A 104,984-nucleotide genomic window follows, 5' to 3' on the forward strand; every position below is an offset into this window, starting at 1 on the left:
CCATCCACACCGCCCACCAGCTCGCCGAACGCTTCCCGGACGGCCAGTTCTACGTCGACCTGCACGGGGCCACCGCCGGGCTGACGCCCCTCGAGCCCGGTGAGGTGCTCGGCCGGTTCCTCGCGACGCTCGGCGTTCCGGAGGTGGCCATTCCCTCCAACACGGAGGAGGCCGCTGCCACGTTCCGCTCGCTGGTGGCCGACCGGCGGCTGCTGGTGGTGCTCGACAACGCGGCCGGCGTCGAGCAGGTCCGGCCGCTGCTCCCCGCCGGTCGCGGCTGCGCGGTGCTGATCACCAGCCGCGAGATCCTGACCTCCCTGGAAGGCGCCACCCATCTCCATCTCGGCGTCATGTTCCACGACCAGGCGACCGCTCTGCTGGAGCGGCTCGTCGGCAAGGAGCGGGTGGCCGCGGAACCCGAGGCGACCGACGCGATCGTGCAGATGTGCGACCGTCTCCCGCTCGCCCTGCGCATCGTTGGCGCCCGCATGGCAGCCCGCCCCAGCTGGCCCCTGAGCGCCTTCGTCGAACGGCTGACCGACGCTCAGAACCGCCTCGACGAGATCCGGGTGGGCGATCTGTCGGTGCGCGCCAGCTTCCACGCCAGCTACGACGGCATCTGCCACAGCGAGAACCCCACGGACCGGGCCGCCGCACGCGCCTTCCGCTTCTTCGGGGTGCTGCCCGGTTCGAACATGGGCCTGCAGGCTGCGGCCGCGCTGCTCGGCGTCGACAGCTGGGGGGCCGAGGACGCGCTGGAGCGGCTGGTCGACGCGCATCTGCTGCACAGCCTCGCCCCGGGCCGCTACCAGATGCACGACCTGATCCGCCTCTTCGCACGTGAGCAGGTGTACGCGGAGGAGTCGGCCGCCGAGCGCGAACGGGCCCTCGAACGCGTGCTGCGCTTCTACCTCGCCACGGCCGAGCGGGCGGTGGCCTTCCTCAACGTGCCGTCGCGGTCTCCGCACCGCCCCGCCAAGGACCCGTCCGCCCACGGCGCGCTGCCGACGACGCCGATCAGGAACCGCCGTGAGGCCGAGGCGTGGCTGGACGTCGAGCGCGCGAACCTGATGGCCGCCGTCACGCACGCCGCCGGCCAGAGCGACCCCACGGCCCGGCTCGCGATGCGGCTGGCGCGGCCGCTGCACTGGTACCTCTACCCGCACGCCCGGGCCCGGGAGCTGCACACCCTGGCCGAAGTCGTCGTGTCCACCGCCCGCCGCCTCGGCGACCGGGAGAGCGAGGCGTGGGGGCTGGACCACCTGTCCGCGGTGTACTGGCTGCACCGGCGGTACGACGAGATGCGGCAGTGCCTGGAGTCGGCGCTCACGCTCTGGCGCGAGATCGGCGACCGGGACGGCGAGCTGCGGGCCCTGGGCAACCTCGCGGACGCGCTGGCCGAACGCGAGCTCTACGAGGAGGCCGTCACCGTGCAGCACCGGCACCTAGCCCTGGCACGGGAAGCCGGCGACCTCATGGCCCAGATGACCGGCCTGGGCAATCTCGGGCGGGCGTACCTTGGGCTGGGCCGGACCGAGGACGCCCTGTCCTGCCTGCGGGAGAGCCTGCGGCACGCGCGAGAGACCGGCGAGCGGGCCCTGGAGAGCCTCGCCCTCAACGAGATCAGCTTCATCCTCTTCGACGTAGGCAGGATCCAGGAGGCGCAGGAGCACATGAGACGCGCCACCATCCTCGCGGACGGAAACGTCGGCGCGTACGTGCGCTGGCGCGGATACACCTGGAGCGCGTTCTTCCCTGCCTGCCTGACACTGCGGGTCGGGCCACAAGCCGCGGAGGGAAGCACGAGGTGACAGTGCATCAATTGCCTTACAGCTTGGCGAAATACCCCGCCGGGTACTTTGGTCCGGGCCCTTCCGGGAAGCCTCCGCTTCCTCTACGGTCGGGCCCTCGATCCACTCCAAGAGTTCACCCACCCAGAACCTGGTAGGCCTCATGGAAGTCATTGCCCACCCCGACGAGCGAATGCTCCGGATCACGCCGACCGCCGATCCTCCCGGCCTGCGCCTGGAGGGGGAGCTCGACGCGACGCGGCACCGGGAGGTCATCGAGGCGCTGTCCCCGCTGGCGGCCAAAGGTGGCGATGTACGGCTCGACCTCGGCGGGCTGCGCTTCATCGACCTCGGCGCCCTGCGGCTGCTGACGTGCCTGGTGGAGCGCTGCGGCAACGGGGTCCGGCTCGTCCTGGACAACCTGTCGCCACAGATGGAGAACCTGATCCAGACAGTCAGTTGGGAGCGTCTGCCCGGACTCGTCCAGGGTCGGAAGGAGATGTCATGACCGCCGAGGCACCCGCGGATCAGCCTGTGGAGGCCGGTCAGGGAGTCCAGCACTACGCTCTTCTGTACGGCGACGAGGAGGAGTTCCTCGCGGGCGCCATCCCCCACCTGCGCGAGGGCATTGACGCCGGCGACCCGACCTTCGCGGTCACCCCCCGGCAGGAGGCCGAGGTGCTGCGCGACTCGCTCGGCCGGGACGCCGTGGCGGTGCAGTTCATCGATCCGTCGGACTTCTACAGCACTCCCGTGCGGGCCATGGCCGGCATGATGGCCGTCGCCAGGACGCTCGGCTCGCGCCCGGCGTGGGTCGTCGCGTCGGCCGACTGGTCGCAGTACCCGGACGCGATGGAGTGGGTCCGGTACGACTCGATCTTCAACATGGGCTTCGCCGACGCGGATTTCCGGGGCTACTGCTGCTACAACACCTCGGTTCTGGCCCCCGAGGTCATCTCCCTGGTGCGCCAGACCCATCCCCACATCCACGAGGGCGCCCGGCTGCGGCAGAACCCGGACTACCGGGACCCCCGGGACTTCGTCGCCGACGTCGACAACCGGCCGCTGCCGCCCTCCCCGCACTCCGCCGCCTCGATGGAGGTCCGTCCGGACGACCTGCACGCGGTACGGGCCTTCGTCGCCGAACAGGCGAAGAACTGCGGAGTGGCGGGAGACGGGCTGTACAACGTCCTCGTCGCCGTCACCGAGGTGGCGACCAACGCCCTCCGTCACGGCCGGGCGCCGGTGTCCCTGCGCGTATGGCCCGACGACGGCCTCGTATGCGAGATCACCGACTCCGGCCACTGGCAGCCCGAGGAGTTCCTCAGCTGGGTGCCACCGGAGTCCGCCCTGAAGTCGGGGTTCGGCATCTGGGGGGTCGGCATGCTCTGCGACACCGTTCAGGTGCGGACCGGGCCCAAGGGCACCGCCGTACGCCTGCGGATCTGCAGGAAGTAGAGGCACCTCCGGTGGCTGTGTGCGGGCAAAGCGCTCCCACTCATCGACGCCCGATCTGCTCCAGGCGGCGGAATCGGGCGCCGGACCACCGGGCGTCCAGGGACACCAGGGACATGCCGTGCCGGCCCGGGCCGGTGAAGGCCGGCATCAGGGCGTCGCGGGTCGGATCGCTGACACCGCCCTTGCGGTAGGCGATCCAGACCGTGGTGTCCTCCCCCGCCGCATCGAACACCGCCGGAGCGTTCGTCTGAAGAGGGGCGCTGTCGGCGGCGAAGAACACGACGAGTCAGGGGGAGCGTCCCCGCTCAGGGGCTGCACGGTCACACCGTCGGGCAGAGGCCCGACCACGCTCAGGTCTCCGCCGTCAGGTGCTTCGAGCACTGTCAGTGTCGCTCCCGGCGCGATCCCCAGCTTCTGCGCGACGGTCTTCGGCACAGTGCTCCTCGTTTCCCGGCCGTCACCGCACGCGCCCACCGAGAGCCCGCGGGCGCCGCTACCACGCCACCGGCAGCTCCAGGGGGAACCGCATGATCGTCTTCGTGTCCCACCGTACTTCCTCCGGCGGCACGGCGAGCCGCAGCCCGGGGAAGCGCTCCACGAGCCGTCCGATGGCGACTTCGAGTTCCGCCATGCCCAAGGGCATCGCGATGCATCGGTGCCCGCCCCAGCCGAAGGTCATGTGCGGAGCGTTCGGCCGGTCGAGGTCGATGGCATGGGGGTCCGGGTAGCGCACCGGGTCACGGTTGGCGGCCAGGTACGACACATGGACGAAGTCGCCGGCCCGGCTCCGCGCACGGTCCAGTTCCATGTCCTCGAGTGCGACTCGCGGGACCACGACGCCCTTGCGGAACGCCTGAAGTACATCGCCAACGAGACCGCCGCACGCGACCTTGCAGCTGCCCCCGGCTGCCGTGTCAACCGTCACCCTGCTCGATGTCCAGATGGCTGGGACCCCGAAGAACGGGGCTGGGCCGGTACGGCGGCGGGTCGGCGACCAGCCTGGGTCGGTCGAGGCGACGTGCCAGCTCGGTCAACGCGATCTGGGTTTCCCGCCGGGCCAGCGGGCCTCCGAAGCACAGGTGGAGGCCGCTGCCGAACCCCAGGTGCTGGTTGTCACGTCGGTTCGGATCGAAGCGGTCCGGATCGTGGAAGCGCTTCGGATCGCGGCTGCCTGAGGCCAGCATGAGCATGACCTGCGAGCCCTGGGGGATGACGGTGTCGGCGACGGTGATGTCGCTGTACGCCACCCGCCAGGGAATGATGTGCACGGGGGGCTCGTAGCGCAGCAGTTCCTCGACCAGCGGCACGACGAGGTCCGGTTCGTCGCGCAGTTGCTGCAGCACCTGCGGGTGGCGCAGTAGCGTCAGCATGCCGTTGGTGATGAGGTTGACGACGGTCTCGTGGCCGGCAATGAGGAGCAGTCTGGCGGTGGCGACGATCTCGGCGTCGGCCATCCGGCCGTCGGGCCCGACGTCGTTGGCCAGCCGTGACAGCAGGCCGTCTCCCGGCCGGCCGTGGCACTGTTCTACCAGCTCGCCGAGGCACTGGCACAAGTCCTTGCGGGCCTGTAGGCCCTTGTCCCGTTTCTCCTTCGGGTCGGTCTCGGGGTTGTAGTCGATCGAGTTCATGATGTCGTTCACCCAGAGGTGGAACCTCGGCTCGTCCTCGCGTGGCACGCCGAGCAAGTGACAGGTCACGGTTACGGTGAGCGGGCAGGCGAAATCGCCGACGACGTCGATCTGCTCCTTGCCCGCCACATCGTCGATCAGGCTGCCGACGGTGGCGGTCAGGAAGCCTTCAAGTCCGGTCACCAGCCCAGGGGTGTGCGGGGGGCCGAAGTGACGCATCGCCATACGCCGCAGGCGATCGTGCTCGGGCGAGTCCATGTGGATGAACGACGACGTGGCCCCTTCCTCGGCCGGGGGCATCGGACGCGCCAGATTGCGCAGGTCGGAACTCAGATGCGGGTCGTTCAGTACGTTCGTGATCTCGCGATAGGTGCTGATGACGTAGCTGTCGTCCTCCTGCCGGGCCACCGGCGTCCTGCGCAACTCGGCATACAGCGGGTAGGGGTCGGCCCGGGCGGAGTAGTCGAAGATCCGTTGCAGGATGCCAGGCGTCCCGGCCGTGGTCGTCTGGCGCTCCTCCTGCCGATGCTGGTGCACCGCCGTGGCGCGACGCTCACCGGGGTCATAGCCTGTGACGACCACCGTGGCACCCTGCGCGAGCAGGGCGGGGCCGGGGAAGTCGACGGGCACCGGTTTCGTGTCGGCCGGCTGGTCCGGCGTCGGGCAGGGAGGCGGAAAAGGTGCGGCCATCTCGATCAGCCGTAGGTAGTGGTCCAGCCACTTACCGTTGTTGAAGCTCACGGCAGCCGTGACGCGGCCCCGGTAGCCATATGCGGTGACGAAACGGTGGTCGTCCAGCGATCCCTGGGTGACAAGCATCTCGTCGGCGAAGGTCGGCACGCCGACGGACTTGATGTTGGCGCCGAACTGGGTCGACCAGAACCGCGGGATGGACAGGTGGGGCCGACGGTCCGCCTGGGCGCTGACCATGTTGTGTGCCGCGACCTCTGCCTGCTCCACGGCGTTGGTCCAGTGCTCCTGTGCGATGAGCCGGGATTCGTAGATGGGGTTCGGGCAACGTGCCACGTCTCCCGCGGCGAAGACGTCGTCGAGGACGCCGCCATTGATGTCGAGGGCGCGGCAGGCCGTGTCACAGGTGATTCCCCACAAGCCCGCCGCCAGTCCCGAATCCCGCAGCCACTCGGTGTTGCGGATGCTCCCGAGTGCCACCACCGCCACATCGGCGTCAACCGTACTGCCGTCGTCGAAGTGAGCACGGCGGAACCGTCCCTGCGCGTCGCCCTCCAGCCGGGCGACCTTGACACCGCACCGCAGGTCGACACCGTGAGCGCGCTGCATGTCGGCCGCCACCTCACCGATCATGGCGCCGAGCGCCCCGACCAGCGGGGCCGACGCGAGTTCGGCGACGGTCACCGGGATGTGCCGCTCCCGGCAGACGGAGGCGATCTCGGAGCCGGTGAATCCCGCACCGATGACCAGAACGCGGGAAGGCCCGGCGGCGAGGGCTCGCTGCAGGCTCTCGGCATGCTCGCGTGTACGTACGACGAACACTCCGTCCAGGGCCGCCTCGGACTCGACGAACCACGGCCGGGCCCGTACCCCGGTGGAGATCAGCACCCGGTCGAAGGGGACGTCGTGTCCGTCGGCGAGTCGCACGTGGTTCGTCGCGAGGTCCAGCCGGTCGGCGGGCACGCCCAGCAGCCACTGCGCATCGATATCACGACGGCGGGGCAAAGCGGTGCCCCCGGCCGGCACCCACCCGGTCAGTACTTGCTTGGACAGGGGAGGCCGGTCGTAGGGCTCGCTCAACTCGTCGCCGATCATGGTCAGCGATCCGGTGAAGCCCTCGTCTCGCAGAGCCTCCGCGGCCCGCAGTCCCGCCAGCGAAGCTCCGACGACCACGATGCGGCCATCGCGTTTGAACGCAGGCAGGTTGTCGGCACCGGTCATGGCGGCGACGCCTCCGCCGGTGCGTGCGGCGCCTCCAGCTGGTCGACCAGGATTGCCTGGACGGGGCAGGCCGCCGCGGCGCGTAGCACCTGGTCGCGCTGGGCGTCGTCGGGGTTCGGGTCGTACATGAGCGCTTCCTCACCGTGCATCCGGAACGCCTCCGGAGCCAGGAACGCGCACTGCGCGTAGCCCTTGCATCGGGAAAGATCAACGACAACTTTCACCTCGAGCTCCCCAGGGAGTGGGAGCTGCGGACCCTCAAGCCGGCGCCACTCCGGCGCGCAAGGGAGGATCCGGCCGCTGCCCACCCCTGCGAAGTGCGAGGGGGTGCACCACGCTCGTCGGGTCCCCATGGAAAGAATTGATCACCGCGGCTCGGGCGATCGGCGCCTGACTAGGGACCTTAGCCCTGGTGTGGCTGCATTTCGGTTGCGCAAGCGGCGCTCTCTTGGATTTTCGTTTCGACGGAAACCATGTGGCACGGTAGGCCGGAAAACCGTCAGAAAACCAGCGTAACAGTGGCACCGATACCGGCGAGTCCGATGGCCCGGGAGAGGAACGCCTGACATCCAACGTTGACATCAATGACGCTGGACAGCGGCGTACCTTGGTGGAGAACCGGCGTACGCGGCACGGCAGCGAGACGCCGAGTGTGTAGAAGGTCGGATCGAACTACTAGGGCGGTGACCGGCGGCAGCCCATGCCCGTCGCGTGCCCACTCGGCAGGGTTCGGGCAGTGGCGCTTGACCGGGCCATTGGGACTCCGTCGATCGCGTGGGCAGGCTCCAGTGCCTGCCGCGGCGTGCCTGTCGGCCTCGCGCGCACAGCAGCGTGATCAAATAGGGCATGGCATCGTCCTGGACCGGTAATCGGGTACGCCTGCGCGCTGTCGAACCCGACGACTGGACGGCGTTCGCGCGTTTCGCCGACGATCACGGACCGCAGGGGGGCCGGCTGGAGCTGCCGAGGTCTGCCGAGAGCTACCGTGCCTGGGCGAAGGAGCAGGCCATTGCCGAGTGCGATGACGACCGCTTCCGGTTGGCGGTCGAAGCGACGGCCACGGGAGAGCTGGTCGGTACAGTCGGCTCGCATCGCACCGGCCCTCGCTCAGGCTGGTTCGAGTTCGATATCACCATCAGCGCCAGCCACCGGCGCAAGGGCTACGCGACGGAAGCCGTGGTGCTGCTGCTGCGCTTCATGTTCGCCGAGCGGCGCTATCACAAATGCCTGGCGGCGGTTTTGGCCCACAACGAGGCATCGCTGGGACTTTTTCGTGGGCTCGGCTTCACCGAGGAGGGGCGCTTGCGGGAACACGTTTTCTTCGCCGGCGGGCACCACGACCTCGTCATGATGGGCATGCTCGTCGACGAGTTCGACCGGCGACACACGATGAGCGAACCATGAGCCGATGATCCAAGCGCGTGTGGAACGGCACTCGGACTTGATCGACGTTCGTTGTTCGCGGGTGTAGGTGGCCTGCCACCGAAAGTAGGACTGCCCTCAGCCGCGCAAGGTGGCACGCAGGTGCAGGCCGGCGGTTGCGAGGCCTTCGAAGGTGGTGACCCGGTAGCCGGGTTCCGCGTCGGGCGGCTCGCTCAGGTGGTAGCGGCGGACTGTCTGCGCGGTCATGAGCGTGAGCATGGCCATGGCCAGGGCGGCGCCCTCGCAGCCGTGCGGCCCGGTACCGAAGCCGAGGAAGACCCCGGGTTTCGCGGACAAGCCCGAATCGTCGAGCCAGCGTTCGGGCCGGAAGCGGTCCGGTTCGGGGTGTTCCCGTGTGTCGCGGTGGGCGGTGTAGGGGCAGACGAGAACGGTGGATCCGGCGTCGATGGTGTAGTCGGCGAGCTGCGTCTGTCGCGGGGCGCGCCGGGTGAGCAGCCAGCTCGGGGGGTGCAGTCGGAGCACTTCGCGTACCAGCGCCTGGGTGTATCGCAGGTTTTCGAGGTGGGTGCTGGTCGTCGTGGCCGGGTCGGCGGGCAGCAGGGCGGCTTCGGCCGCGACGCGGTCCGCGGCCTGGGCGTATCGGGCCAGGTGGAGCAGGATCCATCCAGCTGCCCGGGAGGGTGTCTCGAAGGTGGCGACGGTGATTCCGGGGAGGGTGTCGAGGATGACTTCTTCCGACAGCGGGCCGTGGCGGGAGGAAGGCCGGAGCATCTGTCCCAGCACGTCGTCACCGAGCCGGCCCGATGAACGGCGCCGGCGGACGATGGGCCGCAAAGCGTTGGTGAAGGCGACTTGTCGCCGTGTGCGGAACCGCCGTGCCGGTGTGGGGACCCAGCGCGGCCACACCCAGTGAGAGGGGCGTACGAGCACCTCCCGGGCCACGAAGAGCTGCCAGGCGAAGGGCAGCAGGGCAGGAGCGTCTTCGGAGAAGAGGTAGCGCACTCCGATCTCTGCCAGGACGGGCCGGACCAGGGGCAGAATCTCGACGTCCTGGCCTGTGGGCCACTGGTCGGCAAATCGAGCGGTCCCGGGCGCGATCTCACCGATCCGGGCCGCAACCGCCTGCGGGCGCAGTCCGCGCATGCGGGCGGCGCGAGCGTGCACGCGTTCCTCGGGCGTCGGCGCTCCGCCGGTCCGCTTCAACGGCGGGAAGAGGGGCGACGACGGCTTGGGGAAGTCCTGCGCGCGGCGCAGGACCGCTTCACACACCCCGGCCGTAGCGGCTACGTAGACACCCGACTCCAGCTGCCATACGTCCCCGCACTCGTCAGCGCCACGGCGCGCGAGTGCCAGCCGGTCGCGGCTCCAGGCCGCGAAGCTGCCTCCGGGCAACCGCGGCGGCTCATTCACTCGGCCCATGGGATCGCCCCTGACTTCTCGTACCAGTCCGGCCGATATCGTCGGCAGCGTGGCCAGGAGCCGGCGGGAGCCCGGGGGCGCCCGCCGAGCGGGAAAGTCACACCCTATCCGGTGTGCGTGCCCCAGTCGTGGGCCCCGTACGCACCGTAGTTGCGGGTGAAGGACAACTTGGCGAGCAGCTTGGTGATCATGAGGCTCTCCTCTCTTTTGCCTTCAGCGCCATGTGCTGAATGTCCCATTTTTTCGCATATGACACATGGATACAAGGCGCGTATCTGCGGGCCGGGCCCGCAGCCGGCCAACGTCGCCCCGGTGTCGGCGGTCAGTGCGGCCCCCGGCCGCGAGGTGTGGCGGCGCCGGGCACCTCAAGACCGGCGGCACCAACGCCCCGAAGGAACGGAACGGCATTCGCGCGAACCGGTCACCTCGCACCTCGGGAGGCGGCGGGTTGGTGACCACTGCCGATAGTGGCCGACGACGGCACCGAACCGGCGCCGTCCGCCTACAGACCGGGCGCCCAGTACCCGTTCAGACACCAGAACGCCGCCGAGTGCCAGGCCGGGGCGATCACCATGACGAGCGCGCCACCGGCGAGCGGCGGTGGCGCACCACGACGACATTGGCGACAAAGGCCCCAGAAACAGCCGGCGAGCGAGTGCAGCGCCTCGCGGGTCCCGGTGAGGCTGACGCCGTAGGCGATGATGCATTCCTGGGCGATCGGGAGGGAGAGCACGAAGGCAGCCAGACCGATCAGGCGGTGCACGATGGGCACCGGGTGCGGCGCAGGCCCGGCAGCTGGCCGTACATCCACAGCGCGAGGAGCAGCTGGACCAGAGTCAGTCCCAGCAGAGCGCTGCCCAGCTGGGCCTTGAGCAGGAAGACGCCGTGGCCCAGCACCCCGAAGCGGCTGCGCCGGTACTCCGGGGTGTGCACTCGCCCGTACCAGATGAGGACGGTCACCGCCAGGGGCAGCAGCAGCCCCAGGAGCTGCCGGGGTTCGGTGCGCGAGGCGAGGCGTGCCATGTGATCAGCCGCCCCCGCCGTCGGCCTTGCCGCCCCGAGGGGCGCCGGCCCGAGTGGACGCAGAGCGCGGCGGGCCGGTGATCAGAAAGCCCACGAGCGAGGTCACAGCGCCGACCGCCTCGGCGATCGCGCTGCCGGTCCTCTTCGTCCCCCAGAACGGCTCGTACATGTTCGGCAGCGGACCGAGAGCGCCCACGTTCACGTACCCATAGAGCAGCACGGCGCCCAGCGCGGAGACGGACACCAGGAAGGCGAACGCCCACACCGGCCGCCGGCGACCGAGGAGCAGGACCAGCAGCGCGGCCAGGGACGCTACGGCGGCTTCGAGGCGGAACAACGTTCCCTGGCTGATCTGCTGCCCGACCCGGTCATACGGAGAGGCGAGGCTGGCGTGCACGTAGGCGTCCACGGCCAGTGCGGCCGCAGTCACCACTTGGAGCAGCACCCGGATGACCGTGTGGTGGCGCGGGCGGACGCCGGGTCCGGGAGCCATCGCTACTGCCTGGTCGCGGTCGCGGCGGCGCTGCCGGGGGCCGGTGACGCCGGGCCGTTCCCGCCGACCTGGAGGTGGGTGTCCATGCTGAGTTCCCGGTGTTTGTGGATGGAGCACCACAGTTCGTAGCTGCTGGCCTGGAGGGTGACGGTGAGCCGCGCCTGGCGAAACTTCACTCCGCCGCGGGCTGGGCGCGGAGATCCGAAGCAGTGCACGGCCATGTTTGGCGGACGTCCCTTCCGCGACAAGACTGGCCCACGTTCCCGGCCGCGCCAACGCCGACACTCTCCGCGGGCGGGCCATCACCCGATCGGGCCGCCGCGGCCACCATCAGCAGTGAAAGGGCCGCAGCCCGAACTGCGGCCAGTGACCGGCTGCCCCGCGCAGGCGCCTTGGGAACGGCCCGCAGAGCCCCGCCGCCCTCACCCCCGCCTGTGTCCGGCGGGGGTTTCGCAACGTCCGTGCGACGGCGGCCCGTTCGGCGGCCGCACCGAAACCGTCCAGGCCGGGCCCGGGACGGCCTCCCGGCTCGAAGAAGCACCGGGCCAGGCCGGCAAGACGGTCAAACGCGCCGAGTCGATCAAGGAACACCAAGCCCGCCGAGGATAAACGCCAAGCTCAGTGCACAGACACGGGCTACCTGGGCTGACCGGCGGCTCGAACGGCCCGCCGGTTCCTTCTCCACGGGGTCAGCTCGCTTGGCTGGCCCGCCACTCCAGGGCCTGAGGCACCTCGGTGAACTCGACGAGGTGCTCCCCGGCATACCGCGCATCACGCACCTGCGCCGGGGTGACGCGGAAGTCAGGTCTCAGAAGTCGCGTTACTGGAAGGCCCTCTCGAACCTCGTGTTCTCTCCACGCTCCTGGAGCCCTGATGTGGGAGCCGTCGATGGCCGCATCGTCCATGCCCAGCAGGCCGGTTGCCCGCAGCTCGGCCAGGAGTGCCTCATGAAGGCGAGGCCAGAGGCAGCCTCGGTCCAGTCTCGCAGCCCACGCCAGGCAGTCACCCCCGAGCAGCCGACGACCTGGGCTGGGACGTCGCACCAGGCCACTCCCTTGCGCAGCACGTACACGATGCCCGCCAGCGCAACCCGGTCCGGCACCGGCAGCCGTCCGGGATGACGGTGACGTCGGGGCGGCCGCTCTGGCAGCAGTGGAGCTATTCGCTTCCACAGGTCGTCGGAGACAAGATCGATAGACACCAGCCGGACCCTGCCCAGGAGGACCTTCAACCACCAGCCGACACGCCGATCTAACCTGAAGTCCTCAGCGGCCCTCTTCCGGCGCTGACCGCCGGTCGGCGAGGCGCTCTTGGTCGGTGGCGTTACCGGCACGCGCCTCGGTGCGGTGACGCCGTGCCAGGTAGTCCCGGACGATCAACTCGACGGCGTCCTGCGGGCTCCTGGTGCCGGCCAGCAGCATGACCTCGATGGCCAAATCGCTGTCCAGGCTGATGGTGACCTTCGCCATGACACCTCCTGAAGGGTTCCCGCGGAGCCCATCCAAGCGGCTAACGGTCGGCGATGGATAGGTTGCCGCACCCGGGAAAGGTCGCCCTGCTCGCCAGGAACCCCGGCACCGCCGTCTCTCGGGAAACGCTGATGGCGCAGGTGTGGGACGAGAACTGGTTCGGCCCCACCAAGACCCTGGACGTCACCATGGCCGGCCTGCGCCGACGCTCACCCAGGCCACCGAGGAGTCCGGCCGCCCTTGCCGGTTGCCTCATATCACCACGCTCCGAGGGCATGGCTACCGCCTCGAGCGCTGCGGCTAGAGCGATGGGGCCGGGACGAGGAGTTGACTGGCCCTCGCCTGTTCGCGCTGGAGGGTCTGCACTCATTCGGCCGACGCCATCCGGTCAGCGACTGCCCTACGAGAGTCTGCGGACATGCCCGGGCTGCCGCAGGCGGCCCTGGCCGAATTGCGGTCCGCAGCTCGTCGGCGTGTGCCGAGGAAGCGCGGTTGTCCGCGCCGCCTCGGCACACCGAGCCCGTCGGCCGGGTGGCCGGCCAGGCGCTGTGCGGTCTGTCAGCCCATGTCCGTCAGGAGGGCGTTGAGTTCCTTCTCCTGCTGCGCAGGCGACATCGGCGGGTTCGAGTGATCGATGCCGAACGTCTTGAGCATCTTGTCCATCTGGGCGTCGATGGACGTCCAGCCGGTCTGGTCCAGCGGCTGCAGCGAGGCCTGGTCGGCATCCCACAGGTCACGCAGTGACTGTGCGGCCGCGTGCGCGCCCGTCGCGTTCCCCGAGCGTGCGTCCTTGAGCGAGGTGGAGGCGAGGGTCTTCAGCGCGGCGACCTTGGCGGGCGGGAACTTCTTCACCGCCTGGCCGGGAGCCATCTGGACGGCGGAGGTGTTGTCTTCCTCTGCTGCCGGGCCGACGTGCGGCTGGCCGTGGGCCCAGACCAGCAGGCCCGCGGTGGCGAGGGCGAGCAGTCCGAAGCCGGCCAGCGCGGTGCGTTCCTTGCGGGGGTTGCTGGTGGCCGGTGCGGCGTGGGTGGCCTCGTGGGTCTCGGTCACGTCCGAGCGCGTCACCGTCAGGTAGACCACCGTCGCCAGGATCAGGCCGAGGAAGATCAGGCTGGTGGTGAACGTGCCCAGCGCGAGACCGGTCGGGTCGCCCGGGTTCTGGGCGACCTTGGGGGAGGCGAGCCAGTCGCCGATGTTCGCGCCCAGCGGGCGGGTCAGGATGTAGGCGAGCCAGAAGGACAGCACCGGGTTCGCGCCGAACTTCCACAACAGCGTGATCGCCGCGATGAGGCCGAGCGGCAGCAACACGGAGACGCCCGGGCTCCAGCCGGTCAGCTCCAGAGTCCAGTCGCCGGTCGCGGTGCCGAGCGCGAAGGTGACGAGAACGGCGAGCCAGTAGAACGACTCCCGCGGCAGCGTCGTGACCGAGTGGATCGACAGCGTGCGCTCACGCAGCCACCACACACCGAAGACCACCGCGAGCAGCACCGAGAAGACCGCGGAACTGATCCACAGCGGCACATTCAGCTGGTCGGTCAGGATGTCGGTGTACAAGGTGCCCGTGACGCTGACAACGACGACGGTCAGCCAGTAGGGGAACGGAACGTACCGCTTCAGTCGCAGCTGGACGGCCAGGACCAGCACGAACACCGCGGTGAAGATCCAGGCCGTGTTCACCAGGCCGACGCCCAGCTTCATGTTGATCCAGTCGGCGAAACTCTCACCGACGGTCGTGCACAGGACCTTGATCACCCAGAACCAGATGGTGACCTCGGGGACCTTGTTGAGCATGAGGCGCCCGCTGCGGGTGCGTGCTTCCGTTGTCGTTGTCATGTGGGGAGGTTTACGCGGGGAATCTGCACGTAACCTGACTACGTGGTTGCACGGGCGGCCGGGAGTGTCACCTCGACGTGACCGCGGCCGTCCGCGACCGCGCGGACCTCCGCACCGGCCGAGGCGGCGATGCGCCGGACCACCGGCAGCCCCAGCCCGTACCCGTCGCCGCCGGTCACACCCGCCTCAAAGACCCGGTCGACGTCCGCGGGATCGAATCCCGGGCCGTCGTCCAGGACATCGACCACGATGGCCTCGTCCTGGTTGCGCGCGGTGATCCACACACGCGACCGCGCATGCCGCAGGCTGTTCTCCAGGAGGGGCGACAGTAGCGACACGGCGACGTCGGCCGCCACGGCGACCTCGACCTTCGAGGGAAAGGCGACCTCGACCGCGCGGCCGGCGATCGCCTGCCGCGCGGCGGAGCGCAGATCGCATCGGGTCCCCTTGTCCGTCCGTGCGCGCGCGGCACGCAGGATCGTCGTGATCGCCGCATCGAGGCGGTCGACCTCGCTCAGCACCGCCTCCGGCGGCACTGGCTCGCCGGACAGCTGTGCCAGCTGCGCCTCGGCCCGCAGGACCGTGAGCGGTGTCCGCAGCTCGTGGGCGATCTCATCGGTGAGCCGGCGCTCGTCCGCCAGCGCGTTGTCGACGCGCTCCAGGAGATGGTCCAGGGTCCGCCCCAGTTCCCCGAACTCGTCGCGGGGGATCCCGAGGTCGAAGCGGCGCCCGGGTTCGTGATGGCCCCATTCGTCGGCCAGGGCGGCCATCTCGTGCACGACCCGCAGCGCGCGGCGCACCACGATGTGTGCGACACCGCCGGCGAGGAGGATCGTGAGGCCGCCCAGTATCAGGGACAGGGTCAGGCTGCGCTGTTCGGATGTCTCGTAGGGCGTGAGATCCACCCGGACGATCACCATGACGTGGTGGCCGTCGATCGGGACCTTCCGCGCATACAGGAGGTAATCGCCGACCGACGCGGTCTGCGATCGCCCCGAGTCTGCCAGCTCCTCGACGCGATCGACCAGGCTCGGCGGCACGTTCCCGTCGAGCAGGCGGCCGTCGGCATACACCCAGGCGACCTCGTCCAGCGCCTCGCTGCTGTTCTCCGTGAGCACGACACGGCCGCCTTTGGCGGTGACGTTCGCCGCGACCGCCTCGGCGCGAGTACGTGCCAGATCGTGCGCGTCGGCGTCCGTCACCCGGCTCAGCAGCACGTGCGAGACCACGACCAGGACCGCGACCACGGCGGTGGCGATCAGCACGGTGAGTGCGACGACCCGTTTACGGAATCCCGTCACTGCCATCGGTAGCCCACGCCGCGGACGGTCGCCAGACGCTCGGCCACACCCAGCGCACTCAGCTTGGCCCGCAGCCGGCGCACATAGGAGTCGAGGGTGTTGTCGCTGACCTGCGCCCCGTGCGGCCAGCCGGCAGCGATGAGGGCGTGGCGGCGCACCGCGTCGCCCTGCGAGGCGATCAGGCGGCCCAGCAGCCGGAACTCGGTCGGGGTCAGGCTCATGCTCACCGAATCGTAGGTCACCGCGTGCTTCGCCGGATCGAGGACGACCTCGCGCGGTGCGGGCGCCACGGTGGCCCGGCGCAGCAGCGCGCGGACGCGGACCAGCAGTTCCGGGATGTCGAAGGGTTTGGTCATGTAGTCGTCGGCGCCGGCCTCGAAGCCGCCCACCTTGTGATGCAGGCCGTCCAAGGCGGTGAGCATCAACACCGGCGCGTCGACGCCGCGAGCCCGCAGGGCCAGGCAGACGTCGCGGCCGTCGGCGTCCGGGAGTCCGAGATCCAGGACGACCAGATGGGGCGCCGGTGCGAGCTGCCGCAGCAGGCTGTCGGCCGTGGCGGCGACGGAGACGGTGTGGCCGTCGTGCTCCAGGGCGCGCTTGAGGACGTCGCGGACCGCCGCGTCGTCTTCGCACACCATGATGAAAGCCACGCGCTGACCCTAGATACTCCCGTCCCAGTTCTCCATCTCCCCTGGTCAGCCGCCTGACGATCGGGAACAGCCCGCTGCTGCCGCACGGCCTGCCCCTGCCGTGATCACTCTTCACCGTTACGGTCGCAGCCATCGACGCCTGTCGCACCCTGGGAACAGGCTGCGACAGCCTGCGCGCACCGGTGTCCTGCGGTTCCCGGCGTCGGGCCGGGGACCGCGATGTTCTAGGCAATGGAACGCAACCCCCTGGAAGGCCCGACCCGTACGACTCGGTTGGCGACTGTCTTCTGGAGCAGGCCGTAGGCGAGGACCGGGAGCAGTAGGTGGGGTTTGTCCGGGAGCACGGCGGTGATCAGTACGGCGCTGGCGCCGCTGTTGTTCATGCCGGAGGCGAGGGTGAGCGAGGAAGCGGCGGGCGGGCCCAGCCGCAGCAGCCGCGCCGCGCAGCGGCCGAGCACGAACGACAGCTGGCAGACCAGTGCCGCCACGACCAGCGCGGCGCCCAGCAGCAAGGGGCGTGGCCGAGCGACGAAGGAGCCGAGGGCGCCGCTGGCGTTGACGTACGTCAGGACGAGCGAGCCGGCCAGGGCCGCAGGCACGACTGCGCCCAGCGCCCGGCCGCGCAACGACGCGGGCAGGGCGAGCTGGACCAGGGTGCCCGCCGCGCAGGGCAGCCCCACACTGACGAAGGCGAAGCCACCGCCCGCAGTGTGGACACTCGCGGCGAGCGAGCCGGCGTAGCCGCCACTGAGCAGCGGAGACAGCAGCTCGATCACCAGCGGTGTGGTGAGTGGGCTGATGAGGGTAGAGGCGAGGACCAGGCCGACCATGGTCGGCCTGGTCGCCGTCCCCCTTGCCGGTCCACACCGTGGCGCCGGCCGCCACGGGCATCGCCACGATCAGGATCATCGCGGTGACCAGGCCGCTGTCGCCGTCGGAGTCGGGCGAGGCGTGCAGCAGGACCGCGACGAGCGGGATGACCAGCAACGGGATCGCCAGGTGCAGCGCAAGCCCGCCGAGCAGTGCACTCGGGCGTCGCAGGACCCCACCAAGCCCAGCGAGGTTAAACGCCAAGCTAAGAGGTCCTAACAAAGCGGTTGGACGTGTCGGTGTGTGATGAGGCAGGTGGCGAGGCCGAGGAAGGCTTCGTGGATGTCGTCGCGTCTCTCCCAGCGGATGCGCAAGGGGCGGAACGCGCACTGTACATACACCTGCCCAAGGACGGCACCGGCCACAACCTGAACGAGATCTTCCCGGAAGGCGGAGGCGTCAACACGCTCACCGGTCCCCAGGGATCAGGCCGAGGCTGCCGAAGGCGTGGAGGAGCGAGCGCTTGGAGGCCGGGCTGGAGGCGTCGGCCAGGCCGTCAGCGCGCCGCTACGTCGCGGCTGCGACCTTCGCCCGGCCTGGGCGGGGATCAGGCCGAGGCTGCCAAATGAGCGTTAGGGGCCTGGCGTGGGGTTACTCAGTGGGTATGGCGAAACTGCATCCAGGAAAAGACGCCGACCGCGATGACGAGGTGCCTGCACCGGAGGAGGCCGGTCCGGCCCCGGAGGTCGAACAGCGGGCACCGGATGCCCCGACCAAGTTGCACAAGAGGTCGTGGAGCAAAGTCCTCAAGGGGACGCTGAAGGAGTTCAAGGACGATGAACTGGCCGACCGCGCCGCGGCCTTGACGTACTACGGGGTGCTGTCGCTGTTCCCGGCGCTGCTGGCGCTGGTCTCCCTGCTCGGCATCGCCGGGAAGTCGGCCACCGACACGGTGCTGAACAACCTCAAACAGTTCGCCCCCGGCTCCGCCCGCACCATCATCACTGGGGCCGTGGAGCAGTTGCAGGGCAATGCCGGTATCGGGTCGGTCATGGCCCTCGTCGGTCTGGCACTGGCGATCTGGTCGGCGTCCGGCTACGTGGCGGCGTTCATCCGCACCTCCAACGCCGTCTACGACATGCCCGAGGGCCGCCCGGTGTGGAAGGTACTGCCGGTGCGGGTCGGGGTCACGGTCGTGCTGATGGTGCTGGCCGTGATCAGCGCGCTGATCGTGGTTTTCACCGGCTCGCTGGCCCACCAGGCCGGGCAGGCGCTGGGGGTCGGGGACACGGCGCTGACGGTGTGGTCGATCGCCAAGTGGCCGGTCCTCGTCGTTCTGGTCACCGTGATGATCGCGATCCTGTGCTGGGCGAGCCCCAACGCGAAGGTGAAGGGGTTCAGGTGGGTCACCCCGGGCAGTTTCCTGGCCCTGGTGATCTGGATGATCGCCTCTGCCGGCTTCGCGTTCTACGTCGCCAACTTCGCCTCGTACAACAAGACCTACGGCACGATGGCCGGGGTGATCGTCTTCCTCATCTGGCTGTGGATCTCCAACCTGGTGATCCTGCTGGGCCTGGAGTTCGACGCGGAGACGGTACGGCAGCGGGCTGTCGCTGGCGGGCATCCGCCCGAGGCTGAGCCGTACACCCAGCCCCGCGACACCCGTAAGTGGGACGAGGAGGACCGGCGTCGCCTGGACGAGACCTGACCGCGCGGCAGCACCGACGCGGGTTCCGCGCCGCATGGCTGATGATCGACGGGATACCCGCAGACTATGGACGTGATGGCAGGGATTCGTGAGACAGACCGGAGCCTGACCAAGCGACTCGCTGCTGTGGTGCGGCGCGGCCGCATGGGTGGCCGGCGCGGTCGCAGGGCCGCCGCCGCGGGCCTGGGTGCTGTGGCCGTGGCGCAGCTGGTGTCCAACGCGGTGTGCAAGCAGTTGGCCGAGCGTCCCCGGCCGCCGAAGGAGTGGTTCCCGCACGATGAGGTCGAGGACCGTCCCGACTCCTCGTCCTTCCCCTCCGGGCACACCGCCGCGGCGGTCGCCTTCACGGCCGCGGTTGCCACGGCGTGGCCGCCGGCCGGAGTGCTGTGCGCGGTGCCGGCCGCCATGGTGGCCGTCGAACGTGTGCAAAGCGGCGCCCACTACCCTAGCGACGTGGCCGTCGGTGCCGCCATCGGCCTGGCCAGCGCCTGGCTCAACGGCCGCGCCCCGCGCCTGGTCTTGCGCTCTTGGCTCTAGCGGCCGTTTCCCGTGACCCTGCGGCCTGACGGTGACGACCGGCCGGCGGCCGGGTCACCAGTACCGCCAACGACACCGCCCGGCCGGGGTCTTCTGCCTGCGCAGGCCCGCTCGGAACTTGCGTGAGCGGGCCTGCTTGTGTGCCCGGCAGCCTCAACTGCCAGGCGCACGCGGACAAGCCGCCAGGCCACCGCCGCGACGCACCCGGGCCGCAGCCATGCGGGTGTCTCGCGACCCACGGCTCAACCCCTTCGCTCGCGTACCGCGCCGAGGCGGTGTCCTGATCCGGCCAGTTCGGGGTACCCGCGTGCTCACGCGACGGGCCCCCTGCACGGCCCCGTCGTTGGTCAGAACAGAGAAGACGGGAGGTGATCGTAGTGTCGACCATCCAGCCACCCTCTGGCGGGCGCAGTGGCACGCACGGCACCGACGAGCCGGTGAGCGAGCTGGTGCAGCGTGCGTCGCAGCAGTTGACGGAGCTGGTGCGCGGCGAGATGAGGCTGGCGCAGGCGGAGATGAAGGAGAAGGGCAAACGCTACGGCAAAGGCGGTGGCCTGTTCGGCGGCGCCGGGGTGGTCGGCTTCCTGATGCTGCAGGCCCTGGTGGTCACCGCGATCGCAGCCCTGGCGGTGCCGCTGCCGGTATGGGCGGCGGCGTTGATCGTCACGGCGGTGCTGGGGGTGATCGCCGCGGTGATGGCCCTGAGCGGCAGGAAGCAGTTCAAGGAAGGCGCGCCGCCGACGCCCGAACGGACGGCCGAGAGTGTGAAGGCCGATGTGGCCGAGATCAAGGAGAGTGCACAGCGATGACCCAGCCGCCCCACGAGCAGATTACCGGCTCCAGCCCTGAGGAGTTGCGCGAGCAGGTCGAGCACACTCGCGAGGAACTCGGGCAGACGGTCGAGGCGCTGGCCGCCAAGGCGGACGTCAGGGCCCGCGCCCAGGAGAAGGCAGCCGAGGTCAAGCAGCAGGCAGCTACCAAGGCCGGAGAGCTGAAGGCCAAGGCCGCCCATACGGCAGCCCAGGTGCAGGAGAAGATCCCCCACCCGGTGAAGGACATGGCCGCATCCGCTGTCGGGCAGGCCCGAGCCAAGGCCGCCCAGGCCACCCGACTGCTGCAGGAGAAGGCACCCGAACCGGTGCGGCAGAAGGCGGCCCAGGGGGCACAGGCGGCGCGGGACAACCGCACCCTGCTGCTGACAGCAGCCGGTGTGGCCGTCCTGATGTGGCTGGCGTGCCGCCGCCGGAGGGGGTGAGTGGATGAAAGCCTCGAAGATCGCCTACAAGCCGGTCGGTCTCGCTCTAGGCGCCGTGAGCGGCATGCTCGCCGGCGCCGTATTCAAGCAGGCGTGGAAGATGCTCGGCCGCGACGAGGACGCCCCCGACGCCACCGACGAAGACCACACCTGGACAGAGGTGCTGCTCGCCGCCACGCTGCAGGGCGCGATCTTCGCTGGGGTCAAGGCCGCCGTCGACCGAGCCGGCGCCGCCACCCCCCGCCGTGTGACCGGCACCTGGTCCGGCTGACGTCAGGTGACCAACCAGGGGTGCCGGTGTGACGTGGATACCGGCACCCCCGTCCAGGTCTTTCCCCGCACGGAAAGGTTCCACCGCCGTGTCCGCTTCCCACGCGATGCCCGTCCTGACCGCCGAAGCCGCCATCGGCCTCCTCTTGGCCGCCCGGTGGGCCGCCACCCACCCGAAACCGACACGAAAGAGCCTTGCCGCCAGCTCCGCCCGCCCCCCCCGTGGCGCAGCACCGCACCCGCACCGGATATGACCCCGCTTTCCGCGTCGGACGAGTCCGCAAGGGCAGCCGTGAAGGACGCCGAAGAACATGTCCAACACTGCTGGCTGCAACTCCAAGCTCACCCCGAACGGCCCGAGTGACCAGATGCGCCGCACCATGAACACCGGCCATCGGCCGGCGATACAGCGCTGGTTCCAAGACGCCCTGTCCGCTGGAGTTCGGACAGTGCCGTGCAGGGCTGTTCAGACGGTCTTCTGAAGGTTGTGTGTCAACGTTGCCGGCCTCTTTTTGCCTGCCAGAGCTCAGGCAGGCTGAGGTCACAGGTATGGGGCACAGCCACGGACGGCAGGCTGATCGACGACGTGGGCGAGGTGGACTTCGCAACGCTGCCCCGGCTCAGGGCAGAGCTGGACACCGCCGTGGCCAGCGGGGCCTAGTTCCAATGCCGGTGACTTTGCCGCCTTCCAGAGCTCGGCCGTGAGGGTACAGCCGCAGGTCAAAGGCTTGCGCGCGCCGTTAAGTCAGTGGCATTGGGCCTAGTTCGACTTCCGCCGGGATCAGTTCTGCGACTGCTCGAGCCTGTCCGCCCTGCTGGATGCCCGTGCTCGCGCACTGCGGGCAGGGTTCTGCTTCTGTGTGCGCGGCCCGGTCGCGCCCGTGGTCTCCCAGTTGTTCCAGCTGACGAAAACAGGACCGTCGCTGCTGAAGCGGGCAGCCTGACGTAGGCCGCCGGCTGCCCCTCTATGCGCTACGGCATTCACCGTGCTAGGTGTTCTGTCCACGGAGGTTGGTGACGCAGGTCTCGGCTGAGAGATCTTGAAATGGGTGAGGGCCCTCTGGCCTGGTGTGGATTGCGACATCTGCACCAGCAACAGAAAGGCCCTCGTGCCCCACCGTAATGCACCCCTGACCGAGACCGGCCGTCTGCGCCTTGCCCGTTGCGTGGTCGAGGCGGGCAGGCCCAGTACAGGGCCGATGCGGGCCGGGCCGAGCTTGCGGGCCTGCCGCAGCCGCCGGCAGACGCGGGCCTCCACTGCTGCCGCAGACGGTGGGGAGTCGTCCGGGGGCGGCTGGGCCGGTCGTGCAGCCCTTGATCGCCTTCTGTCCGCCAGTGGCGGATCCACTTGTGGGCCGTGGCCCGCGAAATACCCATCGCGGCGGCCACATGTGCGACCGGGCGGCCGACGCGGACAACGCTCGTGATCAATACACCTAGGTGGCCGGAGCATCTTCGTCATGCCATCCGGGTCCCGCCGTCGGACGGCCACAGGGGGTGGGCGCAGCACAGCTCTCATCGATCCAGCCCGGCCGCCGCCGTGGCCCCAGCACGCCTGCTCTTGAGGGCGCGTGCTGCGCAGTCACGCGCGGGACGCCCTCCCAGGCTCGATCAGCCTGGCGTTTGGCCCCCGCGGGGCCCGCTGCCTAGGACCGGCGGACCCGGCGTCTGGGAGGGCGCCGACGCGGGGTAAACGGAACGTACGCCTCCGCCTGGACTGATCGGAAGCCTCACTGCTGTGTGTCGTGTCTCACAATCGATACGCCTTCGGTGACCTCCGTGGACGGGCGGGGGCCCCTTTACGGCATACGCCCGAGTTGCTGGTCGAGTTCGGCGGCGCGCTCGGGACGGTACTCGTGCCGGAGCCGGTAGCGCTCGGTGGCATCGCACGGCAGATCAAGGGCGAGGGCTTGGACTCCGTGCGCCAGGCGCTGCGGGCCTGCCTCGCCCGGATGCCTCAGTGGACCGAGCGCAGCCTGCGGACGCTGGCCGAGGTGCGGTACGCCTCGCACGGGACCATGCGGCCAGAGGCCGTCGCTCAGCGTGAAGCGTTCGACCAGGCGGCCACGGGGCGGACCCCGCGGCGGCCGATCGCCTCCAGCGGACCGTGAACGACCTTGAGGGCCAGGCGCTGCGGGGCTGGCTGCGGGAACAGAAGGCCGCCTACCTGTATATGACGGATCGCGTCGCCGCCCAGCAGGTGCTGGCGGGCGCGCTGGACGAGAACCAGTTCGTCCTGAAGCCCGTGGGCGGCGTGGCGCCGGCGCAGATCAAGGCGACCGCCGTTCAAGCTCGCGAGGCCGCGGAGTTCCTGTCCGCTGAGTACGGCGACGGCGTCAACCTGGTCCTCGGGGTGAAGGCGATGCTGGAAGAAGGTGCTGCGGCGCGGTGAGGGTGATTCGACCTGCCAGCGGGAGACGAATGTACGCAAAGGCATAGTAGTCCAGCCATAATGGGACTGTTCTATGCCAACCGGTCACGGCAGTGCCCGGGCGCTCACGGGCGGCCGAGCACCGAAAGGGGTCCCCTCATGGCAGACGTCAAGGTCGGGCTGTACGTATACATCGAGGCCAAGCCCGGCAAGGAGGAAGAGGTCGCCGACTTTCTCCGCAAGGGCCTTGACCTCGCGCAGGAGGAGCCCGACACCGTCGCCTGGTTCGCCGTGCGCCTGAGCGCGACCGCCTTCGCGATCTTCGACGCCTTCCCCACCGACTCCGCACGTCAGACCCACCTCAACGGCCGGCTGGGCAAGGCCCTGATGGAACGAGCCAGCGATCTGTTCTCCCAGCCGCCTTCCATCGAGCGACTCGACGTTCTCGCCCACAAACTTCCCTGAAGACCGGACGCGGCTGGTCGGCCCGGCGTGGCCGCCTCCACCCCCGATGCTCGCACTCTCTGACCACTCTCGGTACCTGCCGCGAGACGTTGACGGGCAGGGTGAATCCGGTGCTTCGCACGGGCGGGTCCTTCACCCACGTCGTGTACGTCCACGAGCGATGCGGTCCCTCCGAAGTCGTGCGTATGGGGCACGACTTCGCCCCGGCCGCGCCCGTCTAGGGCTACGGCACGCTGACGCCCTCAGCAGTAGGGCGCTGGGGGTATCAGCGCGGAACCGTGGCTTCGAGGATCAGTGGGCGTCCGCTGACTCCATGGCCTCGGTGCAGAACCGCACCTGGTCATGGAGCAGTTGCACACCGAGAAATGCGGGTGTCTCCAGCTCGTAGTCGTCGCCGAAGGACTCCTTCTCGCGGAGCGCCATTTCGAGAGCGGGGCGGCGCTTGGGTCTCCGGAAAAGGCGCGCACGCGCTCGATCTTCCATCCGGCGGGGAGTCCTGAGTTCACCGGGACATGGTTTTAGGAGGCCGTCCGTCACAGCCACTCGTTAAGGGCCGCGACCAGCACGGTCGCCTCGTACCGGACGGCGAGCTTGTCATAGCGCGTGGCGACAGCGCGATGTCTCTTGAGGTGGTTGATGCCGCACTCGACCGCGTGGCGCATGGCGGTAGTCGACCGGGTCGAAATGCGACGGCCGGCCACCGCGGGAGCCGAGCTTTCGGCGGTTGCGGGCGTGGTCGGCCTTATCGGGGATGGTGCAGCGGATTCTGCGACGGCGCAGGTAGGCGCGGTTCTTGCGAGAGGCGTACGCCCTTGTCCGCGCGGACCCGGTCGGGGCGGAGGCGTGGCCGGCCCGGCCCGAGGCGAGGCACGCGAACCTTCTCCAGCACAGATTCGAACTGGGGCGAGTGCCCGCGCTGTCCTGCCGTGATTACGATCGCCATGGGCTTCTGGCCCTGTTCGACGGTCGGTGGAGCTTTGGTGGTGAACCCGCCGCGTGAACGTCCCAGCCCGTGATCTCCAGGCTCGGTGAAGACTGCGCTGACGGCCTGCTCGAGGCGTACTGGCGTCGACCCCGGGCGTATCGGGAGGATCACGTGCGCCGTGCTATGTCGGTGTGGGCGAGGGTCGGGCCGGAGGCCGAACAGCGGGCGGTGCGAAGCCTCAGCGACGACCTCGACTCCGGCCGGTGCGCCGAGCGCAACAGCGACCTCGCCGACCTCGACGCGGCAGATCTCGGCCTCCGCCTGCTCATGGCCTGACCCGCCTCGCAGGTTCAGCGAGCAATAGTCGCGACGTGGGGATGAGCTGTGTGGCTCGGATCATTTCCTTGGCTGCGTGATGCTGGAGACGACGTGTCAGGTCATTCGTTGAGTGCTTCGACGCGAATGGGATCAGATCCGCCCAGGTAGAGCATGTACCCCGCGTACTCCAGGTCCACGTCCATCCTGTCCGGTGGTACGACGTAGAGTCCTGCGGTGGGGGCTGGAGACCAGCCGAGGTTGCGTGGAGGGTGGTACTCCTCGTAGTGCCCCACGTAGAGGATGGTCGGCGGGATGAATACGGCGCAATCGTCTCCAACGCGGAGGGTGGAAGGTGCCGGCTTGAGACGAAATGGGCTCCATTCCTCGTGGGGCTCGCCGTGCGGGAGTGCGACCTGCCCGTTCCATCGGAAATTAGAGGAACTGTCGATCGCTCTCCATGGCCATTCCAGCGTAATGTAGCGATTTACCCCAACCACACGAGCGGCTGCTGGCTCACAGGAGACGAGCACGTGGTCGCCGATCCGAGGAACCATGTCTGATCACCTTTGTTCCGAGGGTGGATGTGGGAGGGGTGGTTCATCCTCAGGTTTACGCGGCCTGCTCTTGGCGCTCCACCAGGACGCCGTTCTCGAACCTCGCGCCTGCGCGGACCAGGGGCGCCAGGTGTGCTCCGGTGGTCGTCCGCCAGAGGGCCTGGGCGGACTTCACGAACCGCTTGGGCCGGCTGCTGCAACAGCTGGCCCTCGCCTGTCAGCTGAAGCCCCTCAGCCTGCGGCCGCCCCACCAGCTCGTCGATCAGCTGGTCGTCCACGGACTTCGCCGACTGCAGCACAGCCACCTTGGTGGTCACGGGCTCGGTCACGTTCTCGCTGGTCATCGACGCATCTTCCTTGATCAGGAAGTACACCGAATTTTACAGTCCCCTTGCCACACGGCACTGGCGCGACCGGCCACGCCGTCCGTGCCGGATTGCGTGGCCGGGGTGTGCGGTCAGCAGGTTACAGCTGTGGCTGTGGCATCCGCTGCCAACTGAAGGGGCCGAACGTGGTATCAGTCACGAGGTGGTTGGCGTTGGGGTCAGCGGTCAGTTTGAGCCATTCCAGCGGGGTGGTGCTGCCGTGTACGACGACGCGGTGGAAGTTGGGGACGTTGTAGTACGGGTGCTCGTTCCAGGCGTTGTTGCCGGGATCGTGGGCGCATACGCTGGCGCCGGTGGCCGGGTCCGTCTCGCCGGTGCAAGTCGCTGTGGGCGAGAGCGGGTTATCCGAGCGGTAGAGGTGGGAGTCACCGTTGAGCAGGAGCACCGGCCGGTGGAACTCGGTGGTCTTCGCCGCCATTTCGCTGATGATCGGTTCGTAGTTCGTCAGGTGGTCCTTGGTCTTGCCGTCAAGATCCCACATGTCGGCCTGCACCGAGACAACTACCGCCTTGGCATGGTTGCCTTGGGCGTTGGCGAAGGCTGCATCGAGCCACCGGACGTCTGCCGCCGTCCGGTTGGTCCGTTCGTCGGTCTGTGCCTGAGTGGCGGTCGGCACCTTGTACCAGGGGTCGGTGTCATTGTTTGAGCCGCCGGGCACGTTGATGGTCACGAAGACGATGTCGTTCTGCGCCCACATCACGTTCTCGGCATACTGGGCGTCGGCCGGGTGGCTCGGGTCGTGGGCGGTGGCCTGGGACACCACGTTCCGTGTGCCGCTGCCGAGGGTGTGGCCGGGCTGCGCGAAGAAGTCCTGGCGCACCTTTGCGAGGTTGTCGAGTGGGTTGCCGCAGCGGTAGCTGACGCAGTCCGCGGGGTTGGTGGACACACCATTGGTACCGATGTAGTGGATTGCGTCGGATGTCGGGTCGTAGAAGCCGCCGCCCTGGCCGGGCGAGTTGAGGCTCGACGCCTTGTGGCAGTCGGCCCACTCGTTGTCGCCCGGAGTGTAGACGAGCGGCTTGGTGAAGCTCTGCCACGCTGATGCGATCGAGGCGTCGTAGTCCTCGGTGCAAAACTCCTTGCCCGAGTGGATGTCGCCCACCTGGATGACGTCGCTGACCGTGGGATTGCTGTTGATGGTGCCGATGAACGCAGGGGTCTTCTGGAACTGCAAGGTGTCGGCGGTCTGGCCCGCGGGCGTGTACGCCGACTTGCCGTACGGCGAGTCTCCGAACACGGCGAGCGTCAGTGGGCTGTCGGCTGCCGATGCTGTGGCGGCCGGCAGTACGGAAGAGGCAAGGCCGACGGCGACGAGCATGATGAGCCCGCGTTTGCGTATGCGTCCCAACGTGCGTCCTCTCTCAGGTCCGGTTGGGGGGGCGCTCCAGTGGACTGGATCGCAGCGAGCACGGCATGGCATCAAAAGCAATCTGGAGATGACGGCCCAGTGAAATTCCGACGGTGTCCGCAGACCGGCAACCGCTGAACACACCCCCGCCGTCGCCGCACTTGCCGCTGTGGGTGCTGTACCCGCCAGTGCCGGGACGGTCAATCCGATGGGGTTGCCCGCCCGACCGGGGCTACGACTTCTCGGGCAGCTACACATATTACAGGGACATGGAACCCCGTTCCGGCGCGGCGACAGCGGCACGACGATCAGCATCACCTTCCACAAGGGGAAGGCGACGACGTCGACAGTCGGCGGGGCGGTCTCCGGCGAAGCCAAGGTGGTGTTCGTCAAGGCGTCGGCTGAGTTCGACTACATTTCGCCTGGCAGTGGACGAACAGCTCCACCTACACGTGGTCGTGGACGGTGCCGAAGACGATGAAGCACGGCTACCTGCACGCTGGAGTGAAGGTCAGATACACAAAGTGGAACTAGAACACCACCGAGCCCAACTGCAGCACCAAGGTGCTGCACAACGGAACGGCGCGGCTGGTCTACAACGGCCGCGAGACGTGGCACGGGAAAAGCTGATGCGCAGCGCAGGGATCGTTCTGCTGGTGGTGTCCGCCGCTGTGGTGTCCGGGTGCAGCGGCGGGAAGAGTACGCCGCCTTCGCCGAGTCCCTCGAAGGCGGCGCTGGTGTCCGATCCGGACAATCCTGAGACGGGCGCTAAGAAAGCGGGCCGGCTGGGTCCGGGGACGCTGAAGCTGCCCGTGGCTGCGGACCGGATTGCCGCATTGTCCGTGCGGTATGACTGTCTCGGTCCCTCGGGTGGTCTGAAGGTCGGTAATGGGACAGCGCTGCGCGCCGGGATCGAAGTGTGTGACGACAGCGCCACCTACGGTGCCTCGATGAAGGCGAAAGACCTGGATGGCCGGAAGTTCGGCGGCACGGTCAAGATCGAGGTCGACAAGCGGACGCGGTGGCGCGTTTCCGTCAGCATCACCGACAAGGACGGCGTCAAACAGACAGTCCATAGCTGAGCTTGACTCTCTCGGGGATCTTGGAGTTGCCCGGTGCGTCGGCGTGATTGGTGGGCATGCTCGGGGTGTTCCGAGAGCCTATGCAGTTGTCGAGGCGTGTGTTGTCGCTCCGTCCTCGTTCGGGTGAGCAAGTCCCGCTTCTGACCGCGCAGATCGCGCAGGCGAGGTGGTACGGCGGCGATGTGGGTGAGAGACCGCCTGGACGGGTTGTGGCGTGACGAGGACTTCGCTGACTGGTATCCGCGTGACGGGCGTCCGGGTCTCTCGCCTGCCCAGCTGGCCACTGTCTGTGTGCTGCAGTTCGTGCTCGGTCTGTCGGACCGGCCGGCCGCCGAGGCGGTGCGCTGCCGCATCGACTTCAAGTACGCCATGGCCATGGAGCTGGACGCGGCTCTGCATCTCCCGCTGGCAGGGGGAGGGGGATCACTTCCATCCGGCGTTGAACAGCGCGCATTCGAGCAGGTCGGGGGCAGCACCAGGCGGCCAGGCGCCGGTGGAGGCCAGCTGACGGGCGGCTGCGTGCATGAACGAGAGTAGACCTCGTAGCGGTGGAGCGACCAGTTCCAGTCCGGCCACACCCAGGCAGCGAACAGGCGCTCAACGAGTTCGCGCGCAAGCGGTCTCGGGCCCTGCGGGTACCGCAGTGTCGCGCCTGCGAAGTACAGGAACTTGGTGAAGAAGGACGGCCCGAGCTCGGGAAGCCGCTGTCGGAGTGCCGCGTACGCCTCCCAGGCGGGCCGGCATGCATCGCCATCCAGCGACCGTTCGCGGGGGAGTGTCGCCCCTGAAGGGCTCGAAGGAGTCCGTCTGTCACTCAGAGTGGCCGCATCACAGAAGTTGTGCCAGAACCCGAGACTCGACTGCAGTTGTTCACCACTTCGGGCGGCGCTGAAGTTGTGTCGCTTGTGCCGTGTTCGGTGTTCGTGGGCAGCGGCAGTACCGGCATCGACGAGGCGGGCGGGCGAAGGCCGTTGTCGGCCAGGATCAGCCGGTCAGGTCCCGGGTCTTGAGCGGCGAGCCGGTGCTGATCTGGCACACCCGCCGACGTGCGGCATCCCCACACCGAACTTCCGTCACCCCTACCGGTCTTGTCCTGGCCGCCCGGAGGGGTGGGGAAGTCCTGCCGCAACGCGGCGACGGTGCTCGTCCACGCTCTTCCGGGAGGTGATCAGCAGGGCGTAAGGTCCTTGCCGCGTACAAGATCTTCACGCCGGGGGTCAGGGGGAGATGGCATGCAGCACCGTTCCACACCGCTCGCCAGAACCTTGGGAGCGGCGGCCCTGCTGTCGGCAGCCGGCGCATGGGGCATGGCCTTGATCCGCAACGGCGCCGGCCCGCGCCTGGACATACTCGCGCCGCTGACCCTGGCGGCGCTGTTCGTCCTGGGCTGGCTACTGGTCTCCCGGTCGGCACCCCCGGTGAAACCGCTGCCGGCGACCGCTCCTGCAAATGAGAAGATCCCCGGCAAGCTGGGAGCGTTGCGCCGCGACTGGGGGCTCGTGGCCGCGGCCTACCTCACCGTGTGGGCACCCTGCGTGGCCGCCTGCGCCGCCAACGAGGGCCGTGAGTCGATTGTGGGTGAGCTGTACGTCGTGCTCACCTTCCTCCTCGGCGCCGGGCTTTCCCTGTGCAATCTCTGCCTGTTCCAGAGCTACCTCGATCGCGCGCAGCGCATGCTCAGGCAGGACGCCGCCGCGGGCAGCGTGCTTGCCGTCCGCGTCCGGTTCGGTACCCCGGTGCGGGAGACGTACCGGCACCCGACAGGGAGGGGTGCCGGCCAGACCGGCGTCACATTCCTTCGCTACATCGAGTTGGTGCCCGAGGACGAGACCGGCAGGCAACGGACCGTCCGGCTGCACGCGACGCACGTGGGCCACAGCATCGTCGTCAGCGAGAAGCACCTCACCCATGCCGCTGCCCGGCTCGTGGGTCACGACGGCTGGCTGTGCTGGCCAACTAGGTGGCGGGAGATCGCGGGCACGGACAAGGAGCGGAGGGTATCCGCTGCCTTCGTCTCTGATTCCGGCCATGTGGTCTGGGGCGTGACGCAGGAGGAGGACTACGCGGACTTCCTGCGCAACGGTGCCGCATCGGTGTGCGAGACCGACGCCGCACTCACCGTCACACCGCTTCCCCGGCCGTCCCGGTACTTCCCCCAGGTGCACGCCGTGCACCTGGGCATCGCCGCGGTCGGCGCCCTCCTCGCCCTCCCGTTCCTGCTGGATGTCGTCCCGTACTGGGCCAGGCTGCTGCTGGGCGTGCTCTCGGGGGCCTTGGGGCTCTTCGCAGGGATGACGATGGACGGTGTGGGCGTGGACCAGGAACCGTGGACCGTACGCGAGAGGTCGCATCCGTCGCTGCAACAAGCGCAGCCTGCCGCGGACGAGTAGGCCCCAGATCGCCTCGGGCTCGCGCCACGTCGGGCGTGTTGCGATTCGCCGGCCCGCGCCCACGGCCTCCGCAACCGATGGACCAACGCTGCCCCTTCCGGCGAACGGAGCCTCCCGGGCCTCCAACTCCTCACAGCGAGCCCATCAGCCCCGCCTCCTCCACCGCCACGGTGGAGACAGCAAGACCCGAGTACACCCCGATCGGCCTGGCCGGGCAGCGCGGTCGGTTCCTGTGACGGCTGCCGCTTCGACTTCAGCTTCAGCAGTGTGCGGAGTTGGGAAGGGAACCCGGTCCAGCGCAGACTGTCCGGGAGATGGCTCATGTCGTTGTAGACCAGGACGGCCGCCGGCCGGGCCAGGAGGTAACGGAGGACGGTGAGCGCCGTGTTGCCGTGGTTGAGTTCCATCCAGCGCCAGGCCGGGGCGTCCATCGCGGCGCGCACCAGCCAGGCGATGAGGTACGCGTGGGTGACGACGAGATCGTGACGAGGTGCATTGCCCGTTCGGCTCGGTGAGGTCCGTGACCGCCTGGCGGGCCGGCTCCGCGCCGCGTGCACGCTCCTCAGTCGGCACCGAGGCGAAGCGCGCCAACATGGCGTCGGCGGTCTGCGAGGGAAGCTCGCCGCGCTCCGGGATGTAGGGAACGTAGTCGCCGGCCGCCTCGGACTCGCGCAGCGGCACCTCGCCCAGCTGCTCTGCGACCAGCCGGGCCGTCTGTATTGCGCAGGGGGAGCGGGCCATGGTGGACGGCCGTCAGCGGCACGCCGTGCAGGCGCTTGCCCAGCAGCTTGGCCTGCCGTCGCCCAGCCCTGGTGAGCTCGCCCTCGTCGGGTGTGGCCCCCGGATTGCCGACGAAGCCGGTCTGACACTGATCCAGCTGGCACTGGCGTTCGCCACTACCCACCCCGCAGTCACCGCGGCGGACATCGGCTCCCGCACCGCCGAGCACCTGCACAGCGAGCTGGGCGCGGCGGACATCGTCCTGGAGGGCGCGGTACTGACCGCGTCGACCGCTTCGTGGCGCCCGGAGTTGACCTCAATCCCGACGACACTGGCTACGGTGGGCCGTCCTCGCCGATCCCAAGCGTGGACGCTGCGCAGTCTCCTGGTGAACCGCGGCGGTTCCAGCCGGTCTTCAGGGCGGGGAGGTTACTGAACCCCCACTCGCGGCCGCTTCAACCCCCCGCCGTGGCCATGCGGCTCCCCGCTGGTGGTTACTTCGTGTGTGCAGCGTGAGGTCATCCTCGGCGGTGCTCGCCCCACAAAGGCAGGATCGGAGGCAGGTCGCTGAGCCCGCGAGCTGGCCGCTTGGGCATCGGCGACTCCCCATCGTCCCCGTCCCAGCGGCGCGCGTATTGGTCCGGAAGGCTGCCCCAGCCCCAGTAGGGGACCGGCCGGTCAGGTGCCTCGCCGAGTTCGTCGAGGGGGTCGATGCGCTGTTTCGCCACCGTGCACAGGTGGGCCCAGTCGTCGCCCATGTCGAAGACATAGGCGAACTGCTCGCCGGCCTGCAGCCTGCTCAACTTGGTGGCATGGCCGTCCACGGTGCCGTCCGGAGCCTCGCCGTCCCACCACTCCAGAGGGCTGACCCGGGCGCCGTCGGACAACGTGAACAGGTGCAGATGGGCCAGGTCCCAGCGGGCGAAGGCGAGATCGATGGCCGTGGCGAACTGGGCGAAGGAGTGTGAGCGCGCGGCGGCGAAGACCCGGCCGGGGCGAGGCCACAGGTCCGCACCGTGCCCGGAGACCAACTCCACCCGGATGGAAAGCCAGGTACGTGCCACGATCACAACCCCTTCATGCGCCAGGTCCCCGAGCCGACACCGAGGCTACTGAGTGCGACTGCCAGGCGGGGAATCGAGCATTCCCGCCGACGGCGGCAGGTTGGAGACCCAGAGCACCGTCGCCTCAGCTACGGCGGACGCCAGCGTTCAACTCCGCGAGCAGGCGCTGTACCAACTACACGTCTTGGCAGATGCGGATCTATGATTAATTTGGCACGGACCGTCCGCAAGTCCCACACCACCAGCCCCGCCGCCTTCACCTCACCAGCAAACGGCCCGATCGCGGAGAACCGGGGCGGATGGCGGGCGGCCTGCCATCCCGCGGACCGCTGGTCGGCACCCCCGACCGTGAGGCGCGCGTCGGGCTCTACACCGTCACCCTCGGCGACAACGGCACCCTGCTCGACCTGTGGGACGGCAACTGCGACGGGCTCGTAGTCGCGGCCTTCGGCGTCGGCCACGTCCCGGAGCGCCTCGTCGAAGGGCTCACCAAGCTCGCGCCCCGCGTCCCCGTGGTCCTCGCCTCCCGCATCGGCAATGGACCCGTCCTGTCCGACACGTACGGCTTCCCCGGCTCCGAGAAGGACCTCCTCGGGCGAGGGCTCACCGGCGCCGGAGACCTCGGCCCGTACCAGGCGCGGCTCCTCCTGCACGCTCTGCTCGCCCAGGGCGCCGACGGGGCGACGGTCCGCAAGACCTTCACCACCGCCTCCGCCCGCTGATCCCACCCCGCAGGAGACACCCGCACATGCGTGCTCACGAGCTGACCGTCGGCCGTACCTTCGGCGTCACCTTCGACCACGGGGAGGACTTCTTCGAGGCGCTGTCCACCTTCTGCCGGGACAACGGCGTACGGCAGGGCTACATCCCGTCGTTCAATCGGGGCCCTCGCGGAGGCCGAGATCGTGGGCTCCTGCGAGAAGCTCGCGGACCCGGACGCACCGGTCTGGGCGAAGACGTACGCCACCAACGTCGAGGCGTTCGGCGCCGGCACCCTCGTCATGCCCCGGCCACCGGCGAGATACTCCCGCACATCCATGTCTCCGCCGGCCTGAAGGCCCAGTCGGCCGATGGCAGGACGAGCCACCTCCTCAGCGCCGAGGTCCAGTTCCTCAGCGAGCTGCTGATCGTGGAGGTCACGTCGCCCACGATGACCCGGCCCCGGAACCCCGACCTCTACGACGTCCCGCTGCTCACGTTCGGCTGACCGGAAGAAGCCGGCGGAGCCAGGGGTGGTTGGGCGCGATCACCTCGATCGCGTCTGCCAGCCATGCGCGTGTCGGAGCGTCGAGCAGCGGCAGTACCGCTTCGAAGTCGATTTCGTCCTTCTCCCGGGTCGCCTTCGCCTTGTAGAAGAGCTGCACCTCGGGCGCGAGATACGGGATACCCGCCTTGCTCGTCCGCCCGAGCCGGTCGATCGCGAGGCGGATCGCGGGGTGGCGCCGCGAGACCCATTGAGTGCCCTCGGCCTCGTCCAGCATCAACTGCACGGACCAGGGCGCATCCGGCTTGCTCCGGCACCAGATGTCGTGGAGCGGAGGCCGAAGGACCTCTCCAGGACGCCACGGTCGCAACTCCCCTTGGCCGGGCGGGTCCGCCACGTACAGGTCCCATCCGGCGAGGAGATCCCGTACGCGGTTTTGGTCATGCCGAAGGAAGAGGACGTCGAGATCGCCATGTGCGCGCAGCTCGCGGCCGACGGCGAGTTCGATCGCGTAGCCACCGGCGATCCACCACGGGAAGTCCGCCTTGGCGAAGACCGCGGCCACATCCTCGGGACGATCCGGTACCCAGCGTCCCAACACGTCAGCACTCACCCGCCCATACTCCCAGTGACCAGACGGGCGAAAACGAAGTCCGGCGGCGGGTCGCTGGTCTCTCTGGAGCGCCCTGTCGCTCGCCCCTCTGCGCTCCTAAACGCCCATGAGCATCACGGGCAATGGCGGCCATCGTCGAGTGCGTGACTCGCGACCGGCCTCGTGGCTGGTGTTTGAGCCACGATCCTCCCGGGGCCGCGCGCCCGAAGGGTGCTTCCTGCGGCTGTACGCCTCTCACCGGCGTGCCTGGCGCACTTCCGCGACCACGTCGCGGCCCCGGGAGGCGGCTTTCGACGTCACCCACAGGAGGTCCGCCGCCCGATGATCAGTGCGCCGTCCGCCGCCCTCGGCCTCGTGCACCGCTGGACCGACCACACCATCAACCCGACCGGCGAAGCCCGCGCGGGCCGGCGACAAGGGCGCCGACGTCATCGCCCAACACCGGCGCCTGGGCCGCATGGTGATCCAGGCAAAACACACCACGGTCGCAGCCCGCGTCGGCTCCCCTGTGATGTACCAGGTGAGAGGCACCGCCGGTCCCGTGTGCCGCGCCGACATCGCCGTCGTTGTCACCAACGGCCGCATCACGCGCGATGCCAGAACCTGGGGTGAGCGTCACCATGTCCACTGGGTCGACCGGGACCGACTCGGTCAGTGGGCCCAAGACGGTATCCCGCTGACCCAACTGCTGCGGCTGCCTGCCAGGCGGGGGTGCAGGGGGGTGCCCGCCTGGCTCGAGGCACTGCGACTTCCACATCCGCAGCGGGCTGAGCGCGCAAAGGGCGGCCTCCGATGCCTTCGGCGCCCGGCGCGCTGGCCGACCCCCGGTGTGGGTGAAGACATGCAGGCCTCACGGCATCCCGCTCACGCTGTGCCCGCGTGCTTGAACACCTGATCGTGATGCCAGCGGATGTACTCCCGGCCGGGGGCGGAGTGGCCGGGGCGAGGCGCAGTGAGGGGTTGCTGGTGCAGAGCGTCAACGGTGCCTCCAGCGTGACTGCGGGCGACGTACAGCCGGGAGACGCTGATGCGCAGGTCGTCTGTCAGGCCCAGGACGCCGAGGTCGAAAAGGGTATGGTGCAGGGCGCACAGAGCGAGCGCGTTGGTGAGGGCGTCGGGGCCGTCTTGGCTGTGCCAGCGGATGTGCGCGGCTTCCAGGCCGACTGGGTTGCGGCCGAGCATGCCGTCGTACCCGCAGAATGCGCACGCGTAGGCATAGGCGCGCAAGACCTCCTCGGCGAAACCCGCTCGCCGGGCACGGCGCGTCGGGGTGACCGGTTCGCTTGCCGCGCTGTCGAGCAGGGTCGGCTCCAAGCCGAGGGCAGCACACAAAGACGGCTGCAGATTGGGCGTGAAGTGCTGATCCAGCAGCAGCCGCACGGCTGCGGCCAGCGTGACGGGATCCGTCAGCAGCCTCTCGATGTCGGGCTGCAACCTGCCGTGGGCGCCTGCCGCGCGGAGCCGGGCACCACGCTCGGGCACATCCGGGCCCAGCTTGTTGCCGGCGTTGTCGTGCAGTTCCCACAGGGCGCGCTCGAGATGCACGAAGGGCATCGCAGCACGTTCTCGGGCCCGGGATGGGCTGGCGAGGGTGGGCCCGAAGTCATTGATGAGCCGGCTGACCGGCTCTTCGGCCTCTTCGTACGACACCGCGCTCGTGCCGCAGATGTGGAAGCGGGCGAACAGCCACAGCAGCAGCAAGGGCTTGTGCGGGGCCCTGCGCAGGCCTATCTGCGCGCGCCGAAGCCGCGTCAGATGCGACATGAGATCTTCCGGACTCACGCCCCACACCCTGTCACAGCTCCCAGAATGCCAGGCTGCCTGGCCGGCATTGCTGTGGGGGAGTGGGCACGGAAGGTTTCTTTGCCTTCGGCCACCCCAGCGCCAACCCCAACCCCGGGCGCTCTAGCGGCCATCGAAGTAAATCGCCACGGCAACCCACAGAGGGAAGCCGATGGAGCAGATCAGCGCGAGCACCAGCCCCGCCAAGCAACCCCACTCGGTCAGACGGGCGCTGGTCCTCGCGTAGTCCTCGCTCTTCTGCATGACCTCATTCAACCGACACCCTCGCTCCACCCGCTCCCTGCCCCGAGACAAGCACACCTGCCCGGGGCGGTAGCGGCCCCAGGGCGGGGCCCTGTCCACTGGAGCGCGGTCCGCCGTCGTTGATGAGCATCGGCACCTGTCGCGGCAGATTTGCAGCGGGCTCCACCCCCTCACTGTGATCTGCACCTTTCCCTCAAGCTCTCGCTCTCGGGGGACGCCTGGCGGAGCCAGAGCCAACTGACCGGAGTCGTCGTTAGAACGCGTCCTGCCTGTTGTGCCCGGGTTTCTGGATTCAGGCTCTGGGCCCACCGCATAGGCAGGAACATGGGTGGGGGTCGGGGGCGGCCGTCGGGACAAACGCACAGGGAGGGACAGGCGATGCCGGGGGCAGAGGAGTCGGTGTTCGTCAGCTACGCCGGAGTGGACCGGGCCTGGGCTGAGTGGGTGGCGTGGCAGCTGCGGGAGGCCGGTCACCGCGTGGAGCTGGACGTGTGGGACTGGCGCACCGGCGACAACTTCGTCGAACGCATGGACCAGGCACTGCGGCGTGCCACCGCGGTGGTGGCACTGTTCTCCAACAGCTATTTCGATCCTGCGCGCTGGACTCGTGAGGAGTGGACCTCCATCGTCGCGGGCCGACGTCGGCTCATCCCGTTGACGATCGAACCCCTCAGCGGCAGCGACATCCCCGACATCCTGACCGCGGCGATCCGCAGGGACCTGCACGGTCTGGACGAGCAGGCCGCGATCAGCGCACTGCGGGACGCCCTCGACGGCCCCACCGGCCCGCTCGCGTCCCCGCCGTTCCCCGGAGCTGCAGCGGTGGCGCCTGCCTCCGGCGAGGAGGCTCCCGGCACGCGTCCGCGGCTGCCCAGCGGCACGGGCGTCCCGGGGGTGTGGAACGTGCCGGCCCGCAATCCGCATTTCACCGGCCGCGAGGCGATGATGACGCGGGTACGGGAGGGGCTGCTGGGCGGCCGGCAGGCGGTGGTGCAGGCCCTGCACGGCCTGGGCGGGATCGGCAAGACCCAGCTCGCCCTGGAGTACGCCCACCGTTTCGCCAGCCAGTACGACATCGTGTGGTGGATCGACGCCGAACAGGCCGACCAGATCCCCATCCACTACACCGAACTGGCCACCCGGCTGGGCATCGCCAGACCCGAGGCCGGAGCCGACCACACCGCCCGCTCCCTGCTGGAGCATCTGCGGACCCGGGATCGCTGGCTGATCGTCCTGGACAACGCCGACGACCCCAGCGCCTTCGAGTCCGTGCTGCCGACCGGCCCCGGCCACGTTCTGATCACCTCCCGCAACCCCGGCTGGAAGGACATGGTCCCCAGCCACGGACTGAACGTGTTCACCCGCAGCGACTCTGTGGCCTACCTGGCCACCCGCATCCCCGCCATCGCCGCGCAGCAGGCCGACGTACTCGCAGACGACCTCGGCGACCTGCCCCTGGCCCTCGCTCAGGCCGCCGGCGTCATCACCACTGGCATGACCCCGGACCGCTACCGCCACCTGCTCACCGGCAAGACCGCCGCCCTGATGGCCAGTGGCGGCCCGCCCGGCTACCCCGCCTCCCTGGTGGCTACGGTGGACATCGCCACCGTCCGCCTGGTCGCCGACCACCCCCAGGCCGCCGAACTGCTCCGCCTCGCCGCGTTCCTGGGCCCCGACCCCGTCCCCACCGCCTGGTTGGAGACCAGCCGTGACCGGCTGGCCACGCTTACTATCGATCCCGACGACTTTATGTGGCCCCAGACCGCGCTCCAGCCGCTGGCCCGCTCCGGCCTGGCCGGTGTCGACCACGAAACCTTCCAGATCCACCGGCTCACCCAGGCCATCGTCCGCGACCACACCAGCGAGGCCGACGCCACCGCGGCAGAAGACGACGTCACCACCCTCCTGACCGCCGTCACCCCCAACGACACAAACGCCCCAGCGGCCTGGCCGACCTGGGCCGCCCTGACCTCCCACCTCACCGCCCGCCTGGACGCCGCCGCTCAACACCCCCCACTGCACCAGACACTCATCCGCGCCGCGCGCTACCTCTGTGTGAGCGGGCAGGCGCGCGCCGGCCGCGACCTGGCCAGCACCCTCCACCCCACCTGGGTCACCACCCTGGGCGAGGACCACCCCGACACCCTCGGCATCGCGCAATACCTCGGCCATGCCACCGCCGATCTCGGGGAGTACGCCGAGGCGTGCCGCATCATCGAGGACACTCTCGAACGCCGTCGCCGCGTCCTGGGCGAAAACCACGCCGACACCCTGCAATCCGCCAGCGACCTCGCCGCCACCCTGGGCCGTCTCGGGGAGTACGCCGAGGCGCGCCGCATGGGCGAGGACACTCTCGAACGCCGTCGCCGCGTCCTGGGCGAAAACCACGCCGACACCCTGCAATCCGCCACCAACCTCGCCACCACCCTGGGCCATCTCGGGGAGGAGGAGGAAGCGCGCCGCATGGGCGAGGACACTCTCGAACGTCGTTGCCGCGTCCTGGGCGAAAACCACCCCGAAACCCTCCAATCAGCCAGCAATCTCTCCGCCACCCTGGATCGTCTCGGGGAGTACGCCGAGGCGCGCCGCATGGGCGAAGGCACTCTCGAACGCCGTCGCCGCGTCCTGGGCGAAAACCACCCCAACACCCTCCAAACCGCCATTAGCCTCTCCGCCACCCTGGGCCATCTCGGGGAGTACGCCGAGGCGCGCCGCATGGGCGAGGACACTCTCGAACGCTGCCGCCGCGTCCTGGGCGAAAACCACCCCGACACCCTCCAATCCGCCAACAACCTCGCCACCGCCCTGGCTAATCTCAGACAACTCGCAGCGGCAGAGCGACTCCTCAAGGACGTTCGTACCCGAAGCCGCCGCGCCCTGGGCGAAAACCACCCCGCCACGCAAAACTGCACGGAGAACCTCGCCTGGGTACTTACCGCCCTGGGTAGACCATTTGAAGCCCAGAAAATGCGCGCATCTGGTGGTAAAGCAGGCCAGCGCCGAGCGCGGCGGAAGCGCCGCTAGAGGACCCCGCCCCACCGCCGATGCCGCGCCCCGGGCCGCGCGACCTGACCCCGCTCCCCTTTTCCAATCCATCGACCGTAATAGCGTAGTTGCGGGGATCACGCTCATAGCGGGGGCTGAGTCGGCGGTAGCCGGACAGCCACGACATGGTGCGCTCGATGACCCAGCGGCGGCGCCCTAATCGTTCGCTGGACTCGATGCCTTTGCGGGCGATGCGGACACCGATGCGCTTGCCTCGGAGCCACCTACGCAGGTCAGCACGGTCGTAGGCCTTGTCTGCATGCAGGCGCTGGGGTTTGAAGTGGCGGCCGCGGTAGGGGTCGTCTCTCGTTTGGTGACTCTCCACCATGGGCTTCAGCCCTTCGCTGTCGTGAGTGTTGGCGGCCGAGACACCGACGAGGAGGGGCAGTCCGTTCGCGTCCGACAGGACGTGCATCTTGGAACCTGGCTTGCTCTGGTCCACGGGGCTCGGACCTGTGTGTTCGCCCCCTTTTTGGCCCTGACATGGGCGGTGTCGAGCACGACGCGGGTGACGTCAATGAGGCCGGCATCGTCGAGCTGGTGCAGCACGGCCTCGTGCAGCAGGCCCCAGAAACCGGCTCTGGACCAGATGAGGAACCGGCGGTGGGCAGTGGATTTCGATATGCCGAAGCAGGGCGGCAGGGCCCGCCAGGCGCAGCCGCTGACTAGCACATAGATGATGGCCGCGAACAGCGTCTCGTCCGGTGATTCCGAAGAACGCGCCCAGCTGTTGTCGTAGTTCCTCGTCGGATGGGCCCGCTGCGGATCCGAGTTCAGCGCGGACGGGCTGCTTCGGTGGACCGGGCGGAGATCTCCGCGGGCTCGGTGAGAAGCTCCATGTGGCCCTCCGACCGTGTGGAGCTCGGCCGTACGAAGCCGGGCCGTGCGGCCAGCAGGCCGCATACGAGTTCCAGTACCAGTACCAGCACCAGCAGCAGCCAGATCGACACCCCCCAGCCGCCGGTGACGCTGTGCAGCACGCCGAAGGTTAGCGGGCCGGAAGCGGCGAGGAGATACCCGCCGGACTGGGCCATGCCCGAGAGCCGCGCCGTGATCGCGGCATTGGGTGAGCGCAGGTTGAGGAGCGTAAGGGCGATCGGGAACGCGCTGCCCGTGGCGACCCCAAAGATCGCGATCCAGACCCATCCGGCCTGCGGGGCCAGGAGCAGGCCGCCGAGTCCGATCACCATCAGGGCAACGACCCCGAGGACGAGCGGCTGCTGGTCGCGCAGGCGGGCGGCGACCACTGGTACGACGAAACCCAGGGGGATGCCGATGATGATGACGACCGAGTTCATCATCCCGGCGGTGGCGGGCGCGAACCCGTGATCGCGCATCATCTCGGGAAGCCACGCCGTCAGCGTGTAGAACATCATCGACGTCATGCCCATGAAGACCGTTATGGACCACGCCAGCGGCGAGCGCAGCAGCGACCCCTTCTCTACATGAGCCTCCGTCCGAGTCTCCGCGTGAGTGTCTGTCTGGGGTTGCGCCCGAGCGGTGGACGTGGATATGGAGGCGTGGGCGGCCGGTTGTTCCGGCGGCCGCTTCCGCCCGCAGAGTGCGAGCGGGGACCACGCCAGGGCCGCGATCAGAGACGGGACCGCCCACACGACCAGAGCCAGCCGCCAGCCGCCCACGTCGTCCAGCGGGACGGCCAGGCCCGCCGCGGCGGCGCCGCTGACTGACATCAGCATCATCGCCAGGCCGGTGAGCGATCCCACGCGGCGGGGGAACACGCGCTTGATGACCGCCGGCACCAGCACGTTACCCGTGGCCATCCCGGCTCCGGCCAGCACAGTGCCGGTGAACAGCGCCGCCTGGGCGGGGACCACACGCAGCAGGAGCCCGATTGTGATCACCAGGAGCGCTCCGGTGATCGCCGCCTCGGTGCCGATCCGGCGGGCGAGCACGGGGGCGAGCGCGGAGAAGATGCCCAGGCACAGCTCCGGCAGGGCGGCGAGCACGCTGACCTCAACGCCGGTGAGCCCGAACTTGTCCTGGAGCTCGCCCAGGACCGGGGGGATACCGGTGATGGCCGCCCGCAGGTTGAGGGTCAGCAGCACCAGGCCGATGAGGGTCCAGATTGCTGTGAAACGAGTGATACGGGGAGTGGTCATTTCGCCTTCGTCCTGCGCAGCAGCGCGTCGAACGTCGGGTGCGGGCAGTAAGAGGAGCGCTCCGGTCTCGGCACACCGATGGATCGTTCCCAGAACGTCCGGGTGATCCGTGAATCAGAGCGCCGGGCGCGCCCGGCCTCGATGCGAAGGTGCGTAGCGGCGAGGGGCATGACGGAGACCGCGCGTCACGAGCAGCACTAACGGCCGCAGTGGGGGCACTGGATGTCGTGTCCGCCCGCGGCGAGTCCCTTGCCGTCGGTGCCGTAGGGAACCAGGACCATCTGAAACCGTCCGCAGGCGCAGCAGCTCCAGTCCACGGCGCTCTCGCTGGTGGTGTGCCGGGAAACGATGGTGTTCGTGTTGGTGTCCATGGCAGCAGGATGACTCCGCACGACCGTTGCGGTCTATTGCACGTTTTGCGGGTGATGTGTGCAAAATGTTTTCATGATTGACCTGCGCCGACTTCACATGCTCCGCGTGGTGCACCAGCAGGGCACAGTCACCGCGGCCGCCGAGGCCCTGCACCTTACCCCGTCGGCGGTCTCCCACCACATGCGCGAGCTCGCGCGCGAGCTCAAGGTCCCGCTCCTGGAGCCGCAGGGCCGCGGCATCCGGCTGACCCCGGCCGGGCGCCTGCTCATCGACCACGCCGACGCGCTGCTGGCCCGGTGGGAGGAGGCGCAGGCGGAGCTGGAGTCCTACCGGGCGGGCATGACCGGACCGCTGCGCATCGCGGGCTTCACCACCGCGATCAGCGGCCTGATCGCCCCCGCGGCCGGGCGGCTGCGACACAGCCATCCCGACCTCCTGGTGCAGGTGCGCGAGTGCGACACTGTGGAGAGCATGGACCTGCTGGTGGCGGGCGAGGTAGATCTCGCGGTCGTGGAGCCCATCGAGGGCGGGCCGCCGCCGGATGACGCGCGGTTCGAACAGAGCCCCCTGCTGGAGGAGCCGCACATCATGCTGGTGCCCGCCGACCACGCGCTGGCGCGGGCGGTGTCGGTGCGGCTGGAGGACGCGGCGGCCGAGGACTGGATCGTCGCCGACCCGGGCACCTGCGATCACGCCCAGCGGGTGCGGGTGCTGTGCGCGGCGTCCGGGTTCTCGCCGCGGATCGTGCACGCCGCCACCCACTGGCCGGCGGTCTGGTCGCTGGTCGGGAACGGGCTGGGCGTCACGCTGGTCCCACGGCTGGCCGAGGGCCCGGCGGGTCAGGCGGTGGTGCGGGTGCCGGTGTCGAGCGAGAACATGCCGACGCGGCGGATCCTCACCTGCGTGCGCCGGGGCAGCCAGCGGAACCCGCTTATCGCCCTCGGGATACGGGCGCTGGAAGAGGCGGTGCGCGACCACCAGACCAAGGACGACTGGCCTCAATCCGCCTGACGGCTCACCCGCTGGGTTAGCCTGGCCCCGGACGCCCTCGAACTAGTGTGATGCGCCGGAAATCGTGGTCTTAAGTCTCTGGCTGGTTCTCGGTGGCTGGCGGAGTGACCTTGGTGAGGTAGTCGGCGAGGGAGTTGAGGATCTCGTCGGCGGTTTTGGTCCAGGTGAAGGGCCTGGGGTTCTCGTTCCATCCCTCGATCCAGGCCTTGATGTCTTGCTCCAGTGCCTTCACGGAGGTGTGGACGCCGCGGCGGATGAGCTTGTCCGTCAGCAGGCCGAACCACCGCTCGACCTGGTTCATCCACGAGGAGCCGGTGGGGGTGAAGTGGACGTGGAAGCGGGGGTGCTTTCCGAGCCACGTCTTGATCTCGGCGGTGTTGTGGGTGGCGTAATTGTCACAGACCAGGTGGACGTCGAGGCCGGCGGGCACGGCCTTGTCGATCGTGACAAGGAACTTCTTGAACTCGATGGCCCGGTGGCGGCGGTGCAGTTCCGATATGACGCTGCCGTCGGCGATGTTGAAGGCGGCGAACAGGCTGGTGATGCCGTGCCGGTAGTAATCGTGGGTGCGCCGCTCGGGCATGCCCGGCATCATCGGCAGCACCGGCTGGGACCGGTCCAGCGCCTGGATCTGGCTCTTTTCGTCCACGCACAGCACCACCGCTTTCTCGGGCGGATGGTGGTACAGGCCGACGACGTCGACGACCTTCGAGATGAACTGCGGGTCGGTGGAGAGCTTGAACGCGTCCTGGAGATGAGGCTTGAGGTCGAACCTCTTCCAGATCCGCCCGATGGTGGACTTCGACAGCCCGGAGTGCTTCGCCATCGAGGCCCGCGACCAGTGCGTGTCCTGGCCCGGGGTGGACTCCAACGTCGCAGTGAGCACATCCTCGACCTGGTCCAGCAGGATCGAGGGCGGCCTGCCCGGACGCGGCTCATCGCTCAGCCCGTCCAGCCGCAAGCGGATGAACCTCGACCGCCAGCGGTTCACCGTTCCCTGCGACACACCGAGTTCGGCGGCGACGTCCTTGTTCGACCCGCCCTCCGCGCACCGCAGCACGATCCTCGCCCGCAGCGCCAGGAACTGCGCGGTCTTGGCCCGCCGCGCCCAGCGCGTCAGCTCCGCCCGCTCGGCCTCGGTGAGCATCAGCTCCGACTTGCGCCGACCCGGCCGCGGCTCGTCCACCAGGCCCGCCATCCGCCGGGCCACGAACCGCGAGCGTCACTTGCGCACGGTCTCCGTGGACACCTCGAAGTCCGCCGCTACAGCGGTATTTGAGGCACCCTCCGCACAGGCCAGAACGATCCGGGCCCGCTCCGCCACACGGGCCGACACCACGCCACCCGCCCAACGTGCCAACTCCACACGCTCCTCGGCAGACAGCACGACTTCGACAGCGCGAGGACTCCGAGACACCATGAAAACAGCCTACAGACTTAGAGCCGCTATTTCCGGCGCATCACACTAGTACTCCAGCAGCGTTTCGCTATCTGGCCTGGTCAGAGGGCATCGTCCGGAGTGTAGTTGGCTGGTGGTGTGTCGGGGGCGGTCTTGCCGGACCGCCCCTCCAACGAGTGGCACCGAGCACTGTCCGAGTTGCGATGAGGGCAGCCTCCCCGCGTGATCGACGACCTTGCCGACGCGACCTGGGACCGTGAACTCAACGACCTCTTCCTGCGCATCGGCCACCGTTTCGGCCGCGCCGACCTGCGACACCGCATGCGCGACTACGTCCGCGCCTTGCTCGGCCCGGTCGGCCGCAAAAACGGCTGGCAACTGGCCGAACACGCCGGCCACCGCACCCCCGATGGTCTGCAGCGGCTACTGAACAGGGCTACCTGGGATGCCGACGACGTCCGCGATGACCTGCAGGCATACGTCCCGACACGCTCGGCGAGGCCGATCGGATCCTCATCCTCGACGACACCGGCTTCGTCAAGAAGGGCACCACCTCCGCGGGGGTGCAGCGCCAGTACTCCGGCACCGCCGGGGCTTGAATTTCAATTAGTGCCTGTTCAGGCGAAGTTGGTGGGACGGTGGACCATGACCGTGCGTCCACCCGTCTCCGCCTTACGGGCCAAGTTCGATCGGATCCTGCCGCATCTCGACGAGCGCCTCCGTCGGCTCTACCTGGCTAGCGAGGCCGCGGCCATCAGCCACGGCGGGATCACTCTGGTTGCTGCCGCCTCCGGGACCAGTTCCGCCACGATCGCGCGTGGCGTCACCGAGTTGGCCGGGGACCCGGTGCCGACGCGAAGGGTGAGGGCTGCGGGAGCTGGCCGCAAGCCGTTGACCGTCACCGACCCCGGCCTGCTGGCGGCTCTGGAGGCGCTGATCGAGCCGCACACCCGGGGTGATCCCGTCTCCCCGTTGCGATGGACCACCTTGTCGCTGCGGGCCCTGGCCTCGACTCTGACGTCGCAGGGCCATCCGGTCAGTGCCGCAACCGTCGGGCGCCTGCTGCACGGCCTGGGCTATAGCCTGCAGGGCACCGTCAAGACCACCGAGGGCGCCGGCCATCCGGACCGCGACGCCCAGTTCGCCCACCTGAACGCCACGGCCACCGCCTTCCTCGACGACGGACAGCCGGTGATCAGCGTCGACACCAAGGCCAAGGAGTGGCTCGGCAACCGAGACCGACCCGGTCGCACCTGGCGGCCGGGTAAGGACCCGATCAAAGTCGACTGCCACACCTTTACCACCAGCGACCAGCCCGTCGCCATCCCGTATGGGATCTATGACGTCGCCACCAACACCGGCTGGGTCAACGTCGGGACCGACCACGACACCGCCGAGTTCGCGGTGGAGTCCATACGCCGCTGGTGGCAGCGCCGCGGACAAGTGCACCACCCGGACGCAACCCGGCTGCTGATCAACGCCGACGCCGGCGGCTCGAACGATCCCCGCCGCTGGACCTGGAAGAAACACCTGGCCGCCTTCGCCCTGGAGAGCGGCTTGGAGATCGCGGTCTGCCACTTTCCGCCGGGCACGTCGAAATGGAACAAAATCGAACACCGAATGTTCTGCCACATCACCGCGAACTGGCGCGGCCGACCACTGACCAGCTACCAGGTCGTCATCGAAACCATCGCCGCGACGACCACACGCACCGGGCTGACCATCGACGCCGAGCTGGACACCGGCAGCTACCGCCTGGGCACTACGGTGACCGCCGCCGAGTTCCAGGCCCTGCCGATCACGCCCGACGCGTTCCACGGCGACTGGAACTACACCCTGGCGCCGGTCCCGCCCCGAACGCCACAGACGCCGGCGACCGCCCGGCGGATCGACCCCGACCTGACCACGATGCTCAGCAATCCGGCCCTGACCGGCATGCCACGGTCCGACTTCGAACGCCTGGTGGCAGTCTCCGAGCCGTACTGGGACGCCCTGGCCGAAGCGGCCTTCCAGCGACGCTTCCACCGTCCGCGCAGTTACCTCCACCCGCAGACCAGCAGCCTGGACCACTACCACCGCCTCCTGGCAGCGCTCTTACGCCGACGCAGGGCGGTCACCAGCACTCTCCTGGCCCAGCTGCTGGGCGTTACCCGCACCAACCTCTCCAACCAGTTCCAAGACGGGCACCGGCTCCTGGACCTGCATCGCATCGCCGTTACACCGCTGCCTGGGTCGCCCGCCCGGACCCTCGAACAGCTTCGAGTTCGCTTGCCTGACGAGGACCATCCGGAAGATCAACCCTGACAGTTATTCAGAAACAAGCCCCCGGGCGGACGGAGAACTGCCAGGTCGGTGTCTGATCGCCGGCGGCCTCTGTCATCCACAGTGATGCGGACAACCTGGGCTGCACGGCACCTGCCCCGTACGTCTCAGGGCATCCCGCCTGTGGCGCCGAGACCGCCGGTGGAGTGACCTACCGTTAGGGCTTGATTTGCCGCCGCCATGGGCACAGGGCTATGTCGGTGGCCTTCTGCAATGACTCGCGGATCGCGGCTGGGTTGGCTCGGTGCTCCGGGTCCTCCATCAGCGTGCTCAGGGCGCCGGTAGCCGCGCCGACGAAGGCGCCGACCAGGGCGGCGGCGCTCACCGCGTCGAGCCGGTCGGGGTAGGCCGCAGTCAGGTGTCGGGCGATCTCGCGCTGGCTCTCCCACTGCAGTTGTAGGGCACGGCCCCGGACCGCGGCCACCTCCATGGTCAGCCGGATTCTCAGGGCGGCGAGCGGGCCGGTCATGTCCTCGCTCTCGTCGTTGGCCTCACGGAGCGCGCGCAGCAGGACATCGGCGGGCTCCTCATCCGGCGAACGGTTGGCGATCGCGTCGACCGCGACGCGCACCCTGCGGTCGGTCTCCGGGAACAGCACATCCTCTTTGCTTGGGAAGTAGCTGAAGAAGGTGCGGGTGCCGATCTCAGCGGCGGCCGCAATGTCGGCGATTGTGGTCGCCTCATAGCCCTTCCGCTCGATCAAATCGACAGCGGCGTCGACCAGCGCCTGCCGGGTGCGGGCCCGCTTGCGGTCGCGAAGTGACATGGAGACAGTTTACCGCATGAAATGCTAGATGGCGTCCATTGCAATTATGCATTCAGTGCATTTACGCTCAGTGTCATGCGGACGGTACTCATCTCCGGAGCCGGCGTTGCGGGCTCGACCCTCGCCTACTGGCTGGCCCGCGCGGGGTCCCGGCCGACCGTCGTCGAGCGGGCGAACGGGCAGCGTTCGAGCGGCAACCCGGTCGACGTGCGCGGCCCGGCTCTTCCGGTGGTCGAGCAGATGGGGGTGGTCGACGCCCTGCGCGCGGTGGCCACACAGGCGACCGGCATGCGGTTCGTCCACCCATCTGGTCGACTGAGCCGCCGGATGTCGATGCCCGCCAAGCGCAGCGCGGCCGGCACCCCGGAGGTCGAGGTGCCGCGCGCGGATCTCGCCCGGATTCTGTACGCGGCGGCCTGCGACGACGCCGAGTTCGTTTATGGCGACACCATTACCCGGCTCGACCAGGACGCAGGCGGGGTCGACGTCACCTTTGAGTGTGGCCCGGCCCGTCGGTTCGATCTGGTCGTCGGGGCGGACGGGCTGCACTCTGCGGTGCGCCGACTCGCCTTCGGCCCGGAGGGCGACTTCGTGCGTCATTTCGGCGTCTACGTGGCCACCACACCGCTCGGTGAGCCGCCCGAGGAGTCGCACGACGTGCTGCTCTATAACACGCCGGGCCGGCTCGTGGCGGTGCATCCGGCCCGCGGCAAAGCGGGGGTCGCGTTCATCTTCCGGCATCCCGCTGTCCCGGGCTTCGACCACCGCGACTCTGCCCAGCACCGGCGAATCCTTGCCCAGGCGTATGCAGGGGAGCGTGGCTGGCGGGTGCCCGAGTTGCTGGCCCGGGCCCAGCGGGCGGACGACCTCTACTTCGACGCGGTCAGCAGAGTGGTGCTGCCGTCTTGGTCGGCCGGGCGGGTGGTGTTGCTGGGCGACGCGGCGGCCTTGGTCTCGCTGTTCGGCGACGGTTCGAGCATGGCCATCGCCGGCGCCCGTACGCTGGCCGCCGCCCTCACCGAGGGCGACCATGTCGCCGCATTCCGGCGCTACGAGGCCGAGCACCGGCGCCACACCGATCCCCGAGGGCGTGGCGCCGGTCTAGCGGCGGCCATGCTGATCCCAAAGAGCCGGGCGGGCGTCGTTACCCGCAACGCGCTGGCCAAGCTGCTGCCGCCCGGACGGTGATCGCTTCTGCCGCCTCCGCGCGCATGTGGCAGATCAGTTGGCGGACGCGTGTTGCAAATGAGTCGACGGAGGACAACCGCGCGGGGCCCTGCTGAGCTGGGTGGCTTCTGCGATCGATCCCCTAATGCATCTTCGGGCTAGGACACCGCGCAACGCTCGGCGAGTTCGGCGAGCTGGTCTGTCAACGGCGGGGTGGTGATCACCTTGTCCGGCCGCGCTGAACGCAGCCGCCATCGTCTGTCGTTTCGCCGGGACAGCAGTACAAGGTCTGAGACTTCGTCCTGACCGGCGCTCTCTTGATAGGTCCAACGAGTGTGCGGCGGTGGTTGGTTCCGGATAGGGATGTGATGTTTCGCCGAGCCCGTCGACCTGTCGCAGACACCGTGACGGCTCCATACTCCAGGACCTGACGCACCGACGGGCGAAAAAAGGAGCACGGTGAGCGCAGCGGCGACAGCAGGGACCTGGAAGCTCGGGGACCTGGAGGTGAATCGCATCGGCTACGGCGCGATGCGGCTGACGGGTAACGGCATGATGGGGAACTCCGACGGCACGCCAATCGACCGCGATGCCGCCGTCGGCCTGCTGCACAGTGCGTTCGAGCAGGGCGTCAACCACATCGACACGGCCGCCTTCTACTTCTCACCAATGCGGTCCGCGAACGAGCTCATCAACCGCGCCCTGTCGTCCTGGCACGGCGACGTGGTCGTGGTGACCAAGGTGGGCCCGGGACGCGATCCCTCCGGCGAGTGGATCACCAGGGCCCGCCCCGACCAATTGCGTGGCCAGGTCGAGGAGAACTTGCGACAGCTTGGCCGGGACTACCTCGACGTGGTGAACCTGCGCGTCAACGGCCCCCTCACGGCCTCGGTCGCCGAGCACTTCGGCGCCCTCGCCGAACTGTGCGAGGCCGGCCTGATCCGGCACCTCGGTCTCTCGGGTGTCCTGCCCGAGCACGTGACCGAGGCCCAGACGATCGCGCCCGTGGTCTGCGTGCAGAACTCCTACGGCCTGGACTGGCGCCGCGCCGACGATAGTGGGCTGGTGGACCTGTGCGGGGAGCAGGGCATCGCCTTCGTCCCATTCTTCGCGGTCTCCGGCCTGCGGCGCGAGGCAGCCGCAGGCCAGGAGCAGGACGCCCGCGTCCAGTCCGTCGCCCGCGCCCACAATGCGACGCCGGCCCAGGTGCGGCTCGCCTGGACCCTCCACCGCGGTCCGCACGTACTGGCCATTCCCGGCACCACTAACCCGGTACACCTGGCAGAGAACATCGCCGCCGGAGGCCTGCGCCTTACCGAGGAGGAGTTGGCCGTCCTCGACAAGCCGATCAGCCCCGCGACTTCACCGCGAACGCACGGGTGAAACCACTGATATCGGGACAGCAGACCCGTGGGTTTCCTCTGATACCCCTTCAGCGTGTGCATCACATCGTCGGCTCTGTACCGGGCGGTATCGGACCACGGTCATGTGCGGGGGGAGGGGTGGAGTGGCCGAGGCGCCGCGACCGCTGTTGCTGTGAGTGTGTCCACGGCCGTTGCGACCGCTTCGGGGTTGGAGATCATTGTCAGGTGTCGGGCGCCGGGTATGAGTGTCGGGGGTGGTGCGCCGATGCGACGGGCGGTTTCCTGCGGTGTCTGCCGGGAGAGCACGGTGTCCTGGGCGCCGAATACCACCGACTTGGGCAGGCGCACCCCGGCGAGCCGGGCCACCCGGTTGGCGGGCAGACCCGGCACACCTGCGGCCAGCATGTCCCACAGGGCTCTCTTCGCGCCGGGCACCCGCAGCGGGCGTCGCCACTGATCCAGGCCGGCGGCGTCCCGGCGCGGGCCGGCGGGGCCGCACTGTGTGTCGTACACCTTGCGGATTACCGCGTCGGTGCCGAGCCCGAGTCGTAGCAGGCTGGTGCGGTACGGCTCGATCAGCATGTATGTGAAGGCCGGCGGCGGCCCGGCGCCTGTGTCGAGGGCGTCGCCGTCCACGTGCGGGTCGCCTGTCGTCACACCATTCGTTCGACGACAGTTCGGTGTGATGGGCGCGGGCGCGGTCGGTGGGGGATTGTCAGTCGCTGGAGTGCGGTGCGCGCGTGGGTGTGGGGGTGGATGGGGGTGCTGGTGCGGGTGCGGGGGTGTGGCTGCCCAGGAGGCGAGCAGGCGTAGGTTTTCTTCGGATGGCGTGCGGGTTGGGCGGTGCAGATGGTGAGGGTGAAACCGGGTTCGGCGGCCGTGTCCAGGCCTTCGTAGGCGGGGGTGAGGTCGCCGACGGCGTGGTGGTGGAAGCGTTTGGTGCCGGTGCCGGTGCCGGTGCCGGTGCCGGTGCCGCGGTGGCGGACGTCGTGGCGCCCCAGCGGGTGCGGAAGTCGTCGCTGCGGGTGGAGAGTTCGCCGACGAGGTCGTGGAGGTCTTTGTCGTGGGGGGTGCGGCCGGCTTCGGTGCGCAGGATGGCGACGGCGACGTCCGCGGCTTGCTCCCAGGCGGGGTAGAAGCGGCGGGAGGTGCATTCGCGTTGGCGGGAGGGGTACGCCGTCCGCCAGCGCGGCCGTCCGGTGGGCATCCCGTCGAGGCCGATCCCCGCGGCCCGAGTTCGGGCCCTGTCGCCCCACGATCAGCCGGCCTCCGCACGGGCCCGGGATGTCAGCCGGTGTTTATGGGCGTTGTGATGGGAGGGGTGCGAGTGTGGGCCAGCGAGCGAGCATTCGTTGACGCAGGTGCGTGCTGAGCCGGCTCAGGCCGCTCAGGTCGGCGTGGCCGGCAGTCATCTGGCCGACGACACCCAGCCGGTGGACAAGGCGTTGCCGGGCGGTCGCGGTGCCCCACTTCCAGTCCCGGACCGGGATCCGGGCCAGGTGGTCAGTGGTTCCGCGGTGGGCCCTCTCGACCAGGGCGTCGCCTCGCAGCAGCCAGGCGGCGCACGCGTCGGCGAGATCGTCGTGGAGTTCCGTGCCGGTCGCGGTGCGCCAGGCCGTGCGGTAGGCGGTCTCTGCCCGGTCCAGCAGCGGGGCGGGCGCCGCAGTGACACACCAGCACGTTGGGAAGCCGATGCGCAGGTAGGCGAGCTCCACCAGTCCGCTGCCCAACGATGCCTGTTCGAAGTCGATGAACCTGATCCCGCTGATGGTGTGCAGGTCATTGCCGGGACACGGGTCCCCGTGGAGAAGGGCATGCCCCGACGCCTGGCCAAGCCGTTGCACGAGGTCGTGAAGCTCGTCGGACACGCGAGGCGCGACGGGGACCTCAAGAGCCCTGGCCAGCCTGAGGAAGGATGCGACGTCGGCCTCGTCGGGGCCCAGCCAGCGGGGGAGTACTCCGCCGTCCTCCGGCCCGGCAGTGGCATGCAGCCGGGCCAGGGCCGCCGCGTAGTCGACGATCCAGTCGCTGGATGGGCGCTGGTGGTCCAGATGCTCCAGGACCAGCACCCGCTCGCTGGGATCGGTGCCCAGCAGTGCGGGCACCACAGGCGCCTCAGCCCGGGCGGCGAGCTGCAGCGCGGCCACCTCGCGGGCGTACCGCTCGTGGGCGTCAGGACCTTCGATGATCTGCTTCACCACCGCCAGTGTCCCGGCCAGCTCCACGCGCCACACACGTGAGCGCGGACTGCTGCCCAGACGCCGAGAGCGCCTGGGTGAGCCCAGCTCGGCTCGTAACTCATCCCCGAACGGCAGTCGCGACCACATGGCCTCATCGTTCCACGAGGGGCGAACAACTCTGCAGCTGCCACGGGTAACTGGCGGCCGTCCACGCTGCAGTTGCTTGCGAGCGTTCGGCCAGTACGCCGCGTGCGAAGCGGGCCCCCGCACCTGCCCACCCCGCGTGATCGGTTTCGACACCCACCTGTCCACCGTCTTGCGCGCCCTCAGCCAGCTCTACAGTGCCCCCGAAGCCCGTCCAAGGCGCCGTCGCATCGACGCCTATGACCTACTACGTCGCTGATACCGTCACCCGCCGCTACAGCGCCATCCTGGCATCGAACTCCCGATCCCCGAGCCCCTCTTCGCTGAGTGAGTCGCGTGGCTCCTTACCGCGACGCCGCCTCGGACAAGGCGTCCGGGGCCCTCCCGTCCCTCTGAGCCGGTGCTCCCTGCCCGCCGTTCGGCGCGTTCTGCCGGTGGCGAGGCGTGTGAGCAGGCGGTGGTGGCCGGCAGGGGCCGCACAACTGCGGCAGGCGGGCAGCCAGCAGGGGGGATGGCTTTCGAGGAGGCGGAGTTCGTCGACGTATACGTGGTCCTGTACCGGGGACCGCCCGAAGGGGGAAGGACTCCTGACACTGAGGCCGTTCGTGTATTGCCTGGCGGTGAGGCCTACGACGCCACTGGCCGGTCTTCGTGAGGGGGTGTCGAGTCGCTTCTTCTCCATCGTCGTACAGGGGTTGGTCAGGCACTGGTGGCCCAGTTCAGTGTGCGGCTTTCTTCACTGTCAGTGGCCGGTTTGATTTCTTCGCTGGCGGCCACTTCAGCTCCCCGCCGTGGCCGTTCGATGCCCCGCTGGTGGTTACTTCGTGTGTGCAGCGTGAGGTCATCCTCGGCGGTGCTCGCCCCACAAGGGCAGGATCGGAGGCAGGTCGCTGAGCCCGCGAGCTGGCCGCTTGGGCATCGGCGACTCCCCGTCGTCCCCGTCCCAGCGGCGCGCGTATTGGTCCGGAAGGCTGCCCCAGCCCCAGTAGGGGACCGGCCGGTCAGGTGCCTCGCCGAGTTCGTCGAGGGGGTCGATGCGCTGTTTCGCCACCGTGCACAGGTGGGCCCAGTCGTCGCCCATGTCGAAGACATAGGCGAACTGCTCGCCGGCCTGCAGCCTACTCAGCTTGGTGGCATGGCCGTCCACGGTGCCGTCCGGGGCCTCGTCGTCCCACCACTCCAGAGGGCTGACCCGGGCGCCGTCGGACAACGTGAACAGGTGCAGATGGGCCGGGTCCCAGCGGCCGAAGGCGAGATCGATGGCCGTGGCGAACTGGGCGAAGGAGTGTGAGCGCGCGGCGGCGAAGACCCGGCCGGGGCGAGGCCACAGGTCCGCACCGTGCCCGGAGACCAACTCCACCCGGATGGAAAGCCAGGTACGTGCCACGATCACAACCCCTTCATGCGCCAGGTCCCCGAGCCGGCACCAAGGCTACTGAGTGCGACTGCCAGGTGGGCAATCGAGCCGGCCGTACGTCGGGGCGTGCCAGGTGCCGGCCCGACGCGCCATGGAGCGCGATGACGACGCGGTGGCCCAGTGGGCAAGGAGGTGTGGCCCTGCGCGGAAGGCCCGCGGTGGCGCGGAGCCCGGCTCATCTTCGAGGACGAAGCCGGATTCTCCATGACGCCGCCGCAGGCGAAGACCTGGTCGCAGCGCGGCCGGAGCCCTGTGGTTCGGGTTCGTGGCCGGGCCCGCAGACGCGTCTCGATCGCGGCGCTGACCTGGAACCGGCCAGACGCCGGTCTTGGGCCCCTCTCGCAGCTGGCGCCAGGCCTTCGTCCCGCGGGTGTCCACGGTCTGAGCGGCGATCTCGCGCCGGGCGAGACCGGCTCGCAGCACGTACGTGGCGCCCGGCGCCCCGGTCCACCAACCGCCATTCCCTATCGGTGAACGAATCACCGCTGCGGACACGACGGTCGATGCCTCCGGGCCCGGTGACACCACCCCATTTTGTGGTCGTAGGCGGTCGGCGCGCATGACTGGCTGGCCGCGCATGCACCTGGCTCCCCTCACAGGCCCCCTTGGAATCCATCATCTAGGCTGGCGCGGTGACTGATGGGCAGGAGCGGTTGCAGCCGTCGGGAGTGTGGGCCACGGCGGTGGGGGTGGCCAGGGTGCGGGCGCTGGAGACCGAGCGGGAGAACGCGCTGTTCCGTGATCCTCTGGCACAGGCCTTCGCTACCGCCGGCGGCCTGTGGCCCTCCTCGCCGCTGCCCGATGACGAAGCCGCGCAACGCCGCCGGCGGGCCGTGTCGTTCTCCATCGTCATCAGGACGAAGTTCCTTGACGACCTTTTGCAGCAGGCCTCTTCGTCCGGGGTCCGGCAGGTCGTGCTGCTCGGCGCCGGCATGGACAGCCGGGCCTTCCGGATAGACTGGCCTGAGGGCACTCGGCTGTTCGAGGTCGACACCGCTGCGCCACTGGACTTCAAGGCTTCGGTGCTGCGCCAGGAGCGGGCCATCGCACGCTGCGAGCGGATGACAGTCGCGGTGGACTTGCGTGAGGACTGGCCAGGCGTGCTGGCCGCCGCAGGGCACGACCCGGCCGTGCCGACCGCGTGGATCGCCGAAGGACTACTGATCTATCTGCCCGAGGACGCGGTGGAGCTACTGCTGGCCCGGATCAGCGCGCAGTCGGCGGCAGGCAGTCGGATGGGGCTGACTTTGGGCTCGCGCGGCGTGATCGAGCGCTTCGGCGGGGACGCCGCGCCGGGATCGGCGGCGTCCATGTGGGTCTCGGAGATGCCCGACGACCCGGTGGGCTGGCTGGCCGGGCACGGCTGGGAGGCCGACAGCCATACCCTGCGCGAGCGCGCTGCCGCCTACGGCCGCCCGATCAGCAGCCTGCCGCAGCGCGGGGAGCGGCCCGGCGGACTGATCTCGGCGCTCCGCCGGTAGGGCGCCTGACCTGTGGGCCGCCTCCGGCGGCCGCACGCCTCGCTCGAACGTCTTCGTCCTCAAGAGCCCTACGTGTAGCGGATTTGGGCCACCGGACCCTGACCGCTTTCCAGTCTCGGACCGACGAGCCGTCCAGCCCGCCAGGCCGTCCGGTGAGTCGCTCGAGGGCCCTGTTCACCGCCTCAGCCAGGTGGTTGGAGCTGTAACCGTGCTCCTCCATCTGAGCGTGTGCTTCGAGGTCCGCCCGCACCGGGCCGGAGACGGCATCCCCGAACGCGACGCGAGCCACGTGGGGATGGTCCGGCGGGGGACGGCCCGGCTGCGGTACTGCGGTCTGGAGAGACTGGTCCACGACACCACGCTCATCGTCTCGGAGCTGGTCACCAACGCCGTCCAGCACGGCAGCGGCACACGGGTCACCTTCACCATGACGGTCCAGGACGGCTTCTTGAACCTGGCCGTGCACGACGAGACGCCGTCGGCGATCCCGAAACCGGAGCGCCCGGGCGCCGATGCGGAGAGCGGACGCGGCCTGTTCCTGGTGGACCTCCTCGTGAGGGAGCTGGGCGGGGGTTCACGGACGACGGCACCTGCGCCTGGTGCACTCTCGCCCTGGCCAAGGAGGTTCGGTGACCGCCACCGTGCAGCTCTGGAGCCGCCCCGTACCGGCGTGGACGCCGCCGCTGCAGCGTGACGCTCTACAGGCGGTGCTCACGAGTATCCGCCGGTGGCAGCCGTTCGACGGCGGCGCGCTACTGGACGACACCGGAGATGTCCTGCACGACTCCGCGCCGGCCGAGGAACAGGTGGACGAGCTCGCACAGCGCCTCCGCGGCCACCTGATGCGCCTGGTGGACATGGCCGTCGCTACCCAGGCCGGAGCGCGAGACAGCGAGGCTGCCCGGCTCGTCGGGCACGCACCCGGCGCTGCGAGGACTTGCCCGGCGACCACTGGAAGGCCGTCGGGCACCTGCGCCGGATGGGCTGGGCCGTCAACGAGCTCCACGAGCAGCTGGTGGCCACGAAGCGCTTGAAGGAGACGGCATGACCACCGCGGCCGCGACGCCGGTACGCCCCACCACACCTCCGAGGAAGAACAGCGTGCACACCCCCGCCGACCCGGCCGTCATCCCCTACGTCGTACAGCGAGAAGGGGAGGAAGCCGCCCCCGACAACCTGCTGCTGGCCAGCGTGGGCGCCGACCGGTACCGGCTCTACTACGCGGACGAGGACCCCCGGGACAGGACCTGCGCGGAGTGCTGTGGGCGCGCTGCTCGTTCAACCCGGTGGACGCCGACCGGGTGCCGACGGGTAAGCCGCAGTGGCGCATGATGCACCCCCAGCGGCAGATGTCGACGATGCAGGCCCTGCACTGCCAGATCTGCGCCCGGCGTGCGCGCACGCCCCTCGGGTGGATCTTCCTCGCCGAGCCGGAAGCCATCACCCCCGAGCAGGCCCCCGTCCTGACGAACCAGCCGCCGGTGTGCGCCCGGCACGTGCGCGCCGCCGCACGACTGTGCCCACACCTCGACGGCCGGCCCACCGTCTTCCTCGCACAGAGCGCGCCCCTGTACGGGGTGCACGGCGTGGTGTACGGCATCGGCGACCAGGGCGTCAGGTCATCGCCCGTCCCGACGAGCCCCTGCCGTACGGGCACCCAACCTCCCGACGTTCCTTGCCTCGCAGCTCGTACGCTGGCTCAGCAGCTTCCGCACCGTCGACATGGACGAACTGATGGAGGAGCTGGACGGCAGAGCCGCGTAGCTCCTGCCCGGCGGCCCGGCTGGTCCCGTGGCCGTGGCCGTCGGGCAGCGCAAGCACCCGGCGCCGCCCCTGTCTCCGTGTCCTCCGTATCCCTACGGCAGCACACCCAGCGCCGGGCCCAGCCCCCCTCGCCGCCCGGTGATCCCTGCAAGCGGCGAAGGACAGCGCGGGGACGAGCACATGCCCGCCTCCCCGCAGGCCCCTCCCCCTTCCCGCTGCAGGGTCAAGACGAAGAATTGGAGAGGCATCGTGCACGACCTGATCGCAAGCCCGTTCCTGGAACAGCACTTGCTGCTTCGGCCCGGCCACAGAGATGGCTTTCTCCTGCCCGAAGCGCACTACGAGGAGCTGCGCACCCGCGATCCCGCGCAGCCCGCGCCCACGTGGCTGGCCGACGCCGTCCGTGGCCGGTGGGGCATGGACGTGGCCGGGCGGCCGGCGGGTGACTTCCTGCTCGTCCGGCAACCGTCCCGCTGGGGCTACTTGAAGGCGAGCTGGGAGGTCAACCTTGGATGCAACTACGCCTGTAAGCACTGCTACCTCGGCCTGAAGGTGAACAGCGGCATGCCGCGGGCGGACAAGCTGCGCTGCCTGGAGACCATGGCAGGCGCCGCGGTGCTGTGGCTCCAGATCACCGGTGGCGAGCCGACCATCGACAAGGACTTCATGCGCTCGTACCGCCACGCGTTCGAGCTCGGCATGATGCTCACGATCTCCACCAACGGCTCACTGCTGTGGCGCGAGAACCTGCTCCGCCTCTTCGAGGAGTGTCACATTCAGCAGCGTCGTCCGGCTGACGACGATGTGCAGTATGGCGGCGAGCCGCGCACCGGCACGGCCGGCCAGCGCCAGGGCAATGGCCTGGATCAGGGTAGCCAGCACGACAGTGCGGCGTCCGTACCGGATGGTGAGTCCCTCGACCTGCTCAACGAAGGTTGCGACGCGCACAACTGGCGACATCGCAGAACAACCGCCGCACCGACAGGTCGATGGCCACTGGACGCCCGCCCACGGCGGCATCCGCCAGACACCGTCGATACCAACTGTGGACCCGGACCGAGGAAACACCGCAGTCGGGGAGAACCGCCGCGGGTGCGGGCTTGGACCCGCACCACGCCGTCTTCCACGCGCACTTGCTCCACCAGCACCTTCTCCAGGTGCGGAAACACGATGTCCAGCAAGTCGTCACACACTGCGGACCATGCTACCGAAGTGAGGGTCAGTCACCCCGTCACGGAAATCTTGACTGAGTCTCTCGATGACGCCGCCCGCCGCACGGACCTGGGCCAAGCGCGGACACACACCCGTCATCCGGGTACGGGGACGCTCTCAGCGCCGCTTCTCCGTTGCCGCTCTGGCCTGCTACAAGCAGGGTGAACGCTTACGGCTGATCTACCGGCCCAAGCGGCACGTCGATCACAAACGCGGCGGCAGAAGCAGTTTCACCTGGACCGATTACCGCGACCTGCTCATCGCCGCGCACCAGCAGCTCGGCGCACCCATCGTGCTCGTGTGGGACAACTGTGAGACTCATGGGGCGCCGTCCGGGGCCAGGGGTCTGACCCGTGGGACAACTGGCCAGGCTGCCTTGTTGAGGATCTGTCGGCCTGTGGCCCGGGTGGTGCTTGCTGCCGCCGGACCGGCGAGCGTGTCTCGATAGGGGCCTTGCCGCACAAGGCACCGTCACAGTTCCCTGACCGCCCACCGGCCCGACGTCGGCCACAGCCCCGTGCCGATTGAGGAGCCGCGTGACCATCACCAGCATGCTCCAGTCGACTCTGCCTGCACAGCCGGAAGAACCGCCGGCCGAAGACGTGATCCTGGGGGTGGACACCCACAAGGACGTGCATGTCGCTGCCGTGATTACCGTGCTCGGGGCGCTCCTGGCCCACCAAGAGTTCCTGGCCACGGCCGTCGGATACCGGCAACTCCTGGCCTGGGCATGCTCTTTCGGCGCCCTGCACCGAGCGGGCGTGGAATGCACCGGATCCTACGGAGCGGCTCTGGCACGCTTCCTCAGCCGGGAGAACGTGCAGGTCGTCGAGGGCAATCAGCCGGACCGCGCCATCCGCCGCAAGCGCGGCAAGACCGACGCCGTGGATGCGGAGGCCGCCGCCCGCGCAGTGCTGTCCGGACGCGCTGACGTCACACCCAAGACCGGTGAGGGCCCAGCGGCCGACATGCGCGTGCTGTGGCTGGCGAAGGAGTCGTTCGAGACCGGGCGGGTGTTCACACCGCGGGTCGACCGCTACAGCCAGGTCGCAGTCCGCACCAACCGCTACTCGGTGCCCGTCCGGCTGATCGGCAGGCGGGTCAGGGTGATCCTGCATGCCTCTCACCTGGTGGTTTACGACAGGAACGTGGAAGTGGCCCGCCATGAGCGGCTGATCGCCAAGGGCAGCTGCCGCCTGGAACTGGACCACTACCTCGAAGCCCTGATCCGCAAGCCAGGCGCTTTCCCCGGCGCGACCGCGCTCGAGCAGGCCCGGTCCGCCGGCAAGTTCACCCCGGTCCACGACGCCTGGTGGGCCGCAGCGGTCAAGGCACACGGCGACACCGAGGGCACCCGGGCCTTGATCGAGGTGCTCCTGATGGCTCGGCACATCCCGCACGAGCACCTGGTCGCCGCTCTGGCGCCCGCGCTGCGGGCCGGGGCACTGATCGCGGATGCGGTCGCCCTGGAGGCCCGCAAGGCCGCCCAGACCGAGGACGAACCCGTTCCAGCCGCCTCGTCTGCACAGTCACCGGAGAGCCGTCGGCGACCGTGACGTTCCTGCACGAGTGGAAGCTGAACCACCTGCCGCCGGAGACCAGACCGCTGCCCTCGGGGACGCCGTACGAGCAGTTGCTCCGACGTCGTCGCGCCAGCGGCGGTGACCACCGAGAGGGGGAAGCACAGTGACCCTGCCCCGCCAGCGAGGATTGACCGAGCAGGCCGCCACCACCGCCATCGACACCGCCTGCCGTCTGCTGCGGCTGCCGTCGATCCGCAACGAGTTCGCCGACATCGCCGACCGGGCCGCCAAGGACCAGATGACCTACCGCGGCTTCCTCGCCGAGCTGCTGATGGCGGAGTGCGACGACCGGGCCCGCCGGCGCTCGGAACGGCGGATCAAGGCAGCCGGGTTCCCGAGGGAGAAGTCGCTGCGGACCTTCGACTTCGACGCCAACCCCAACATCGACGCGGCCACGATCAACACCCTCGCCAGCTGCGAATGGATCAAGAAGGGGCAGCCCCTCGGCCTGATCGGCGACTCCGGCACCGGCAAGTCCCACATGCTCATTGCCCTGGGCACCGAGGCCGCCATGAAGGGCTACCGCGTCCGCTACACACTCGCCACGAAGCTGGTGAACGAACTGGTTGAGGCCGCCGACGAAAAGCAGCTGAACAAGACCATCGCCCGCTACGGCCGCGTCGACCTCTTGTGCATCGACGAGCTCGGCTACATGGAACTGGACCGGCACGGCACCGAACTCCTGTTCCAGGTCCTGACCGAGCGCGAGGAGAAGAACAGCGTCGCCATTGCCTCCAACGAGTCGTTCGGCGGCTGGACGACGACGTTCACCGATCCCCGACTCTGCGCGGCCATCGTCGACCGCCTCGCCTTCAACGGCACCATCATCGAGACCGGCACCGACTCCTACCGGCTGGCCAGCACACGAGCCCGCGCCGAGCAGGTCGAAGCCGGCTGACTGACGTCTTCATGCTGGTCCGCTGCCCGTTGCGGCGGGTCAGCCAAGCTCACAGCCCGCAAGGAGCGCGAACGAAGCCCGCTCTTGCCACTTCGCACCGTCATGCACCATGAGGTCAACTGACGAGACTCGGGACGTGAAGGGGAGTTTGCTGAGCAGTTCGGCCTCAATCTCATCCAGAACTGCATCGTCCTGACCGTCAGCGACGGTCAGGTGGGGCACGATCTCGGTGAACTGGCCCCCATAGGGAGGGGCTTCGGGCCACCGGTCAGCGATCACCTCGGTGAGCCGCCGCAACTGCGAGTCTGGCTCGGGAGCGAGATACAGCACTCCCGGAAACCGTCCACAGCTCTCAAACCGCAGGTCAAAGGCATGATGACTGCCGAGCACATCAGTGAGAGCCGAGTAGACATGCGCATCTATTCGGTTCTCGTCGAGGAACGGGAACAGCACCGTGACATGTGCTGGTACTCCTGCTTGGGCTGATGGATCGAACCGTTCCCGCCATGCGCGGACGGCCGGCTCAGCGTCCGGGATCCTGACGATGAGTCCTGTCCGGCCTACCTCAAACCTACTGGTGCTGTCATCTGCCATGACACCGCATGCTGCCACCTCGGAAGCCGACGACCGCACTCATTATGCGCCCGTGATCACGAGCGATCCGAGGCACGAAACAAGCCGGGAGTCGACGCCGCCGGAACACGACTGCCGTCATTTCCCGTGAACATCCAGACAGCCAACGATCACCAAGCGCCGCCGGAACCGATGAACAAACGCTGTCGATTGCAGTGAACGAAGCCAGACCGTCGACTACGGGAGTTCATCGACACCCACGACTGGATCACCTGCTACTTCCTGCCGGCCTACGCACCCGACCTGTCGAGGGCATCTGGTCCCTGCTGCGACGCAGCAGCCAGGTCAACACCGCCTTCACCGACCCAGACCACCTCATCAGCACACTCCGACACGGTCTCCGCCAGATCCAGTACCGCAGCAACCTCATCAACGGATGCCTCGCCGAAACCGGCCTCACCATGACGACACCACGTCAACAAAGTCAGTAACCAGCCGTATCCGGTGGAAGCCGCTCGGGGCCCTGGCGTGTTTCGCGCCGGGGTCCGAGCCGTACGTGGAAGACGAGTAGCGTCAGCCCCATGCGCTTGCTGTGGGACTGGTTGCGCCCCGTGATCCAGGTGCCGTACGTGCCGACGATCGGCCCCGTCCACCCCGATGCCCTGGCCCCGGGCCTGTTCGATGACGTGCTGCGCGTCGCCAGCACCGGCGCGTTCCTGCCCTACGACAAGGACCAACGCTGGGCCGACACGAAGGACGAGACGGTGCTGCCCGATCACATCGAGCACACCAGCGCCCAGGGTGACGCGGTGGCAGGGCGGGCGGCCTTCCGAGCCGTCCTTGTACTGGATCGTCCCGTAGGGCGTGACGTTGCTGTTGGTGTACTCCACCACCCCGTAGTCGGACTGGTTCGTGTCGTTCCCGTAGACCCAGTCGGTGACCCTTCCGAGGGGTATGTCCCCGCTTCTGCGGTGCCAGGTGACAGCGCCGCCGTTCATACAGTGGCCGGCGGTGAGCATGTACTTCTTGCCGCTGGCGTTCTGCACGTTGAACCCGGCGGTACAGGTGGCGACCCAGTTCGTCCCGCCCGAGGTGTATTCCGATGTGATGCCCACGCCGCCGCGCATGGTGTAGGCGGTCGATTCGATCTTGCCAGATTGTTCGGTTATGCCGACTGCGTCACCGTATCCGGAGACGGCCTTCTTAGAGGTTACGCGGATAGGTGCAGTTGGGGACCCCGGCAGCAGAACGGGCACAGGTCCCGGTGATCATGGAGTTGCGAAGCTCTGTGATCACTGAGGAGGCCTGTGCCCGCGCTTCCACCATGGCTCACCGAACCGCTCTGGGACCAATTCGTGGGCCTGCTGCCCGAGCGGCCGGAGTTCCACCCGGACCATCCGCTCGGCTGTCACCGTCGGCGGATCAGTGACCGGATCGTCTTCGACAAGATGCTGCAACTGCTGCGCTTCGGCTGTTCTTACGAGGCGATCGCCGACACGAACTGCTCGGCCACCACGATCCGCTGCCGCCGCGACGAGTGGATCCGACTCGGCGTGTTCGCCCGGCTCAAGCAGATCGCGCTGGACTCCTACGACCGGATCGTCGGCCTCGTCCTCGATCAGATCGCCGTGGACGGCTCCATCACCAAGGCGCCCGGAGGCGGTGAGGTCGCCGGCCGCTCACCGGTCGACCGCGGCAAACAGGGCCTCAAACGTTCGGGCATGACGGACGGGTACGGCATTCCGCTGGGTCGTGTCCTGGCCGGTGCCAACCGCCACGACTCCCCATTGCTCGCCCCTACCCTGGACCGTCTGGACGACCTGGGGCCGTTGCCCGACGACATCACCGTGCACCTGGACGCCGGCTACGACTCGGACAAGACCCGCGCGCAGCTCAGCGAACGCTGCCTGCGCGGGCGCATCGCGCACAAGGGGGAGAAGGCACCCATCCAGGCCAGTCAGCGTTGGCATGTCGAACGCACCCACGCCTGGCAGAACGCCTTCTACCGGCTCGCCCGCTGCTACGAGCGGCGCACCGCCGTCATCGACGCCTTCTTCGACCTCGCCGACACGGTCATCACCGTACGTAGCCTGATCCGGCAGGCATGGACCACTCACCGCTGGGACGAACGCCCAAACCGCCGGCCATCACCGCACCCGTATCCGTGCCACCTCTAAGCCCCGGACGACTCCAGCAGTGGTGCAGCGGCACAACGCCGGGGATCCGCCCGGTAGGCAGCGAGATCCTCGCTGGTGGCAAAGGTTATGAGGTGGGCCTCGACCTGATCGTCCAGAGTGCGCAGTCGGCGCTCAAGAATCCCTCCATACTCGGCGAGGAGAGGCAGGACAGCGCCTTCATAGGCGTCGAAGGCGTCCAAGCCCCCTTCAGGTAGCCGCGCGAGCATCAAGTAGGTGACGGCCATGGCTCCCTCATAACGGTCTGTAACCGGTGATCTTCTGGGCCTATCTGGAGCACACGCCCTCAACGCCGCCCCAACGGCCGCCTATCCGTGCGGCCTCTTAATTCGAGACCGGTCGGCGTCGGAAACCCCGTCGTAGAGCTTCACTTCCACCCGGTTGCTGCGCTGGTCGATACTCCAGGCAGTGTTGGGTATTGCTGTCAGTTGATCCAGTTTCGCCTTGGCGGAGCTGAGCTCGGCCGTGCTGTGCGGGACGACCTCCGCTACCGCCCCAGCACTTCGCACGGATTCTGCCGCTGCCTGATCGGTAACGGCCACAACGAGTCGTTCGTTCCGGTAGTAGACGCCGGCTGTGCGCTGGTTGCCCAGTTGATCGGCGGTCGCCACTGCCTTGGCAGGATCGGTGAGTGGTTCCGGGGCTGCTTGGGCGGCGGTCAGGGCGGTCAGCGTGAGAACCCCGCCGAGCGCCGCCGCGACTATCCCCCGAGATGCGTAATGACGTCTTCGCACGTGTACTCCTCAGTTTTCGGAGTTGGACTGCATTTCCGTTGATCGACGCGCTTGGGCGAGACCCGCGACGGCAGGCAGCCGTCGAATGAATTGGACATGATAATTCTGTTTTGGTGGCATGTTGGCCTGAATCCACGAGCTGTGGCCGGAAAAACCCCGCGGCAGAACGTATTGGCCCCGCCATCCGGATGGCAGGGCCAATACGTTCTGCGGACGCTACAGCTCGATCTCGATCTGCTCGGTGTCGGTGAACTTTCCGAGCAGGCCGTACGCGCGGGTGTTATTGGCGCGGAAGTGCATCTGAGCGAGGGCCTCGGCCGCGATCTGCTGGAGCTGCTGCTCGGTAGCGCCCTGCTCCCGGGCAGTGATCATGCGGTCAGCGAACCCGTCTTGCGCCCAGGGCCGGCCACGGCTCGTAGTACGGCACCCGGCCCCGGTTGCGCTGCCTCGGCTTGCCGGTCCCGCCCTTCGCAGTGGCCTTGATCGCCTTCAGCGCCAGGGCCGGGCCGACCTCCTTGGAGTGGGCCATCGCGTCCAGGAACTCCTGGCCGCCCATTTCGTGGTGACGCCAAGATCGGCCCTCGTCGCCGCGTAGGCGTCGCACAGCCGCTTGGCCGACGGACATCCGCGGCGCGATCATGCGGGAGACGATCAGCTCGAGCACGGTCCCCTCGCTCGTGCTGCGCATGCACGGTGCCCGCGGCCTGGCCCAAGCAGAACCGCCCTAGCGGGCAGGTCCTGACCACCATCGGCGGCTGGCTCAACGCATCGGAGCTGGTCCGCCTGACGGACCACAAGGACGGCACGGCGTCCGGGCCGGTGCTGGGCGGGTACGTCAGTTTCATGCTCGCCCGCCCTCACGCCCCCGCTCGGCCTGCTTCCCGACTTCAGCGCGGGCAAGGAGCGCGAGACCATCATCGGTGCCCGACGTCCTGGACGACTGGATGACCCGGTACGTGCGTGGAGCAGCGTTCCGCTGATCGCTGGAGGAAGGTGTGGCTACCCGATTCTACCGGCGGTAGAATCGACGGCATGAGCAAGCCGACGAGCATCAAGACCACCGAGGCGGTGCGTGACCGGCTACGGACCCTCGCAGCCGAGCGCGGCATGACCATCACTGAACTCGTGGAGGACCTGGCCGCCCGGGAGCTTACGGACGCTGAGCGTGAACAGCGTGCCATCGAGGCTGCCCGTGAGCTCGGCGTCGAATACACCGCGCACGTCCAGCAGGCGGGGAAGGACGCCTGGGAGAAGATCCGCGCCCATCAGGGCGGCGCGGCTGCATGAACCTGACTGCCATCCTGGACCACACAGCTCTGTCCGCCCTCTATGAGGCGGATGCCTTCTTCACCGGCTTGTACATCGAGGCCTCACGTGGCACCGGGCGGCTCCTGATCCCCTCCCTGTCCGTCCTGGCCGCCGAGCGCCGGACTCCAGGAGCCGGCATGCACGCCGCGGCACTCCGCTTCGCGGAGAGCATCCCCTTCACCACCGATCACGCGCGCGATGCCATGGCCTGGCCCAGTGCCCAGTGGCCCGCAGTGCATCCGGCCGCCATCGCGTGGCAGGCCGCCAAATCCGGTGAGCCGCTCACCGTCCTCTCCACTGAACCGGAGCTTTACACCGGCACGGGTATTACTCCGCTCAACCCCACCTGAGCGGCACTGATATCCATCGGCCCTCGGACCCTCCACGCCCCGAAGAACAGCGGGCCCCCTCGGCCCGGGTCGAACAGGCACCGGGGCCAGGTGCGCTGACCGTGACGTCGTAGTCGGCCCTCCGGGGACGCCTACGCGGAGTGGCGGGGGTGTCCCAGGCCCGCATCCCGTGCGAGAGCCGCTGCTTCCGTGCGGGACCGGGCGTGCAGTTTCGCGAGCACGTCGCTGACCCGATTGCGGATGGTCTTCTCGGACAGGGAGAGGCGACGGGCGATGGACGCGTTGTCGAGGCCGCGGGAGATCAGGTCGAGGGTCTCGCGTTCCCGGTCGGTGAGGTGAGGAAAGGGGAGGGGGGATCGGGCGGCGGGTGGAGTGGCGAAATGGGCCAGGACGCGCTCGGCGATCCGGGGGCCGAAGACCGCTTCGCCACGGGCGACCCCGAGCAGGGCGCGGTGGACGTCGGCGCCGTCCGACTCCTTGAGCAGGTAGCCACGCGCGCCGACGCGCAGGGCGGCGAAGACCGAGGCCTCGTCCTCGTCCATGGTCAGGATGAGCACGGCGATCTCCGGATGGGCCGTGGTGATCCGGGCCGTGGCCTCCAGGCCGTTGAGGTTCGGCATGCGCAGGTCCATGAGCACGATTGTCGGCCGCAGCCGGTCGGCGGCCATGATGGCTTCGGCACCGTCGGACGCCTCTCCGAGGACCGTCACATCCGGGAGATCGGCGAGGACGGTGGCCATTCCGGCCCGGAAGACGGGATGGTCGTCGACGACGAGGACGGTGACCGGGGAGGGGACGGGGACGCTCACCGCTGGTCCCCCACCGGGAGGCCCGCTCGTACGACGGTGCCTCCGCCGGGCGCGGTCGTCACCTCAAGCCGGCCTCCGACCTCGGCCGCGCGCTCCCTCATGCTGCGGAGTCCCACACCGGCCCTGTGCTTGGGCGGAATACCGCGCCCGTTGTCGCGGATCGACAGGATCAAGACGGTGTCCTCCAAAAGGGCGGTCAGTTCGAGGCGGCCGGCGGCGCTGTGCCTCACGGCATTGGCGACCGCCTCGGCGGCGATGGCGTAGGCGGCGACCTCGACAGCGGCCGGCAGGCTGTGGCAGGCGCCGTCGATACTGCTGTGGCAGGCCGGTGTGTCGTATCCGGCCAGCAGTTCCCGCAGGGCGCCGGGCAACCCGAGCTGGTCGAGGACCGCAGGCCGGAGCCCCTGGACCACGGTGCGCAGATCGGTGACGGTGGAGCGGAGCCTGTCCCGGAGTGTCCTGAGGCATCCCGCGAGGTGGGGGTCGTCGATGCGCCGGGCGAGGGCGTCGAGTTGGTGGGCGGTGCCGGCCAGGGAGGGGCCGATGCCGTCGTGGAGGTCCGCGCGCAGCCGCCGTCGCTCCTCCTCGCGCACGGACAGGATGCGTGACCGGCTGCGGGCGATGTCCTCGACGAGACTGGCGGCGTAGGCGAGTGTTCCGGCGCGGTCCGCGACCTCTTCGACCGCGGCCTGCTCCTTGGCCGTCCAGGGATCGTTGACGCTTCGCCGCCCTACGCGCAGTACACCGAGTTCGCGGCCCAGGGCCCGGCAGGGAAAGGACCGCCAGCCCGCGCCGGCCGCCGGTCTGCCGGAGGCCGCCGCCACGGCGGGGCTCTCGAAGGCCGCGTAGGGCAGACGCAGCGCGGACCGCAGGGCGTCGACGAGGTGCTGCATGGCTTCCGCTGGCTCACCGGCCGGAGCGACACGGCGACCGACGTGCGCGACGACGGCGTACGGATCGTGACGGTGCCCGAACAGCGTCCGGTCGACGGCCGCCTGGACGGCGCCGCGACCGTTGGCCGCGATCAGTGCGGTGAAAGCGAGCAGACAGGTCCCCGTCAGGGACCCGGGCGCGACCAGCCGCGCGCCGGCGACGACCCCGGCGTACACCCCGAGGACGAGCGCGCTGAGGACTGTGAAGACGATGGCGCGGCCGAGGACGAGCTCCACATCGAACAGTCCGTGCCGAAGCATCGCGACAGCGACACTCGCGGGCGGGCCGAGCAGCCCGATCAGCATGAGGAGATCGCCGACCAGAGCCGGCTGCTGGAGGTCGTCCAGGAGGAGGGAGAGGAAAGAGAACGCCATCAGCAGCCCGCCCAGCATCAGCCACTGCAGCTGGGCCCGCTCGACGCCGGTCGCCGCTCGGGTACGCAGGACGAGGAGGACGGCGGCCACGAGGGTACCGCCGAGCATGGTGGTCGCGGCACAGGTGAACATCACGATGTGCAGCCACTCCCAGCCCGCGATCGCGAGCGGATTCGGGACACCGGGGACGGGGTCGGTGCCGCTGGGCCGCAGCATCGTCGCCAGCGTTCCGATCCCGGCGACCGTGACGACGGCCCAGGCGCACGCCCGGCGCGGCGCCGTTTCCAGGCGGCCGTACGGGAAGAGCAAGGGCACCAGAGGCGTGGCGAACCAGTAGCCGACGAAGCCCCAGCAGCCGACCCAGGCCCCCACCTCCCAGCCGGGAAGGGGTTCCTCGGCGACGAGGCGGCTGTAACCGGTGTAGTAGGCCAGCAGGTGGTACGGCCCGATCATTGCGGGTAGCAGCATCAGCCAGCAGACGGGATTGCGCGGCTGGCCCCTGGCGACGACGGCGCCCACCAGCGGCCAGACCGTGCCGAGCACGAGGTCGGACCAGAACAGGGGCGTGACGGCAATGCGTTCAGCCAGCCAGTCGTGCACGGGCACCGTTGCCACGCAGCTCGCCGTGCCCAGCCCCGCGATGCCGTACGCGGTGTGACGCAGTATCCGATCCCCCCGACTCACACCCACATGTTCCCGTAATGCGGGCCCTTACCGGGCGTGATCCGGCGAAACCGTCCCGATCGTACGGGACCGGCGTCCCTGGGCTGCGGGACTCGTCCTCCGCGACAGTCGGATCGGTAATGGACCGTTCCACAGGGAGTTGAGGCGTATGACCACCATCGATCCGGATGCCCGCCCGGGGCGCGTGACGCTACAGGACGACGACCGGAGGGCCAAGTGGCCTCTGTACGGGGTCGGAGCGGGCGCGCTCGGAGTAGTCGCCACGCTCCTGGCGGACGTCCGGGCCGGCACGGTCGAGCGGACCCCCGTGGAGGCCTCGGTCCTCGACGACGTGAGCCGTTCCGTGGCGCATCTCGGTCTCGTCGCCGGCTTCCTGACGGTCTCCCTGCTCCTCGCTCTGGCTGCGGCATGGCGGCGTCAGGTCGAGCCGCGGGTGCCCTCCAGCACCGCCGCCTACGTGGTCAGCGGCGCCCTGACGGCCTCGGCCGCGGGACTGACCTACGGCTACGGATGGAAGGGCGCCCTGGCCATCTACCTGCCGGACGGCTTGAACGAGCGGTCCTTCGGCCAGGACGGGATGTTCGTCTACTTCATGCTCAACGACTTTGGCGGGTACATCGGCTGGCTCGGCGTCGTGGTCGCGGCCGGTGCGGTGGCCTGGATGGCGTTGCGTGAGCGCACGATCTCACGGTGGATCGGCTGGTTCAGCGTCGTGCCCGTACTGGCGGTCGTCCTCTTCGCGGGCATCACCGGCCTTCCCGGCTTCCAGGGCGTCGTCGGCCCCGTATGGATGCTGGTCACCTTTCTCGGACTGGCATGGGGGCGCAGCGCGATCGTCCGCTGACACGACCCTGTCTCACTCGTACATCAGGAGGCCCCCATGCTGTCCCTCTCCCATGCCGCCCGCCGCGGCGCCGCGTGCGCGGCGATTCTCATAGCCGCGCTGCTGACCACGAGCGCCTGCGGGCTGGACTCCCCGCCGCACGACTCCGGAGACCATTCGTCTTACGACTACACGGAGGAACCGACGGACGAGCCCACGGAGGAACCGACGGAGGAACCGACCGAAGAGCCCACGGAGGAACCGACCGAAGAGCCCACCGAGCTCATCGAGCCGGTCGAGGCGTCGGTGCCCGACAGCGTCGTCGGTGTCTGGTGCGGCGGCAGCAACGCCGAGGGGCACTGGACGTATGAGTTCTCCAGTACCGGTGAGTTCATGGCGAGCAGGGGCGGCGCGGGTTTCTCGGGTGTCGTCGTCAGCGACTCCCAGTCCATGACCTTCCACGTGCCGGGGGAGTCACCTTTCGTATCGTCCTGGCAAGTGGTCCAGGACCCCGTCCTGGGACCTCTCCTCTTCCTCGACGGCTACAGCTACCTGCCCGGGAGCTGTAGCTCCTAGGCGCCTGACCAGGGACAGCCAGCGCGGCAGGTCGATCTCGGCCAGGATCGTCTTGCCGGGCGGGACGCAGTCCTGGACCTCCCAACGGTCGGCGAGGGCGTCGACGAGGGTCCGGCTGCGGCCGTCCTCCGCGAGGGGGTGGACCGGGTGTACGGCGCCGGGGCCGGGCGGGTTGCGTTCGGCGCGGGTGTCGGTGACCTCTCAGCCGTCCGTGGCGGGGGCAGGGAGAGAGGCCAGACATCGGCTAGTGCGGAGCTTCCGCTTAAGCACGGGACTGTCAAACGAGTGGTGTAACTGCGGTAGTTGAGGTTGCTGACGGGCCGCCGACAGGCGGCCGTCGAAGGTGATGTCGAAAGCGTTCAGGGCGGTCTTCCAGCGCATGGTCCAGCGGGCCTGCCCCTTGCCGGTGGGATCGAGGGACGTGATCGCCATGTAGACGCATTTCAGGGCGGCCTGCTCGTTGGGGAAGTGTCCGCGGGCCTTGACCGCCCGGCGGATGCGGGCGTTGACGGACTCGATCGCGTTCGTCGTGCAGACGATGCGGCGGATCTCGGTGTCGAACCGCAGGAACGGGGTGAACTCCTCCCAGGCGTTCTCCCACAGTTTCACGATCGCCGGATACTTCCGGCCCCAGGCGTCGGCGAACTCGGCGAACCGCTCCAGGGCGGCCTCTTCGGTCGGCGCGGTGTAGACGGGCTTGAGAAGCTTGGCGATCTTGTCCCAGTCCTGGCGGGCGGCGTAGCGGAAGGAGTTCCGCAGCAGATGCACGACACAGGTCTGCACGATCGTCCGGGGCCAGACGGTCTCCACCGCTTCGGGCAGGCCCTTGAGCCCGTCGCAGACCAGCATGAGCACGTCGCTGACGCCGCGGTTCTTGATCTCCGTGAGGATGTGCAGCCAGTGCTTGGCGCCCTCGCCGGCCCACAACCCCAGGATCTCCCGCCGGCCCTCGGCGGTGACGGCCAGGGCGACATAGACGGGCCGGTTGGCGACCGCGCCGTCGCGGATCTTCACGTGGACGGCGTCGATGAAGAGGACCGGATAGACGGCGTCGAGCGGGCGCCCCTGCCATTCGGCCATGCCCTCGAGCACCTTGTCGGTGATGGTGGAGACGGTCTGGCGGGAGACCTCGGCTCCATAGACCTCGGACAGGTGCGCCTGAACCTCGCCGGTCGTCAGGCCCTTCGCGGCCAGTGAGATGACCATCTCGTCGACGCCGGTCAGGCGCTTCTGCCGCTTCTTGACGATCTTCGGTTCGAAGGAGCCGTCACGGTCGCGGGGCACGGTTATCTCCACCGGCCCCACGTCGGTCAGCACGGTCTTGGAGCGTTTGCCGTTGCGGGAGTTGCCGCCGTTCTTGCCGGCCGCATCGTGCTTGTCATAGCCGAGGTGGTCGGTGATCTCGCCCTCCAGGGCGGACTCCAGCAGCCGCTTGGTCAGTTGCTGCAGCAGCCCGCCCTCGCCGGTCAGCTGCAGACCCTCGGCCTGGGCCCGGTGCACCAGCTCGTCGATCAACTGGTCGTCCACGGCCTTCGCCGACTCGACAGACTTCGGCTCGGTCACGTTCTCACTGGTCATCGATGCACCTTCCATGATCGGGAGTTACACCGAACGTCTTACAGTCCCGCTCCAGGCGCTGCACAAGGGAACGGCGCGGCTGGTCTACAACGGCCGCGAGACGTGGCACGGGAAAAGCTGATGCGCAGCGCAGGGATCGTTCTGCTGGTGGTGTCCGCCGCTGTGGCGTCAGGCGTAGCCCTTGCGCTGTACGGCGCGCAAGGCCAGGGCGCCCAGTGGGACGTTCAGCCAGAAGGTGAGCAGCCGGTAGACGAGCACGGCCGAGGTGGCTGCGCCGGCCGTGACGCCTAGCGCGGTGAGACCGGCGATGAGGCCGGCTTCGAGGGCACCCAGTCCGCCGGGGACAGGAGCCGCGTTGGCGACGAGGCGTGCCGCCATGTAGACGGCGCCGGCCTGGACGAAGGGAAGATCACCGCCGAACGCGCGCACGCTCAACGCGAGTCCCACGACCTGGATGAGGGGCAGGCCCAGCGCGCCGGTGACGAGGAGAGCCAGCTTGGCGGGATCGGAGGCGACCCCCGTCACAGTCGACACCGCCGCCCGCAGGAACGGCCACACCTTCTCGCGGAGGAAGCGCCGTCCGGCCGGGGTGACACCGAGCAGACCCCCTGCCGCGAGGGCCAGGGCGAAGGCCGGCAGCACATACCGGCCTGCGGGCACGTGCAGGCGCACTTCGGTGTGGTGGCGTCCGACCCAGGCGAAAAACCAGGCGGCGAGCACGGCGTTGGAGACGGCGCTGACGAGACTCTGCAGGCCGACAGAGGCCGTGGCGGCCCCGGTCTCGATCCCCGTCTTCTGCAGGTAGCGCAGATTGAGCGCCATGCCGCCGACATTGTTCGGAGTGATCCGGTTCAGGAACGAACTGGCGAACTGCACCTCGTACGTGGGGCCGAACGGCAACCTGGCCGGAATGGTGCCCATTTGAAGGCAGGTGGAGAACACCTGGGAGATGAAGGTGACAGGCAGCGCCGCGAGCACCCACCACCAGTCGGCCTTTCGCAACGCGGCCACCACCGCTGGGGCACTGGCGAACTGCGGCAGCACCAAGTGCAGGACAAGGAATGCACCGACCAGGCCGAAGATGGTCTTCCAGGTGAAACGCGCGAGGGGCGCGAGGGACGCGGGCTCGGCACCGGTCGCCTCCACGACCGCGGCAGAGAGGTCACGCAGCAGGCTCGGGCGGCCGCCGGGGCGCACCGCGCGCCGCTTGGTGCCCGCTCCCGCCGCACGAGCGCGGGCCTGGTCGTGCCGGGCGACCTCGCGCCGTGCGGGGCCGAGCAGCGCGAGCGGCTGCAGGTAGGGCAGGACTGTCGCCAGCAGCGGCGGGCCGAGGCCGGCCAACGCACACTGGGTGGCGCGCGGCACCCCTATGCGTGTCGCGGTAGTGGCCAGCAGTTCGGCAATGTCGCTGCCGAGCGCGTCGGGTGTGGCGCCCAGCCGGGCGCGTGCGAACGCGATGAGCCGGGACGCACCGTCCGGTTCGACGAGGATGTGTTCCGGGCGGAGCGCCCGGTGCGCCAGTCGGTGCTTTTGGAGGCGGGCCACGGACGTCCATACGCCGGTGAGTATCTGGTCGGTGATCTCCTCGCCCGGGAACGCGGACAGCGGACGGGCGGCGTGCTCGATCGTCACCAGGAGTGCGCCGCCCTTGGCCACCGGGTACGCGATCACCGGCTCGGCCGCCCGGGCGCCGGTACGGCCTGCGAACACGAGCATGAGGAGTTCGTGCTCGACCGCGGCGAGTGGGGTATGCGCGTCCGTGTCGGTGGGGTGGCGCAGCAGCGCGAGCCGGGCCAGCCGGTGGAAGAGGTCGCGGGTGCGGTCCTCGGGGCCGAGCACCTGTACCGTGAGTCGCGCACCGGTGGTGGTCTCGGCGCCGTAGCCGACCCCTTCCCCGGAGCGCTGATCCGGTGGCGGCGTCTCCCGCAGCGCGGCGAGCGGGATCCCGCACGCAACGAGTGCGTCGGCGACCGCCTGCGGGGCCGGCCGGTCCGCCGGGGCTCCGGCCAGCAGCAGCACGGCAGATCCGGCCATACCTCCTACGGCCAGCGCGGCGACTGCCTCGAGTGGCATGAGGGCGGCGGCTGTGATGCTCAGCCCGGCGCACCCGACGGTCAGCGTCCACCATGTCCGTCGCAGACGCGTGTCCAGCCACGGACCTGCCGCAACGACCGCCGCAGCACACGCGGCCAGATACGCTGCCGGCGGCCAGTCGGCATCCACCAGCGCGCCCCGTCCCGCCAGCACCTGCGGCCATACGCCTGGTCTGCTACGCGTCATGGCCAGGTGGGTGACGAGCCACGAAAGCAGCGCGCCCAGCGCCGCCGCGGGCACGATCCGGAGAATCGCGTCGCCGCGCCGCCGGGCGACCAGTACGCCGACGGCCACCAGCGGCGCGACGACAGCGACCACCTGCACCGCCCCGACGACACCATCGCGCAATCCCGTCGGTAGCGCGGTCGCCGCGTCGAGCAGCGCCTGCTGCATCCTGCGGGTGGGTGCGAGCGCCGCGACGGCCGGCAGCACCGCCACCACCAGCACGGCGCCGGAGACGAGCAGCCGCGACAGATCGGCCGCCCGGCGCACCTGGCGCGGCGGCGGAGCGTCCATCAGCGGCGTCGCCGCGGCCTGAGCACCTCCGGCAGCAACGGAGAGTGGGAGGATGCCAGGGCGTTCACTCACAGCCGGCCGCCCAGGCGGATCCGGCCTTGGTCATGTCGGCTCCTCGTCGGCGGGCCGAGGCCCGAGGCGGGCTCTGGCGGGCACCGCCGCTTCGTCCGGCCAACTGATGCGGGCAGACGGGTCCGCTCTTCCGTCATTCGAGCGCGTCTTAGAGCGGTCCGCAAACCCACGCCATCCAGAGCACGTGCTGGGGTGCTGATCGGCCTTTGTCGCGCCTCCTCTGCATCGTGCTCGCCATGTGTCCCGCCCTCGGAAGACAGCGGCCTCGAAGTCCTGGCCGGGCAGTCAGGGTGTAGGGCAGGTGCGTCACCCCTCGCTCTGCCAGAGGCTGTCTTGCGGGGAAGTGGATGTCGCGGCGGTTCAAGGGCAGTACGTGACCGTCCGACGGCCCTGGATCGGATTGGCAGCGCATCCTCGAGGCCCTCGCGGACCGGCACGGGCTCCTCAACGGGTTCGAGTCGTCGGTGCAGTTCTGGCACACCCGCTCCGCCCTGGAAGACATCGACATCGCCGGCACCACCATCCCCAAGTGGGCGCCGATCTTCCTGGCGTACGGCTCGCGCGCCGTCATCACCCCCGACGCATGAGTCCGACGTGTCAACCCGAACGGGACAGCAGGACATGTGCTGTGGGCGCTGGCGCGGGGCGGCCCCGGGAACTCCCATCCTGAGCTCCCGCCGAGGGGCTGTCCCCATGAGTAGCCGGAGGAGCTTGTGCCTGGAATACCTCGTGCGTCACACCCCCGCCCTCTCCAGCGAGCAACATGAGGCTGATCGGGTGACGATGGAAATAGACGGATGTGACGACGCTGCTCGCGAAGGAGGCAGGTGCCATGACAGCTCCTTCACATTCCTCCGGCCCCGTTTCCCCACACGGCACCGAGCCGCAAGAGGGCCCCCCGACCGAAGGTATGGCAGCACTGGCGAACCTGGGCTGGCAGTTCCTGCTCACCATGGGCCTCGCCACCATCGCCCTGGGCGTCGTGGCGCTGGTCTGGCCCGGTGCGACGCTTCGCGTCGTCGGCGTGCTCTTCGGCGTCTACCTGGTTGCCACTGGTGTCTTCCAACTCGCCGCCGCCTTCGGCACCCACGTCCCCCGGCATCTTCGCGTACTGCACTTCATCACCGGCGCGGCCGCCATCCTGCTGGGACTGATCTGCTTCAAGGGCACCCTCGAGTCGATCTTTCTGCTCGCCCTGTGGATCGGCTTCAGCTGGCTCATGCGGGGCACCCTGGAGACGGTTGCCGCAGCCTCCGACCAGACCATGCCGGGGCGCGGCTGGCACGTGGCCTTCGGCATCATCGGCACTATGGCCGGCATCGTGATGATCATCATGCCCTTCGCATCTATCGCGGCACTCACACTGGTGGTGGGCGTCATGGCCATAGTTCTGGGCCTGACCGAGGTGGTCCGCGCCATCAGGACACGCGTCGAGATCGGCCATCTCGCTCCCGGCACGGCCACCCAGCGGCGCTCTCGGTTCCACGCACGTGCGCACCCCCAGCACTGATCGGCCGGCGGGGGCGTTCTCGGGTATCGGCTCATCAGGGCCGTACTCACGTACCGCCCGAGTCAGAGGAGTGGAGAAGTCGTCCACGATGTGACCACCACGGCGGCGGCATCGGAGCTGCGCGGATCAGGGACCGAGCGCGCTGGACATTCGTGCTCGGGCTGCTGGCTCAAGGAGCCACTCAAAGACTGCTGAGGCCTTGGGGTACGAGTACTGGGTCGATCTCCTCCCCGTCCCGGCCACAAAAAGCACGAATAGCGTATGAGCGGCTCGAGTGACACGGGCAGGCTCGGCGAGCATGCGTCTGTTGGGTCTGCCTTGCGAGGGCGGATCACCGACTGCGTCGGCCGAAGAAGCCCGACCGCCGAAATGTGCCGAGTCGCACGGCGGACGGATGCGGGGTTCCGGCGGATCAGGCAGATGGGGTCCGAGGAACGGGGGAGTGGGGAGACCCGGTCGTGGCCGTCGGGTGCGGCCCCTTCACCGGCGGACGGCGGAGGGCTTGCGGGTGCGGCAGGCGGGTGACGGTGCTGAACCGTGCTGCGCGACGGCGCAAATGCCGGTGGCCGGGAGCGGGTTCGGGGGGACCGGGTGGCCGCGTGGTCCGGTAGAAGATCCGTTTGCCGAGCTCGACGAGGAGCAGGTAGACGACGACCATGGCGGCTACCGCGGCGAAGAAGGCTGTCGGTAGGGGCTGGAAGCCGAGGACATTCGCCAGCGGGGTGGCCGGCAGGCCGGCGCCGAGGGCGACGACTCCCAGCGCGGTCAGTGTCAGAGGCAGGCTGGGGCGGCTGCGCCAGAACGGTATGCGGCGGGTGCGGATGGCGAAGATCACCAGGGTCTGGGTGGCGAGGGACTCCACGAACCAGCCGGTGTGGAACTGGGCGGCGTCGGCGTGGAAGACGCCCAGCATCACGGCGAAGGTGACGAAGTCGAACAGGGAGCTGATCGGCCCGAAGCAGATCATGAAGCGCCGGATGAAGGCGATGTCCCAGTGCGCGGGGCGGCGTACCTGCTCCTCGTCGACCTCGTCGGTGGGGATGGCGAGCTGGCTGGTGTCGTAGAGAAGGTTGTTGAGCAGGATCTGGGAGGGCAGCATCGGCAGGAAGGGCAGGAACAGTGAGGCTCCGGCCGCACTGAACATGTTGCCGAAATTGCTGGATGTGCCCATCAGGACGTATTTGATGGTGTTGGCGAAGATTCGCCGTCCCTCGGCGACCCCGTCCGCCAAAACCCCGAGGTCCTTCTCCAGCAGGATCACGTCGGCGGCGTCCTTGGCCACGTCGGTGGCCGAATCCACCGAGATGCCCACATCGGCGGCGTGCAGTGCGAGGGCGTCGTTGACGCCGTCGCCGAGGAAGGCGACGTCGCGGCCGGTTCGCCGCTGGATCCGCACGATGCGGGCCTTGTGCTCGGGGCTGACCCGGGCGAAGACGGTGGTGTCGCGGATGGCGGTGGTGAGCCGCTCGTCGTCCATGGCGTCGAGGTCGGTCCCGGTCAGCACGGCGGCGTCGGTCAGCCCCAGGTCGTGGCAGACCTTGGCGGCGACCGCGGGGTTGTCCCCGGTGACGATCTTCACCGTGACACCGAGCGCGTCCAGCTGCCCCAGTGCATCGGCCGCGTCGGGTTTGGGCGGGTCGAGGAAGACCAGCAGGCCGGCCAGACGGAGGTCCCGCTCGTCGGCGGCGCTGAGTGCGGTGGCCCGGTGGGCGGGCCGGGTCGCCACCGCGACCACGCGGTTGCCTGCGGCGAACTCCGCGGCCAGCGCCTCACGGACTGGCCCGGGCACCTCCACGCAACGTTCCAGCACCGTCTCCGGGGCTCCCTTGGTGATGAGCACGGTGTCACCGGCGCGATCGGTGACGGTGACGGACACCATCCGCCGCTCATGGTCGAAGGGCAGGACGCCGGTCCGCGTCCAGCCGCTCAGCCACGAGCGCTGAGCGGCGGCGGCCGGTGAGTCCCACAGGGCGTCGTCGAGCGGGTTTCCGCCGACGGGTCGGCCCTGGCCGTCCACGTCCGATTCGGTGCACAGCAGCCCCCGGCACAGCACTTCCTCCGCTGGGGTACCGGCGACGGGTACGGCCCGCATGAAGTCGATGCGGCCCTGGGTGAGGGTTCCGGTCTTGTCGGTGAACAGCACATCGACGTCGCCGAGGTCCTCGATACACACCAGCCGTTTGACCAGCACCTTGCGCCGGCTCATCCGCCGTGAGCCCGCGGCCAGGCTGGTGGAGACGACCGCGGGCAGCAGTTGCGGCGTGATGCCGACCGCGATGGCAAGGGAGAACAGCAGGGCGTCGATCAGCGGCTTGTGCAGTGCGACGTTGATGATGAAGATCGACGTGGTCAGTGCCCCGGCGACGTAGACCAGGAGCATGGAGAAGCGGCGCAGGCCCACCTGGAACTCGGTCTCCAACTGGTGTCCGCTCAGCCCGGCGGCGATCTTCCCGAACTCGGCTTCGGCACCGGTGGCGACCACGACACCGCGGCCGCTTCCAGCGTGCACCACCGTGCCCATCAGGGCGCAGCCGGACAGGTCCGCCAGCGCCGTGCCGGCCGGCACGGCAGCGGTGTCCTTCGCGACCGGCAGCGACTCACCAGTCAGCACCGACTCGCTGCACTCCAGTCCCGCGGTCGCGAGCAGCCGCAGATCCGCGGGCACGATGTCGCCCAGCCGCAGCTCGACCACATCACCCGGGACCAGGGCGGTGACCTCCACCTCCTGTGGTCGCCCGTCGCGCAGCACGACCGCGCGGTGCCGGATCTTCGCGTGCAGCGACTGGGCGGTCTTCTCCGCCCGGTATTCGTTGACGAAACCCAGGCCGACGGAGAGCGCGACGATCACCGCGATGATCGTGGCGTCGCCGCGCTCTCCGACGAAGTACGACACGACCGCCGCGGCGAGCAGCAGGCCGAGCAGCGGCGACCGCACCTGATGCCACAGCACCAGCCACGCCCGGGCCCGGTGGGAGTGGACGGCGTTGGGGCCCCAGCGCTTCAGCCGTCTTGCCGCCTCCTCCGACGACAGGCCGCCTTCCGGCACCTGGAGATCACGGAGCACCTGCGCGGTGGGCAGGGCGGCCGCCGAGACGGCACGCCCCGCGGCCACCGGCCGCGCCCCGACAGTGGTCACCATCAGCGCCCACCACCCGGGCGTGTGCCCTCCCGCACAGGGAAACACACATGGCTGAATGACGGTCTGACAGTGCTGAAACGTCTGACAGTGCTGAGCGGACGGGAGAACGGGCCCGCGCCCGGATCATCTGGCAGTAGCCTCACCATCCCACCCTCCACCCTTCACCGGTCACGCCCCCATGGACCGTCGGGCCCTGTCTCCGGGACCTGCTGCCCACCATGCAGCGTGCTCCGGTCAGTCGGTGTGACGGCCATGAGACCGCCCGACGAGTGAGGCCGCCCGCTGGACGACGGCCCATCCCGGCGGCCGCCATCCGGTGGGCGAGACGCCCGGCCGATGGCGGGGAACCCATATCCGAAGCGTCCGGGGACTGATCCGGCACCGTACGGGAGTGCGCAGGGTGACGGCTTCGCCGTCCAGCCCGACGGGGACGACCGGGGGGTCGGCGTGGATGACGACGTCGTCGGGTGTCGCCAGACGGGTCAGTCCGTGCATCTGCCCGCTTCGCAGCCTGGCGGCTGTTTCGGCGGGCGTCTCCGCCCTGGCCGCCAGTACTCCCAGGAGTCCGGAGTCGAGCTGCGCACGCCTGTCGAGCCCGGCCGGGTCGTCGATCTGGTAGGGGTTGTTGCTCACCAGTACGGCGTCCGGCCGGTCCACGGTGAGCAGCCCTGTGCGTACCACCAGCTCCGGACCCTGGTGGCGGGCCAGGAATTCCGGGAGGATCCGTACCATCGTGCCGATCTTGTCCTCCCGGTAGGCGGGGTCCTGCACCAGGGCGGCGTACGCTCCGAACGACACGTTGTTGACGAATGCCCGCTCGCCTGCGTACCCGAGATCCACGCGCAGCTCGACGCCGTCCCTGAGGGCGTCCAGCGCGGCTGAAGGGTCCTCACGGTTCAGGCCGAGATCCATCGCGAAGTGGTTGCGGGTGCCCGCCGGAATGACCATGAACGGCAGGCCGCTTTCCGCGGCCACCTCGGCGACGAGTGCCTGCGTGCCGTCTCCACCGGCCACCCCGAGCAGATCCGCACCGTCGTCCACGGCGCGTCGTGCGACAGTCGCCAGGTCCTGGGGCAGGGAATGATCGATCAGGAAAACCTGAGCTCCGAACGCACGGGCGCGTTCCGCGATCCGGAACCGGCTCGCCTTCCCTCCCCCTGAATGCGGGTTCACGATCAGATAGGGCCGTCGCGCGCCGGTCGCCGGTCGCGACGCGTTCTCAGTCACGGCATGTACCGGCAAGCCGCATACATCAGCCCGGCGCACATCCCAGGCGACAGCAGGGCTGCCGCGAACACACCCGCAGCCGGGGGCGCCTTCCCCCACCGGGCCGACGCTCCGGCGATCCCCCGTGTGGCCACCGTTACCATGACACTTCCTTCGACAGTTGCGGCCTACGGCACCAGCTTGCAGCGGGGCCTGAGCATCCGCACCTGGGACGTAGGTGGTCGACCCGCCACCGTCGTTGATCCACCGTGCCATGGACGGGTCCCCGCAACGCGTTCACCGCCGCCGCCGGATCCCCGCCTCTCCCATCCTGCCGTGCCCCGGGGTCGGACGGCCCACGGATCAGGATGCGGATGAGCCATGGAAGCACGCTCACACAGGGGGTTCGCTACCGCTCCCACTGCACGGCATCAGCCACCAGGCCAGCGCCTGGGGTGATGGGCGGCAAGCCCTAGAAGTGCTCCGCGGACTGCTCGGTCGAGACGTTCAGGTGCCGACCAACATGGGGACGATCTCCTACCGTGGTGCCCACTTCAGCCGGGTTGCGTACAGATGAGAGCTCGGGGCCTTCTCCAGCGCCAACCGATCGAGGCGGCCAATGCGCAGGGCGTGACCGGCCTTCCAGCGATTGGTGTCAGCCGCCGTAGCCGGACACGGCCGCCTCGGTGGCGCTCCATGGGGATGGGCGAGGCATCCGCTGGTTGTGTCCACCTACTCCCATGTCGGCTGGCGGCGACCTGGCGCAGCCCGTGTCAGAGGCCGGCACGTGTGACAACGCAGGGAGATCACGTTCCTCCGAGCGATGAGGGCTCCTCGTTTCCCGAGACTGCGGCTGGGCACCCAGTGCCCATGGCGACGCGTCCGGTTCCGGTGCGAACCATCCTCGCCACCATCGGTCTGGTACTCGCCACCTACGTCGTACTCGAGTTGGTGGTGCAGGCTCGCCGGGTCTTGATCTGGGCGGTCATCGCGTTGTTCTTGGCCGTCTCCCTTCATCCCGCGGTCGAGGCGCTGCAGCGACGGGTGCCGCGGTGTCGACGGTCGGTTGCCACCTTGCTGGTCTTTCTGGCAGCGGCCGCGGCCGTTGGCGCGGTGGTCGCCCTGTTCGTCATCCCCCTGGCTCAGGAGGGAAGCCGGTTCGCCGGTCGTCTGCCCGTGATGATCAGGGACGCCCGGGGCGGCCGCGGGCCCGTCGGTAACCTGCTGGAGCGGACCCATGCTCTGCGGTATGTCCAGCTGCATCAGGCACAGATTCACGCGTTCGCCACCGGGCTGAGCAGGCCTGCCTTGAGGTTCATCCGCAGTGCTACGACCGCCGTGACAGGCGCTCTCACCATTTTTGTCCTGGCCTATCTGATGGTGTTGGAGGGCCCCAAGGCCATAGATCGGTCCCTGGCGCTCCTGGACGAGGCGCCCGCGGCCCGCATACGCCGCGTCGGGGCCGCATGCGCCCGTACTGTCAACGGCTACCTGACCGGAAACTTGCTGATCAGCGTCATCTGCGGGCTCCTGACCTACGTGGTGCTGCTGGTTTCCGGAGTGCCGTTCGCCGGCCTGTTGGCCCTCTTCGTTGCCGTGACCGACCTCATTCCCTTGGTGGGGGCCACCATAGGGGCTGTCGTCGCCTCCTCAGTAGCGTTCGTTCATTCCTTGCCGGCCGGCATCGGAGCCATCGTCTTCTTCATCGTCTATCAGCAGGCCGAAAATCACCTCTTGCAACCGGTCATCCTGTCTCGCACGGTCAAACTCAACCCCCTCACCGTGCTGCTAGCCATCCTAATCGCCGCCGAAGTCGCCGGGATACTCGGTGCCCTGCTGGCGATTCCCGTCACCGGCATCATCCAAGTCGTCCTCGGTGACATTTGGGCCCACCGCGGCGGTCGGCGGTTGGGACTGCCGATGCGGCCAGACAACAGCCCCGCGAACGCCGACCGGTCCGACGCTGCCGAATGACCGCAGTACGGAATCCGGCCGCCATAGGGCAGCGCTTGGTTGTCCCAGGTCAGGTCAGGCCGAGCGCTGCTACGTGACCTCCAACCAGGTACCGGAGCAACGTGAGTGGATGTTCCAGCACAACTCACCGATGACGGGAGCGCGTTCCATCAGCTCCAGATGAGCAGCCCGTCGTCCGATTTCGAGCAATGCTCAAGACCTGTGGATCAGCCCCGGGAGGAGGGCACGTGGAGGGCGTACCTTCCCGAATGATCCTGTGATGGTCACCGAGTAGGCCCGCGTTCGCAGCGCGGGTCGGGAAGGCACGCCCGTGCTCCGTAGTCACTGCCGACGGTTCCACCGAGTCCGGCTCCCTGATCGACGAGATCGTGCGCGAGGGCGCCCGGCGGATGCTCGCTGCCGCGCTGGAGGCGGAAGTCAACCAGCACATAGCTGAGTTGGCCGCTGAGCGGGACGAGCGCGGGCGCCGCCTGGTGGTCCGCAACGGCCACCACCAGCCCCGCACCGTGGTCACCGCCGCAGGGCCCGTCGAGGTCACCGCGCCCCGGGTGAACGACCGCCGCGTCGACGAGACCACCGGCGAGCGCAAGCGGTTCTCCTCCAGGATCCTGGCCCCGTGGTGCCGCAAGTCCCCGAAGATCTCCGAGGTCCTGCCGCTGCTCCTGCACGGACTGTCCTCGGGCGACTTCGTGCCGGGGCTGGAGCAGTTCCGCGGCGGCGCGGCCGGACTGTCGCCGGCGACGGTGACCCGGCTGACCAGACAGTGGCAGGAGGACCACTCCGCCTTCCAGCAGCGCGACCTGTCGAACCGCGACTTCGTCTACGTGTGGGCGGACGGCGTGCACCCGAAGGTCCGGCTCGGCCAGGCCCACTCCTGCGTGCTGGTGCTGCTCGGGGTGCGGCTGGACGGCACCAAGGAGCTGATCGCGCTCGCGGAGGGGCTGCGGGAGTCCACCGAGTCATGGGCCGACCTGCTGCGCGACTGCCGCCGCGGCATGCGCGACCCCGAACTCGTCGTCGGCGACGGTGCGATGGGCCTGTGGAAGGCACTGCGGGAGGTGTTCCCCGTAGCCCGTCACCAGCGGTGCTGGGTGCACAAGGCCCGAAATGTCATTTTAAACGCCTTGCCGAAGTCCGCACAGCCGGGCGCGACAAAGGGATGCAGGAGATCTACAACGCCGAGGACCGCGCGCACGCCGAGAAGGCGATCGAGGCGTTCGCGAAGACCTACGGCGCGAAGTGGCCCAAGGCCGTCACGAAGATCACCGACGACCGGGAGGAACTGCTGGCGTTCTACGACTTCCCGGCCGAGCACTGGATCCACCTGCGAACCACGAACCCGATCGAGTCGACGTTCTCCACGGTCAAACTGCGGACCAAGGTCACCCGCGGAGCCGGCAGCCCAGCCGCAGCCCTGGCGGTGGTGTTCAGGCTGGTCGGGTCAGCACAGGCCCGCTGGCGCGCAATCACCGGTGCCCACCTCGTCGCCCTGGTCCGCTCGGGCGCCAGGTTCGAGAACGGCATCCTGGTCGAGCGCGAGGAGGCCGCCGCAGCCTGACCGAGCTCAACTGATTCGCAGTTATCGACAATTACGCGTTGTGTCCGTGGTCTCCTTCAGTAGCAGGTCCGTCCGGCGCCGACCGCTGAAGTCGGTGGAGGAAACCCGGTTGAGCGAAAGGACGCGAAGACGTGGATGTGTATGAGGCTGTCGACAGTCGCCGGGCTGTGCGGGCGTTCAGCGATCAGCCGGTATCCACGGAGACACTCGAACGAGTGCTGACTGCGGCGACGCGGGCTCCGTCCAGTGGGAACCTCCAGCCGTGGCACGTATACCTTGTAACCGGCGAGCCCTTAGCCGAACTGAAGCGGCGCGCGACGGCCAGGGCGCTGGCAGGAGACGACCCCGGCGACGAGCGGGAGTACCCCATGTACCCGGCCGAACTGACATCGCCGTACCTGGACCGCTTCTCGGCCGCGGCCGCCCAGCGGTACCAAGCCCTGGGGATCGAGCGCGACGACCCCGACAGGCCCAAGAAGATCGCCACCTTGAACTCGGAGGCGTTCGGGGCGCCGGTCGTCCTGTTCTGCTACCTCGACCGGACGATGGGGCCCGGACAGTGGGCTGACGCGGGGATGTACCTGCAGACGGTCATGCTGCTGCTGAGGGCGGAAGGGCTGCACAGCTGCCCCCAGGTGATGTGGACCATGTACCGCAAGACCGTCAGCCAGGCGGTCGGAGCCGATGACAGGCTCGTGTTGTTCTGCGGGCTCTCGGTGGGGTTCGAGAAGGACGGCGTGCCACGCCTGCGTACCGGGCGGGCAGACCTGACCGAGATGGTCACCTTCATCGGAGTGTGACCGCCGGGCGGTCGAGGTCCAAGGACTCCACCAGCAGGTCATCACGAGGGGAACTTGGCCGGAGAGCGCCGGCCTGACCATGAGAAGGCCGATGCCGAGCTGTACAACGAAGCTCTCCGCGTTCTGCGCCACGCCCGCAACCAGATCGAACGCCTCCCCTCCACCACCCGAGGAAAGGGCGAGGAAGACATCCGAGACGTCCTCCTGGTCGCGCTGGGCGCAGCGTTCGCCGGCCGCTGCACTGCGGAAAGCCTGAACGGCGCAGGGAAAACCGCTCTTCTGCTGCGGATCGATGACCGTAACGTCCTCGTCGGCGAGTGCAAAATCTGGAAGGGTGCCTCGAAGTTTCACGAGGCCATTGACCAGCTGTTCGGCTACCTGACCCGCTACGACCGCTTCGCGGTGCTTCCGCTGTTTATCCACGCGGCTCAGCCGAAGCCGATCGTGGAGAAGGCCGTTCAGTTGCTGGCCAAGCACCCGCGCTGCGTCTCCGCAGCTGTTCCCGATACCGACGGCCGCCAGTACAGCTTCGTGCTGAGGTCCCCCTCGTCGACGCCGTGGGATGTGGAGGTGGCCCTGATTCCCTTCGTGATCAGCTGGGCGGTGCCACTGGGGAACCGAGTAGTGGCACGTCCCACGCGGAGCGAACAACGAGCCGCCAGCCGGCGAGTCGGGTGGACCGCGCCGCGGCCGAACCGGGCCGACGAACCAGCCTGAGCAGCCCGACCAGCTCCACCTCTTCGGCCTGACGTGGGCCTTCGAGACCTGGTTGTGGTCTTGAAGGCCGACCTCGTCGTGTGGGGTGCGAGTGGATGTCGTTGCGGCCCACGGGTCTGGGGAGGTCCCGGCGGAGACGGTGCCGGTGGCGCGGCAGCGCTCCCGAGGGGAAGCCTGGCACTCCGGCTGCTGGGCGAGTTGGGCCGCTGTTCCGCGACGCGGAGTTCACCCGTCCCTTCCCCGCGCGCGGTCGGCCTGCCTGGTCGCCTGCCGGGCCGGCGGTGGTGCCGGTGCCGCAGTTCGTGGAGGGGCTGACCGATTCGGTGACCGGCGCGGCGCCGCGGTGAACTGCTGAGATCCCCGGCCGTGGTCCGGTCCACCCCCGTCCGGCAGACCCGGCCCGATCTCTTGCACCATTTCCCGATGTTCGATGGGTGTTCGATGGGCATGTGTTCTAACCTCCTGACGATCCGTAATGGGGCGATGACCGCGTTGGCGAGGCGGTCGGCTGTGGCGTGCGCGAAGCCCGGCCGACTGGTCTTTGCCCGCGTTGCAGAGGTGCTGCGCGTCATCCGAGCAGTCAGCGCGCCATGAGAACGGCCCTGATGTGAAGGCGACACCTGCCCATGACCGAGCACGGAAACAACCCCAGCGGAGCGATGAGGCGAAGAACCGTGCTGCGTGGTGGTGGCGGCCTGCTCGCCACGGCCGCGGCGGGCCTGCTCCCGGGGTGCTCCGGGTCCGGCGGCGACGACTCGGGAGCCAGGACCCCGAAGAAGGGCGGCGTCCTGCGCGTCGGCTGCACCGGCGGCAGCGCAAAGGACACCCTCGACCCTCACAATCCCGTCATCTGGCCCGACCACGCACGGGCGGTGAACCTGTTCGAGCGGCTGTTCGTCCATGACGAGAGATACCGCGTCAAGCCCCTGCTCGCGGACTCGATGGAGCCGTCCAAGGACGGCAGGGCCTGGACGCTGAGGCTCCGTTCCGGGGTGGAGTTCCACAACGGCAAGACCCTGGACGCCGACGACGTCATCGCCTCCCTGCGCAGGATCGCGAACCCCAAGGCGCCCGCCGCCGGGGCCAGCAGCCTCGCCGTGGTCGACGTCGCGGACCTCAAGCGGATCGACTCCCTGACCGTGCGGATCCCGCTGAAGACTCCGTACGCCCTGCTGGAGGACCTGCTCGCGCAGACCGTCATGGCTGTCGTCCCGGCGGACTTCGACCTCAGGAAACCCATCGGCACCGGCCCGTTCGTCTACAAGTCCTTCACCCCCGGGGACGAGAGCGTCTTCACCAGGTTCGACAACTACTGGCGTCGCCCGGCCCATGTCGACCAACTGCACATCATCGACTTCCCCGACGACACGGCCAGGGTCAACGCGCTGCTCAGCCGAGAGATCGACGCCATGGACAACCTGCCGCTCGAGCAGATGGAGCTGGTCGAGGCCCAGGGCTGCAAGGTCCTGATCTCGGAGCCCGGGGCCTGGACCCCGCTGACCATGCGCCTGGATACCGGCCCCTTCGACGACGAGCGGGTCCGCCAGGCGATGCGGCTGATCGTCGACCGGCCGCAGATGGTCCGCCAGGTGCTCAGAGGACAGGGACGCATCGGCAACGACCTCTACGCACCCTTCGATCCGGCGTACAACCACGATCTGCCGCAGCGCGTCCAGGACCTCGACAAGGCCAGATTCCTGTTGAAAGCCGCCGGGCACGAGGGGCTCAACGTGGAGCTGGTCACCTCCAACGGCATCGGCATCGGCGCGGTCGAGACCGCGCAGCTCTTCGCCCAGCAGGCCAGGGGCGCCGGGGTGACGGTGCGGGTCCGCAAGACCGACTCCGCGACCTTCTACGGCGACAAGTACCTGAACTGGCCGTTCGCCATGGACTACTGGTTCACGCGGAACTACCTGGCGCAGGTGGAACAGGGATCGATCAAGGGCGCCCCTTACAACGAAACGCACTGGAGGGACCCGGAGTTCGTCTCCCTCGTCAACCAGGCCCGCGGCCAGTTCGACGAGGGCAAGCGCAACGAACTGCTCAAGGCGGCCCAGAAGATCGAGTACGAGCGCGGCGGCTACATCGTCTGGGGCTTCAAGAACCAGGTCGACGCGTACGCGGCCGGGGTCGGCGGACTGGTCCCGACCCGCAGCCACCCCTTGTCCGACTACCGGTTCCGCGACGTCTCCGTCGACGGCTGAGGGCCGAAGCCGTGCACGGGCGCCGCCCGGCAGGGCAAAGACCGCCGCCCGAGCGCCGGGCTCCTCGAAGGCCCGGCCCCGGACCGGCCGGCACGCCCATCGTCACCGTTCTCTCTGCACGACGCTTGAACCCCACGGGCAAAAAGGCTGTAGTCTCCGCCCGTTCGGACAAGCGATACAGATCAGCACGGCAACTCACCCAGGCAACAGAGCAGCTTGCCCGTACGACATCGTTCCGGAGGCTTGGTGTCCCCGCACAAGGTGGAAGCAGCGGAACAGGCACGTCGGGGAGCGCGGGTTCGGCGAAGGGCCGACGTGTTCCTCGACCGCTGGCCGTTCCAGCGCAAGCTCAATGTGCTGGTGATCCTCCCCGCCGCGGTGGTCGCCGCCATCCTCGCCTACGTCATCGCGGGCCAGGTCGCACAGGCGCAGTCTGCGGCGCGCACCGCGGCCCTCGTCCGCAGCAGCGAGCAGGTCGCCTCCCTCGTCGACGACCTGCAGAGGGAGCATCAGCAGGCGATTCTGCTCTCGGTGCGCTACCAGGCCGCGGAGCCCGGTGGGCCCGCGCCGTCGCCGCGGGACTACCGCCGGGCCCAGTGGGCAGTCGACCGCCAGGTCGCCGAGGTCCGCTCCGCGTTCGGATCCCGCCTTCCCGCGGCGGAGACCAGGGCGTTGCGGGGCGTCGCCGGGCTGACCGGGCTGCGCAAGACGGTCGAAGGCGCCTACCTCCCGGCCGACAGCATCGACCCGGCCTATGACTCCATGGTGTCCAACCTCATCGACGGGCTCGGCCTCGGCGGATCCGCGGGCGGTGCGGTGTCGTCGCCCGAGAACGTCCTGGACACCCTGCTGCGCGCGGACGCCGCGCATGCCGCGTTCGAGACCGGTGTCTTCTCCGCCCAGACCGGCGACTCCAGCGCGCTCACGGAATTCACCGGCGCGGTGGGCAGCCTCCAGCTCTACAACCACCACGCCCAGCGCTTCAGCCAGATCGCCTCGGTGGCCCAGAGCGGCCGACTGGCCCGGATCGAGCGCAACGCGCACCAGAACGCCATCCGGTCCGAGTTCGCGTCCCTCCAGTTCGATCCCTCCTCCCTGGAGGCCAGGGACCTCGAGGAGGTGCGGGCGGCCGTCGACAAGGCCATCGCGGCGTATCCGACGTACGAGAAGCAGGCGTCCACCCGGCTGGAGATCACCCGGTCACTGATCCACCAGATCGCGGACGACGGCGACCAGGCCTCTTCCGAGGCCTGGTGGCGAGTGGGGTGGCTGCTGACCGCGGTGCTGCTGATCTTCGCCTTCTGGCTGCTGCTCTCCCTCCTGGTCCGGCGCTCCGTCGTGCGGCCCGTGCGGATGCTGACCGCCGCGGCCCAGCAGGTGGCCAAGGCGACCGGGCAGGAGCTCGCGCGGGTGGCGGACGACGAGGCCGAGGACGACGGCCGGCTCAGGCTGAACGCAGTCCCGGTGCGGGCACGCGACGAGATCGGCACGCTGGCGGAGGCGTTCAACGAGGTACAGGAGGCGGCCGCCGCCCTGCTGCAGCGCCAGGTGCTCAGCCGGCGCAATGTGGCGGAGATGTTCGGCAACGTCGGGCGGCGCGTCGGCAACCTGACCGCGCGCCAGCTGGCGCTGATCGATGCGGTCGAGCGTGAGGAGACCGACCCCGCGCTGCTCGACCAGCTCTACCACATCGACCACCTGGCGGTGCGCCTGCAGCGCAATGCCGACAGTCTGATGCTGCTCGCCGGGCTGGCGGAGACCGCTCTCGAGGCCCGGCCGACGGCGCTGACCAACGTCGTACGGGGCGCGCTCGCCCAGATCGAGGAGTACCAGCGGATCCACCTGCGTGTGCTGGACGAGGTCACCGTCGCGCCCGACATCGTCGGCGATCTGACCCTGATGCTCGCCGAGCTGATGGAGAATGCGGTGGCGTTCTCCCCTGCCGAGAGCCCCGTCGAGGTGCGGGTGCGCTCCCAGGGCGAGGCGGCGGTGGTCGAGGTCGTCGACCACGGGCTCGGCATGAGCGCCGAGCGTCTGAAAGAGGAGAACGAGCGGCTGGTGCGCCGCGAGCGGCTCGACCTTGTCCCCACCAAGGTCCTCGGGCTCTTCGTGGTCGGCCGGATCGCCCGGCGCTGGGGCATCAGGGTCACGTTGACCGCGACGATGGGCGGTGGGGTCACCGGCAGGGTCTTCATCCCCTCGACGCTGCTCATGCCGTTGAGCCACGTGCCCACGGTGTTCGCGGGCGAGGACTTTTCCTCGTCGGTCCTCCCCACCCGGAGTCGGCCCGTGGGGCCCGCCAAGCCCCCAGCGCTCACCGGGCCTGCCGTCACGTCCGCCGTTCCCCAGCAGCATCCCCAGCCCTCGCGGCGAACCCGCGCGGATGGCGCACCGCGGGACAGCACCGGGAAGGAGCCCGCACCGTTGCCGCGACGCGTCCCGCGGACCGCGCACACGGTCGGTCCGCCCCCCGAAACCCGGTCCGCGAACACCGCCGAAAGGGCCGCAGCGCAGGCGCAGGAACACCCGGATGGCGAGGCACTCACCCCGGCACCGGCCGCGCCGCCGCTACGGCGCCGCGTGCGCGGCGCCACGCTCGAGAACGCCGCGGCGGCACGCCGGCCGACGCCGACGTCGCGCCGGCCGCTCGACGCGGAGGCGGTCCGCTCCTCGATCGAAGAGTTCGAGGAGGCGGTGGCCCGGGCCGAGCGCGAGAGCGCGCAGCCGGGACAACAGCCGTCTCGGATGCCGGCATCACCAGAATCCCCGCAGGGACCGGAAGGAGTGGGGCAGTGACCACGTCGACAGGTGGAACTCAATTCAACCCAGTGGAGCCCGTTGACCTGCGTGCCGCCGCAGAGGACTTCACCTGGTTGCTCAACCGATTCGCGACGGAGACCGCGGGCGTGGTGGATGCCATCGCCGTCTCCTCCGACGGTCTGCTGATAGCGGTCTCGCGGCTGTGCGACCACGCGGACTCCGAGCGTCTCGCGGCGATCGTCTCGGGAATCACCAGCCTGGCCGCCGGCGCTTCGGGCAACTACGGCCTCGGCGCCCTCAACAAGGTGATCATTGACCTGGAAGGAGGCCATCTCCTCGTCTCCGCGATCGGCAGCGGATCCGTGCTCGGCGTCGTCACCTCGAACGAGGCGAAGCTGGGAAACGTCGCCTACGAGATGACCCTGTTCGCCAACCGCGTGGGCGCGGCCCTCAGCCCCGAGCTGGTCCTCGAGCTCAAGAACAGCGTCGGTTCCCCGGCCACCGGGTGAACCGTCCGCCACCACATGCAGCAGGAAGGAAAGACCCAGAATGGCGTCCGAGGGTGGTCAGCACCACCCGGGCTCCGGCGGTTCGGGATCCGCCGGCCGCCCTTCGGCGATCCGGCCGTTCCTGCTGACCGCGGGAAGGGTTGCGGGCAGCGACGCGGTAGCGCCGCTCCCCATCGAGACCCAGGTCGTGACCACCTCGTTGGGCTTGGCCACCCTCGAAACCCTGGCCTTCGAACACCGCGACATCGTCGCCGTGTGCCGGCGGCCGCAGTCGCTGGCCGAGGTCGCTGCGAAGCTGCACCTGCATCTGAACGTCGTCCGTGTGCTCGCGGCCGACCTGCGCGCCCATGCGCTCCTCGCCGTATACGTGCCCAGTGCCGATGCCTCCCGCGACGTCTCCGTTCTGCGAAGGGTGATCGATGGTCTCCGTGGCGTCGCCGAATCCGAAGGGATACACCGTGACAGCCAACGGGATTGACGCACCGTGCGTCCCACACGAGACCGAACGGCCGCCCCTTCCCGTGAAGATGGTGATCGCGGGCGGGTTCGGCGTCGGCAAGACCACGACGGTGGCGTCAGTCTCGGAGATCGAACCGCTCACCACCGAGGCGTCGATCACCGAGGTCGCGGCGGGCGTGGACGATCTCAGCCACACCCCTCACAAGACCACCACCACGGTCGCCATGGACTTCGGCTGCATCACCCTCGATCCGACCCTGAAGCTGTACCTGTTCGGGACGCCCGGCCAGGAGCGTTTCGGCTTCATGTGGGACTACCTGGTGGAGGGCGCCCTGGGCGGATTGGTGATCGTCGACACCCGCCGCCTCGACGACTGCTTCGCCGCGGTCGACTACTTCGAGCACCGGGACATCCCGTTCGCGGTGGCCGTCAACGCCTTTGACGGCGAGGTCGCGCACGAGCTTGACGAGGTGCGCTGGGCGCTGGACGTCAGCGACCACGTCCCGCTGTTCGTCTTCGACGCCCGAGAACGGGGCTCGGTGCTCGACGCACTGCTGGTGGTACTCGACCATGCGCTGAAGCGGGCGGAGGCGTAGGCGGTACACGCCCGTCCGCAGGTGGTCGGCGACGGTGACGGCCGTCTCCACCGCGGCACGTGCTGGCCTGCCCGCTGCGCCCGCCGCACCCAGCGGCGACCGCGTCGTACGGCGCCGTAGCCGCCGTACGGAGACCACCACGACCACCATCAGCAGCAGGGCGGGCGCCGCTTCGGTGCGGGCGCGCTCGTCGGCGCCCGTGCGGCGGGCCTGGTCGGCGGCGCGCTGCTGAACGAGGTGTTCGATGACGACGAGCCGGAAGTGGTCGTCAACAAGTGCCACGATTCCTAATGTCCAGTCCAAGAACGCTGACCAGCTGCCGCTCTTCTGGATCGCTTACTCCGTCATCGTGATCGTTGGGACGTGGCTATTCATGTACGTCCTCGGCTGACGAAAGCGGTCCCTGTTGCCCCGCCACGTTGAGAAAGCCTTCACGTTGCCCGGGGAGGAGAGTCCAATTCGCCCTTTCCGTAGGGCGATCCAGGGACGAAGGAATATCTAGTCCCGTAAGATCCACCACATGTCCTTCACACCTCCTCCCATACCTTCGGGCCACCCTCCCATGCCTCCGGAACCTCCCGGGCCTTCTAGCGAAGGGTCAGCTCCAGAACATCCAGGAGGACCTCAGGGCCTCTGGAACAGGCTGCCGAGACAGGCCCGAGTCATCATCGGATCTGTGGCCCTCGTCCTCGCTGTGGCAGGCGTGGCCGCCGCTGTACGCGCCGCGACCACAGAAACGGATGGCACCGACACCTCCGGCACTACCGCGACAGACTCGGCGGATAGCACTGACGACTACGCTCAGGCGCTGCAGGCTTGTGCAGTCAGCTGGAACCTCCACAGCCCCATTAAAGAGTCGGCAGGCGAGGTCGCAACTACGTTGCAGAAGCCAGACGCAACCGGGTACGCCACGGTGGGCTTCAACGCGAGCTTTCCTGATCGCTGCATGGTCACCGTTGCCAACCCGCAGATCATGTCCGCAGAGCAGTACATACAGGACGGGCGCGATAGCTGGCCCTACGCCGTTTCCTGGTATGGGTCGGTCGACCAGGTCGACCCCTCCCTCCTGCCGTGGAACGCGACAATCAACCACGAGGGCATCGTCACGCTGAACGCCAGGTAGTAGCTCGGGTCTGATGCAGGTTTGGGTGACAGGTTCGGTCACGCGGCCTAAAGGGCCGGTGTGGTCATGACGGCCTCGAATTCGACGGGTGTCATCCGGCCGAGTGCGGCTTGTCTGGGGCGCCGGTGGTAGGTCCTCTCGATCCAGGACACGATCGCGGTCCGCAGTTCTTCACGGGTGGCCCAGGTCCGGCGGTGGAGGACGTTCTTCTGCAGCAGGCTGAAGAAGGATTCCATGGCCGCGTTGTCGCCGGCTGCCCCGACTCTCCCTATCGATCCGACCATCCGGTGGTGGTCGAGGGCCCGGACGAACTGCCGGGAGCGGAACTGCGAGCCGCGGTCGCTGTGCAGGATGCACCCGTCGACGTGTTCACGCCGGGCCACGGCGTTGTCCAGCGCGGCTACGGCGAGGCGGGACTTCATCCGCGCGTCGATGGAGTAGCCCCAAGATCCTGTTGCTGAAGACATCCTTCGTCGCGCAGAGGTGCAGCTTGCCTTGGCCGGTGGCGTGTTCGGTGATGTCGGCGAGCCACAGCCGGTTCGGGCCGGTCGCAGTGAAGTTGCGGCTCACGCTGGCGAGACACGGCGCGCCAGGAAGATCAGTCAGAACGCGCTGAAGTCCGCGCAGACGGTCACGCTCGACGCGGGCCGTAGCCGCCTGGACGACCAGGCTCCGCAGGTTGCAGCAAAGTACGCGGGACTGACCGGACGCCGGATCACCGGCCACTCCGGCCGACGTGGCCTGGTCAGCACCGGCCGCAAGAACGGTAAACGCGCGGAGAAGCTGCGCAAGCAGGGCGGCTGGTCCACCAACTCGCCCGTGTTCTGGGAGTACATCGACGAGGGCGAGATGTTCGAGGACGCCGCCCCTGACTGAATCGGGCTGTGACCACCCGCGACGGACGGCTGGCGGAATTGGCCATCGGCTGTGCCGCGATGTGGGAGTGGCCCCTCTTCCGCCGTGCGGAGTACGGCCTCGGGACTGGTGGGCTCGCATGTTGAGGTGTCGCGTATTCGTAGCTGAGGTCGGCAGCCCCATGGCGCTGAGTGAGCCGGCAGGGGCGGTCGATCGCAGTGGGATGATCGCGCGGTGAGTGATGCGAGGGTGTTGGCCGCGGAGGCCGTTGAGTCACATGTCCGGGCGTTCTTCGAAGGGCACTCCGTGGAGGTCGTCGACTACGACCTCGGGCCGGAACGGCGAGAGGTAGCGCCCGACCTGCGAGTTCTCGTTGTGGGTCCCGGTCCCCGCAGCGACGGCTGGGCCTATGTGACCGTCGGGTGCTGGGCCGCGATGGAGAAGGACGGTCACGGCCTTGAGTTCGTCATGACCGCCCACGTCCGCGACCAGCGGTTCATCGAGCTTATGGCGATGATCGCCTACTACCACTGCGGAGGACATCAGCTCGACCTGGAGCACAGCATGCCGATCGGGGAACCGTGGGTGCCCGGGTCAACCTGCGATCACCTTCTGATCAGCCTGCCCTATCTCCACGGACCAGACCTTGAACACTGTCTCGTTCCCGGGGGCCACGCCCGCATCCTGTGGACCCTGCCCGTAACGACAGCCGAGATCGAGTTCCGCAGGCGTCACGGGCACGAGGCGTTGGAGCAGCTCTTCGACGAGGCAGAGATCATCCCAACCGATCCTTTTAGGGCGTCGGTTGCCTGAGTTCCGGCCTCCGGCGGTCACCGATTGTGGTCGCCAGGGGCGTATCGGCTCCAGGTTCCTCCGGATTCGGTGACCAGCCGGGTGGCGGTCTTGTCGTGATAGCCGAGTGCCTTCGCGATGACTGGGGCCGGGGCCTGCAGGACGAGCTGGCGGATCGCGGAGGCTCTGCCGCGCTGTGGCGGGACGCCGATCTCACGCAGATGGGCTTGGAGGCTGACCGGGTTCATCGGCTGTCCGGGTTGGCGGCCGGGGAAGAGCCAGCGGGAGTTTCTGCTGCTGGCGTAGGGCAGATGCTGGCGGGACAGGATGTATGCCCGCATCAGGTCCGCAACGGGCTCGGGGAGCGGGGAGGGCGGATCGCCCAGCCGGACAGTGACAGTGATTCCGTCGTCGGTGATGTCGTCGACGGTGAGGCGAACGATGCGGCTGACGGGCTGGGCATAGGCAAGAACGAGTGCGGCAACGATGCGGCTCCGCAGAGGTAAGGAGTCGTCGTTGAGGACCCGTCGGAGCATGGCGAGTCGGCGGTGCTGGTGCAATGGCGCCTGGTCCTGGGTGATGACCTGGGGCGGGAGGGTGAGGCGGGGCATGCGGTCCGTCTTCATGCACCAGCGGAGGAACGTCTGGGCTGGGCGCCGGGTGGCGAGGTTCTCGGTGTGCCAGGCGTCGAGGTCGGCCTGCCGACAGTGCTCGATGGTGCGGCCTCGGCCGGCGAGCCAAGCAAGGAAGGCGCCGGCCTGGGTGGTCTCCTGCTTGGTCTGGTGCGTCTGAGAGCGTCCCAGCGGCCCCTTCTCCGCTGTGGCCCGTAGTCGGCGCATCTGGTGCCAGGAAACGAGGTGCCGGACAAGTCGGTGGTGTTCGGGGTCCTCGATGGTGGCGAGCCGTTCGGCCAGCCAGCGCTGGTAGAGCAGGAGCTGACGGTCGACGCGTGGGAGGACACTGCTGTCCATCAGCAGGTCGCGCAGGTGGGTAACGGTACATTGCCCAGGCAGAACACCACGGTTCCCAGGACCGAGAGGACTACGCCCCGGCCTGTTCCGGAAGCGAGGTCGAGGCCGGTGAGGTCGGGCCAGAACACGATGCCGATGCCCAGCAGGCCCACCGCACCGCCGGCCGGGACTCGTCCAGCGACGGTGCGGCGGAAGAACAGGCGCGCGAATACGGTGTTCACCGGGAGCGACATGGCGAAAATGAGAGAGACGAGTCCTGTGGCGAGGTCCTGCTCGGCGAAGTAGAAGCACACGAAGTTGGTGGAGAACGTCAGCGCGCCCGTGAGGGCGAACTGTGCATGGACGCGCGGCGGGTAGCGCAGGGGCAGACCGCCTAACTGATTGCTTCAGAATGAAGTCCGCAGGCGGTGGAGGCAGCTGAGGCTGTCGGCCGGTTCGAGTAGGACCGTGGACGCCCGGGTCCTAACGCAGCGCGGCGGCGACCAGGCCGTCGAGAGCCTCGCGCGGTACTTCGCCGCCGTTCACCAGTCGGTCGAAGACCAGTCCGTCGATGCAGGTCAGCAGAGTGTGAGTGCGGTTCTCGACGTCCGTGATGCCGTGCGTGGTGAGGAACAGCCGGACGGCCTCGCGGCCGGCGTTCTCGCGGGGCACGAGGATCTCCCGCAGCTCAGGGTCGCGCACGCTCTCGACGGCGCAGGCATGGCGGGCGAGCGAGCGGCGGCGGCCCTCGCCGGTGAGTCGTTGTCGGGTGAGCAGCACCATGCCGTCCACCAGTTCCTCGACGGTGCGCAGGGGTGGAAGCTCTTCGGCCATCGTTTGAAGTTCCGCCTGGTCGAGGTGGACCAGGCGGGTTACGAGTCCGGTCAGCAGCGCGGCACGGGTGCGGAAGTAGGCCGAGGTGGTGCCGGGCGGCATGGCGGATTTCCGATCGACCGCGCGGTGGGTCAGGCCGCGTATCCCTTCGTCGACGAGCACGTCGAGAGCCGCGTCTGCCAGAAGAGTGCGCCGATCCGAAGCCATGGCCCCTTTCTACACCCGTAGAGAATGGCGATAAGGTGCGCTTCTACAGATGTAGAAGAAGGGGGCTCCGGCATGGGGAACACGGCAGTGGTGGTCGGAGGGGGCATCGGCGGGCTGGCCGCCGCGATCGGCCTGGACCGCATCGGATGGGACGTGACGGTCCTCGAGCGCGCGTCCATGCTTGAGGACGCGGGGGCAGGCATCTCACTGGCTGCCAACGGCCTGCGGGCCCTGGACGAACTCGGGGTCGGCGACGCGGTTCGGGAAGCATCGCGAGGCCAGTACAACGGCGGCACCCGGACGCCCCGGGGCGGCTGGCTGGCCCGGATGGACGGCTCGACGCTGGAGAAGACGGTGGGCACACCGATCATGGGCATCCCCCGCTCCGCCCTGCACCGACTGCTCCGCGACGCCCTGCCCGCCGAATCACTGGTGACCGGCTCGGAGGCGGCCGGGGTCGAGCAGACCGGCCCTGGGACGGTTCAAGTCGACTGCGCCACCACCGTCCTGAACGCCGATCTGGTGGTCGCGGCCGACGGCATCGGCAGCAAGATTCGCAGCCGTCTTTTCCCAGACCATCCCGGCCCGGTCTACAGCGGCTCGACGGTACTGCGTGCCATCACCGAGCGCGCGGTCGATCTGCGGACCGACTTCGAGCTGACCTGGGGCCGCGGCGCGGGATTCGGGCACATCGCCTTCCGGGACAGGCGGGCCGAGTGGCACGCCGTCCTCAGCCACCCCGCTGGCACGCGGTTCGCCGACCCATTGGCCGAACTGCGCCGACGGTTCCACACCTGGCACGACCCGATCCCCGCCCTGCTCGACGCGACCCGGCCCGAGGCCGTGTTGCATCACGACGTGAACGAACTGCGCACGCCACTCCCCTCATACGCTGTCGGTCGGATCACGCTGCTCGGCGACGCGGCCCATGCGATGACCCCCAACCTCGGACAGGGTGCCTGCCAGGCACTGGAGGACGCGGTCACCCTCGCCGCCGCCCTCGCCACCGAATCCACCGTCGAGGCCGCGCTCGCCCGCTACGACGCCGAGCGCCGGCCCCGCAGCCAGGCCGTCGCACGGGCTGCCCGGCAGGCCGGCAGAATGGGCCAACAGCTTTCTCACCCACTGGCCGTCCCCCTGCGGAATACGGCGATGCGACTGACTCCATCCCGGGTCGCCACACGTATGATCCTGCGTCATCACACCTGGGTTCCGCCGTCGCTGAACTGATCTGGTTCGTGCCCGCCACCTCACGACCAGACACTTTCTGGGCCAAGTAGAGCTGCAGGTCTTGCCGTTGACGGTCCCGGTGGGCGGGCTGTCCGGGTGCGTGCTGATCTTGTTCCGGACGATCTGGGGGATCGCGTGGTCCCGCTGCTGCCACCCACTCCCGAACGGCGCCGTTGCCACCCCGGGCGCCTGCGCGTTCCCGATCGAGTGGCACTCGCTGGCGTGATGTACGTGCTGCGAACCGGTGTCGCCTGGCGCGATGTTCCGACGGAGTCCGTGGGTTGCTCCGGTGTGACGGCCTGGCGCCGACTGCGGGACTGGACCGAGGCCGGCGTCTGGCCGCGCCTGCACGCCGCGTTGCTGACCGAGCTTCGCCGCGGGGGCCTGGTGGAACTGGACGACTGCTCCGTGGACGGATCGCACGTCCGGGCCCTAAAAGGGGGGACCTTGTCGGCCCCTCACCCGTTGACCGCGCCCGTCCCGGCTCTAAGCACCACCTGATCGTCGACCGCCACGGAACCCCGCTCGCCGTTACGCTCACGGGCGGCAACCGTCACGACGTCACCCAGCTCCTGCCGCTGATGGATGCCATCCCATCGATTCGGGGACTCCGGGGACGCCCCCGCCGCAAACCCCGGCGTCTGTACGCCGACCGGGGCTACGACTTCGACAAGTACCGCCGCCTGCTGGGGAAGCGCGGCATCAAACCAATGATCGCCCGACGCGGCGTAGCCTACGGTTCCGGCCTGGGCAAAGTGCGCTGGGTTGTCGAACGCGCCTTCGCCTGGCTGCACCAGTTCAAACGACTACGCATCCGCTACGAACGACGCGCCGACCTCCACCAGGGCCTGCTCGAACTGGCCCGCAGCCTCATATGCCTCCGCCGCCTGCGGACCTCATTCTGAAACGATCAGTAAGGCGGCCCATGCCAGCATCACCGCGGCGGCCAGCGCGAACCGGTAGGCGATCGAAGCCGTCGGGTGGACTTCTCCGAGCTGTCCCTTGATCGCCAGCCAGGTGGAACCCCAAACCACCGTCAGTACGTACAGGCCGCCGTTCACATGCATCCTCCGTTCCGGCAGGGCCGCCGACCGCCGGGGACGACGGCGACGGGATCGGGTACTGGTCGGTGTTGCCGCGGAAGGCTGGGCAAAGGCCGGCGCGCAGGGTCCGCCTGCCGGGTTCAGTCGTCGGCGACCACGGCGGCCTCGCCGCCGGTCAGCTTCACCAGCTCCGTGAACGTGGTACGGAAGACGGTGTGCGGCATGCCGGCGCCCGCCCAGAGGTGCGGATACTCCTCCAGCGCGGCATCGACCAGCGTGCGCACCGGCCGGGGATGGCCCACGGGCGCCACGCCCCCGACCTCCTGGCCGGTCACCGCCAGGACGAACGCGGGATCGGCGCGGCGGATCCTGCCGCGGCCCACCCCCAGGAGACGGGCCACCAGGCGGGTGTCCACCCGGTGGGCTCCGCTGGTCAGGACCAGCAGGGGCTCCTCGTCGACGGAGAAGACCAGGCTGTTGGCGATCGCTCCCACCGCGCAGCCGAGCTGGACGGCTGTTGCCGCGGCAGTGGGTGCCGCAGCCGGGAGCTCGACCACGTCGCCGGTCATGCCGTGCTCCCGCAGGACAGCACGCACTCGTCGTACCCTCTCGTGCACAATGACTCCCGTTTCGCAAGGTTGTTGAAGCGACGGCGTGCCTGCCGGGCGAGGCCGTCGCCGGTCACCGGTCCAGGGCTCGCCATTCGGGGGCAAGGACCGCCCAGAGCTGCTTGTCGTAGCGCACGCCCTGGTACGGCCATGCCTCGCGGCGCACCCCCTCCAGCGTCATGCCGAGCCGCTTGGCCACCGCCGAGCTGCGGTCGTTGTCGGCCCGGCAGTGCCATTCGGCCCGGTGCAGCCCCCGAGACGTGAACGCCCAGTCCAGCAACGCGCCGCACGCCTGCGTGACCAGACCGTGGCCCTCGGCGGACGGCTCAAGCCAGCAGCCGATCTCACACGCGCCGGCAGTGGCATCGAACGCGGTGAACATCACGCCGCCGACCAGCAGTTGGTCCCGCCAGATGCCGTACAGGCGGGCACCGTCGCCGGCCTGGCGTTCGGCATACCGCGTCAGTGTGGCCCGCGCCCCGCTCACGTCGTCGGTGACGAACGCGGAGCCGACCCAGGGCCGAATGTGCTCGCGGGCCCGGTCCAGATGATCGGCGAATTCCTCGGCATGCCAGACCTCCAGCGGACCGAGGTGAGCACCGTCGCTCAGCGACAGCGAGAACATGCAACCCTCCCCATTCACATAACAAGCGTTACGACAATGTACCGTGGCAGCATGCCACGCACCAAGGGGGATCACGAGGCCCGCCGACGCGACGTCTCCGCAGCGGTCTGGCAGGTCATGGCCAACCGCGGCTTCGCCGGCCTGACCCTGCGCGCCGTCGCCGCCGAACTCGGCGCGACCACCGGCCTGCTCACGCACTACTTCCCGACCAAACACGCGCTGGTGGAGTACGCCCTCGGCCTGCTCGAACAGCGCACCGTCTCCCGCCCCCGCCGCCACACGGGCGAAGGTCTGGCCGCCCTCAGGGACGCGCTGCTGGACATCCTGCCGCTGACCCCCGAGGCCACCGACAGCAACCGCATCTGGGTCTCCTCCTGGGACACCGCACTCTCCGACCCCACCCTGAGCACCGACTACGCCCGCAAGTACGCGCAAAGCCGGGACCGGCTGAGCGAGCGGGTGGCCGCGGCCCAGGAGCTCGGCGAACTGCCCCCCGGCGACCCCGCCCAGATCGCGGCCGGGGCCCAGGCCTTCATCCTCGGCCTGGTGGTCCAGGCGTTGTTCGACCCGGGAGCGTTCCCGCCCCAGCGGCAGGTCGAGCTCCTGGACGGCTACCTGGCCGCCCTGACCGCCTCGCGCTGATCAACGACGATCACTCGGCGCGGGCCGGCGGTCTCCTCGACGCCCACTGATCACCGGCGCCGTCACCGTGTCCTAGCCCGGCGCGACCAACGGCACGTCGTCGGCACAGTTCCGGCGAGATTCCGTCCCAACGGGATCGGTGGAGGCGCCCATCACAGGGGGCGTCCATACCGTGTGCGTAATCGTCCTCGTGGCAGCCTTGGTCAGCCTCGTACTGGCCGCCTTTCCGCCACGCAACGGCACACGCCACGCTTCGGCAGGGGCAGGGCGCACGGAGTGGCCGGGACGTGTGAGGCGTCGCAGCCTGGATACGCGGTGTGCACGGACACCACGACCCGTCCGGAAGACCCCCTGCCATGACCAGCGAAAAACCGCTCGACCCGCACTCGGAGATCACCCTCCGGGTCAACGGCAAACCCCATACCCTGCTCGTCGACCACCGGCGGGTCCTGCTGGACCTGCTCCGCGAGGACCTGGGCCTCACCGGGTCCAAGAAGGGCTGCGACCACGGCCAGTGCGGCGCCTGCACCGTCCTGGTGGACGGGCGCCGCGTCAACGGCTGTCTGCTGCTCGCCGTCACCCTCGACGGCAGCGAGGTCACCACCATCGAGGGCCTCGGCGGCGACGGCGAGGAACCGCACCCCCTCCAGCGGGCCTTCCTGGAACGCGACGCCTTCCAGTGCGGCTACTGCACACCCGGGCAGATCTGCTCCGCCGTGGGCATGATCGCCGAGGCCGCTGCCGGTCACCCGTCCCACGTCACCGACCCGGCGGAGCCCTCCGGCCGGCCCGTGCCGCTGGACGGGACCGAGATCCGCGAGCGGCTCAGCGGCAACCTGTGCCGGTGCGGCGCCTATCCGCGCATCGTCGAGGCGGTGGAGGACGTGATCGGGTGAAAGGCTTCGGATACCTCAGGCCCACCGGCGTCGAGGAGGCCGTCGAGGCCTACGCGGCCCACCCTGGCGCCCACTACCTCGCCGGCGGCACCAACCTCGTCGACCTCATGAAACTCGGCGTGGAGACCCCTGGCGTCCTCATCGACGTCGGCCGGCTGCCGCTGGACTCGGTCGAGGAACTGCCGGACGGCGCGCTGCGCGTAGGCGCCACCGTCCGCAACAGCGATCTCGCCGCCCACCCGCTGGTCCGCGACCGCTACCCGGTGCTGTCCCAGGCGCTCCTCGCGGGCGCCTCCGGACAGCTCCGCAACGCCGCCACGACCGGCGGCAACCTGCTCCAGCGCACCCGCTGCCCCTACTTCCAGGACCTCGACAAACCCTGCAACAAGCGGCAGCCGGGCAGCGGCTGTGGTGCCCGCGACGGCGTGCACCGCGACCACGCCGTGCTGGGCCACTCCCCGCACTGCATCGCCACCCACCCCTCCGACATGGCCGTCGCCCTGGCGGCCCTCGACGCCCGGGTCGAGCTGTACGGCGCCGAGGGCGGGCGCAGCATCCCGGTGGCCGACTTCCACCGGCTGCCCGGGGTCCGTCCGGAGCGGGACACCGAGATCCGCCCCGGTGAGCTGATCACCGGCGTCCTGCTGCCGGCCGCCCGGGCCGGTGTGCCCTCCGCCTACCGCAAGGCCCGCGACCGTGCCTCGTACGCCTTCGCCCTGGCCTCCGTGGCCGTCGTCCTGCGGGTCGCGGACGGCGTCGTGGACCAGGTGGGGCTCGCCTTCGGCGGCCTCGCCCACCGGCCCTGGCGAGCCCACCACGCGGAGACGGCGCTGCTGGGCGCGGCGGCGGCCCCCGAGGCCTTCGAGGGCGCCGTGGCCCTGGAACTGGACCGCGCCGAGCCGTTGCGCGACAACGCCTACAAGGTGCCCCTCGCCCGCAACCTCGCCCTGGACGTCCTGAACCGCCTCGCCCCCGCACCCGCGACGGCCTGACCTCTTCCGGACCCGGCCGACCCCAGGAGAACCGATGGCGAACGACCCCCCGGAGCACGGCGGCCCGCTGCCCGGGACCGATCTGCCGCACGACGATCCGATGGCCGCCACCGGACCGGCCCGGGACGATCCGCGGGCCGGCGCCGCTCTGCCGCACGACGACCTCGTCACCCGCGCCGCCTCCGCCGCCTCGGGTGAGTCCGGCGAGGGCCGGCAGCCCCGTACCGGCGCCCTGGAGCAGGACCCCCACCCCACCCCGCGCACCGGCACCGCCCTCGGGGCGCCCGCCGGGCGGCGGGAAGGGCGGGAGAAGGTCACCGGTAACGCCCGTTACGCCGCCGAGTACCCGGTGCCCGGCCGCGTCCACGCCTGGCCCGTGCCGGCGGCCGTGGCCCGGGGCCGGGTCACCGGCGTGGACACCTCGGCCGCGCTCGCGCTGCCCGGCGTCCTCGCCGTGCTGACCCCCGGCGACGCCCCGCGCCTCGGCGAGACGGACGACGCCACCCTCGCCGTCCTGCAGAACCGCCACGTGCCGCACCGGGGCTGGTGCGTCGCCCTGGCTGTCGCCGAGACCCTGGAGGCGGCCCGCGCCGCCGCCCGGGCCGTCCGCGTCGGCTACGTCACCGAGCACCACGACGTCGTACTCCGCCCCGACCACCCGGACGCCTACGAGCCCGAAGGGGGCGCTCAGCCGGGCCGCCTCGAACACGGCGACCCATACGGCGCCTTCGCCGCCGCCGACGTCCGCCTGGACACCGAGTACCGGGTGCCGCCCCTGCACAACCACCCCATGGAACCGCACGCGAGCACCGCGCACTGGGACGGCGACCGGCTGACCGTGTACACCTCCAGCCAGGGCAGCACGACCGTCCAGTCCGTGCTCGCCGGTCTCTTCGACCTGCCCGAGGAGCACGTCACCGTGGTGGCCGAGCACGTCGGCGGCGGCTTCGGCTCCAAGGGCACCCCGCGCCCCGACGTCGTCCTCGCCGCCATGGCCGCACGGCACACCGGCCGGCCGGTCACGGTGGCCTACCCCCGCCGGTACATGCCCACCGTCGTCGGCCACCGGGCCCCCACCCTGCACCGGCTGCGCCTCGGCGCCACCGCCGACGGACACCTCACCGCGGTGCTGCACGAGGTCACCACGCACACCTCGCACGTCAGGGAGTACGTGGAGCAGGCCGCGGTGCCGTCCCGCGTCATGTACACCGCCCAGCACCTGCTCAGCTCCCACCGGGTGGTGCCGCTGGACGTTCCCGGCCCGTCCTGGATGCGCGCCCCCGGCGAGGCCCCCGGCATGTACGCCCTGGAGTCGGCGGTCGACGAACTCGCCGGGGCCCTCGGCGTGGACCCCGTCGAGCTGCGGATCCGCAACGAGCCGGAGAGGGAACCCGGCAGCGGCAAGCCGTTCAGCAGCCGGCACCTCGCCGAGTGCCTGCGCGAGGGCGCCCGCCGCTTCGGCTGGGACCGGCGCGACCCGCGCCCGCGCTCCCGGACCGAGGGCCCACTGCTCATCGGCACCGGAGTGGCCGCGGCGACCTACCCGGTCCTGATCCGGCCGTCGACCGCCACCGCCCAGGCCCTGCCCGACGGCACCTTCCTCATCAGGGTGAACGCGGCCGACATCGGCACCGGCGCGCGCACCGTCCTCGCCCAGGTCGCCGCCGACGCCCTCGGCGCGCCCCTGGACCGGGTGCGCACCGAGGTGGGCCGCAGCGACCTGCCCCCGGCGTCGCTGGCCGGCGACTCCTCCGGCACCGCCTCATGGGGCTGGGCCGTGCACGAGGCGTGCGCCGCCCTGGCGGCCCGGCTCGCCGAGCACCCGGGTCCGCCGCCCGCCGAGGGTCTCCTGGTCCGTTCCGACACCGCCGGCCGGGCGGACGCCGACTCCCCGTACGCCCGGCACGCCTTCGGCGCCCACTTCGCCGAGGTCGCCGTCGACACCGTCACCGGCGAGGTACGGGCCCGCAGGATGCTCGGCGTCTTCGCCGCCGGGCGGATCCTCAACGCCCGCACCGCGCGCTCCCAGTTCGTCGGCGGCATGATCATGGGCCTGGGCATGGCCCTGACCGAAGGCAGCACCATGGACGCCCCGTTCGGCGACTTCACCGAGGCCGACCTCGCCTCCTACCACGTGCCCGCCCACGCCGACGTCCCCGGCATCGAGGCCGACTGGATCGAGGAGGACGACCCGCACCTCAACCCCATGGGCAGCAAGGGCATCGGCGAGATCGGCATCGTCGGGACCGCCGCCGCCCTCGGCAACGCCGTCCACCACGCCACCGGCATCCGGTTCCGCGAACTCCCCCTCACCCCGGACCGCGTCCTCACCGGCCTGCTGGCCGAACGGTGACGACCGCGACGAGGGACACAACAGCGGCTGTTGGTGATTATTGGTTCATGCGAGCGGCGGACCTGTCGCGCTTACTGAGCGTGGTGAGAGCGGTGCGTGCCGGGTCTCTTGCGC

The 104,984-nt window shown here is 69.2% G+C and carries 94 protein-coding genes and 25 pseudogenes (1 of these 119 cut by a window edge); 62 read left to right on the forward strand and 57 right to left on the reverse strand.

The genetic code is table 11. The annotated features are described in order from the left end of the window. The 3 genes from ACF1A5_RS27450 to ACF1A5_RS27460 all read left to right on the forward strand — a co-directional run. Positions 1–1,811, forward strand: partial view of a BTAD domain-containing putative transcriptional regulator gene (locus ACF1A5_RS27450; RefSeq protein WP_392195562.1) — the 3' portion only. Its footprint begins 970 nt before the window's first position; 1,811 of the gene's 2,781 nt are visible here — the last part of the coding sequence; its start codon lies off the left edge, out of view; it ends in the stop codon at positions 1,809–1,811. Positions 1,812–1,953: 142 nt separating this feature from the next. Further along, positions 1,954–2,298, forward strand: a complete 345-nt coding sequence (locus tag ACF1A5_RS27455) for an STAS domain-containing protein (protein ID WP_392195563.1) — start codon at positions 1,954–1,956, stop codon at positions 2,296–2,298. Further along, positions 2,295–3,248 carry an anti-sigma factor RsbA family regulatory protein gene (locus ACF1A5_RS27460; RefSeq protein ID WP_392195564.1) on the forward strand — a complete coding sequence of 318 codons (954 nt, stop codon included), beginning with the start codon at positions 2,295–2,297 and terminating at the stop codon, positions 3,246–3,248. The genes ACF1A5_RS27455 and ACF1A5_RS27460 overlap by 4 nt, the downstream gene beginning before the upstream one ends. A gap of 40 nt (positions 3,249–3,288) precedes the next feature. Here ACF1A5_RS27460 and ACF1A5_RS27465 read toward each other — a convergent pair whose 3' ends face one another. From ACF1A5_RS27465 to ACF1A5_RS27485, 5 genes and pseudogenes are all read right to left on the reverse strand, one after another. Further along, positions 3,289–3,480, reverse strand: coding sequence for a hypothetical protein (locus ACF1A5_RS27465; RefSeq protein WP_392195565.1), 192 nt, complete (start codon positions 3,478–3,480; stop codon positions 3,289–3,291). A 261-nt stretch (positions 3,481–3,741) separates the two neighbouring features. Continuing rightward, positions 3,742–4,173, reverse strand: a complete 432-nt coding sequence (locus ACF1A5_RS27470; RefSeq protein ID WP_392195566.1) for a cytochrome P450 — start codon at positions 4,171–4,173, stop codon at positions 3,742–3,744. After that, positions 4,163–5,176, reverse strand: a complete 1,014-nt coding sequence (locus ACF1A5_RS27475) for a cytochrome P450 (RefSeq protein WP_392195648.1) — start codon at positions 5,174–5,176, stop codon at positions 4,163–4,165. The genes ACF1A5_RS27470 and ACF1A5_RS27475 overlap by 11 nt, the downstream gene beginning before the upstream one ends. 234 nt (positions 5,177–5,410) lie before the next feature. Further along, positions 5,411–6,787: pseudogene (locus ACF1A5_RS27480) on the reverse strand (NAD(P)/FAD-dependent oxidoreductase); the annotation flags it as partial. Continuing rightward, positions 6,784–7,011: a ferredoxin gene (locus ACF1A5_RS27485; protein WP_392195567.1), complete on the reverse strand. Its 228-nt coding sequence runs from the start codon at positions 7,009–7,011 to the stop codon at positions 6,784–6,786. The gene ACF1A5_RS27485 and the pseudogene ACF1A5_RS27480, both read right to left, overlap by 4 nt. A gap of 622 nt (positions 7,012–7,633) precedes the next feature. Between ACF1A5_RS27485 and ACF1A5_RS27490 the strand changes: the two genes are divergently transcribed. Continuing rightward, a complete protein-coding gene (locus tag ACF1A5_RS27490; protein WP_392195568.1) occupies positions 7,634–8,191 on the forward strand; it encodes a GNAT family N-acetyltransferase in 558 nt (185 codons plus the stop codon). Positions 8,192–8,287: 96 nt separating this feature from the next. On the opposite strand, the gene ACF1A5_RS27495 is transcribed toward ACF1A5_RS27490, so the two are convergent. The 4 genes and pseudogenes from ACF1A5_RS27495 to ACF1A5_RS27510 form a co-directional block, all read right to left on the reverse strand. Continuing rightward, the gene (locus ACF1A5_RS27495) at positions 8,288–9,562 is read right to left on the reverse strand and encodes a cytochrome P450 (RefSeq protein ID WP_392195569.1); all 1,275 of its coding nucleotides are present in this window, start codon (positions 9,560–9,562) and stop codon (positions 8,288–8,290) included. 529 nt (positions 9,563–10,091) lie between these two features. After that, positions 10,092–10,612: pseudogene (locus tag ACF1A5_RS27500) on the reverse strand (DUF6529 family protein). 4 nt (positions 10,613–10,616) lie between these two features. After that, on the reverse strand, positions 10,617–11,105 hold the full coding sequence (locus ACF1A5_RS27505; protein WP_392195570.1) for a hypothetical protein: 489 nt from the start codon (positions 11,103–11,105) through the stop codon (positions 10,617–10,619). Positions 11,106–11,107: 2 nt separating this feature from the next. After that, positions 11,108–11,281: a hypothetical protein gene (locus ACF1A5_RS27510; protein ID WP_392195571.1), complete on the reverse strand. Its 174-nt coding sequence runs from the start codon at positions 11,279–11,281 to the stop codon at positions 11,108–11,110. A 214-nt stretch (positions 11,282–11,495) separates the two neighbouring features. Here ACF1A5_RS27510 and ACF1A5_RS27515 point away from each other — a divergent pair. Then, a pseudogene (locus ACF1A5_RS27515) lies at positions 11,496–11,714 on the forward strand (transposase); the annotation flags it as partial. Between the two features lie 257 nt (positions 11,715–11,971). Here ACF1A5_RS27515 and ACF1A5_RS27520 read toward each other — a convergent pair. Beyond that, positions 11,972–12,306 (reverse strand): annotated as a pseudogene (locus ACF1A5_RS27520) (transposase); the annotation flags it as partial. 64 nt (positions 12,307–12,370) lie between these two features. Further along, complete coding sequence (locus tag ACF1A5_RS27525) at positions 12,371–12,574, reverse strand: hypothetical protein (protein WP_392195572.1); 204 nt, start codon at positions 12,572–12,574, stop codon at positions 12,371–12,373. A gap of 131 nt (positions 12,575–12,705) precedes the next feature. On the opposite strand from ACF1A5_RS27525, the gene ACF1A5_RS27530 reads away from it, so the two are divergent. Next, on the forward strand, positions 12,706–13,161 hold the full coding sequence (locus tag ACF1A5_RS27530) for a hypothetical protein (RefSeq protein WP_392195573.1): 456 nt from the start codon (positions 12,706–12,708) through the stop codon (positions 13,159–13,161). Here the strand turns inward: ACF1A5_RS27530 and ACF1A5_RS27535 are convergent. The 6 genes and pseudogenes from ACF1A5_RS27535 to ACF1A5_RS27560 all read right to left on the reverse strand — a co-directional run. Next, positions 13,133–14,407: a hypothetical protein gene (locus tag ACF1A5_RS27535; RefSeq protein WP_392195574.1), complete on the reverse strand. Its 1,275-nt coding sequence runs from the start codon at positions 14,405–14,407 to the stop codon at positions 13,133–13,135. The genes ACF1A5_RS27530 and ACF1A5_RS27535 overlap by 29 nt on opposite strands. Positions 14,408–14,445: 38 nt before the next feature. Next, a complete protein-coding gene (locus tag ACF1A5_RS27540; protein WP_392195575.1) occupies positions 14,446–15,714 on the reverse strand; it encodes a sensor histidine kinase in 1,269 nt (422 codons plus the stop codon). Then, positions 15,705–16,358 (reverse strand): response regulator transcription factor, encoded by a 654-nt coding sequence (locus ACF1A5_RS27545; protein WP_392195576.1) that lies wholly within the window; start codon positions 16,356–16,358, stop codon positions 15,705–15,707. Before ACF1A5_RS27545 ends, ACF1A5_RS27540 begins: the two co-directional genes overlap by 10 nt. 224 nt (positions 16,359–16,582) lie before the next feature. Next, positions 16,583–17,188, reverse strand: a complete 606-nt coding sequence (locus ACF1A5_RS27550) for a hypothetical protein (RefSeq protein WP_392195577.1) — start codon at positions 17,186–17,188, stop codon at positions 16,583–16,585. A gap of 67 nt (positions 17,189–17,255) precedes the next feature. Beyond that, positions 17,256–17,450 (reverse strand): annotated as a pseudogene (locus ACF1A5_RS27555) (hypothetical protein); the annotation flags it as partial. After that, positions 17,444–17,551, reverse strand: a pseudogene (locus ACF1A5_RS27560) (IS5/IS1182 family transposase); the annotation flags it as partial. The pseudogenes ACF1A5_RS27560 and ACF1A5_RS27555, both read right to left, overlap by 7 nt. Before the next feature lie 281 nt (positions 17,552–17,832). On the opposite strand from ACF1A5_RS27560, the gene ACF1A5_RS27565 reads away from it, so the two are divergent. The 5 genes from ACF1A5_RS27565 (at position 17,833) to ACF1A5_RS27585 (ending at position 20,939) form a co-directional block, all read left to right on the forward strand. Beyond that, positions 17,833–18,876, forward strand: coding sequence for a YihY/virulence factor BrkB family protein (locus ACF1A5_RS27565; RefSeq protein WP_392195578.1), 1,044 nt, complete (start codon positions 17,833–17,835; stop codon positions 18,874–18,876). Between the two features lie 75 nt (positions 18,877–18,951). Continuing rightward, positions 18,952–19,413, forward strand: coding sequence for a phosphatase PAP2 family protein (locus ACF1A5_RS27570; protein WP_392195579.1), 462 nt, complete (start codon positions 18,952–18,954; stop codon positions 19,411–19,413). 377 nt (positions 19,414–19,790) lie between these two features. After that, complete coding sequence (locus ACF1A5_RS27575) at positions 19,791–20,222, forward strand: phage holin family protein (protein WP_392195580.1); 432 nt, start codon at positions 19,791–19,793, stop codon at positions 20,220–20,222. After that, positions 20,219–20,668: a DUF3618 domain-containing protein gene (locus ACF1A5_RS27580; protein WP_392195581.1), complete on the forward strand. Its 450-nt coding sequence runs from the start codon at positions 20,219–20,221 to the stop codon at positions 20,666–20,668. Before ACF1A5_RS27575 ends, ACF1A5_RS27580 begins: the two co-directional genes overlap by 4 nt. 4 nt (positions 20,669–20,672) lie before the next feature. Then, a complete protein-coding gene (locus ACF1A5_RS27585) occupies positions 20,673–20,939 on the forward strand; it encodes a DUF4235 domain-containing protein (RefSeq protein WP_392195582.1) in 267 nt (88 codons plus the stop codon). A 1,158-nt stretch (positions 20,940–22,097) separates the two neighbouring features. Here ACF1A5_RS27585 and ACF1A5_RS27590 read toward each other — a convergent pair. Next, positions 22,098–22,369, reverse strand: a pseudogene (locus ACF1A5_RS27590) (helix-turn-helix domain-containing protein); the annotation flags it as partial. A gap of 386 nt (positions 22,370–22,755) precedes the next feature. Between ACF1A5_RS27590 and ACF1A5_RS27595 the strand changes: the two are divergent. From ACF1A5_RS27595 to ACF1A5_RS27605, 3 genes are all read left to right on the forward strand, one after another. After that, positions 22,756–23,049 carry a hypothetical protein gene (locus ACF1A5_RS27595; protein ID WP_392195583.1) on the forward strand — a complete coding sequence of 98 codons (294 nt, stop codon included), beginning with the start codon at positions 22,756–22,758 and terminating at the stop codon, positions 23,047–23,049. After that, on the forward strand, positions 23,046–23,330 hold the full coding sequence (locus ACF1A5_RS27600) for a hypothetical protein (RefSeq protein ID WP_392195584.1): 285 nt from the start codon (positions 23,046–23,048) through the stop codon (positions 23,328–23,330). Before ACF1A5_RS27595 ends, ACF1A5_RS27600 begins: the two co-directional genes overlap by 4 nt. Before the next feature lie 138 nt (positions 23,331–23,468). Then, entirely contained in the window at positions 23,469–23,774 is a 306-nt protein-coding gene (locus ACF1A5_RS27605) for a putative quinol monooxygenase (protein ID WP_392195585.1), read from the forward strand. Positions 23,775–24,065: 291 nt separating this feature from the next. Here the strand turns inward: ACF1A5_RS27605 and ACF1A5_RS27610 are convergent, their stop codons facing one another. Then, complete coding sequence (locus ACF1A5_RS27610) at positions 24,066–24,197, reverse strand: hypothetical protein (protein ID WP_392195586.1); 132 nt, start codon at positions 24,195–24,197, stop codon at positions 24,066–24,068. A gap of 110 nt (positions 24,198–24,307) precedes the next feature. Further along, positions 24,308–24,436, reverse strand: coding sequence for a hypothetical protein (locus ACF1A5_RS27615; protein WP_392195587.1), 129 nt, complete (start codon positions 24,434–24,436; stop codon positions 24,308–24,310). 371 nt (positions 24,437–24,807) lie between these two features. On the opposite strand from ACF1A5_RS27615, the pseudogene ACF1A5_RS27620 reads away from it, so the two are divergent. Beyond that, positions 24,808–25,035, forward strand: a pseudogene (locus ACF1A5_RS27620) (MerR family transcriptional regulator); the annotation flags it as partial. Between the two features lie 1,001 nt (positions 25,036–26,036). On the opposite strand, the gene ACF1A5_RS27625 reads toward ACF1A5_RS27620, so the two are convergent. Further along, positions 26,037–27,305, reverse strand: a complete 1,269-nt coding sequence (locus ACF1A5_RS27625; RefSeq protein ID WP_392195588.1) for a hypothetical protein — start codon at positions 27,303–27,305, stop codon at positions 26,037–26,039. A gap of 428 nt (positions 27,306–27,733) precedes the next feature. On the opposite strand from ACF1A5_RS27625, the gene ACF1A5_RS27630 reads away from it, so the two are divergent. Both ACF1A5_RS27630 and ACF1A5_RS27635 read left to right on the forward strand, forming a co-directional pair. Further along, entirely contained in the window at positions 27,734–28,387 is a 654-nt protein-coding gene (locus ACF1A5_RS27630; RefSeq protein ID WP_392195589.1) for a hypothetical protein, read from the forward strand. Between the two features lie 180 nt (positions 28,388–28,567). Further along, a pseudogene (locus ACF1A5_RS27635) lies at positions 28,568–28,714 on the forward strand (hypothetical protein); the annotation flags it as partial. Between the two features lie 251 nt (positions 28,715–28,965). Here ACF1A5_RS27635 and ACF1A5_RS27640 read toward each other — a convergent pair. Next, positions 28,966–29,253, reverse strand: a pseudogene (locus ACF1A5_RS27640) (hypothetical protein); the annotation flags it as partial. A 366-nt stretch (positions 29,254–29,619) separates the two neighbouring features. Between ACF1A5_RS27640 and ACF1A5_RS27645 the strand changes: the two are divergent. Further along, positions 29,620–30,777, forward strand: coding sequence for a hypothetical protein (locus ACF1A5_RS27645; protein WP_392195652.1), 1,158 nt, complete (start codon positions 29,620–29,622; stop codon positions 30,775–30,777). Between the two features lie 269 nt (positions 30,778–31,046). Here the strand turns inward: ACF1A5_RS27645 and ACF1A5_RS27650 are convergent. Both ACF1A5_RS27650 and ACF1A5_RS27655 read right to left on the reverse strand, forming a co-directional pair. Beyond that, positions 31,047–31,654, reverse strand: a pseudogene (locus ACF1A5_RS27650) (histidine phosphatase family protein); the annotation flags it as partial. A 361-nt stretch (positions 31,655–32,015) separates the two neighbouring features. After that, entirely contained in the window at positions 32,016–32,561 is a 546-nt protein-coding gene (locus tag ACF1A5_RS27655; protein WP_392195590.1) for a hypothetical protein, read from the reverse strand. A 299-nt stretch (positions 32,562–32,860) separates the two neighbouring features. On the opposite strand from ACF1A5_RS27655, the gene ACF1A5_RS27660 reads away from it, so the two are divergent. Beyond that, positions 32,861–33,283, forward strand: coding sequence for a hypothetical protein (locus tag ACF1A5_RS27660; protein ID WP_392195591.1), 423 nt, complete (start codon positions 32,861–32,863; stop codon positions 33,281–33,283). A gap of 26 nt (positions 33,284–33,309) precedes the next feature. Further along, the gene (locus ACF1A5_RS27665) at positions 33,310–33,768 is read left to right on the forward strand and encodes a DUF296 domain-containing protein (protein WP_392195592.1); all 459 of its coding nucleotides are present in this window, start codon (positions 33,310–33,312) and stop codon (positions 33,766–33,768) included. Here the strand turns inward: ACF1A5_RS27665 and ACF1A5_RS27670 are convergent. After that, complete coding sequence (locus ACF1A5_RS27670; RefSeq protein ID WP_392195593.1) at positions 33,755–34,378, reverse strand: nucleotidyltransferase domain-containing protein; 624 nt, start codon at positions 34,376–34,378, stop codon at positions 33,755–33,757. The genes ACF1A5_RS27665 and ACF1A5_RS27670 overlap by 14 nt on opposite strands. 385 nt (positions 34,379–34,763) lie before the next feature. Between ACF1A5_RS27670 and ACF1A5_RS27675 the strand changes: the two are divergent. After that, a pseudogene (locus tag ACF1A5_RS27675) lies at positions 34,764–35,084 on the forward strand (restriction endonuclease); the annotation flags it as partial. Between the two features lie 158 nt (positions 35,085–35,242). Here ACF1A5_RS27675 and ACF1A5_RS27680 read toward each other — a convergent pair. Both ACF1A5_RS27680 and ACF1A5_RS27685 read right to left on the reverse strand, forming a co-directional pair. Beyond that, positions 35,243–36,160 (reverse strand): phosphorothioated DNA-binding restriction endonuclease, encoded by a 918-nt coding sequence (locus ACF1A5_RS27680; protein ID WP_392195594.1) that lies wholly within the window; start codon positions 36,158–36,160, stop codon positions 35,243–35,245. 123 nt (positions 36,161–36,283) lie between these two features. Next, positions 36,284–36,424, reverse strand: a complete 141-nt coding sequence (locus tag ACF1A5_RS27685; RefSeq protein WP_392195595.1) for a hypothetical protein — start codon at positions 36,422–36,424, stop codon at positions 36,284–36,286. 378 nt (positions 36,425–36,802) lie between these two features. Here ACF1A5_RS27685 and fxsT point away from each other — a divergent pair, with 378 nt between their 5' ends. Beyond that, the gene (fxsT, locus tag ACF1A5_RS27690) at positions 36,803–39,448 is read left to right on the forward strand and encodes an FxSxx-COOH system tetratricopeptide repeat protein (protein ID WP_392195596.1); all 2,646 of its coding nucleotides are present in this window, start codon (positions 36,803–36,805) and stop codon (positions 39,446–39,448) included. Between the two features lie 85 nt (positions 39,449–39,533). Here fxsT and ACF1A5_RS27695 read toward each other — a convergent pair. The 3 genes and pseudogenes from ACF1A5_RS27695 to ACF1A5_RS27705 all read right to left on the reverse strand — a co-directional run. After that, a pseudogene (locus ACF1A5_RS27695) lies at positions 39,534–40,186 on the reverse strand (IS5 family transposase); the annotation flags it as partial. Positions 40,187–40,242: 56 nt separating this feature from the next. Beyond that, positions 40,243–41,589 carry a CynX/NimT family MFS transporter gene (locus tag ACF1A5_RS27700; protein WP_392195597.1) on the reverse strand — a complete coding sequence of 449 codons (1,347 nt, stop codon included), beginning with the start codon at positions 41,587–41,589 and terminating at the stop codon, positions 40,243–40,245. 197 nt (positions 41,590–41,786) lie between these two features. After that, positions 41,787–41,960, reverse strand: a complete 174-nt coding sequence (locus ACF1A5_RS27705) for a hypothetical protein (RefSeq protein WP_392195598.1) — start codon at positions 41,958–41,960, stop codon at positions 41,787–41,789. 73 nt (positions 41,961–42,033) lie between these two features. Here ACF1A5_RS27705 and ACF1A5_RS27710 point away from each other — a divergent pair, with 73 nt between their 5' ends. Further along, positions 42,034–42,972 (forward strand): LysR family transcriptional regulator, encoded by a 939-nt coding sequence (locus ACF1A5_RS27710; protein WP_392195599.1) that lies wholly within the window; start codon positions 42,034–42,036, stop codon positions 42,970–42,972. 70 nt (positions 42,973–43,042) lie between these two features. Here the strand turns inward: ACF1A5_RS27710 and ACF1A5_RS27715 are convergent, their stop codons facing one another. Together ACF1A5_RS27715 and ACF1A5_RS27720 are read right to left on the reverse strand one after the other, a co-directional pair. Continuing rightward, positions 43,043–44,170: an IS630 family transposase gene (locus ACF1A5_RS27715; protein WP_392195649.1), complete on the reverse strand. Its 1,128-nt coding sequence runs from the start codon at positions 44,168–44,170 to the stop codon at positions 43,043–43,045. Between the two features lie 24 nt (positions 44,171–44,194). Next, a complete protein-coding gene (locus tag ACF1A5_RS27720; RefSeq protein WP_392195600.1) occupies positions 44,195–44,338 on the reverse strand; it encodes a helix-turn-helix domain-containing protein in 144 nt (47 codons plus the stop codon). 309 nt (positions 44,339–44,647) lie between these two features. On the opposite strand from ACF1A5_RS27720, the pseudogene ACF1A5_RS27725 reads away from it, so the two are divergent. Together ACF1A5_RS27725 and ACF1A5_RS27730 are read left to right on the forward strand one after the other, a co-directional pair. Then, positions 44,648–44,964 (forward strand): annotated as a pseudogene (locus tag ACF1A5_RS27725) (transposase); the annotation flags it as partial. A gap of 52 nt (positions 44,965–45,016) precedes the next feature. Then, positions 45,017–46,647 (forward strand): annotated as a pseudogene (locus ACF1A5_RS27730) (ISAzo13 family transposase). Positions 46,648–46,850: 203 nt separating this feature from the next. Here ACF1A5_RS27730 and ACF1A5_RS27735 read toward each other — a convergent pair. Beyond that, a complete protein-coding gene (locus tag ACF1A5_RS27735) occupies positions 46,851–47,459 on the reverse strand; it encodes a TetR family transcriptional regulator (RefSeq protein WP_392195601.1) in 609 nt (202 codons plus the stop codon). Positions 47,460–47,534: 75 nt separating this feature from the next. Between ACF1A5_RS27735 and ACF1A5_RS27740 the strand changes: the two genes are divergently transcribed. Together ACF1A5_RS27740 and ACF1A5_RS27745 are read left to right on the forward strand one after the other, a co-directional pair. Further along, the gene (locus tag ACF1A5_RS27740; protein ID WP_392195602.1) at positions 47,535–48,647 is read left to right on the forward strand and encodes an FAD-dependent monooxygenase; all 1,113 of its coding nucleotides are present in this window, start codon (positions 47,535–47,537) and stop codon (positions 48,645–48,647) included. A 438-nt stretch (positions 48,648–49,085) separates the two neighbouring features. After that, a complete protein-coding gene (locus ACF1A5_RS27745) occupies positions 49,086–50,009 on the forward strand; it encodes an oxidoreductase (RefSeq protein WP_392195603.1) in 924 nt (307 codons plus the stop codon). A 101-nt stretch (positions 50,010–50,110) separates the two neighbouring features. Here the strand turns inward: ACF1A5_RS27745 and ACF1A5_RS27750 are convergent, their stop codons facing one another. From ACF1A5_RS27750 to ACF1A5_RS27765, 4 genes and pseudogenes are all read right to left on the reverse strand, one after another. Beyond that, positions 50,111–50,647, reverse strand: a complete 537-nt coding sequence (locus ACF1A5_RS27750) for an alpha/beta fold hydrolase (protein ID WP_392195604.1) — start codon at positions 50,645–50,647, stop codon at positions 50,111–50,113. Beyond that, positions 50,644–51,197 (reverse strand): annotated as a pseudogene (locus ACF1A5_RS27755) (hypothetical protein). The gene ACF1A5_RS27750 and the pseudogene ACF1A5_RS27755 overlap by 4 nt, the downstream one beginning before the upstream one ends. Positions 51,198–51,288: 91 nt before the next feature. Further along, positions 51,289–52,317: a phosphotransferase family protein gene (locus ACF1A5_RS27760; protein WP_392195605.1), complete on the reverse strand. Its 1,029-nt coding sequence runs from the start codon at positions 52,315–52,317 to the stop codon at positions 51,289–51,291. Between the two features lie 838 nt (positions 52,318–53,155). Then, entirely contained in the window at positions 53,156–53,701 is a 546-nt protein-coding gene (locus tag ACF1A5_RS27765) for a hypothetical protein (RefSeq protein ID WP_392195606.1), read from the reverse strand. A gap of 662 nt (positions 53,702–54,363) precedes the next feature. Between ACF1A5_RS27765 and ACF1A5_RS27770 the strand changes: the two genes are divergently transcribed. From ACF1A5_RS27770 to ACF1A5_RS27790, 5 genes and pseudogenes are all read left to right on the forward strand, one after another. After that, entirely contained in the window at positions 54,364–55,212 is an 849-nt protein-coding gene (locus tag ACF1A5_RS27770; protein ID WP_392195607.1) for a class I SAM-dependent methyltransferase, read from the forward strand. A 208-nt stretch (positions 55,213–55,420) separates the two neighbouring features. Continuing rightward, complete coding sequence (locus tag ACF1A5_RS27775; protein ID WP_392195608.1) at positions 55,421–55,906, forward strand: ATP-binding protein; 486 nt, start codon at positions 55,421–55,423, stop codon at positions 55,904–55,906. 112 nt (positions 55,907–56,018) lie between these two features. Then, a pseudogene (locus ACF1A5_RS27780) lies at positions 56,019–56,096 on the forward strand (hypothetical protein); the annotation flags it as partial. 160 nt (positions 56,097–56,256) lie between these two features. Further along, positions 56,257–56,544 (forward strand): hypothetical protein, encoded by a 288-nt coding sequence (locus ACF1A5_RS27785; RefSeq protein ID WP_392195609.1) that lies wholly within the window; start codon positions 56,257–56,259, stop codon positions 56,542–56,544. 849 nt (positions 56,545–57,393) lie between these two features. Beyond that, positions 57,394–57,729, forward strand: a pseudogene (locus ACF1A5_RS27790) (radical SAM protein); the annotation flags it as partial. A gap of 172 nt (positions 57,730–57,901) precedes the next feature. Here ACF1A5_RS27790 and ACF1A5_RS27795 read toward each other — a convergent pair. Continuing rightward, entirely contained in the window at positions 57,902–58,165 is a 264-nt protein-coding gene (locus ACF1A5_RS27795) for a transposase family protein (RefSeq protein WP_392195650.1), read from the reverse strand. Between the two features lie 69 nt (positions 58,166–58,234). On the opposite strand from ACF1A5_RS27795, the pseudogene ACF1A5_RS27800 reads away from it, so the two are divergent. From ACF1A5_RS27800 to istB, 3 genes and pseudogenes are all read left to right on the forward strand, one after another. After that, positions 58,235–58,516 (forward strand): annotated as a pseudogene (locus ACF1A5_RS27800) (IS630 family transposase); the annotation flags it as partial. 208 nt (positions 58,517–58,724) lie between these two features. Then, a complete protein-coding gene (locus ACF1A5_RS27805) occupies positions 58,725–59,744 on the forward strand; it encodes a transposase (RefSeq protein ID WP_392195610.1) in 1,020 nt (339 codons plus the stop codon). Positions 59,745–59,874: 130 nt separating this feature from the next. Beyond that, positions 59,875–60,669 carry an IS21-like element helper ATPase IstB gene (istB, locus tag ACF1A5_RS27810; protein WP_392195611.1) on the forward strand — a complete coding sequence of 265 codons (795 nt, stop codon included), beginning with the start codon at positions 59,875–59,877 and terminating at the stop codon, positions 60,667–60,669. A 39-nt stretch (positions 60,670–60,708) separates the two neighbouring features. Here the strand turns inward: istB and ACF1A5_RS27815 are convergent, their stop codons facing one another. After that, positions 60,709–61,263, reverse strand: coding sequence for a 2'-5' RNA ligase family protein (locus ACF1A5_RS27815; RefSeq protein WP_392195612.1), 555 nt, complete (start codon positions 61,261–61,263; stop codon positions 60,709–60,711). A gap of 216 nt (positions 61,264–61,479) precedes the next feature. On the opposite strand from ACF1A5_RS27815, the pseudogene ACF1A5_RS27820 reads away from it, so the two are divergent. Together ACF1A5_RS27820 and ACF1A5_RS27825 are read left to right on the forward strand one after the other, a co-directional pair. Then, positions 61,480–61,733: pseudogene (locus tag ACF1A5_RS27820) on the forward strand (IS630 family transposase); the annotation flags it as partial. Positions 61,734–62,549: 816 nt separating this feature from the next. Further along, positions 62,550–63,419 carry an IS5 family transposase gene (locus ACF1A5_RS27825; RefSeq protein WP_392195613.1) on the forward strand — a complete coding sequence of 290 codons (870 nt, stop codon included), beginning with the start codon at positions 62,550–62,552 and terminating at the stop codon, positions 63,417–63,419. Here ACF1A5_RS27825 and ACF1A5_RS27830 read toward each other — a convergent pair. The 4 genes from ACF1A5_RS27830 to ACF1A5_RS27845 form a co-directional block, all read right to left on the reverse strand. Next, positions 63,416–63,664, reverse strand: a complete 249-nt coding sequence (locus tag ACF1A5_RS27830) for a hypothetical protein (RefSeq protein ID WP_392195614.1) — start codon at positions 63,662–63,664, stop codon at positions 63,416–63,418. The genes ACF1A5_RS27825 and ACF1A5_RS27830 overlap by 4 nt on opposite strands. 81 nt (positions 63,665–63,745) lie before the next feature. After that, positions 63,746–64,171, reverse strand: coding sequence for an alpha-lytic protease prodomain-containing protein (locus ACF1A5_RS27835; protein ID WP_392195615.1), 426 nt, complete (start codon positions 64,169–64,171; stop codon positions 63,746–63,748). Positions 64,172–64,387: 216 nt separating this feature from the next. Next, positions 64,388–64,543: a hypothetical protein gene (locus ACF1A5_RS27840; RefSeq protein ID WP_392195616.1), complete on the reverse strand. Its 156-nt coding sequence runs from the start codon at positions 64,541–64,543 to the stop codon at positions 64,388–64,390. A 4-nt stretch (positions 64,544–64,547) separates the two neighbouring features. Next, positions 64,548–64,859 carry a hypothetical protein gene (locus tag ACF1A5_RS27845; RefSeq protein ID WP_392195617.1) on the reverse strand — a complete coding sequence of 104 codons (312 nt, stop codon included), beginning with the start codon at positions 64,857–64,859 and terminating at the stop codon, positions 64,548–64,550. Between the two features lie 344 nt (positions 64,860–65,203). Between ACF1A5_RS27845 and ACF1A5_RS27850 the strand changes: the two genes are divergently transcribed. Then, positions 65,204–65,458 carry a hypothetical protein gene (locus tag ACF1A5_RS27850; protein ID WP_392195618.1) on the forward strand — a complete coding sequence of 85 codons (255 nt, stop codon included), beginning with the start codon at positions 65,204–65,206 and terminating at the stop codon, positions 65,456–65,458. Continuing rightward, positions 65,455–65,829 carry a PIN domain-containing protein gene (locus ACF1A5_RS27855; protein WP_392195619.1) on the forward strand — a complete coding sequence of 125 codons (375 nt, stop codon included), beginning with the start codon at positions 65,455–65,457 and terminating at the stop codon, positions 65,827–65,829. The genes ACF1A5_RS27850 and ACF1A5_RS27855 overlap by 4 nt, the downstream gene beginning before the upstream one ends. A 131-nt stretch (positions 65,830–65,960) precedes the next feature. On the opposite strand, the gene ACF1A5_RS27860 is transcribed toward ACF1A5_RS27855, so the two are convergent. Both ACF1A5_RS27860 and ACF1A5_RS27865 read right to left on the reverse strand, forming a co-directional pair. After that, on the reverse strand, positions 65,961–66,638 hold the full coding sequence (locus ACF1A5_RS27860; protein ID WP_392195620.1) for a response regulator: 678 nt from the start codon (positions 66,636–66,638) through the stop codon (positions 65,961–65,963). Further along, positions 66,635–68,629 carry a sensor histidine kinase gene (locus ACF1A5_RS27865; protein ID WP_392195621.1) on the reverse strand — a complete coding sequence of 665 codons (1,995 nt, stop codon included), beginning with the start codon at positions 68,627–68,629 and terminating at the stop codon, positions 66,635–66,637. Before ACF1A5_RS27865 ends, ACF1A5_RS27860 begins: the two co-directional genes overlap by 4 nt. A 148-nt stretch (positions 68,630–68,777) precedes the next feature. On the opposite strand from ACF1A5_RS27865, the gene ACF1A5_RS27870 reads away from it, so the two are divergent. Both ACF1A5_RS27870 and ACF1A5_RS27875 read left to right on the forward strand, forming a co-directional pair. After that, complete coding sequence (locus ACF1A5_RS27870; RefSeq protein WP_392195622.1) at positions 68,778–69,473, forward strand: hypothetical protein; 696 nt, start codon at positions 68,778–68,780, stop codon at positions 69,471–69,473. A gap of 36 nt (positions 69,474–69,509) precedes the next feature. Further along, complete coding sequence (locus ACF1A5_RS27875; protein WP_392195623.1) at positions 69,510–70,028, forward strand: PT domain-containing protein; 519 nt, start codon at positions 69,510–69,512, stop codon at positions 70,026–70,028. Here the strand turns inward: ACF1A5_RS27875 and ACF1A5_RS27880 are convergent. From ACF1A5_RS27880 to ACF1A5_RS27890, 3 genes and pseudogenes are all read right to left on the reverse strand, one after another. Next, a pseudogene (locus ACF1A5_RS27880) lies at positions 70,020–70,229 on the reverse strand (ATP-binding protein); the annotation flags it as partial. The gene ACF1A5_RS27875 and the pseudogene ACF1A5_RS27880 sit on opposite strands and share 9 nt — an antisense overlap. 117 nt (positions 70,230–70,346) lie before the next feature. After that, positions 70,347–71,621, reverse strand: a pseudogene (locus ACF1A5_RS27885) (IS256 family transposase); the annotation flags it as partial. A 153-nt stretch (positions 71,622–71,774) separates the two neighbouring features. Next, positions 71,775–74,216, reverse strand: a complete 2,442-nt coding sequence (locus tag ACF1A5_RS27890) for a flippase-like domain-containing protein (protein ID WP_392195624.1) — start codon at positions 74,214–74,216, stop codon at positions 71,775–71,777. Between the two features lie 536 nt (positions 74,217–74,752). Between ACF1A5_RS27890 and ACF1A5_RS27895 the strand changes: the two genes are divergently transcribed. Continuing rightward, the gene (locus tag ACF1A5_RS27895) at positions 74,753–74,875 is read left to right on the forward strand and encodes a hypothetical protein (RefSeq protein WP_392195625.1); all 123 of its coding nucleotides are present in this window, start codon (positions 74,753–74,755) and stop codon (positions 74,873–74,875) included. A gap of 245 nt (positions 74,876–75,120) precedes the next feature. Next, complete coding sequence (locus ACF1A5_RS27900; RefSeq protein WP_392195626.1) at positions 75,121–75,798, forward strand: HdeD family acid-resistance protein; 678 nt, start codon at positions 75,121–75,123, stop codon at positions 75,796–75,798. Between the two features lie 412 nt (positions 75,799–76,210). Here the strand turns inward: ACF1A5_RS27900 and mgtA are convergent, their stop codons facing one another. Further along, positions 76,211–78,937 carry a magnesium-translocating P-type ATPase gene (gene mgtA / locus ACF1A5_RS27905; protein WP_392195627.1) on the reverse strand — a complete coding sequence of 909 codons (2,727 nt, stop codon included), beginning with the start codon at positions 78,935–78,937 and terminating at the stop codon, positions 76,211–76,213. 234 nt (positions 78,938–79,171) lie between these two features. Further along, complete coding sequence (locus ACF1A5_RS27910) at positions 79,172–80,419, reverse strand: diacylglycerol/lipid kinase family protein (protein WP_392195628.1); 1,248 nt, start codon at positions 80,417–80,419, stop codon at positions 79,172–79,174. A 594-nt stretch (positions 80,420–81,013) separates the two neighbouring features. On the opposite strand from ACF1A5_RS27910, the gene ACF1A5_RS27915 reads away from it, so the two are divergent. From ACF1A5_RS27915 to ACF1A5_RS27965, 11 genes and pseudogenes are all read left to right on the forward strand, one after another. Beyond that, positions 81,014–82,117, forward strand: a complete 1,104-nt coding sequence (locus ACF1A5_RS27915) for an AI-2E family transporter (RefSeq protein ID WP_392195629.1) — start codon at positions 81,014–81,016, stop codon at positions 82,115–82,117. Between the two features lie 353 nt (positions 82,118–82,470). Next, positions 82,471–83,675: pseudogene (locus tag ACF1A5_RS27920) on the forward strand (IS256 family transposase). 131 nt (positions 83,676–83,806) lie between these two features. Further along, on the forward strand, positions 83,807–84,475 hold the full coding sequence (locus ACF1A5_RS27925) for a nitroreductase (RefSeq protein WP_392195630.1): 669 nt from the start codon (positions 83,807–83,809) through the stop codon (positions 84,473–84,475). Positions 84,476–84,529: 54 nt separating this feature from the next. After that, positions 84,530–85,192, forward strand: a complete 663-nt coding sequence (locus tag ACF1A5_RS27930) for a hypothetical protein (protein ID WP_392195631.1) — start codon at positions 84,530–84,532, stop codon at positions 85,190–85,192. 95 nt (positions 85,193–85,287) lie between these two features. After that, positions 85,288–85,536: pseudogene (locus ACF1A5_RS27935) on the forward strand (IS5/IS1182 family transposase); the annotation flags it as partial. A gap of 282 nt (positions 85,537–85,818) precedes the next feature. After that, complete coding sequence (locus tag ACF1A5_RS27940; RefSeq protein ID WP_392195632.1) at positions 85,819–87,396, forward strand: ABC transporter substrate-binding protein; 1,578 nt, start codon at positions 85,819–85,821, stop codon at positions 87,394–87,396. Positions 87,397–87,711: 315 nt separating this feature from the next. Beyond that, positions 87,712–90,192 carry an ATP-binding protein gene (locus ACF1A5_RS27945; RefSeq protein ID WP_392195633.1) on the forward strand — a complete coding sequence of 827 codons (2,481 nt, stop codon included), beginning with the start codon at positions 87,712–87,714 and terminating at the stop codon, positions 90,190–90,192. Further along, positions 90,189–90,665 (forward strand): roadblock/LC7 domain-containing protein, encoded by a 477-nt coding sequence (locus tag ACF1A5_RS27950; RefSeq protein ID WP_055495024.1) that lies wholly within the window; start codon positions 90,189–90,191, stop codon positions 90,663–90,665. The genes ACF1A5_RS27945 and ACF1A5_RS27950 overlap by 4 nt, the downstream gene beginning before the upstream one ends. A gap of 40 nt (positions 90,666–90,705) precedes the next feature. Next, positions 90,706–91,143, forward strand: coding sequence for a DUF742 domain-containing protein (locus ACF1A5_RS27955; RefSeq protein ID WP_055495025.1), 438 nt, complete (start codon positions 90,706–90,708; stop codon positions 91,141–91,143). A gap of 49 nt (positions 91,144–91,192) precedes the next feature. Beyond that, positions 91,193–91,720: an ATP/GTP-binding protein gene (locus ACF1A5_RS27960; RefSeq protein ID WP_055495080.1), complete on the forward strand. Its 528-nt coding sequence runs from the start codon at positions 91,193–91,195 to the stop codon at positions 91,718–91,720. Positions 91,721–92,396: 676 nt separating this feature from the next. Next, positions 92,397–92,843 carry a hypothetical protein gene (locus ACF1A5_RS27965; RefSeq protein WP_392195634.1) on the forward strand — a complete coding sequence of 149 codons (447 nt, stop codon included), beginning with the start codon at positions 92,397–92,399 and terminating at the stop codon, positions 92,841–92,843. 47 nt (positions 92,844–92,890) lie between these two features. On the opposite strand, the pseudogene ACF1A5_RS27970 reads toward ACF1A5_RS27965, so the two are convergent. Then, a pseudogene (locus ACF1A5_RS27970) lies at positions 92,891–93,386 on the reverse strand (IS3 family transposase); the annotation flags it as partial. Between ACF1A5_RS27970 and ACF1A5_RS27975 the strand changes: the two are divergent. Both ACF1A5_RS27975 and ACF1A5_RS27980 read left to right on the forward strand, forming a co-directional pair. Then, positions 93,327–93,719: a hypothetical protein gene (locus ACF1A5_RS27975; protein WP_392195653.1), complete on the forward strand. Its 393-nt coding sequence runs from the start codon at positions 93,327–93,329 to the stop codon at positions 93,717–93,719. The pseudogene ACF1A5_RS27970 and the gene ACF1A5_RS27975 overlap by 60 nt on opposite strands. 213 nt (positions 93,720–93,932) lie before the next feature. Further along, positions 93,933–94,511: a suppressor of fused domain protein gene (locus ACF1A5_RS27980; RefSeq protein ID WP_392195635.1), complete on the forward strand. Its 579-nt coding sequence runs from the start codon at positions 93,933–93,935 to the stop codon at positions 94,509–94,511. 17 nt (positions 94,512–94,528) lie between these two features. Here ACF1A5_RS27980 and ACF1A5_RS27985 read toward each other — a convergent pair whose 3' ends face one another. The 3 genes from ACF1A5_RS27985 to ACF1A5_RS27995 form a co-directional block, all read right to left on the reverse strand. Continuing rightward, on the reverse strand, positions 94,529–95,461 hold the full coding sequence (locus ACF1A5_RS27985; protein WP_392195636.1) for a hypothetical protein: 933 nt from the start codon (positions 95,459–95,461) through the stop codon (positions 94,529–94,531). Then, complete coding sequence (locus ACF1A5_RS27990; protein WP_392195637.1) at positions 95,461–95,754, reverse strand: hypothetical protein; 294 nt, start codon at positions 95,752–95,754, stop codon at positions 95,461–95,463. The genes ACF1A5_RS27985 and ACF1A5_RS27990 overlap by 1 nt, the downstream gene beginning before the upstream one ends. 169 nt (positions 95,755–95,923) lie before the next feature. Next, a complete protein-coding gene (locus tag ACF1A5_RS27995; protein WP_392195638.1) occupies positions 95,924–96,481 on the reverse strand; it encodes a TetR/AcrR family transcriptional regulator in 558 nt (185 codons plus the stop codon). Positions 96,482–96,553: 72 nt separating this feature from the next. On the opposite strand from ACF1A5_RS27995, the gene ACF1A5_RS28000 reads away from it, so the two are divergent. Beyond that, the gene (locus ACF1A5_RS28000; protein WP_392195639.1) at positions 96,554–97,711 is read left to right on the forward strand and encodes an FAD-dependent monooxygenase; all 1,158 of its coding nucleotides are present in this window, start codon (positions 96,554–96,556) and stop codon (positions 97,709–97,711) included. Between the two features lie 96 nt (positions 97,712–97,807). Then, positions 97,808–98,616, forward strand: a protein-coding gene (locus tag ACF1A5_RS28005) for an IS5 family transposase (protein WP_392195640.1) whose coding sequence is annotated in 2 segments (ribosomal slippage) — positions 97,808–98,147 and positions 98,147–98,616 — 810 coding nt in all. Because the reading frame shifts where the segments join, the coding sequence is not laid out codon by codon here. Here the strand turns inward: ACF1A5_RS28005 and ACF1A5_RS28010 are convergent. The 3 genes from ACF1A5_RS28010 to ACF1A5_RS28020 all read right to left on the reverse strand — a co-directional run bounded on the left by ACF1A5_RS28010 (position 98,608) and on the right by ACF1A5_RS28020 (position 99,987). Then, positions 98,608–98,772 (reverse strand): hypothetical protein, encoded by a 165-nt coding sequence (locus ACF1A5_RS28010; protein ID WP_392195641.1) that lies wholly within the window; start codon positions 98,770–98,772, stop codon positions 98,608–98,610. The two genes, ACF1A5_RS28005 and ACF1A5_RS28010, sit on opposite strands and share 9 nt — an antisense overlap. Before the next feature lie 122 nt (positions 98,773–98,894). Beyond that, positions 98,895–99,323, reverse strand: coding sequence for a YbaK/EbsC family protein (locus ACF1A5_RS28015; RefSeq protein WP_392195651.1), 429 nt, complete (start codon positions 99,321–99,323; stop codon positions 98,895–98,897). 112 nt (positions 99,324–99,435) lie between these two features. Then, the gene (locus ACF1A5_RS28020) at positions 99,436–99,987 is read right to left on the reverse strand and encodes a GNAT family N-acetyltransferase (protein ID WP_392195642.1); all 552 of its coding nucleotides are present in this window, start codon (positions 99,985–99,987) and stop codon (positions 99,436–99,438) included. Between the two features lie 51 nt (positions 99,988–100,038). On the opposite strand from ACF1A5_RS28020, the gene ACF1A5_RS28025 reads away from it, so the two are divergent. The 4 genes from ACF1A5_RS28025 to ACF1A5_RS28040 all read left to right on the forward strand — a co-directional run bounded on the left by ACF1A5_RS28025 (position 100,039) and on the right by ACF1A5_RS28040 (position 104,870). Then, entirely contained in the window at positions 100,039–100,629 is a 591-nt protein-coding gene (locus ACF1A5_RS28025) for a TetR/AcrR family transcriptional regulator (RefSeq protein WP_392195643.1), read from the forward strand. A 356-nt stretch (positions 100,630–100,985) separates the two neighbouring features. Then, complete coding sequence (locus ACF1A5_RS28030; RefSeq protein ID WP_359553583.1) at positions 100,986–101,525, forward strand: 2Fe-2S iron-sulfur cluster-binding protein; 540 nt, start codon at positions 100,986–100,988, stop codon at positions 101,523–101,525. Continuing rightward, on the forward strand, positions 101,522–102,517 hold the full coding sequence (locus ACF1A5_RS28035; protein ID WP_392195644.1) for an FAD binding domain-containing protein: 996 nt from the start codon (positions 101,522–101,524) through the stop codon (positions 102,515–102,517). The genes ACF1A5_RS28030 and ACF1A5_RS28035 overlap by 4 nt, the downstream gene beginning before the upstream one ends. A 34-nt stretch (positions 102,518–102,551) precedes the next feature. Beyond that, positions 102,552–104,870 (forward strand): xanthine dehydrogenase family protein molybdopterin-binding subunit, encoded by a 2,319-nt coding sequence (locus ACF1A5_RS28040; protein WP_392195645.1) that lies wholly within the window; start codon positions 102,552–102,554, stop codon positions 104,868–104,870. Positions 104,871–104,984: the final 114 nt, after the last annotated feature.

The sequence above is a fragment of the Streptomyces sp. NPDC014864 genome (assembly GCF_043081525.1).
Lineage (GTDB): Bacteria > Actinomycetota > Actinomycetes > Streptomycetales > Streptomycetaceae > Streptomyces.

Excerpts from the sequence above, each read along its gene's own strand:
- ACF1A5_RS27845 (WP_392195617.1), bottom strand. The coding sequence starts at position 64,859 with ATGCGCAGCACGAGCGAGGGGACCGTGCTCGAGCTGATCGTCTCCCGC.
- ACF1A5_RS27840 (WP_392195616.1), bottom strand. The coding sequence starts at position 64,543 with ATGATCACTGCCCGGGAGCAGGGCGCTACCGAGCAGCAGCTCCAGCAG.
- ACF1A5_RS27610 (WP_392195586.1), bottom strand. The coding sequence starts at position 24,197 with ATGGCGCTCCGCGAGAAGGAGTCCTTCGGCGACGACTACGAGCTGGAG.
- ACF1A5_RS27605 (WP_392195585.1), top strand. The coding sequence starts at position 23,469 with ATGGCAGACGTCAAGGTCGGGCTGTACGTATACATCGAGGCCAAGCCC.
- ACF1A5_RS27525 (WP_392195572.1), bottom strand. The coding sequence starts at position 12,574 with ATGGCGAAGGTCACCATCAGCCTGGACAGCGATTTGGCCATCGAGGTC.
- ACF1A5_RS27955 (WP_055495025.1), top strand. The coding sequence starts at position 90,706 with ATGGCGTCCGAGGGTGGTCAGCACCACCCGGGCTCCGGCGGTTCGGGA.
- ACF1A5_RS27685 (WP_392195595.1), bottom strand. The coding sequence starts at position 36,424 with ATGCAGAAGAGCGAGGACTACGCGAGGACCAGCGCCCGTCTGACCGAG.
- ACF1A5_RS27875 (WP_392195623.1), top strand. The coding sequence starts at position 69,510 with ATGCTGTCCCTCTCCCATGCCGCCCGCCGCGGCGCCGCGTGCGCGGCG.
- ACF1A5_RS27760 (WP_392195605.1), bottom strand. The coding sequence starts at position 52,317 with ATGTGGTCGCGACTGCCGTTCGGGGATGAGTTACGAGCCGAGCTGGGC.
- ACF1A5_RS27715 (WP_392195649.1), bottom strand. The coding sequence starts at position 44,170 with ATGGCGGGCCTGGTGGACGAGCCGCGGCCGGGTCGGCGCAAGTCGGAG.
- ACF1A5_RS27530 (WP_392195573.1), top strand. The coding sequence starts at position 12,706 with ATGGCGCAGGTGTGGGACGAGAACTGGTTCGGCCCCACCAAGACCCTG.
- ACF1A5_RS28000 (WP_392195639.1), top strand. The coding sequence starts at position 96,554 with ATGGGGAACACGGCAGTGGTGGTCGGAGGGGGCATCGGCGGGCTGGCC.
- ACF1A5_RS27570 (WP_392195579.1), top strand. The coding sequence starts at position 18,952 with ATGGCAGGGATTCGTGAGACAGACCGGAGCCTGACCAAGCGACTCGCT.
- ACF1A5_RS28025 (WP_392195643.1), top strand. The coding sequence starts at position 100,039 with ATGCCACGCACCAAGGGGGATCACGAGGCCCGCCGACGCGACGTCTCC.
- ACF1A5_RS27580 (WP_392195581.1), top strand. The coding sequence starts at position 20,219 with ATGACCCAGCCGCCCCACGAGCAGATTACCGGCTCCAGCCCTGAGGAG.
- ACF1A5_RS27900 (WP_392195626.1), top strand. The coding sequence starts at position 75,121 with ATGACAGCTCCTTCACATTCCTCCGGCCCCGTTTCCCCACACGGCACC.
- ACF1A5_RS27615 (WP_392195587.1), bottom strand. The coding sequence starts at position 24,436 with ATGCGCCACGCGGTCGAGTGCGGCATCAACCACCTCAAGAGACATCGC.
- ACF1A5_RS27940 (WP_392195632.1), top strand. The coding sequence starts at position 85,819 with ATGACCGAGCACGGAAACAACCCCAGCGGAGCGATGAGGCGAAGAACC.
- ACF1A5_RS27740 (WP_392195602.1), top strand. The coding sequence starts at position 47,535 with ATGCGGACGGTACTCATCTCCGGAGCCGGCGTTGCGGGCTCGACCCTC.
- ACF1A5_RS28040 (WP_392195645.1), top strand. The coding sequence starts at position 102,552 with ATGGCGAACGACCCCCCGGAGCACGGCGGCCCGCTGCCCGGGACCGAT.
- ACF1A5_RS27645 (WP_392195652.1), top strand. The coding sequence starts at position 29,620 with ATGCAGCACCGTTCCACACCGCTCGCCAGAACCTTGGGAGCGGCGGCC.
- ACF1A5_RS27870 (WP_392195622.1), top strand. The coding sequence starts at position 68,778 with ATGACCACCATCGATCCGGATGCCCGCCCGGGGCGCGTGACGCTACAG.
- ACF1A5_RS27985 (WP_392195636.1), bottom strand. The coding sequence starts at position 95,461 with ATGGACAGCAGTGTCCTCCCACGCGTCGACCGTCAGCTCCTGCTCTAC.
- ACF1A5_RS27705 (WP_392195598.1), bottom strand. The coding sequence starts at position 41,960 with ATGGACACCAACACGAACACCATCGTTTCCCGGCACACCACCAGCGAG.
- ACF1A5_RS27735 (WP_392195601.1), bottom strand. The coding sequence starts at position 47,459 with ATGTCACTTCGCGACCGCAAGCGGGCCCGCACCCGGCAGGCGCTGGTC.
- fxsT (WP_392195596.1), top strand. The coding sequence starts at position 36,803 with ATGCCGGGGGCAGAGGAGTCGGTGTTCGTCAGCTACGCCGGAGTGGAC.
- ACF1A5_RS27710 (WP_392195599.1), top strand. The coding sequence starts at position 42,034 with ATGATTGACCTGCGCCGACTTCACATGCTCCGCGTGGTGCACCAGCAG.
- ACF1A5_RS28015 (WP_392195651.1), bottom strand. The coding sequence starts at position 99,323 with ATGACCGGCGACGTGGTCGAGCTCCCGGCTGCGGCACCCACTGCCGCG.
- ACF1A5_RS27455 (WP_392195563.1), top strand. The coding sequence starts at position 1,954 with ATGGAAGTCATTGCCCACCCCGACGAGCGAATGCTCCGGATCACGCCG.
- ACF1A5_RS27785 (WP_392195609.1), top strand. The coding sequence starts at position 56,257 with ATGACCACCGCGGCCGCGACGCCGGTACGCCCCACCACACCTCCGAGG.
- ACF1A5_RS27535 (WP_392195574.1), bottom strand. The coding sequence starts at position 14,407 with ATGACAACGACAACGGAAGCACGCACCCGCAGCGGGCGCCTCATGCTC.
- ACF1A5_RS27460 (WP_392195564.1), top strand. The coding sequence starts at position 2,295 with ATGACCGCCGAGGCACCCGCGGATCAGCCTGTGGAGGCCGGTCAGGGA.
- ACF1A5_RS27490 (WP_392195568.1), top strand. The coding sequence starts at position 7,634 with ATGGCATCGTCCTGGACCGGTAATCGGGTACGCCTGCGCGCTGTCGAA.
- ACF1A5_RS27915 (WP_392195629.1), top strand. The coding sequence starts at position 81,014 with ATGGCGACGCGTCCGGTTCCGGTGCGAACCATCCTCGCCACCATCGGT.
- ACF1A5_RS27815 (WP_392195612.1), bottom strand. The coding sequence starts at position 61,263 with ATGGCAGATGACAGCACCAGTAGGTTTGAGGTAGGCCGGACAGGACTC.
- ACF1A5_RS27995 (WP_392195638.1), bottom strand. The coding sequence starts at position 96,481 with ATGGCTTCGGATCGGCGCACTCTTCTGGCAGACGCGGCTCTCGACGTG.
- ACF1A5_RS27910 (WP_392195628.1), bottom strand. The coding sequence starts at position 80,419 with ATGGCACGGTGGATCAACGACGGTGGCGGGTCGACCACCTACGTCCCA.
- ACF1A5_RS27830 (WP_392195614.1), bottom strand. The coding sequence starts at position 63,664 with ATGGCCGTCACCTACTTGATGCTCGCGCGGCTACCTGAAGGGGGCTTG.
- ACF1A5_RS27550 (WP_392195577.1), bottom strand. The coding sequence starts at position 17,188 with ATGGTCGGCCTGGTCCTCGCCTCTACCCTCATCAGCCCACTCACCACA.
- ACF1A5_RS27890 (WP_392195624.1), bottom strand. The coding sequence starts at position 74,216 with ATGGACGCTCCGCCGCCGCGCCAGGTGCGCCGGGCGGCCGATCTGTCG.
- ACF1A5_RS27505 (WP_392195570.1), bottom strand. The coding sequence starts at position 11,105 with ATGGCTCCCGGACCCGGCGTCCGCCCGCGCCACCACACGGTCATCCGG.
- ACF1A5_RS27665 (WP_392195592.1), top strand. The coding sequence starts at position 33,310 with ATGCGTGCTCACGAGCTGACCGTCGGCCGTACCTTCGGCGTCACCTTC.
- ACF1A5_RS27565 (WP_392195578.1), top strand. The coding sequence starts at position 17,833 with ATGGCGAAACTGCATCCAGGAAAAGACGCCGACCGCGATGACGAGGTG.
- ACF1A5_RS27850 (WP_392195618.1), top strand. The coding sequence starts at position 65,204 with ATGAGCAAGCCGACGAGCATCAAGACCACCGAGGCGGTGCGTGACCGG.
- ACF1A5_RS28020 (WP_392195642.1), bottom strand. The coding sequence starts at position 99,987 with ATGTTCTCGCTGTCGCTGAGCGACGGTGCTCACCTCGGTCCGCTGGAG.
- ACF1A5_RS27960 (WP_055495080.1), top strand. The coding sequence starts at position 91,193 with ATGGTGATCGCGGGCGGGTTCGGCGTCGGCAAGACCACGACGGTGGCG.
- ACF1A5_RS27660 (WP_392195591.1), top strand. The coding sequence starts at position 32,861 with ATGGCGGGCGGCCTGCCATCCCGCGGACCGCTGGTCGGCACCCCCGAC.
- ACF1A5_RS27855 (WP_392195619.1), top strand. The coding sequence starts at position 65,455 with ATGAACCTGACTGCCATCCTGGACCACACAGCTCTGTCCGCCCTCTAT.
- ACF1A5_RS27540 (WP_392195575.1), bottom strand. The coding sequence starts at position 15,714 with ATGGCAGTGACGGGATTCCGTAAACGGGTCGTCGCACTCACCGTGCTG.
- ACF1A5_RS27585 (WP_392195582.1), top strand. The coding sequence starts at position 20,673 with ATGAAAGCCTCGAAGATCGCCTACAAGCCGGTCGGTCTCGCTCTAGGC.
- mgtA (WP_392195627.1), bottom strand. The coding sequence starts at position 78,937 with ATGGTGACCACTGTCGGGGCGCGGCCGGTGGCCGCGGGGCGTGCCGTC.
- ACF1A5_RS28030 (WP_359553583.1), top strand. The coding sequence starts at position 100,986 with ATGACCAGCGAAAAACCGCTCGACCCGCACTCGGAGATCACCCTCCGG.
- ACF1A5_RS27700 (WP_392195597.1), bottom strand. The coding sequence starts at position 41,589 with ATGACCACTCCCCGTATCACTCGTTTCACAGCAATCTGGACCCTCATC.
- ACF1A5_RS27475 (WP_392195648.1), bottom strand. The coding sequence starts at position 5,176 with ATGCCCCCGGCCGAGGAAGGGGCCACGTCGTCGTTCATCCACATGGAC.